At 55.0% G+C, this 106,781-nt stretch carries 68 protein-coding genes, 2 tRNA genes, 1 pseudogene and 1 riboswitch; of the genes and pseudogenes, 55 read left to right on the top strand and 16 right to left on the bottom strand.

The genetic code is table 11. The features are described 5' to 3' along the window. Positions 1-188, bottom strand: a 188-nt coding sequence (locus AAF465_08080; protein ID MEM7082676.1) for a hypothetical protein, incomplete at its 3' end; no start/stop codon positions are given. A 33-nt stretch (positions 189-221) separates the two neighbouring features. Here AAF465_08080 and AAF465_08075 point away from each other — a divergent pair. The 5 genes from AAF465_08075 (at position 222) to AAF465_08055 (ending at position 4,888) form a co-directional block, all read left to right on the top strand. After that, positions 222-767, top strand: a complete 546-nt coding sequence (locus AAF465_08075) for a hypothetical protein (protein ID MEM7082675.1) — start codon at positions 222-224, stop codon at positions 765-767. After that, complete coding sequence (locus tag AAF465_08070) at positions 764-1,714, top strand: Type 1 glutamine amidotransferase-like domain-containing protein (protein MEM7082674.1); 951 nt, start codon at positions 764-766, stop codon at positions 1,712-1,714. Before AAF465_08075 ends, AAF465_08070 begins: the two co-directional genes overlap by 4 nt. Continuing rightward, positions 1,711-2,847, top strand: a complete 1,137-nt coding sequence (locus tag AAF465_08065; GenBank protein MEM7082673.1) for an alpha/beta hydrolase-fold protein — start codon at positions 1,711-1,713, stop codon at positions 2,845-2,847. Before AAF465_08070 ends, AAF465_08065 begins: the two co-directional genes overlap by 4 nt. 74 nt (positions 2,848-2,921) lie before the next feature. Next, on the top strand, positions 2,922-4,166 hold the full coding sequence (locus AAF465_08060) for a hypothetical protein (GenBank protein ID MEM7082672.1): 1,245 nt from the start codon (positions 2,922-2,924) through the stop codon (positions 4,164-4,166). After that, positions 4,163-4,888 (top strand): alpha/beta hydrolase-fold protein, encoded by a 726-nt coding sequence (locus AAF465_08055; GenBank protein MEM7082671.1) that lies wholly within the window; start codon positions 4,163-4,165, stop codon positions 4,886-4,888. Before AAF465_08060 ends, AAF465_08055 begins: the two co-directional genes overlap by 4 nt. 39 nt (positions 4,889-4,927) lie before the next feature. On the opposite strand, the gene AAF465_08050 is transcribed toward AAF465_08055, so the two are convergent. Next, positions 4,928-6,145, bottom strand: a complete 1,218-nt coding sequence (locus AAF465_08050; protein MEM7082670.1) for an ATP-grasp domain-containing protein — start codon at positions 6,143-6,145, stop codon at positions 4,928-4,930. A 124-nt stretch (positions 6,146-6,269) separates the two neighbouring features. On the opposite strand from AAF465_08050, the gene glgA reads away from it, so the two are divergent. Beyond that, positions 6,270-7,730 (top strand): glycogen synthase GlgA, encoded by a 1,461-nt coding sequence (glgA, locus tag AAF465_08045; GenBank protein MEM7082669.1) that lies wholly within the window; start codon positions 6,270-6,272, stop codon positions 7,728-7,730. After that, on the top strand, positions 7,727-8,950 hold the full coding sequence (locus AAF465_08040) for an ATP-grasp domain-containing protein (GenBank protein ID MEM7082668.1): 1,224 nt from the start codon (positions 7,727-7,729) through the stop codon (positions 8,948-8,950). The genes glgA and AAF465_08040 overlap by 4 nt, the downstream gene beginning before the upstream one ends. 68 nt (positions 8,951-9,018) lie before the next feature. Here the strand turns inward: AAF465_08040 and AAF465_08035 are convergent, their stop codons facing one another. Continuing rightward, a complete protein-coding gene (locus tag AAF465_08035) occupies positions 9,019-11,613 on the bottom strand; it encodes a mechanosensitive ion channel domain-containing protein (protein MEM7082667.1) in 2,595 nt (864 codons plus the stop codon). 154 nt (positions 11,614-11,767) lie between these two features. On the opposite strand from AAF465_08035, the gene AAF465_08030 reads away from it, so the two are divergent. The 22 genes from AAF465_08030 to AAF465_07925 all read left to right on the top strand — a co-directional run bounded on the left by AAF465_08030 (position 11,768) and on the right by AAF465_07925 (position 41,249). Continuing rightward, positions 11,768-11,858, top strand: a tRNA-Ser gene (locus tag AAF465_08030). A 75-nt stretch (positions 11,859-11,933) separates the two neighbouring features. Next, positions 11,934-12,917 carry a DUF1295 domain-containing protein gene (locus tag AAF465_08025; GenBank protein MEM7082666.1) on the top strand — a complete coding sequence of 328 codons (984 nt, stop codon included), beginning with the start codon at positions 11,934-11,936 and terminating at the stop codon, positions 12,915-12,917. Positions 12,918-13,455: 538 nt separating this feature from the next. Next, positions 13,456-14,028, top strand: coding sequence for a polysaccharide biosynthesis/export family protein (locus AAF465_08020; protein MEM7082665.1), 573 nt, complete (start codon positions 13,456-13,458; stop codon positions 14,026-14,028). Between the two features lie 28 nt (positions 14,029-14,056). Next, positions 14,057-15,295, top strand: coding sequence for a hypothetical protein (locus AAF465_08015; protein ID MEM7082664.1), 1,239 nt, complete (start codon positions 14,057-14,059; stop codon positions 15,293-15,295). Positions 15,296-15,319: 24 nt separating this feature from the next. Then, positions 15,320-17,293: an SH3 domain-containing protein gene (locus tag AAF465_08010; GenBank protein ID MEM7082663.1), complete on the top strand. Its 1,974-nt coding sequence runs from the start codon at positions 15,320-15,322 to the stop codon at positions 17,291-17,293. Between the two features lie 38 nt (positions 17,294-17,331). Beyond that, positions 17,332-18,174 carry a CpsD/CapB family tyrosine-protein kinase gene (locus tag AAF465_08005; protein ID MEM7082662.1) on the top strand — a complete coding sequence of 281 codons (843 nt, stop codon included), beginning with the start codon at positions 17,332-17,334 and terminating at the stop codon, positions 18,172-18,174. 41 nt (positions 18,175-18,215) lie between these two features. Further along, positions 18,216-19,100 (top strand): AAA family ATPase, encoded by an 885-nt coding sequence (locus tag AAF465_08000; protein MEM7082661.1) that lies wholly within the window; start codon positions 18,216-18,218, stop codon positions 19,098-19,100. A 37-nt stretch (positions 19,101-19,137) separates the two neighbouring features. After that, positions 19,138-20,415, top strand: a complete 1,278-nt coding sequence (locus AAF465_07995) for an oligosaccharide flippase family protein (GenBank protein ID MEM7082660.1) — start codon at positions 19,138-19,140, stop codon at positions 20,413-20,415. Next, positions 20,415-21,416 carry a hypothetical protein gene (locus tag AAF465_07990; protein MEM7082659.1) on the top strand — a complete coding sequence of 334 codons (1,002 nt, stop codon included), beginning with the start codon at positions 20,415-20,417 and terminating at the stop codon, positions 21,414-21,416. Before AAF465_07995 ends, AAF465_07990 begins: the two co-directional genes overlap by 1 nt. Before the next feature lie 21 nt (positions 21,417-21,437). Next, positions 21,438-22,796, top strand: coding sequence for an O-antigen ligase family protein (locus tag AAF465_07985; protein ID MEM7082658.1), 1,359 nt, complete (start codon positions 21,438-21,440; stop codon positions 22,794-22,796). 42 nt (positions 22,797-22,838) lie between these two features. Beyond that, a complete protein-coding gene (locus tag AAF465_07980) occupies positions 22,839-24,797 on the top strand; it encodes an alginate lyase family protein (GenBank protein MEM7082657.1) in 1,959 nt (652 codons plus the stop codon). Next, positions 24,794-25,531: a WecB/TagA/CpsF family glycosyltransferase gene (locus AAF465_07975; GenBank protein MEM7082656.1), complete on the top strand. Its 738-nt coding sequence runs from the start codon at positions 24,794-24,796 to the stop codon at positions 25,529-25,531. Before AAF465_07980 ends, AAF465_07975 begins: the two co-directional genes overlap by 4 nt. A 202-nt stretch (positions 25,532-25,733) precedes the next feature. Beyond that, positions 25,734-27,317 (top strand): VPLPA-CTERM-specific exosortase XrtD, encoded by a 1,584-nt coding sequence (gene xrtD, locus AAF465_07970; protein MEM7082655.1) that lies wholly within the window; start codon positions 25,734-25,736, stop codon positions 27,315-27,317. Between the two features lie 116 nt (positions 27,318-27,433). Next, positions 27,434-29,068 (top strand): MraY family glycosyltransferase, encoded by a 1,635-nt coding sequence (locus AAF465_07965; GenBank protein ID MEM7082654.1) that lies wholly within the window; start codon positions 27,434-27,436, stop codon positions 29,066-29,068. A gap of 122 nt (positions 29,069-29,190) precedes the next feature. Beyond that, positions 29,191-31,569 (top strand): tetratricopeptide repeat protein, encoded by a 2,379-nt coding sequence (locus AAF465_07960; protein ID MEM7082653.1) that lies wholly within the window; start codon positions 29,191-29,193, stop codon positions 31,567-31,569. Positions 31,570-31,947: 378 nt separating this feature from the next. Further along, positions 31,948-32,544, top strand: coding sequence for a VPLPA-CTERM sorting domain-containing protein (locus AAF465_07955; GenBank protein ID MEM7082652.1), 597 nt, complete (start codon positions 31,948-31,950; stop codon positions 32,542-32,544). Positions 32,545-32,971: 427 nt separating this feature from the next. Next, on the top strand, positions 32,972-33,577 hold the full coding sequence (locus AAF465_07950) for a VPLPA-CTERM sorting domain-containing protein (GenBank protein MEM7082651.1): 606 nt from the start codon (positions 32,972-32,974) through the stop codon (positions 33,575-33,577). 838 nt (positions 33,578-34,415) lie between these two features. Beyond that, positions 34,416-38,750: a S8 family serine peptidase gene (locus tag AAF465_07945; protein ID MEM7082650.1), complete on the top strand. Its 4,335-nt coding sequence runs from the start codon at positions 34,416-34,418 to the stop codon at positions 38,748-38,750. Between the two features lie 121 nt (positions 38,751-38,871). Next, a complete protein-coding gene (locus AAF465_07940; GenBank protein MEM7082649.1) occupies positions 38,872-39,336 on the top strand; it encodes a GNAT family N-acetyltransferase in 465 nt (154 codons plus the stop codon). Positions 39,337-39,532: 196 nt separating this feature from the next. Continuing rightward, entirely contained in the window at positions 39,533-39,988 is a 456-nt protein-coding gene (locus AAF465_07935; GenBank protein MEM7082648.1) for a hypothetical protein, read from the top strand. Positions 39,989-40,204: 216 nt separating this feature from the next. After that, entirely contained in the window at positions 40,205-40,534 is a 330-nt protein-coding gene (locus AAF465_07930; protein MEM7082647.1) for a hypothetical protein, read from the top strand. A 127-nt stretch (positions 40,535-40,661) separates the two neighbouring features. Beyond that, positions 40,662-41,249: a phosphoglycerate mutase family protein gene (locus AAF465_07925; GenBank protein ID MEM7082646.1), complete on the top strand. Its 588-nt coding sequence runs from the start codon at positions 40,662-40,664 to the stop codon at positions 41,247-41,249. Positions 41,250-41,425: 176 nt separating this feature from the next. Here AAF465_07925 and AAF465_07920 read toward each other — a convergent pair whose 3' ends face one another. Together AAF465_07920 and trmH are read right to left on the bottom strand one after the other, a co-directional pair. Further along, positions 41,426-41,704: a peptidylprolyl isomerase gene (locus AAF465_07920; protein ID MEM7082645.1), complete on the bottom strand. Its 279-nt coding sequence runs from the start codon at positions 41,702-41,704 to the stop codon at positions 41,426-41,428. A 39-nt stretch (positions 41,705-41,743) separates the two neighbouring features. Continuing rightward, complete coding sequence (trmH, locus tag AAF465_07915) at positions 41,744-42,406, bottom strand: tRNA (guanosine(18)-2'-O)-methyltransferase TrmH (protein ID MEM7082644.1); 663 nt, start codon at positions 42,404-42,406, stop codon at positions 41,744-41,746. A gap of 104 nt (positions 42,407-42,510) precedes the next feature. Between trmH and AAF465_07910 the strand changes: the two genes are divergently transcribed. Continuing rightward, positions 42,511-42,921 (top strand): secondary thiamine-phosphate synthase enzyme YjbQ, encoded by a 411-nt coding sequence (locus AAF465_07910; protein MEM7082643.1) that lies wholly within the window; start codon positions 42,511-42,513, stop codon positions 42,919-42,921. Between the two features lie 20 nt (positions 42,922-42,941). Here AAF465_07910 and AAF465_07905 read toward each other — a convergent pair whose 3' ends face one another. Together AAF465_07905 and AAF465_07900 are read right to left on the bottom strand one after the other, a co-directional pair. Further along, on the bottom strand, positions 42,942-43,397 hold the full coding sequence (locus tag AAF465_07905; GenBank protein ID MEM7082642.1) for a peroxiredoxin: 456 nt from the start codon (positions 43,395-43,397) through the stop codon (positions 42,942-42,944). 73 nt (positions 43,398-43,470) lie between these two features. Continuing rightward, entirely contained in the window at positions 43,471-43,929 is a 459-nt protein-coding gene (locus AAF465_07900) for a GNAT family N-acetyltransferase (protein ID MEM7082641.1), read from the bottom strand. A gap of 274 nt (positions 43,930-44,203) precedes the next feature. Here AAF465_07900 and AAF465_07895 point away from each other — a divergent pair, with 274 nt between their 5' ends. The 4 genes from AAF465_07895 (at position 44,204) to AAF465_07880 (ending at position 50,101) form a co-directional block, all read left to right on the top strand. After that, positions 44,204-45,277 carry a glycosyltransferase gene (locus tag AAF465_07895; GenBank protein ID MEM7082640.1) on the top strand — a complete coding sequence of 358 codons (1,074 nt, stop codon included), beginning with the start codon at positions 44,204-44,206 and terminating at the stop codon, positions 45,275-45,277. Further along, entirely contained in the window at positions 45,274-47,451 is a 2,178-nt protein-coding gene (locus AAF465_07890; protein MEM7082639.1) for a bi-domain-containing oxidoreductase, read from the top strand. The genes AAF465_07895 and AAF465_07890 overlap by 4 nt, the downstream gene beginning before the upstream one ends. A 29-nt stretch (positions 47,452-47,480) precedes the next feature. Beyond that, positions 47,481-49,004 (top strand): MBOAT family protein, encoded by a 1,524-nt coding sequence (locus tag AAF465_07885; protein ID MEM7082638.1) that lies wholly within the window; start codon positions 47,481-47,483, stop codon positions 49,002-49,004. Between the two features lie 212 nt (positions 49,005-49,216). Further along, positions 49,217-50,101 (top strand): hypothetical protein, encoded by an 885-nt coding sequence (locus AAF465_07880; GenBank protein ID MEM7082637.1) that lies wholly within the window; start codon positions 49,217-49,219, stop codon positions 50,099-50,101. 86 nt (positions 50,102-50,187) lie between these two features. On the opposite strand, the gene AAF465_07875 is transcribed toward AAF465_07880, so the two are convergent. The 4 genes from AAF465_07875 to AAF465_07860 form a co-directional block, all read right to left on the bottom strand. Continuing rightward, the gene (locus AAF465_07875) at positions 50,188-51,903 is read right to left on the bottom strand and encodes a Mur ligase family protein (GenBank protein ID MEM7082636.1); all 1,716 of its coding nucleotides are present in this window, start codon (positions 51,901-51,903) and stop codon (positions 50,188-50,190) included. 81 nt (positions 51,904-51,984) lie between these two features. Beyond that, the gene (gene cphA / locus AAF465_07870) at positions 51,985-54,774 is read right to left on the bottom strand and encodes a cyanophycin synthetase (GenBank protein ID MEM7082635.1); all 2,790 of its coding nucleotides are present in this window, start codon (positions 54,772-54,774) and stop codon (positions 51,985-51,987) included. A gap of 130 nt (positions 54,775-54,904) precedes the next feature. After that, a complete protein-coding gene (locus tag AAF465_07865) occupies positions 54,905-55,726 on the bottom strand; it encodes a cyanophycinase (GenBank protein ID MEM7082634.1) in 822 nt (273 codons plus the stop codon). A 55-nt stretch (positions 55,727-55,781) separates the two neighbouring features. After that, positions 55,782-56,093: a hypothetical protein gene (locus AAF465_07860; GenBank protein MEM7082633.1), complete on the bottom strand. Its 312-nt coding sequence runs from the start codon at positions 56,091-56,093 to the stop codon at positions 55,782-55,784. A gap of 631 nt (positions 56,094-56,724) precedes the next feature. Beyond that, a riboswitch (cyclic di-GMP riboswitch) is annotated at positions 56,725-56,809 on the top strand. A gap of 75 nt (positions 56,810-56,884) precedes the next feature. Here AAF465_07860 and AAF465_07855 point away from each other — a divergent pair. After that, positions 56,885-65,041, top strand: coding sequence for a DUF4347 domain-containing protein (locus AAF465_07855; GenBank protein MEM7082632.1), 8,157 nt, complete (start codon positions 56,885-56,887; stop codon positions 65,039-65,041). Positions 65,042-65,043: 2 nt separating this feature from the next. On the opposite strand, the gene AAF465_07850 is transcribed toward AAF465_07855, so the two are convergent. Next, positions 65,044-65,646: a lipocalin family protein gene (locus AAF465_07850; protein ID MEM7082631.1), complete on the bottom strand. Its 603-nt coding sequence runs from the start codon at positions 65,644-65,646 to the stop codon at positions 65,044-65,046. A 230-nt stretch (positions 65,647-65,876) separates the two neighbouring features. Here AAF465_07850 and AAF465_07845 point away from each other — a divergent pair, with 230 nt between their 5' ends. The 10 genes from AAF465_07845 to AAF465_07800 all read left to right on the top strand — a co-directional run bounded on the left by AAF465_07845 (position 65,877) and on the right by AAF465_07800 (position 81,128). Continuing rightward, positions 65,877-66,941 carry an efflux RND transporter periplasmic adaptor subunit gene (locus AAF465_07845; protein ID MEM7082630.1) on the top strand — a complete coding sequence of 355 codons (1,065 nt, stop codon included), beginning with the start codon at positions 65,877-65,879 and terminating at the stop codon, positions 66,939-66,941. Positions 66,942-66,944: 3 nt separating this feature from the next. Next, positions 66,945-70,052, top strand: coding sequence for an efflux RND transporter permease subunit (locus AAF465_07840; GenBank protein ID MEM7082629.1), 3,108 nt, complete (start codon positions 66,945-66,947; stop codon positions 70,050-70,052). A 16-nt stretch (positions 70,053-70,068) separates the two neighbouring features. Continuing rightward, entirely contained in the window at positions 70,069-70,641 is a 573-nt protein-coding gene (locus AAF465_07835; protein ID MEM7082628.1) for a DM13 domain-containing protein, read from the top strand. 287 nt (positions 70,642-70,928) lie between these two features. Beyond that, complete coding sequence (locus AAF465_07830; GenBank protein MEM7082627.1) at positions 70,929-71,816, top strand: HDOD domain-containing protein; 888 nt, start codon at positions 70,929-70,931, stop codon at positions 71,814-71,816. A 432-nt stretch (positions 71,817-72,248) separates the two neighbouring features. Then, a complete protein-coding gene (locus AAF465_07825; protein ID MEM7082626.1) occupies positions 72,249-72,419 on the top strand; it encodes a hypothetical protein in 171 nt (56 codons plus the stop codon). Positions 72,420-72,516: 97 nt separating this feature from the next. Next, positions 72,517-74,424, top strand: a complete 1,908-nt coding sequence (locus tag AAF465_07820) for an ATP-binding cassette domain-containing protein (GenBank protein MEM7082625.1) — start codon at positions 72,517-72,519, stop codon at positions 74,422-74,424. Positions 74,425-74,595: 171 nt separating this feature from the next. Beyond that, positions 74,596-75,774, top strand: a complete 1,179-nt coding sequence (locus tag AAF465_07815) for a mechanosensitive ion channel (GenBank protein ID MEM7082624.1) — start codon at positions 74,596-74,598, stop codon at positions 75,772-75,774. A gap of 250 nt (positions 75,775-76,024) precedes the next feature. Further along, positions 76,025-76,951 carry a hypothetical protein gene (locus AAF465_07810; GenBank protein MEM7082623.1) on the top strand — a complete coding sequence of 309 codons (927 nt, stop codon included), beginning with the start codon at positions 76,025-76,027 and terminating at the stop codon, positions 76,949-76,951. Positions 76,952-77,087: 136 nt separating this feature from the next. Beyond that, positions 77,088-79,034: an alpha/beta fold hydrolase gene (locus tag AAF465_07805; protein ID MEM7082622.1), complete on the top strand. Its 1,947-nt coding sequence runs from the start codon at positions 77,088-77,090 to the stop codon at positions 79,032-79,034. 156 nt (positions 79,035-79,190) lie between these two features. Then, the gene (locus AAF465_07800) at positions 79,191-81,128 is read left to right on the top strand and encodes a S9 family peptidase (protein MEM7082621.1); all 1,938 of its coding nucleotides are present in this window, start codon (positions 79,191-79,193) and stop codon (positions 81,126-81,128) included. A 34-nt stretch (positions 81,129-81,162) separates the two neighbouring features. On the opposite strand, the gene AAF465_07795 is transcribed toward AAF465_07800, so the two are convergent. After that, the gene (locus AAF465_07795; GenBank protein MEM7082620.1) at positions 81,163-82,035 is read right to left on the bottom strand and encodes an HDOD domain-containing protein; all 873 of its coding nucleotides are present in this window, start codon (positions 82,033-82,035) and stop codon (positions 81,163-81,165) included. 131 nt (positions 82,036-82,166) lie between these two features. Between AAF465_07795 and ggt the strand changes: the two genes are divergently transcribed. Further along, the gene (gene ggt, locus AAF465_07790) at positions 82,167-83,906 is read left to right on the top strand and encodes a gamma-glutamyltransferase (GenBank protein MEM7082619.1); all 1,740 of its coding nucleotides are present in this window, start codon (positions 82,167-82,169) and stop codon (positions 83,904-83,906) included. Between the two features lie 184 nt (positions 83,907-84,090). Here ggt and AAF465_07785 read toward each other — a convergent pair whose 3' ends face one another. Beyond that, positions 84,091-86,019, bottom strand: coding sequence for a succinylglutamate desuccinylase/aspartoacylase family protein (locus AAF465_07785; protein MEM7082618.1), 1,929 nt, complete (start codon positions 86,017-86,019; stop codon positions 84,091-84,093). 204 nt (positions 86,020-86,223) lie between these two features. On the opposite strand from AAF465_07785, the gene AAF465_07780 reads away from it, so the two are divergent. The 5 genes and pseudogenes from AAF465_07780 to AAF465_07760 all read left to right on the top strand — a co-directional run bounded on the left by AAF465_07780 (position 86,224) and on the right by AAF465_07760 (position 91,167). Beyond that, complete coding sequence (locus AAF465_07780) at positions 86,224-87,195, top strand: phosphotransferase (protein ID MEM7082617.1); 972 nt, start codon at positions 86,224-86,226, stop codon at positions 87,193-87,195. Further along, positions 87,195-87,974, top strand: coding sequence for an inositol monophosphatase family protein (locus AAF465_07775; GenBank protein ID MEM7082616.1), 780 nt, complete (start codon positions 87,195-87,197; stop codon positions 87,972-87,974). Before AAF465_07780 ends, AAF465_07775 begins: the two co-directional genes overlap by 1 nt. 109 nt (positions 87,975-88,083) lie before the next feature. Continuing rightward, positions 88,084-88,160: transfer RNA gene (locus AAF465_07770), tRNA-Arg, on the top strand. A gap of 1,243 nt (positions 88,161-89,403) precedes the next feature. After that, positions 89,404-90,027, top strand: coding sequence for a DUF3238 domain-containing protein (locus tag AAF465_07765; GenBank protein MEM7082615.1), 624 nt, complete (start codon positions 89,404-89,406; stop codon positions 90,025-90,027). 50 nt (positions 90,028-90,077) lie between these two features. After that, positions 90,078-91,167 (top strand): annotated as a pseudogene (locus tag AAF465_07760) (IS3 family transposase). Between the two features lie 304 nt (positions 91,168-91,471). Here the strand turns inward: AAF465_07760 and AAF465_07755 are convergent. After that, a complete protein-coding gene (locus AAF465_07755) occupies positions 91,472-97,171 on the bottom strand; it encodes a hypothetical protein (protein ID MEM7082614.1) in 5,700 nt (1,899 codons plus the stop codon). 11 nt (positions 97,172-97,182) lie between these two features. Further along, positions 97,183-103,359: a hypothetical protein gene (locus tag AAF465_07750; protein ID MEM7082613.1), complete on the bottom strand. Its 6,177-nt coding sequence runs from the start codon at positions 103,357-103,359 to the stop codon at positions 97,183-97,185. A 699-nt stretch (positions 103,360-104,058) separates the two neighbouring features. On the opposite strand from AAF465_07750, the gene AAF465_07745 reads away from it, so the two are divergent. The 4 genes from AAF465_07745 to AAF465_07730 all read left to right on the top strand — a co-directional run. After that, a complete protein-coding gene (locus tag AAF465_07745) occupies positions 104,059-104,598 on the top strand; it encodes a hypothetical protein (protein ID MEM7082612.1) in 540 nt (179 codons plus the stop codon). Positions 104,599-105,411: 813 nt separating this feature from the next. Then, positions 105,412-105,750, top strand: a complete 339-nt coding sequence (locus AAF465_07740; protein MEM7082611.1) for a hypothetical protein — start codon at positions 105,412-105,414, stop codon at positions 105,748-105,750. Next, positions 105,747-106,106, top strand: coding sequence for an IS66 family insertion sequence element accessory protein TnpB (gene tnpB / locus AAF465_07735; protein ID MEM7082610.1), 360 nt, complete (start codon positions 105,747-105,749; stop codon positions 106,104-106,106). Before AAF465_07740 ends, tnpB begins: the two co-directional genes overlap by 4 nt. A 1-nt stretch (position 106,107) precedes the next feature. Continuing rightward, the coding region (locus AAF465_07730) for an IS66 family transposase zinc-finger binding domain-containing protein (GenBank protein ID MEM7082609.1) at positions 106,108-106,781 on the top strand (674 nt) is incomplete at its 3' end.

The following is a 106,781-nucleotide window of genomic DNA, read 5'->3' as shown; positions in this document are numbered from 1 at the left end:
TCTTCTCCATCGATCTTACGCGGCAACATCACGCACCACTGAATCCAATCATTCTCCAGCACATCGAGGGGCGTTGGTGAGTAAACACTGATCGAGTGCCAGACCGGCTTACCCTGAATGACCACACTATCAAATGAATATTCCTGGCCACGTATGAATTCTTCGAATAGGGTTGGGCGGTCTGGCACTCGATCAGTGTTTACTCACCAACGCCCCTCGATGTGCTGGAGAATGATTGGATTCAGTGGTGCGTGATGTTGCCGCGTAAGATCGATGGAGAAGATTTTGACGCGATACGGGACGCGGGTTTTGCGGCGGTAGACGCTCTCGGTTTGGACACGGGTCTTAGCCATATGGAGTGGTTTCGTGTGGCGGATAATCGCATCGCGATCTCGGAAGTCGGTGCCCGACCGCCGGGTGCACAAATCACGTCACTGTTGTCGTACGCGCATGATCTCGATTTTTACCGGGCCTGGCCGCGGCTCGTGGCGTTTGGTGAATTCCACCCGCCCGAGCGAACCCATGCGGTGGGTGCCGCGTATCTGCGAGGGCAGGGCGGCCGGCGCGTGCGCCATGTGCAGGGATTGGACCGCGTGCAGCGCGAGGTGGGCGACGTGGTGGTCGAAGCCAAGCTCCCTCAACGCGGCCAACCGCGCAGCGACAGCTATGAGGGTGACGGCTACGTCATCGTGCGGCACCCCGACACGCAGGTCGTCGATCGGGCGCTACGTTATATTATCTCGACCATTCGGGTGGAAACGGAATGAGTGGCGCTCGGCGTCTGCTGCTCGGCCCTCAGCGACCAACCATTAACTTGGATGCGGCCATGGAACGGGCGAATCTGGGCGCCGACGATGTGGCGGTAATTTCGGCCGCCTGGCAAGAGGCGGAGGGCGACATTGATGACGTGCGTGCGCTGACGCGTTGTCCCTTGTTCGACTTACAGATCTATCGACGCGCAGAAGCGTTGTTTCTTTCGGACGATGCGCTGCGCGAAGCCCATTCGATTCGGCAGCGTCGTCTCAAGCAACAGCAGTCGTTGTATCGACTACGATTAAAGCAACTCACTCTCGCCGCGCGCGAAATCCTGACGGCCAATGGCGATGCGGACGCCATTGCCGAAGAGCGTCGCCATGCCATTTCTCAGCTTCGCGCACTCGACCGCCATCATGTTAGGCAGATGGATAAGATTCATGCTGAATTCAACGAGCAGTTTAATGTGGATTCGTATGCCGAGCTCCGACGCTATGTAGACGCCATTCGAGAGGATCTGGCGAGGTGTTCGGGCGTTCTCATCACGGGCGGTAATGTGATGGTGTTACTCAATCGACTTCAGCTTTTTGGCATGGGCTCGTTACTACACGACAAGCCGTTGATCGCTTGGTCAGCGGGCGCAATGGTGCTGACCGAACGAATTGTTTTGTACCATGATCGTATGCCGCAAGGTCGGCGCGAACCAGAGATTATTAGTCGCGGATTGGGTGTGCTGCCGGAGATTGTGTTGCTACCTGATGCGCGCAATCGACTCGACACGGGACGCGCAGCGCACATTGGTTTGTTTAGCCGTCGATTTTCGCCGGCCGTTTGTCTAACGCTCGATAGCGGTTCGTTAATACAGGTTGAAGACGGTCGATATACCGACAGCATTGCGGTTAACACCTTTTCGCGAGACGGCAACTTGTCACCTGTCAACGCACTGGCCAAGCGCGCATGAATCGCGAGCTCGAGAAACTACTGGCCGGCAAGCCACCTTCGACCACCAAAATCGATAAGTGGATTCGCCGAACGACGTTTCCGCTTATCGACGGCGATAGCGTAACGTTTGTGTTTCGCGGTGCGGCTGATGCGGTTTACGTACGCTGTTGGATTTCTGGGCTCGATACCGCGCAGCCATTTGAGTCGCTGGAAGGAACCGATCTTTGGGCGGCGACAATGCAGTTGCCCAAAGGCTCGCGCATCGAGTACAAACTCGACGTTTCGCGTAGTGGTCAAAACGAGTTGATACTCGATCCGCTTAATCCGGTCACAGCGCGCGACCCATTTGGTGCAAACTCAGTGTGCCGCGGCGCGGGCTATAAACGACCCGCGTGGTCACTCTACAGCGAGGAGTCGCGCAAGGGATCTTTGCATGTCAATCGAATAAACAGCGAGGCGTTTGGCGAGGAACGTGAATTTCAAGTGTACTTGCCGGCCACGTTCCGTGAGAATCGTCGCTATCCACTTTTGATCGTGCACGATGGTATCGATTACTTGCGGTATGCCGATTTCAAGAACGTCCTGGACAATCTGACACATAAATTAGAAATACCCCCAATGGTCGTGGCACTGATCCAGTCGCCCGATCGCATTCGGGAGTATGCCGGCTATTCACCCCACGCCACGTTTGTCGCTAAAGAGCTGCTGCCTTTTTTAACCGAACAGTATCCGCTGCTTCCAGAGGTTGAATCGCGATGCGTCATGGGGGCTAGTTTTGGTGGTGTCGCATCGTTGCACGTGGCCTGGCAGTACCCGGATCTCTTCGGTTCCTTGCTGTTGCAGTCAGGATCGTTTGCTTTTAGCGACATTGGTCGTCATCGGCGAGGCGAAGTGTTTGATCCGGTTGTGGCGTTTGTAAACGCGTTTCGCGAGGATGCCACACGACCTGTGCGGCGGGTCTACATGAGTTGCGGTGTGTATGAGTCGTTGATTTATGAGAACCGCTCAATGGTCCCGCATTTACAGTCAAAGAACGTCGACGTGCGGTTTGAGGAAGCCCGCGACGCACACAACTGGGAAAACTGGCGGGATCGCCTTCGCACGGGTTTGTCGTGGATCATGCCGGGTCCCGGCTGGATGGTTTACGAATAGAGTCGACAAAGTACGCGAACGTCATGTTGTCCTGCTATAGTAATCGCTGTTGCTGACCACGGATTGTGATCGTTATGCCAAAAGAAACTCGCTATATCGGTTTGTCGTTGGGTGCTGATATTTGCTGGCCCATCTGTTACGAGTCGCTGCTCAAAGAGCTGGATTTGTCGATCAAGATTGGAAAGAACACGCTGTCGTTTGAGAGCGAGCGTGTGGCCATCGAGCCATTTGATCTGATGCAGCCGTGCAAGTATGACGTGGTAATCGATCGGCTGACTCATTGGTATCACACCTCGCGCGAGTGGATAAAGAAGGCCATATTAATAAACGATTTGTACGTGTTTAATAGCCCTTGGACGCTGCAGTCCATGGAAAAACAGACCTCTTACTGCGCCATGATGCGACTTGGTTTTCCAATTCCCCGTACATGGCTGATACCGCCGAAGGCCTATGAGAATTCCGAAGACCTGGAGCCGACACTGCAGCGCTACGCAAAGATGTTTGACTTACCCAGTATTGGCGATCAGATCGGCTATCCGCTGTTTATGAAACCGTACGATGGGGGTGCGTGGGTCGGTGTCACAGCGATTCACGACAGCGAGTCCTTGATGAAGGCGTATGACGCCAGCGGCACGCGGGTAATGAATTTACAAGAGGGCGTGGTGCCCTTCGACATTTTCGTTCGCTGTGTTGGGATGGGGCCTCAGTTTCGATGCGTTAATTACGATCCCGATGCACCACTGCATGATCGCTACCGAATGGAAACGGATTTTCTTACGCCTGAGCAAGAGAAGCGTCTGCAAGATATGACGATGGTTATCAATGCTTTTTTCGGGTGGGACTTTAATTCATGCGAGTCTTTGCTGAGCAACGGTGAGTGGCGGCCAATCGATTTTGCCAATGCCTGTCCCGATTCGCAGGTCACATCGCTGCATTTTCATTTCCCGTGGCTGATTAAGGCTAATCTCCGCTGGTCTGTCTATTGTGCGGCAACGAAGCGCCGGGTTCGCACTGGCCTAAATTGGGACAAGTATTTTCGTATTGCGGATAAAGACTGGTCGTTTGATGAAAAACTGGTCGAGTACGTCAACATTGCGCGCACACATTTTGAAGTGGAGAAATTTGAAGCGTTTTGCGACCGACATCTCGATCATCTCGATGACATTGCCCATCGGTATTTCGCGTCCGCGTCGGTCAAAGAGGCGATTCGTGAAAAAGTCGAGTCGCTCTATCCTGAGCACGAGCACGAAGAATTTACTGAGCTCTTTTGGAGTCGTATCCAGGCGTGGCGCGACTTCGACGCAGGACAGCGCGCATGAAAGACACCACGCATTGGTACTCGAGCAATGTACAACGCGAGATGCGCTTGGTTCGCTGGGGTCATTACGGCACACCGGTTCTCCTGTTTCCGACCGCCGGCGGTGACGCGGAGGAGATTGAACGATTTTTGATGATCCGGGTACTTCAGCCGCTCATCGATGCGGGTCGAATTAAGGTCTATTCCGTCGATAGTATTGCTGGCGAAGCTTGGTTTTCAGGTAGAGAGTCGGCCGAGTACTGCTCGCGGTTGCAAAACCGTTTTGACGCGTTTATTTACGAAGAGGTTACAGCGGCTATTCGCACGGACTGTCGGTCGAACGAGATTGAGATTGTGACGGCCGGCGCGTCGATCGGTGCGTTTAATGCGGTTGCGACGTTGTGCCGTCATCCAGACGCCTACAAACTGGCGATTGCGATGAGCGGCACATACGATCTGTCCAAGTATCTCGAGGGCAGTTTTAACCAGGACTTTTATTTTTCATCTCCGTTGCACTATTTGCCCGATCTGGAGGGACCGATGCTCAAGGCGCTTCAGTCTCGCTTTGTGCTGATGCCAACCGGTGAAGGGGACTATGAAGATATTGGACAGTCCTGGCGTATCGCGAATCTTCTTGGCGCCAAGGGCGTGCCGAACCGGGTTGATTCGTGGGGGGCGGACTATCATCACGACTGGATCACTTGGCGTGCAATGCTGCCCAAATACCTTGAAGAGTTAGCCTAACGCATGGGTGTCGTACTGTGTGCTCGCGCGCCCGGACACTTACTCAGCGAAAAGATGAAGGTCCGACCCGACTTTGTCGGCCATGTCGAGCGTCGTCTGTAGATCGGGATGACGTAACATGATGAAACCGTCCGACACCAACGTTTTACGCCAATCGCGCCGGTGTTTTCCCGGCGGCAATAACGTGTTCCACACCACATGCTCACCAAACTCTCGCTGCAAAACATCCGCGCCTTCCACGTGACTAATGCGGCCCACGCCACGCGCTCGTTTGTAGATGGTCGCCACATTGTGGTGTCGCCCGAATGGTTCGCGTAACACGCCCTGCGAGATCGCTTGGCCCCACGCTTTAAACACGTCGAAATCGCACGCGAATTTCATTTGATCGACTTGGTGCGCGCCGGGAGGCCGTCCGCCAATCTCACCAAATACCACTTCACCATCCGCCTTTTTATACCATTCCATATGCGTAAAACCGGTACCAAACGCCAGAGCACGCAGCACCTCGTGACCCATGCGCACGCCCTCTGCGAGCGTGTCACTCTCCACGTCGCGCAACGCGATCACCTGAGGGCTAATCCACTCATTGCTGCGGGCAACGAGAGGGCGCGGGCGGTACCACGCGATGTTGTGGAAGGCGATCTCGCCGTTGATACTGATGGTGTCGAACGTGTATTCCTCGCCGTCGATAAATTCTTCAATGCTGATAGTTGGGACGTGTCGCAAACGCGGTAACACGTCGCGCAATTCGTCGGGTGTATTCACCCGATAGGTATCCGCCGATCCTGCGCCATCAATCGGTTTGAGAATGACGGGAAAACCAATTTCTTCAACGGCTTCCCAGCAGCCCGCCACACTGTCTACCGCTCGGTGTCGCGGTGTGCGAATTCCCGCTCGATCGAGAGCGACTTTCATCGCCTCTTTATCGCGGAACAGTCGAGCGTGTTCGGTTGTCGAGCCTGGCGTACCGAAGTGTTCTCGAAGTTCGGCGGCTAGCATGATGCCGGGCTCCCAGAGGCACTCGATGCTGTCCAGCGTATGGCCGCGAAGCGCGTCGGTAAGCGATCGGATGACCTCTCTTGTATCCCAAAGAGTGCGCACCTGGACATATTTGCTGAGTGCAGCCTTAACTTGATCAGGTAGGGCGCCGCCGGGCTGATCGCCCACTCCGAAGACACGTGCGCCGCTTTCAGACAGCCCGCGAGCAAACTCGGGCATATCGGCCGGGTAACCCGGAGAGATCATCAGCACATTCATAACAGCGTTTACCCTGTTGCCAAAATAGTTTTGAGATGGTGCGCGCGGTCTCGATAAAAGCGGACAGCACATTGCTTCTGCGTGTAGAATACCACGCAATACTCTCATTCGAATGACTCACGCTGTGGCACCATCTCCGCTAAAAATCTGTCTGGCGAGTTCCGAGTTCGCGCCGCTTGCCAAGACCGGTGGTCTTGCCGATGTCAGTGCGGCACTGTCCGCGTATCTTCACCAGGCCGGTCATGATATTCGCGTACTGATGCCGCGTTACGCCACGCTCAACCTCGACGGATTGGCTGCTAGGCCGGTCGACTTTTTGCAAAACATCTCTGTGCCGATTGGTCCTTGGGATATCGAGTACAGCATCGATTACGTCACGCTACCGGACAGTGGCCTCACTATTTATCTGCTGCGCTGCCCGGTTCTTTACGATCGCCCAGGGCTCTATACCAACGATGACGACGAGCATCTGCGTTTCGTTTTGTTGTCTCGTGCGGCCATAGAGATGTGTCAGCGCATGGGGTTTGCGCCCGATGTGTTTCATTGCCACGACTGGCATACGTCGCTTGTTCCGCTTTATTTGCGCAGTATTTATGCGTGGGACAGTTTGTTTACTAAGACCAAATCGGTTCTCACGATTCATAACATCGGTTATCAAGGTGTGTTTGACCGGTCGGTACTCAATGATCTCCATCTTGGCGAGCACGCGCATATGCTTCACCAGGATGACCTCAATGCGGGTCGTATTAATTTTCTCAAGACCGGTTTGCTCCACGCCGATGCGCTCACAACCGTGAGTCCCACGTATGCCCGAGAGATTCAAGGCGAGGAGTACGGGATGGGCCTAGACGGCGTATTGCGTGCGCGGTCCGACCGGCTCGTCGGTATTCTGAATGGGGTCGACTATGGTGAGTGGGATCCGGCTGTCGACAAGCGCATACCGGCGAACTATACATCGGATGATTTGTCCGGGAAGCGTCTCTGTAAAACCGAGCTCATGAGACAAATGGGGCTTGACGTCGATCCCGATCGACCGCTCGTCGGCATTGTGACCCGACTCGCATCGCAAAAGGGGATTGTGCTGATGCAGGGAGTGTTGCCGGCATTGCTTGCTCGGCGCCCGTTTTCAGTGGTGGTGTTGGGAAGTGGAGAGCCCCAGTACGAAAGGTTTTTTGAGGCGCTTCAACAGGCGGCACCTGGCGCCGTGTGTTTTTATCGTGGCTACAATGAAGATTTGGCGCATACGATCGAAGCCGGTAGCGACATTTTTCTCATGCCGTCTGCCTATGAGCCGTGTGGCTTGAATCAGATGTACAGTCTCAAGTACGGCACTGTCCCGGTCGTAAGACGAACCGGAGGATTGGCCGACTCTGTTGTGCAAATCGATCCCTCGGCGGGCACCGGCACTGGCGTTGTTTTTGATCACTACGACGAGTCGGGGTTGGCGTGGGCGCTTAATCGTACGCTCGATCTGTATGAGCGCACCGAGTTATGGCGGCGCCTCATGCGCAATGGCATGCAGCAAGACTTTTCTTGGCAACGACAGGGTGAGCGCTACGTGTCGCTGTTTAGGTTACTAAAATGAACATCATTTTTATTGAGCCGTCTTTTCCAAGCAATCAACGCGAATTTGTGCGTGCGCTCCATGCCGCTGGCGCCAACGTCATTGGTATTGGCGAACGCCCAAGAGAGTACCTCGATGCTGAAACTAAGCATTGGCTTAGCGAATATGTGCAGGTGGCATCAGTTGTACATGAGCCATCTCTACTCGAGGCTGTGCGCGGTATTCAAAGCAAAGTATGGGTTGACCGTATTGAGGCGACTGTCGAAGCACACATCATGCCGGTGGCGAAAGTGCGCGAGGCGACAGCCATTCCCGGCACGTCGGTAAAAACGGCCTTTTTGTGTCGCGATAAGCCAGCGATGAAAGACGCGCTGCGCAATGCAGGCATCCCCTGCGCGCAGTCGACGCGAGCACGAACCCCGGAGGATGCCCGTGCGTTTGCCGACAGCGTCGGTTATCCGCTCATTGTTAAGCCACCAGATGGAGCCGGTGCGTCCGGAACGTTCAAACTCAACAGTGACGGCGACCTTGAGCGGGTGATCATTGAATCGGGACTGGCCGATGGTCATGCGGTCGCGATCGAGGAGTTTATAGAGGGCCATGAGGGGTTTCTTGATACCTTGACGATTAATGGCGAAGTGCAGCACGAGTTCATTACGCACTACTTTCCTAATGTGCTGGAAGCGATGCGGGAACGCTGGATATCGCCTCAGATGGTGGCAACCAACCGCATTGATGAGCCCGGCTACAGCGAAGTGCGCGAATTGGCACGTAAGGTTATTAAGGCACTGGATATCGAAACGTCGGCAACGCACATGGAGTGGTTCTTTGGGCCAAAAGGCCTCAAGTTTTCTGAGATTGGTTGTCGTCCACCAGGAGTTGGGCAATGGGATGTGTATAACGCCGCAAACGATTTTGATCTGTATTTCGAGTGGGCCTGTGCGTTAACGCACGGCAAGGTGCATACCGCCCCATCGCGACGCTATGCGGCGGGCATGATCGCCTTGCGCCCTGATCGAGACGGCCATATTGTGGGCTACTCGGGCGTTGAGCACGTCACGCAAAAATACAATGATCGAATTGTCGCGGCACATCTACCCAATCCGGGTACGCCCACGCAGCCGGTGGAAGCCGGCTACATGGCGAATGCGTGGCTGCGTGTGCGCCACCCCGACTATGATTCGCTGCGCCACATACTCAACGACATCGGTGAAACACTGAAGGTGCATGCGCGCGGGTGATGGGTCGGTTAACCGACTGGGGAGTCTCGTTGTCGCGCTAGTTGATCGACCTAACGGGCAGGTCGGTGTTACTCAGGTCGGTTGTCGGTTTTGTTGGGCGTATCGACATCGTCTTTCGATTCTTCCGATGCGGCATCATCCACACGCTCAGACGGCGATTCAGCCGGCAAGTCCGACGGCTTTTCCTCCTCAAATTCGGCATCGACGCCTACGTGGACATCGTTCGACCAGGATTTAATGTGCAGGTCGCGTTGTGGAAACGGAATCTCAATACCCGCCTCTCGAAACGCCTTGTCGATGGCGAAATTTAGATCGGACGAAACCAAAAAGCGTTTTTCGATTTGACGGAGCCACACGCGTAGTTCGAAATCCAATGAACTATCGCCAAAGTTCATGAACAGCGCGCGTGGTTTAGGCGTCGGGCCTTTGTCGAGAACTTCCGGGTGATCGGCGGCAACGCGTTCGAGAATATCTCGGACTTTCTCAGTGTCCGAGCCATACGCCACGCCCACCACCAGTCGCAAACGCCCGTGGGTATCGTGCAGCACCCAGTTTGTAACCTGCGTCGATACCAGTTCTGAGTTCGGCACAATAACCGTTTGCCGATCGAGTGTTTCGATTTCGGTCGAACGAATTCGGATCTGTTTTACGCTGCCTTCCAGCGCACCGACGCTGACATAATCGCCCGCTTTGATCGGGCGTTCGAATAACAGGATAAGTCCGGATACAAAATTACTGACGATATTTTGTAGACCAAAACCAATACCCACGGACAGCGCACCGACAACGATGGCAAGACTCTTGAAGTCAACGCCTGCCGTAGTGAGGCCAACCACCGTGGCTATCACGAAGCCGACGTAACCGCTCAGCGTGACGACGGCGTCACGCGAACCACGATCCATGCCGGTGTCGCGGAGCCAGCGAGTGCTGAGCCGTGCTTTGATCCACGTGGTAATGAGCAGTATCAAACCGAAAACGCCAAGGCCGATGAGCATATCGGTGAGTACGAGCGTTGCGTCGCCACCCAGGGGAATGCCTTGCGCGAGCTGATTGCGAAGGGAGGGCAACCAGTTGCCGGTGGTGTCCCAAGCCGAGATAAGAATGGCGGCAAACCAAATCCACAGCACGAAATTTAGAATTAGCCTTATCCAACCAAGTTCGGCGCGGGTTTCGGATGGCCGCATACCCATCCAGCTGCGCATCTGATAGCTCAGCGTGCTTGTGCCGTGGGTGAGTCCCCGCATAAGCGAGCGGATTATCCACAGTACCGTCCACAGCACCAATCCTGCGCTGAGTGAGATCAGGCTTGCCGTCAAAAGATGGTTGGTGAGATTGCGGTAGCCGCTGAACTCGGCGATCACGGCGGCAAGTGCAGCGAGCGTCAGCAATATGCGAAGTGGTAAGAGTTTGCCGCGCATCGACGGCAGTTCGCGTGCTGCGGCCAGTAACCATAGCAATGCCGTGGCTAAGAACAACACGACGAATGCGCGCAGCAACAGATGGGACTGACTCGCGCTATCAGAAAACGCACCAAAACCCAGCGACACCAATGCGACGAGTGTTGAGACAACCAACAAGAGCAGTCGACGCTCGATAAGCGGGGGTAGATCCGGCGACGCCAAAAAATCTGCCCCTGGCGAATAGGGCCCGATAATCCATCGGATCACAATATGGCCCATGGCCAGAAGAAGAATCGCCACGGACAATCGAAACAACAGTGATTCAACGGCGTCTGGTGCGAAGTAAATAAACAGCATGGCCGAGCTTGCGATGCCAAAGAGTAACCAACGCAAATAATCATGGCTGTGGCGGGCGAGTACCGTGAGCAGCGTCGGCTCGCCGCCACGTCCGCGTTGCTGTTGGCTCCAGCGCAGCATCCAGTTGCCCAGTAACCAGCCAACCAACCAACCCAACACCGCGACGCTGATCAGCCGCACGAGTCGCCCATCGCTGAGTCGACCGCGCTCCAACTCGTGCGAGAACGCGGTTTGTAGCTCGTCGTAGACGTGTTGAGGTTGTTTGATGGCCGCCAGCAACTGCGTAAAAAACCGTGGCCCTTGGCTACCCAGTCGCGCCGCGCTCAGGGCTTGTTGTGTGTTCGCCGCGCGGGTAGCGATGCGCTCTGAGCGCAAAATCAAGAACCGGCATTCTTTTACCCGCACGGTAAGCTGTGTGATTGCATTAGCAATGTCGAGCTGGCGCAGATCAAAGTCATTCGCTTCCTCGACCGAGTCTTTGGGGGGATCGTCTGTCTCGGTGGATTCCGGTTCTTCCGGCGGTACGGGATCTGCCCCCAGCAGCGCCAGGTCTGACTCAAGCTGTTCGATTTTGGCTTCTTCGGCATCGATGCAGCTTTGTGCTTCGGCACGATAGGTGGCTGCCTGCGTCTTAACGCGCGCCGCTAGTGTTTCATCGATATCGGTACGGTCAAGCGCCTGTTCCAGCATATCCAACCGCTGCTCCCAGCTGGCAAGCTGCTCGTCGGAGTTGATCGGCTGATCGGTTTGGGCACTGACGATCGGCGGCAAAAGGGTGGCGAGGAGTGTCGCGAGAATGGCAAAAGGCGCGAAGAGGCGAGGCGCGAGATCGAGAGAGAGGATCGTCGCAGGGTCGCAATCCCGCTGCAGCGCAGCCCGGGGCGAGGCGATAAGCTCGGTCAACATGACGCGAGTGTACTGACTTGTTATGCAAAAACCCAGTTCAGAAAACAGGCGAATGAGTGCGGCTGGGTATCCTCTTGTCGACGCGCCTGAAGAAAAAAGTCGTTGATACTTTCGCCAACTCCAGCGAAAATGCGCGAGAAGTAGCGCCTACGCCGGAGAGGTGGCAGAGCGGTTGAATGCACTGGTCTTGAAAACCAGCAAAGGTTTGTAGCCTTTCGAGGGTTCGAATCCCTCCCTCTCCGCCACTTCCCATTTCGTGATCGAATCGGCTTGATCAGACCACATGGTTCGTTCGGGCAATAGTCGAGTCGTCCACCGCAATGCGTCGGATTGGCGCCTCTGACGGGTTGCCATTCCCACGCGACTCCCCCGACTTCGGTGACTACGAGTTGAAATACCTCTCGATTCTCATTCCCTTTGTTCTTGGTCTGACTGTTCTTTTGCTCAGCGAGGCGCTGGCGGCCGCGGCGTTCGTTAATGCGCTGTGCCAAGGCGTGTTGTTTGCGCTGGTTGTGTGTCTGCCGCTCTATCGCACTGAGCGAATGTCTTACGTCGACATTGGCTGGCCGCTGGGTATTGTCTTGATTGGGTTGGTGACGGTGGCGGTAATGGACGGTCATGGGCCACGAGTATGGTTAATCGGCGCGATCTATCTATTTATCGGCGCCAGAATGGGGTTCATGGCCCTGCGACACTGGTGGTCGGGCCACCTCACGGTGGAATTACCCCGTTATGCGTATCAGCGGCGACGATGGAAAAAGGCCGGAAAAGCCAACACGATGTTGGCGGCCCAGACCGAGGTGATTGCTCAGGGCGCATTCAACGCCTCGTTTCTTGCCTTTCCAGCCCTGATTATCGCGGCAAATCCTGCGCCGACTTTCTCAATGTTAGAAGGAGTGGGGATATCCATTTGGCTGCTCTCGTTCGCATTCGAGGAAATCGCGGATCGACAAAAACGCCGATTTATCCGGGTGCAGCGGCGAGTGGGTAGTGCAGACAGCGTGTGTGACATCGGCCTTTGGGCGTATAGCCGTCATCCCAACTACTTTGGACAGTGGATGGGCTGGAACGGTCTGCTGATCGCCGCCATTCCCGCCTGGCTATCACTGTATCGGCACGAATCCTTACTGGTCTGGGTCGGTCTTGGTGCCGGTGCCGCTTTGGTGTCCTACTACATGTACAACACGCTGGTTTATTATTCGGGTGCGGTGCCATCTGAATATTATTCGGTCCAGAAACGCCCCGCGTATGCCGATTATCAGCAGCGCACCCGTCGATTTTTTCCACTGCCGAAGGACCGATAGTCGCATCGGCGAGCTGGCTATTTGCACTGCGAAACCGATGGTGCGGGCGCGCGCGAATCGGGTTGAACTCGCGGACCCGCCGACACCCTAAGGAAGGGAGCGGGTTCGACAGCGAAGCAGGTTATGTCCGATGTGGCGGGCCGATGTTGTCGAACCGCTTTACACCCTACAATTCAACACTTTAAGTAAAGTCGATAACTAACTGAAAAATAAAAATATTAAGCTTTTGGCTTGAATCCTGCAAAGAGATGGGCAAGGCGAGCATCGAGCATACGGCGCCGCCCAGACTGACCCGTATAACGTCCTATAACAATGCCACCACCCGGCGCCGGTCAGCACCATCGAATGGGGGATTCTGAGCGTTTAGACGGCGAGAGATGCGGCTGTCTGTTCGGAGTGTGACCGAATTGTCCGATTTCTGCCCTGAAGCACTGATATATTGTGCGGCCGGAGATACTTTCGGTTGCAAGCGGTACGGGGTTTCGATACCCTTTCGCGCTTGGTTTTTCAATAAGTTACTGGCTCTTTTGGAGGAAAAATGAAACGCATGTTTGCTCTCGAAAAATCGTGGAAACTGTGCCTTTTCGCGGGCTTTCTGGCGATGATTAGCAGCGCTCAGGCGCAGGAAGAATACAAACTCAATGCCGGTGACATTTTATTAGTGTCCGTGTGGAAAGAAGAAGAACTGAATCGCGAAGTATTGGTACGGCCGGACGGCGGCATCAGTTTTCCGCTCGTCGGACAAGTGCAAGCGGCGGGACGTACGACTGAGGAAGTGCAGCAGAGTGTCGTGGCCAAGCTGTCTGAGTTCGTGCCCGATGCGGTGGTGACCGTCGCGGTGTTAAGCACCAATGGCAACAAAGTGTATGTGCTGGGCAAAGTGGCGCGTCCAGGTGACTTTGTCATCAACAAGCAGTTAGATGTGATGCAAGCGTTGGCGTTGGCCGGTGGTCTGACCACATTTGCCGCCGAGAATAAAATCCGTGTGCTGCGTCGCGATGCAAACGGTAATCAGATCGCTATCCCGTTTCGCTATGGATCGGTGAAAGACGGTAATTCGCTTGACTCCAACATTGTCTTACAGAGCGGGGACACGGTAGTTGTTCCGTAACGCTTACAGTTTTCCCGAGTCGCGAGTCGTGCGTTGGTCAAGGCTTGTGCTGGCGTTTGCCGGCGCCGGCGTAACGCTGCCGCTCGCGGCGGCCGAATTCGTGCTGGAGCCATCGTTTAATTCTCGTCTCACTCAGAACGACAACCTACTGATGAGCCCAGACGATCGTCGCATTGAGACGTTTCTACTCGAGCTGTCGCCGCGTCTGCGGGCCAGTGCATCGGCCGAGAAGTGGCGAGTGACCCTCGATACGCGCGTCACGCTCGAACGGTTCGACGATGATGAATTCGACTTTGACAATCAGAATGTCAGTCTTCAAATGACACGGCGTACCGAAACGCTGAGCTTCAACTTTGTCGCCCAAAACGCACGACAAAACACGCGCGGAACCGAGCTGCAGGAGTTAGGGGTGATCGGTTTTGAGGTGGATCGACGCGACAGTCAGTATTTTCGCCCTTCGGTAACCTGGACCATGAACCCCACCAATCAGCTTACCGTCGGCGGCTCGTTTTCGAATGTCCATTTCGATGGCTTTTCGTTTAGCGATTACGACTACTACACGGCGGATGTGTCGTGGGCGCATCAGTGGGACGAAAAAACACGATTTGACATCACTGCATTTGGCAATGAGTACCAATCCGCTCCGCCCACCGCGATGATCGACTCCTTTTTCGCGTGTGTTTTCGGCTTCGACGGCATTGACCGCTTTGACTCCGAAACGCTCGGCATCAGTGTCGGTTTCAATCGACAGTCGTCGACAAAACTCAGTTACCGCGGATCTGTTGGTTATCGAGACGTGACGAACGAGAATGAGCGACGATGCCGCGAAATTGATAACTCACTGCGCATTATTCAAAGCGAAGGGAAGTCGGACGGTTTTGTTCTCGATACAGGGCTCACCTATCAAGGGGAAACCTACGGCGTCGACTTTTCGCTTGCCCGAGAAGTGACGCCAGCTGGCCTGAACTTCTTAACCGAGCGTGACAGTTTCACACTCAATGTGACCTATCGATTTACCGAGAAGTTGACCGGCTCTTTGTTGGTGGCCGGCTTTGAAACGGCATCGATTGACGAGAGTATTCCTTTTGAGCGCGATGGCTTGCGTGTCGGCCCGCGTGTTATTTGGCAAATTGACAACAAGCTGAGCGTGAATGGCGGCGTGCTCTACCGAACGTTTGAATCGTTGACCGTCAGTGGTCGACGCGAAGGCATCAATATTTTTGCTGGTTTTAACTACCGATTTACGCCAACCCGATTTTCTCGATAATTCAGAAATTAACCGGAACCCAAGATGGAATTACAAGAACGAACGAATTCGCTGCGTGACTACATCAGCATCGTTAAGCGTCGCAAGACGCAAATGCTGATCACGTTTTTGTCGCTTATGGCACTCACGCTGATCATTACAATCGGACTGCCCTCGGTATACCGGTCGACCGCTACTATTTTGCTGGAAGAGCAGGAAGTAGATGACGATTTTGACAGCCGTCGTTCGACGACCGAATACGCCGACGCTCGAGTCTATAAAGTTCAACAGCGTGCGCTCACTTCGGTCAATCTTTCGGCAATCATCGATGAGTACGATCTGTACCGGGACGATATCGAGCGATTGCCTCGCAGTGAAATTATCGAGGAGATGCGAGAAGACATTCGGCAAGACTTGGTGAGTGCCGATGTAATCGATCCTCGCAGCGGTCGCCCAACACGCGTAACGATCGCATTCGATCTGAGTTTTGATCATCGCAACGCGGTGATGGCACAGAGAGTGGCCAATGCGTTGGTCACGCTGTATCGCACCGAGAACGAATCTCAGGGCCTTGCCGATGCGAACCAAAAGGTATCGTTCTTTGAGGAGCAGGTGGAGAAAACCAACCGGGAAGTGCTCGATCTTGAGGAGCGATTAGCCCGCTTCAAGGCTGAGAACGAAGGCGCGTTGCCCGAGTTCGTGCCATTAATCATGCAGCTCATGCAAAAGACAGAACGCGATGCGGGTGATGTGCAGCGTGAAGTGTCGGCACTGGAGCAGCAGCGCATTTTCCTTCAGTCATCACTGATTCAAACCGATCCGTTTTCGGGCGGTAATCCTCAGCTCGAGGCGATAACCGATCCGCGTGCGCAAATCGAGTTGACGCGCGGACAACTCCGCGCCGCCAAAGCAAGCTACGGCAACAATCATCCGGATGTGAGACGACTAGAGAAACAGTTGGCGACGCTCATTGCCGAGGCAGGGGGCGATGCGGGCCAAGACCTGAGCGCGCTCAATGATCAAATTCTAGAGGCCGAAGCGCAATTGGCCGTGGCGCGTCGCGATTACAGCGACGAGCACCCGGAAGTAAAACGATTGCAGCGGCAGCTTGAGTCGCTGGAAGCGGATCGCTCCACCGCCATGACAACCAGCTCAAGACGTAAAGTCATCACGGCGTCGAGCGTCCGCGAGAGCATAAACGTGCGTGCCGAGGCGTCTTCTGGTTCGGCCATCGTTGGCGCGTTCCTCAAGGGTGACGAAGCAACGTTGATCGATTCGAACGCGGGCAACTGGGCGAGAATTCGATTGGGTGATGGTACCGAGGGATTTGTCAGCAAACGTCTTATTAACGAAGTGTCCACTCGGCAGGAAAATCGCAATGGCGAAGAGATTCCGACGAATCCGGCCTACATCAATCTGCAAGCCAATCTCGCGCAAGTGCAGACGAAAATGGGCTCGCTGATGGGCACGCTGGAAGATCTGAATGGCAAAGCGCAGGAATACCAAAATATTTTGAGCAAAGCGCCGCTGGTTGAGCGCGAATTTTCCGCCATTATGCGTGATCTCACCGACCGCCGCGCCCTGCTGCAAAACTACAAAGCCCAACTGGGGCAGTCGCAGTTCGAAGAAGATGTGATTCTCGGCCAAAAAGGTCAGAAGTTCACCCTCATCGAGCCGCCAATTGCGCCCACATCCGCACACTCGCCTAATCGCGTTGCGCTGTTGTTTTTGGGGCTCGTTTTGTCGATGTTCGGTACGATCGCTGCGGCGGTAATCGCCGAGAGCCTCGACAGCGCTGTGCGCAAAGCGGTTGACCTCACCGATGTGGCCGGCTCGGCGCCTCTGGCATCGATTCCTGTCATTGCCAATCGACGCGATCAGTCTAAGTCTCGACGGAATTGGGCGCTGATTGGAGCAGGCATACTGGTTGGGATAATCATACTGTTGATCGTGATTCATTTTGCGTTCAGACCACTGGATGTGCTGTGGTTTACGATACTTAGAAAACTCGGTTTCTGATTTTTATATGACGCTCAACGAGCAATAAGGGCAAGGCAATGGAACGAATTAAGCAGGCACTGGACCGCGCAAAAAAAGAGCGTGAGAACAACGCAGCCGGAGACAGCACCCGTGAGTCCGAGGTGCTGCAGTCTCCAACGTCGACACCCTCCGCTGCGCACAGTAGCGTAAGGGCCGACAAAATCGTATACAGCGAAACACACGTAGTGCCTGTGAACGAACAGGTATTGGACCAGAATCGAGTATTGGGTGGGCAATCCGCGGAAATGGCGGCTGATGCCTATCGGATGTTGCGCACGCGCGTTATCCAGCGCATGCGAGATAATGGCTGGAATTCCCTGATGGTCGTGAGTCCGGGGCCAGGTGAAGGCAAATCGCTAACCGCGGTCAATCTTGCGATTAGTCTTGCGCGTGAAGTCACGCATACGGTTTTGCTGGTCGACCTCGATTTGCGGCGCCCCAGTGTGCACAATTTTTTCGGGTACGAGCCACCTCACGGCATCATTGACTATCTGCGTAACGATGTCCCATTGCCGGACATACTGTTCAATCCATCGGTCGAACGACTTGTGGTTTTACCCGGTAAAGAAAGGGAAACCAATTCGTCCGAGATGTTGTCATCGCCACGCATGCTGGATCTCATCGCTGAGCTGAAGGCACGCTATCCCGAGCGGATCGTGATTTTCGATATGCCTCCCGTACTCGCAACGGACGACGCGATCGCGTTTGCGCCGAACGTGGATGGTGCGTTGGTGGTGGTGCAAAGCGGTGCGACGAAGCGTGAGGATCTGGCCACAACCTATGATCTATTGCGTGGTACCAAAATAATCGGTTCCTTGCTCAACCAGGCAGAAGAACCCTCGCAGTCCTATAACTACTAGTCTGCAAAAGACGCGAACGCCATTAGTGGACCGGTAATACGATGTACGAGCAGTTTTACAATTTCAACGAGAAGCCCTTCACGCTGCTTCCCGATCCGTCGTTTTTGTATCTCGGTAAGAAGCACCAAATGGCGCTCACGATGCTGCAATACGGGTTGAGTAATAATTCGGGTTTCAGTGTCATCACGGGTGAAATCGGTTCGGGCAAGACGACGCTGATTCGTGCACTTCTTGATGAAATGGACGAGGACATTACGGTCGGGTTGATCAGTAATACCCATCAGTCATTTGGTAATTTAATGCAGTGGGTGCTTATGGCGTTTGGCCTGGAATATAAGGGCAAAGAGAAGGTCGAATGCTATGAGGATTTCGTCAACTACGTTGTGCAGGAGTATGCACGTAATAAGCGGACTGTGTTGATTATTGATGAAGCGCAGAATCTGTCGATCGATACACTCGAAGAACTGAGAATGTTGTCCAATATCAACGCGGACAAAAATCAGGTGTTGCAACTGATTTTGGTCGGCCAGCCAGAGCTGCGCTCCGCCTTAATGTTGCCCAGCTTACGCCAGTTTGCGCAGCGTATTTCAGTGAACTATCACCTCGAGGCGCTCAGTGCCCAGGAGACCGTCAGCTACATTCATCATCGAGTCAAGACCGCCGGTGGCGATGAGCAACTGTTTCCAGAACGATCCTGCTCACTGGTGTGGTACTACAGCCGGGGTATTCCGCGGGTCATTAACACAATTTGCGACACGGCCTTAGTGTACGGCTTTGCCGAACAAAGCGAAGTGATTGAGACGTCTGTGATCAAAGACGTTGTGCGCGACCGCAAGATGGGCGGTATCTTCGCTGGCCGATCGGATGAAGAGGATGACCACATCGAAGGCGAAGACATCGCGATACAGTCCGACGGCTCGAGTTAACGATGCCTAGGCTCGCGGCGCGGCGCGGAGCGAAACCATGCTAGCGCGTTTGCGGCAAAGCGAGTTTGTCGCCAATGTGACAAAAGTGCTGGCAGGAAACGGCCTGGTTGTCGCAATCTCGTTGTTCGCCATCCCGATAATCTCAAGACTCTATACGCCAGATGATTACGGCGTGATTGGGTTGTTTATTTCCGTTGTTGCCGTCATTGCTGTATTTGCCACGCTAAAGTATGAAATGGCGATGGTGCTGCCAGACAATGAGTCGGACGCGCGACAACTTCTGCGTGCGACATTGTGGGTTGCTGTTCTCGTCGCACTGGTAACGCTAGTGCTCGTGGCGGTTGTGCGCGTGTGTTGCGAGCAAACCGGTCTGGTGCAAGGCCTTGGCCACTATGCCTGGTGGTTACCGTTGGCGGTTTTGTTGTCGGCCGCATTTAAACTGCTCGTCAACGGTTGGATGATTCGGCAAAAACAGTTCGGCCGTATGGCGGTGGCCGAAATGAGTAACTCGCTGGTCAATATTGGCATTCGCATTGCCCTGGGTTTTTGGATCGGCAGCACCGTGTGGGGGTTGCTCGCGGGTCTGCTCATCGGTTTTGCGGCGGGGCTCATCGTCGCGTTTCCGGTCTATCGTCACGACGTACGTCATCAAAGCGGTGCGGCACTATTTGGCATGCTGAGGAAATATCCTGAGTTTCCAACCTACACAATGCCTGCAGATTTCGTGCGGACCTTTGCTCAGAATTTGCCCGTCATATTTTTTGGTTTTATGTATTCACCGGCAGTTGCTGGACTGTTTTATATGGCCAACCGATTAATCAAGGCGCCCGTCGAACTTGGTCTTCATGCGTTTCGCGGCGTGTTCCTTCAGAAAGTGTCCGCGATGCATAACGATCGGCTTCCTCTGCGAGGCACCTACCTCAAAACCATGTTGGTCATGTTGGTGCTCGGTATTGGTCCGGCGTTTGTTCTGTACGGTTGGGGGCAGGAGCTGCTTACTTTCGTACTCGGCAGCGACTGGCGCGAGGCGGGCGTGTTCGCGGAAATTCTTGCGCCGCTGTTATTGTCGTTTTGGATTACCTCACCGGCGGCCATGTTGTTGATTACGCTACGGCGTCAAAATTACTGGCTCGCGGTACAAGCGACAATCGCTGTGTTGCAGGTCGGTGTGTTTGCCTATGCGCACGCTACCGGGCAATCGGCGAGCTGGACACTCCAGGTGTTTGTGTTGGTGCAAATTGTGGTCAATGTGCTGCTGAAAGTGCTTGTCTATGGACTGCTCGATACCGATACGGGTCGCGAGGAGCTGGCCTAGTGACCTCAGACGCCACGACATTGAGGCTGTTAGCGGGCTCTGGGCGAAGTGGAACGACTTGGCTGCTGGATGTGCTGTGCGAAGCCAACGACCTTCATCCTGTCTTCGAGCCTCTGCACCCTCAAGGCTGGTCGCGTGCCGCATCACTGACCCGACGCTACGCCGGCTTGCCGGCGTATCCGCCGCGGCCGGAGGAAAATCTCGATGCGCTACCAGCCTTTGTGGATGCCGTGTTGGCGGGCCGCTACCCTCGGACTTGGATTGACTATCGAGTGCGCCCGGATCGCCTTCGGCCGACCGCCGGTAGTTTTAGCGATTTGAGCTCAATAAAACGATTCGTTGCGCACTGGCGCAAACTCTGGCGACATCGGCGTCGATACCGTCGCCAACCTGGGTTGCCGAGTCTTGTAAAGCTAATTCGGGGCAATTTGTTGTTACCGGCACTAGGCGCCCGCCCGCACACTCATTGGGCACTGGTTATTCGCCATCCCGCCGCGGTCGTTGAATCGCAGATTCGACTCAAGGGCGATTGGGATGCTGCGCGCATAGCCGCCCGCTACGAAGTCGATGAGCGTTTGGAAGCCCGTATGGGTAAACCGTGGCGACATTGGGCAACAAGGATGCGCACCGAAGCGGAGATGTTTACACTGATTTGGTGTCTTGAAAACCTGTTGCCGCTTGAGGATCTTGCAGAAAGCACCGAGCGTTTCGTGTTCTATGAGCACCTTGCACAGCAGGACGATGCGTCTTGGCGTGGGTTATTGAACGCGTTGGGGCTGGACAATCGGCCGGGTGACGCGCTGTTGCAACGGCCATCACAGCAGTCGAGTGTAACGCTGGGTCAGCGCGTTGTCTCCACGCCACTTGAACGCCTGTCCAAACAGGATGCGGCGGGCATTCAACGTGTGCTGGAACTGTTCGACGTGAGTTTTTATGATATCGGCAGTTTGACGCCGAAACCGGAGGCGCTGACGGCGAGTAAGCCGTGGCGCACGACCTGATTATAGCCCTGGAGGCGACGCGTGGATTTTACTGACAGTCAGTTAACTCAGCTTATCGTGGGTCTGTTGCTTGGGCTCATCATGTTTGTGATTGCGTACTCGGCGTCGGAGAAGAGCATTATCACATTGCTCGTGTTGATGATCCCATTCCAGATTATTAATTCAGGTTACGGCACGCTTAACACAGTGCTCGTGTACATGGTGGGCTTTATTTTTTTGCTGCGTGGTCGGCTCAGATCGTTTCCCCTTTTATGGGCGGGTATGCTCATTCTTTTTGCGCTACTGCTATCCACCTCGCAGGCGCATCGAAGCACCTATGTTGATCATTTCTTTTATTTGGTCACCTTAGTCGCAAACTTCGTCATGTTTTATTTGGTGTACAACTTTATCGCCAGATCCGAAACTAATGAACGCTATGGGATCAATATGCTCATTGCGACGGGGTTTTTAGTGTTGCTGTTTAGCACGATTAAAATTACAACCGGATTCAATCCGGGTATCGCATTTGGCATCAGCGAATTGGCAACGGCGAGTAACCTAGAGCAGCATCAGCGGTTTATCGGATCGTTCGGCGCGGCGGGCATCAATGGTGCGTTCCATGCCACCCAGCTGGTGCTCCTCGTTTTTGCGTTGATGTACTACCGCAAACCCGGTGTTCGTCTGATTTTGCTCGGGCTGTTCGTCGGTAACGCCGCGTTTTTGGTCGCGACCGGTAGTCGTGGCAGTTTTTTGGCGATGATTTTTGGGCTCTTTCTGCTGTTGCTGTTATTCGTGCGTCAAATCGGTATCGGACGCGTCGTGGCGCTCGGCGTTGGATTGCCCATCTTATTTGGTACGGCCGCGTTTTTCATACTGAAATTCACAACCTATAACGTGCTGTTTGAGCGTCTGCTCGGCACGGAGTTTGATGGCTTGACGCCCGACACGCGGAACTTCAGTTACGTATTAGAGAAGATACCGGATAAGCCCGTGCTCGGTCATGGTCCGCGGCTTTACTTACCGGATCAGTGGACGCGACGTATTCCGGGTTACGAACCGATTCATTACCCGCACAATTTGTATTTTCATATTCTTTACACGTCCGGTGTTGTTGGGCTGCTGGCCTATCTTTCTTGGTTTTTGGCGCTGACAACGCGGTATCTGCGGGCGTTTAAGTATCGCAGTCAGTCGGGTTTTTTAAACGCGGTGCCCAGAGTCGGTATCGTGATTATGGCCATGTTCCTCGTCGATGAGTTGAAGATTGAGTTTTTGCGTTTCGGCTTATCAGACTATCAACAGTTCATGTTCGCGACCTGGGCGGTTTTCCTTGCCATGGCCGATCGTGCGCTGTACGAAGGGCGACGCGACATGCAGGTCGCTCGCATGCCGCAGTATGCCTAGGGACAGACGGTTGGAAATCGCGATCCGGTCGGTGATCTAGCCATGTCAGGACGATCGCTGCGCTGGCTGTTGACGCGCCTTAGCGTGATGGACCTGAATGAGTTCGTGTCACGCGTAGCCGATCAGCTCTGGTTGCTCAAAATTAAACTCGACTACAGCCCGCCGCCTGCCGACTTGCCGGACGAACCGCCCGGTTCCGCCAAAGAGCCCGAGTTCAATGTCGGGACGTTTCAACTTGACGATGAAGCCATCGCGCGCGACTACGACTCTCTGCTCGAAGGCGTCGTGACCTATGGTGGTGCCGACTGGGACTGGAATGAGCATGGCTGGCATGTGGAGCACACGACCTTACGCCATTGGCCGGCTCGATTTTTTAACGCCATCGATTATCGGCCCGGCAATGCGACGGGCGACGTGCGTCGATCCTGGGAACCGGCTCGACTGCAGCAGCTGATCGCGTTGGCGGTGCCCGCTCGTCGATTGGGGCATACGCCCGATGACGCGAAAAGTCGCATGGCGCTTTCGATGATCGAGCAGCAGTTGATGTCGTGGTGGCAGGCAAATCCTTACCTACACGGCATACATTATGTGTCGGCGATGGAATGTGGCTTGCGCTGTATCGCGGTGGTGCACACCGCGGCTTTACTCGAACACCGCGGTCGCCTTTCTGCGAACGTTCGGGCCTTGGTGCTTGCTCTGGTTCGGCAGCATGCAGGGTTCATTCGAAAACGAATTTCGAGTCATTCTTCATCGGGCAATCACACACTGGCAGAGTGCGCGGGATTACTGTGCGCGAGTCTCGTCTTACCGTTCAGCCCCGAACAGGAAGAGTGGGCCCAGTTTGCCACTAATCTGTTTGCGACCGAAATCGATCGTCAGGTGTTATCCGATGGCGGAGGAATTGAACAGTCGACTTGGTATCACCGCTTTAACATTGAACTTGCTGAATGTGTCAGGCGTGTATTAGCCGCGAATCATCGAGAGGTTCCGTCGGCGATTTCGCTCGCAGTAGAGCGGGGCGGACAATTTCTCGCGACGATCGCCGCCAGTGGCAGTGGCTTTGTGCGACTTGGCGATGCGGATGATGGTTTCGCACTCAGCCCGTATTATTGTGGCGACTGGGTGCGGCATTCGGTGCCGGACAGCGTCCATCACTTTGCGGAAACGGGTCTTACCTGCGTCAACCGGTACGGATGGCAGGTGATCATTGACCACGGGCCGCTCGGAATGAAGCCATCTTACGGTCACGGCCATGCCGACGCGTTGAGTATCGTGGCGTCGCTCGACGGTCGAGCGGTGCTGTGTGACTCAGGTACCGCCGCTTACGCAGGAGAGAACGCGTCACATCGCAAGAGGCTGCGAAGTTGCGCCGCCCACAACACGGTGCAGATCGAGAACGGTGATTTTGCACGCCAGTTGAGTCCCTTCATGTGGGATCACGCATATCGTTGTCGATGTCGTCATATCGAGGAGAGTGAGGTGCTCGAACTGTGGCTCGAACTGAAATGCTCAGTCACTCATCTTTACTCCGTCTGTCGGTATATTCGCTTGGAGCCGTCGCGGCTGGTTGTGATCGACCACTTGCCGGACCGACGCGCGACACAAAGGTGGTTTAGTCCGTTGTCGCTAGACCAAAAAGAGACAGGGTGGTTTGTGTCCGACGACGAGCCATCGATCGAAATGTCGTTGGGTCGATATCAAGCGCGTGACGACGTAAACCATTCGGCATCGTCGAATGCTGCATCGAATGGAAAGCCCGACTATTGTCCCATTGCGCCCGACTGTCATCTCGACACCGCGGTAAGATCCGAGCGTTACGGTGAAATCGATCGCGTCACTGTGTTGTCCCAGGTAACCGACCCCGGCGAGGTGGCGGTTATGTGCCTCGGCCGGGCGAAGTTGGATGGGCACCCGATGTCGACGGATGGCATGAATTCGGGCCGTTTGGTCGGTGATGACACGTCCGCGCTGCTGGCCCGATCTAAGGCGTATTTTTTATGACAAAAGAGCGAATTCACCTGTTGGGTGTGCCGGTGGATCCGGTCACGATGGACGATGCGGTTGAGCGGGCCCGGCTGTGGCTGGATGCGGGTGAGCAGGGCAACATCCTAGCCGTCAATCCTGAGAAGGTGATTCGCGCCCGAGAGGATGCGGAGGTGCAAGGATTTTTGACCGGCGCCAAGCTCCTAATCCCCGATGGTATCGGCGTGGTGCTCGGTGCACGATGGCTTGGCCTCGGCCGCTTCGATCGCGTGGCGGGTGCGGACTTGATGCCGAGACTTTGCCAATTGGCCGCTGAGCGAGGCGACGGTGTGTTCTTGTACGGTGCCAGCGATGAGGTGAATCGAGCGGCCAGTGAACATCTCAAACAGCGCTTTCCGAATCTGATTGTCGCCGGCCGCAGCCACGGCTTCGTGCAAGCAGAGCAGATGCCGCAGTTGATTGAGCACATCAACCAAAGTGGCGCTCAATTTGTCTTTGTGGCATTGGGTAGTCCGCGCCAGGAGCGTTGGATGCAGCGCCATATGCCGATGCTTGACGCGCGCGTGTTTCAGGGCGTAGGCGGCACCTTGGATGTACTGTCTGGCGCGGTAACGCGAGCGCCGAGGCTGTTCCAGGCGCTGCATCTCGAGTGGTTGTTTCGGCTCCTGAGTAACCCTCGACGATTATTGCGCCAGACCGCCTTGCCGCGCTTTTTGTTCGACATAATGAAGGCCCGATTTGGGCGTCGCTGAAGACGATGCGGAACCTATTTTTCGGGCACGCGGTCACATATGACTTATCGACTCATGGTAGTATTTCGGGTCAACAACAAAGTGGGTAACGCCTGTCCAGAGCAGGGTGTTCTGCCGCGACGAACCGGTCGCGTGCGTCCGATCCAGTCGATTGGGCCAGCACATCGCTAACGGACCAGCCCTCAAAAAATGGAGACATGCCTTGACGACACAGACCTCTAAAATCGGCGGAGACCGTAACGGCGTCTTTGGCCTCGTTGCCCTGGTGGTGGCGTTGCTCGGCCTTTTACTCACGTATTTTGATGGCCTCAAATTTATGGTTGGGGAGTGGTCACAGGAAGAGTATAGCCATGGCTATCTGATTCCAGCGATCGCTTTTTTCCTGCTTTGGCAACAGCGCAAGGCGCTATTCGATATGCGTTGGCGCGGCGCTTGGTCAGGGTTTGCACCCGTGCTCATCAGCACGATTCTCTTCCTCATGGGCGAGCTCAGCGCGCTTTATGTGATCATTCAATACGCGTTTCTTGGATCGCTCATCGGATTGATTCTGGCGGCGATCGGCTGGCGTGGCATGCGCTACGCGTGGGCACCCTTGTTGTACCTCTGTTTCATGATCCCGCTGCCCGATTTTCTCTACAACAATCTGTCGGCCAAGCTCCAGCTCATTTCGTCTGAGTTGGGTGTGGCGGTCATTCGATTCTTTGACATCAGCGTGTTCCTTGAGGGTAACGTCATCGACCTCGGGTCCTATCAACTTCAAGTGGTCGAAGCGTGCAGCGGCTTGCGCTACCTCTTCCCGCTTATGAGTTTCGGGTTTCTGCTGGCGTATATGTTCAAGGGCCCAATGTGGCAACGGGCGATTATCTTCCTTATCACCATTCCCATTACTGTGCTGATGAACAGCTTTCGTATCGGTGTGATCGGTGTGCTGGTGGACCGCTATGGTCCGAGCCAGGCCGAGGGCTTTCTGCACGATTTTGAGGGCTGGATCATCTTTATGGCGTGCGTGGGTATTCTGCTGTTGCTCATGAAGGTTTTCATGATGTTTTCCAAGGAGCCGCGCAGCCTTCGTGACACGTTGAGTCTCGACTCGGGTGAGGACACGACGCGCGAACAGATCACGCAGAATGGTGTGTTCAGCGTTCCGTTCTTCGCATCGGTAGCGCTCATCTTGGCCACCGCAATCGGTTCTACGTATTTGGATGAGCGAGAGGAGATTGTGCCGGAACGCGAGCGCTTCACCGCCTTTGATATGACGATAAACGAATGGACGGGCACCAATGTGCCGATCGAAAGTGTGTATCTCGATGTACTCAAGCTTGAAGACTACTTGAGTGCTCAGTTTGATAACGCCGATCAAAGCGCTTCGGTCAACGTTTGGGTCGCGTATTACTCCACGCAACGTAAAGGCGTAGCGATTCACTCGCCACGTACCTGTTTGCCGGGTGGTGGCTGGAAGATCGAGACGTTTGAAACGATTGCCGTCGATCGTGTTCCAGGTGCTGTTGACGAGACGGTCAACGTCAATCGCACCATCATGACGCAAGATAAGTCGCGTCTTCTGGTGTACTACTGGTTCAAGCAACGCGAACGCAACCTCACGAATGAGTACGCGCAAAAGTGGTATCTCTTTTGGGATTCGTTAACGCGTAAACGCACGGATGGCGCGTTGATGCGACTGATTGTAAGTGTGCCGGAAGGTACGGATTTGGCCGAGCAGGAGAATCGGCTGCAGCAGTTCATGCGAGAATCGTATGCGCCGCTGGTCGAATACGTACCGGACTAACGTGGGTGCGCGGGGTGGATGGCAGGCCGTCGACGTATGCCAATCGCGAACGGCTCACATGCCGACGTGAGACCCCACTCCGCGTGCTGTGCACCAGGAACGACGACTAACGGCCTATGAGCTTTTTCTCGAGTTTTTTTGTCGCGCTTCTGGTGTGTATGCTGCTCGTGCCGCTATCTATGCGCTACGCAATGGCGCTTGGACTCACCGATGAGTCCGACGAACGAAAAGTGCATACTGGCGTGGTGCCACGTTGTGGTGGTTTGGCCATTGTGGCTGGGTTCTTGGTCTCCCTTGCGCTGTTCTGGCCAGAAGAACGTTTGGTGCTGATGATTGTTATCGGCAGTCTGGTGATCGCGCTATTTGGATTTCTGGACGACCGCAACGACTTAGACTATCGCTGGAAGTTCTTCGGCCAACTCATCGCGGCCGTGCTGGTCGTGGTGTCTGGTTTGCACATCGAGGTCTGGCCGTTCATGGGCATTGACGAGGTGCCAAGCTACCTCTCCATGCCGGTCACGGTGTTGTTTTTGATTGGCGTCACCAACGCCATGAATCTCTCTGACGGACTCGATGGTCTCGCCGCGGGCGCGTCGCTGATCACGCTCTGTGCGCTGGCCTGGTTGTTCTGGCTGTCGGGCAACACGATGATGGTGACGCTGGCGATGGCGGCCATTGGCGCAGTGTGTGGCTTTTTGCGCTTCAATAATCATCCTGCGGTCGTGTTCATGGGTGATACAGGCAGTCAGTTTCTCGGGTTCATCACAGGCTGCCTCGCGGTGTATTTGTGCCAACGAACGAACGTGGCGCTCAATCCTGCGCTGCTATTGCTGTTGGTCGGGCTGCCGATTTTGGATACGGTCTCCGTCATGCTGTGGCGGCTACGCACCGGTCGCTCTCCGTTTTCGCCGGATCGCAATCACTTTCATCATCGACTACTGGATTTTGGTTTGCGCCACTACGAAGCCGTATCGGTCATTTACATTGCGCAAATTGTGTTGGTGTCGCTGGCAATCTTTATTCGGTACGAGAGCGATGCGTTAGTGGTGGGTTTTTATGTGGCGTTTGCACTCATCGTGATCGGGTTTTTCCGCTGGGCGCGGACACGCGCGTTTCGGGTGCGGGACGATGATCCAAATGAAATCGTTGAGCGCCGCAACAACTGGCTCCGGCGTTTTCCCGGATTGCCCGATTTTATGGTCCGCGTCACCGAGGTATTGGCCAGCGGGTTTCTCATTTTCGCGGCCATTTATCCAAAATTTGTCCCCGAGCAGCTCGGCTGGATGGCCGCAGGGGTTGCGGCGCTGACGATGGCCGCCGGCGTGGCGCCGACGCCCTGGCGCGAGAACTTGTTTCGCATGGTCATCTACATTACGGGCATTGTGGCGGTCTATTCGCTATTGAGCGAACCCCGCTTTGAGCTGCTGCAGAATTGGCACATTAATACCTACATGATTGGCCTGGGTTTGTGCCTGGTTATGACCATTCGACTGACGCGCCGCGAGGTCTTCCAAACCACACCACTCGACATACTTATTATTACGTTCGTGTTGGCAATCGTGCTGGCGGCCAACCTGACCGAACGGTCGGAGTTGTCGACTCAGCTCTCCGATACGGCCATTCGACTCGCGGTGTTTTTCTACGTGAGCGAATACCTGTCGAGCCGGCGAGGTGAGTCGTTGAAACTGCTTCCCATGGCCGCGATGGGGGCACTCACGATTCTCGCTGCGAGGGGGCTCATGGGCAGCTGAGCGGCACCAACCCGGTTCTGTCGGGTCTGTATATATTCATTATTTAGCGGCTATCTGTTTTAATAGCGAGCCGCAACGCCCCCTTAATCGGGGACCGAACATTGAACGACTGAGGAAAAGACATGAAAAGACTGATAACTGTCGGGCTAGTGCTGACACTCGCTCTGGGCGCCGCATCTTGTGGTGGCAAGGAAGGGCGCGCAGCCGAGTACCTGGAGCGGGCTCAAAAGTCTTTCGATCTTGGTGATTATGTTAAATCTGAGTTGGACGTGAAGAACACGCTCCAGATCGAGCCCAACAACGTTGGCGCTGTGCGGCTGATGGCGGAATTGGCCGAGAAACAAGAAAAAACCCGCGAGCATTTTCAGTACCTGCGCAAGATCGTCGAACTCGACCCCAGCGATATCGACTCGCACGTGAAGCTCGGCCGTATCTATGCGGCGGTGGGCAGTATCGATGAGGCCAAGACGCATGCAGAGGCCGCATTGGGCGTTGACCCGGCCAACGGTGATGCCCGGATCTTGGGCGCGACCATTCTTTATAAAGAGGGCGATATTGAGGGTTCTCGAGATGAGGCAAACGATGTGTTGGCCGCGGATCCCCGTCAGGCGTCTGCGCTCGCGTTTTTGGCGTCGACCTATCAGTCTTCCGAACCCGACCGGTCACTGGATCTGCTCGACAAAGCTATTGAGGCGGATTCGGATAATGAAGGGCTGCGCAAAGTCAAAATCGCGCTGCTGAATCAGCTCGGACGGGTGGACGCGGTGAAAGACGAACTGCGGGAAGCCATCGCCGAATACCCCAATAGTAATGAATACCGTTACTCACTCGCGAACTTCTTGGGCGAGCAGGGCGAATTGGAGCCAGCCCTGGAAGTGTTACGCAACATCATCACGGCCAATCCCGACGATACGACGGCTAAGCTGTATTACGCGCAGTATCTGGGCAACAACAAAAGTGCCCAGGATGCTATCGATATTTTGAAAGAGTACATCGTGGATGAGCCCGATGTGCATCAGTACAAATTTGCGCTCGCTCAGGCTTATGTCCTGACGGGGCAGCGTGAAGAGGCGCGCGGCGTATTCCAAGGCATTATCGATACCGATGCGCGTGGGCCGAGCGGCATCCAGGCGCGTACCAAAATGGCCAGCCTGCAAATGCTAGAAGAGAACGAAGAAGCCGCGAAGGCCACGATTGCTGGCGTGTTGGAAGATGAACCCACCAACTCGGATGCGCTGTTGATGCGCGCCAGTATCGACCTCAAAGATCGCAACGCCACTTCCGCCATTAACGATTTACGCACCATCTTGCGTGACAACCCTGGCCACCAGAATGCCCGATTATTGCTCGCTAAATCACACGCGCAGCAGGGCGAGAATAACCTGGCGATGGAAGAGTATCGTCGCCTGCTGGATGCCGCGCCGACGAATCTCGAAGGCCGCCGGGATTTGGCTGTGTTACTGGTGCAGGCGCAGCGCTGGGATGAGGTGCGGGCGTTGCTGGAAGTGGGACTCAAACAAGCCCCCAACGACCTAAAGATTTCGAGACTCCTCATCGACACGTATATGCGGCAGCAGGAGTGGGACCTGGCGGAGGAGCTGGCACGCAATATCCTTGAGGAAGATCCTGCGTCTCCGATGGGTAACTACGTCATCGCTCGAATTTTGCAAGCGAAAGGGCAGTTTGCGGAGAGTATCCCGGCATTTAAACAGGCGTTGAACTATGCCCCGGATGCAATTGAGAACATCACTGGGCTGGTGCGGAGCTATGTGCGGCTGGACGATACGCGTTCGGCGCTCGAGTTTCTGGAGCAGTTCTCCGCGAATAATCCAGACAATGTTCAGGCGCTGACGCTGTGGGGCGAAATGCTGGCGCGCAACGAGGACTGGACAGGTGCACGGGCTAAAAACGAGGAAGCGTTGGCGAAGAATGGTACCTGGCTGCCCGCTTACCGCAATCTGATTGGCATCCATCTGCGTGCCCGAGAGCTACAGGCGGCCGACGATGTGGTCTCGCGCGGGTTGGAGGCGGTGCCCGGTAGCGCCGATTTGATCATGATGCGGGCGACGATCTACGAGCAGATGGAGCGCTGGGACGACGCCATCGACATTTATGATGAGTTGATCTCCCGCAACGCCGGTGTCGACATCGCCGCCAATAATTACATCGCGCTCGTGGCCGATCACCGCGCAGATCCGGAAACGCTCGATAGAGCACTCACGGTGGGGCAACGATTTGTCAGCAGCGATAACCCTATTTTCCAGGATACCCTGGGCTGGCTGTACTACCGAATGGGCGAAATCGAGCAGGCGTTGCCCCTTTTGGAGCGAGCGGTATCCCGTGCTGGGCAGCTTCAGCAGTTAAGGTACCACCTTGGGATGGCGTACTATCGTCTTGATCAGCTTGAAAATGCCCGCCGCGAGCTGGAGGCCGCGACCCAAGATAAGGACCAGCGGTACCATGGTTTTGACGAGGCGGTGGCCACGCTCAAACTGCTGTAAGTCTCTGCTGCGCCGCAATTTTACATAGTATTGCGGCGCAACGGACACGCTTGCACTTTGGCAGAACTTGTCCTAAAGTCGGGGCATGTGAGAAGCGTGACGAGGGTCACGTTTCGATCGTGATGGGGGGAGCGTCCTGTACCGTCGATTTTGTTAACACTTCGTGTGCAATCATCGGGCCGGGGTTACCCAAAAGTTAGTAGAAATAAGGCATTAGGCCGCTTGGCACAAATCTTGTATCTTCGAGGGGAAGCGTTTCGACGCTGAAGTTTGTGGGAACAAGAGAAAGTCAGCAACAAGCTTAAGCTTTGGGTTCGGCGGCATATGCCTAAGGGCCAATAATTTTAACAAGACCTCTTTAACTGAAGGGAGATTTTAATGACTATCAAGCCATTTATTAAGGCGATCGCAGCCTTGGCGGTAAGCGGAATGATGCTTAGCGCTAGCGCTAACAGCGTCGGCTTTGACGCAATGGATTACGACGGCACCGCTGGAACTGTGTCCATCACACTGACGTATGACTTCACCGATTTCGCCATGTTCGGCGGCGGTGTTGACATCATCTACGACTCCAACGCAATCGAGTTTGTGAGCTACACCCAGGCTGACCTGCCTGCTGACGCTCAGGCCCCAGCTTCTCCAGTTGGCGCACTTGACGGCGCTGGCACCTACGCCGGTGTTGGTATTGGTACGTTTGAGTTCTTCAATGGCATGACCAGTGCTGGCAACATCGGCACCTTCGTGTTCAACGTTCTCGGCGGCACTGACGCAGGCGCCACGCCTTGCGGCATGACCCTGTGTATCGTTCCAAACGCGATCAACCCATTCGTGAGCCTGGCTGGCCAGGACGTCACGGCTGACCTGCTGTCTGCTGGTATCTCAGGCGCCAACGTTGTGGTTCCTGTTCCTGCTGCTGTGTGGTTCATGCTCAGTGGTTTGGGCGCGCTGATCGGCTTCGGTCGCAAAAGCTCGTAAGAAACACATTTAGTCCTTCGGGACTGGATAGTCAGAATGCCTCGTTGCGGGAAACTGCAACGGGGTTTTTCTGTTTTAGGGTTGGTCAAATTCAGGGCGGTCATCCCGCGAGTCAGCGACCGTGTTGATCAGCCGTCTACCCATGCGAGTACAGCGCGGCGCAGTTGAGCGCTAATGAGGACTGAACTAGTCTGAACGGGTCGCCATGGATAGTGCGCGCTGTGGGTTGGTCTGCAGTATCGCCTTTTTGTCGACATCGTGTAGCGGGCGGCGTCTCACGTTAGGACAATGTTACGCCACCTATGGGCACACAGCGGGCCATAGCCTGGGCGTCAGGATTGCTGGCTAACGCCGTCGATCACGTCGCGCAGGAGGGTATGGGCCCATTTTTTGTTAGCAAGCACTCGTCCATGACAGGGAGAGAATAGTGACAAGTACATTCATGAAGAAGGCGCTTGGCGCCTTGGTCGCGAGCGGATTAATGGTGACCGCCAGCGCGAACAGCATCGGGTATACCGGTTCATTCACGGCGGGCGGGGGATTAACGATCAACGTGACGTATGACTTTTCCGAGTTCGCCATGTTTGGTGGTGGCCTTGACCTTTATTACGATCCGAACGCCATCGAGTTTGTGAGTTATACGCAAGCCGCCTTACCTGCGGATGCGCAAGCGGCTGCGTCACCCGCGGGTGTGTTGGTGGGCCCGGGCCTATATGAGGGGTTTGGCATTGGCACGTTTGAGTTTTTCAATGGCATGACCAGCGTTGGCGACATGGGTTCGTTTGTGTTCAATATTTTGGGTGGTACGGACCCGAGTGCCACGCCTTGCGGCACGACAATTTGCATTGTCGGCAATCCCGTGAACCCGTTTGTTAGTCTCGCTGGTGAGGATGTGACGGCGGTGTTACTCGGCGATGGTATTTCGATTGGCATAACAGCCGATGGCTTTGCGCATGTGCCTGTGCCGGCCGCCGTGTGGCTAATGCTCAGCGGACTCGCAGCGCTTGTAGGCCTGGGGCGACATCGCGTTTAGATTCTTTCCCTGAGTGGGGGGTGCGCGTTGCAAGTCGCCCCGTGATGGGTCGTTATCGCGCGGCACGATACGTTAACGCCTGGCGGCGCGCAGTCGCCTGTAATGAGCGCCAGATTGCGGAGCCGCCCCGAAATTTTAACGCTGTCAAATGGGTGAGGGCGACCGGACTTGGGCGCTATGAAGGGTTTCGTTGTCGGATTTTTCTCACGTGCAACGTGAAATACCACACAACCGGCTTGCGAGAGCGCGTGAAATTAATCTCGTATCGTATTGTTTCCATTAATAACAATATAACGATTATTGCGCTAACTTCGGGTAGCTTGGCCGATGGGTACACCGTCTTCCTAGGCGTCGACAGTTATGTCTAATTAAAGGATTTTGCTGATATTTTGTTTAGTCGATACGGATGTAATCGCCCAGGAAAAGTAGTAGTCTTGGGCACTGGTAAACGTTAAAAGACGCGGGCCGTGAGGATCTGGGTTTGCGTTTGGGAACACTAAACCGTTGGGGGGTTGTGGCAACGCTGCCACTGCGCGCTTCGAGTGACTCGAAGCGACGCATCATCAAAGTCGAAACACACCTCTCAGTTGGTGGACACAATAACAACAGCGACAACTCCGGTTAGGACGACGGGGGCGCGGCACAGGCTGGTTGATCAACAATCTGCCGCCGCAGGCAAAAGGCACTCTGGCCTTCGCGAAACAAAGTTGGACACATGTGTTTGGGGATTAATCAAATTGAGGATTCTACGGTGAAAAGCAAGCTACTTGTATTTCTGATGTCGGCGTTATGTTCGGTCGCCATCGGTTCGAATGTATATGGATCTGGCGACCGTTACGTGTCAAAAGGATCCGTGGCCAGTGCGGCCACGTTTAAAGGAGCGCTGGAGGCAGCTCAGCCTGCAGTCAAGCAAACCAAGCGCTCGGTTCGGGGCGCACCTGTGTTTGTTCGCGAAAAAGGGTTGGATGAAAAAGTCTACACCTACATCGTGCAGCTCAACGATCCACCAGCGGCGACCTATCGCGGCGGTATCGATAATCTGGCCGCTACGAGTCCTCAGTACTTAACGCAGCGAACACCAGGTGCCAGTCGCAAGATGAACGTCAAAGCGCCTGCCACCGTCGCGTACGTCAACTATTTGAAGGAACAACAGGCGAAGTTCTTGGATGCCGCTCGCACGACTGTGGGCCGCAACATGTCCAAGGGCCGCGAGTTCCAGTTTGCTATCAACGGCTTCACCGTTGAGATGACTCAAGAGGATGCGGTACGCATGGCCGGCATGGCGGGCGTCAAGCGCATTCAGCGCGAGATCGATCATCCGTTGCACACGGACGCTGGTCCGGCTTTTGTCGGCGCACCCGCTGTGTGGGATGGGAGCGCCTACGGTGGTGTCGGCACGATGGGCGAAGGCATCATCGTCGGTATTATTGATACTGGCGTGAACGGTGATCATCCGTCGTTCAAAGCGTCCGACGCCGAAGGGTTTACGCATACGAACCCCAATGGCGAAGGCAACTACATGGGCGATTGTTTTTCGACGCCAGAAATTGTGTGTAACAACAAAATGATCGGTCGTTGGAACTTCGTGGACGCACCGGATTCCGAAGACATCGACGGTCACGGTAGCCACACCGGTAGTACAGCGGTCGGTAACATGCTCCAAGGTGTGCCGCTGCTCGACGCGGAAGGCACACCCATGAATTACACCCTGGGCGATTTCTCTGGTGTTGCACCGCGCGCCAACCTGGTGGTTTACAAAGCGTGTCCAGCCAACACCTGCCCAACTGGAGCGGTGATTGCCAGTGCTGAGCAAGCCATTCTTGACGGCGTGGATGTGCTCAACCACTCGATTGGTTCCGCACCGGGTTCACCTTGGGGTGAAGCCAAAGCCGAATCGTTTAAGTCAGCGCGCGCAGCGGGCATCTCCATGGCCAACTCTGCAGGCAACAGTCGGGATCTTGGTCCCGGTGCAGCCGGTTCGACCGGTGGCGCACCGTGGTCATCCTCGATCGCAGCTTCGACGCATGATCGTGTTTTCCCATCTAAGAACATCAGTTTTGCCGGCGGCACGAACACACCGCCTGTGATCGGTGGTCGCAGTGTCACCGAAGGGCTGACCGCACCGATTGTGTATGCCGGTGATTACGACAACCCCAACAGCAATGCCGATCCGGCCCAGTGTCTCGAGCCTTTCCCGGCTGGAACCTTCGATGGCCAGATCGTGCTGTGTGACCGAGGCTCGATTGCCCGCGTGCAAAAAGCCATTAACGTGCGCGACGGTGGAGCCGGTGGCTTCATCCTGTGTAACGTGGACGGTGGCGCGGCGTTCCTGTCCGACGATCCGCACGTGATTCCTGGCATTCATATCACCGCCGATGATTGCGGTCCGGTTCGCGACTGGTTGACCTCAGGCTCGGACCATATGGCCACCATTGATGCAACTGGGCCCGTGATTCGCGACGTTGAAGCCGCCGATATCATGGCGACCTTCTCCTCGCTGGGTCCTTACCCTGATATGGAATGGATGGTGCCCAGCATCACGGCACCCGGTGTCAACATCTTCGCGGCTGTGGCCGACCCTGTTGACTATGCCTTCCTGAGTGGTACATCCATGTCGAGCCCGCACGTGGCCGGCATGATGGCGCTGTTGCACGCTGTGCATGCAGACTGGACCCCAGCTGAGGTTCTGTCGGCACTGATGCTGACCGCTGACGACAGTAATGTGCTACAGGACGAAGATCTGTCGGTCTTCAACGGTCCTCTGATTCCGTCCGATCCGTTTGGCCATGGCGCGGGTAGTGCACGCGTCAATCTCGCGGTGCAGGCCGGGCTTGTGATGGACGAAACCGACGACAATTTCAGTGCCGCGGATCCGGCGATCGGCGGTGATCCTCGCACGTTGAACTTGGCGCAGATGTATAGCACAGAGTGTCTCGGTAGCTGCAGCTTCACACGCACCTTCCGCGCCACCAAGGCGGGTACCTGGAACCTCGCTTCTGACAACGTTAACGGCGTCGGCATCTCCATGGAGCCCGCCTCGTTCACGGTGGCTGAAGGCGAGCTTCAGGAAATCACTGTGACGGCCGACGTCAATGGCATCGACGCAAACGAATGGCAGTTTTCGAAGGTCCTGCTGGAAGAGGCCTCGGGCGGTTCACCGACCATCGGTGTGCCACTGGTGGTACGCACTGCTGCGGCGATCTTCCCGGACAAGCTCGAACTCGTCGCGGATCGCGATGCGGGTTCCATGATTGCCGGCGGCATTCGCACAGCTGAAATTAACGGCCTCACGGTCGACACCTACGGATTGGCGCAAGCCGAGCAACGTCTGATCCAGATCGCTGGTTCAGTGGGTGATTTCACACCGTATACCGGTGAGCACACGCAGATTGAGTTTTTCGCGGTACCCGACGGTGCGGTGAGCTTTATTGCTGAAACCGTGGCCTCGACGGCGCCTGACGTCGATCTGTTCGTGGGAATCGACGCCAACATGGATCGTGAGATCACCGAAGACGAAGAACTGTGTCAAAGCGGTAACGCTGACTCGTTTGAGCGATGTGAACTGACGCCTGAACAACTTGCCGGCGGTGGCGTGTTCTGGGTTGCGGTATTCAACTACGAAGGTTCTGGCGATGACATCGTTGATGACACCGAACTGGTGGTATCGGTGATTGCACCGGCGACCGACGGCAGTATTTCGGCAGAAGTGCCGAATTCGGTCGTGGGCGGTGAAGCGTTTGACGTCCGGGTATTCTGGGACTTCCCGATGGAAGTTGGCCAGACCTACATCGGTGCCGTTGAACTGATCGCGCCAAACGGAAGCCTGGGTATTATCCCGGTTGAAATCTCTCGCGCAGAAGATGACGTCAAACTCGTTGCCGACACCGATGCGGCCAATGTGGGTGATCGAATCAACATGAAGGTTGAGATTTCGCCCAACGAGTCACCCGAAGATCGCTTCTACGTGGTGAGTGCTCCGATTCCCGAAGGCACACAGCTTGTGCCGGGTTCGATTACCGGTGGCATGCAGTCGTTTGTGATCAACAACCAGGTCATCTGGACGGCTGAAACCCCATCGCTGACGGCGATTGGTCGTACCTATCAGCCGTCTATTAATGGCCCGAATGTGGACACGAACGATCCGTTGTACAACGCGTCATGCGAAACCGGGTTCGGTGGTTATGTCGATCTTGAGGACTTCGGTTTCGATCTCGACCCAACCATCTCGGGTAATAACGTGTCGTTCCAGGCCCATGCTGAGCAGGCTGTGTTCTTCTACGGTCAGGAAAACGTGAATGGCATCAACTTCACGGATGACGGTTTCCTCTACTTCGGTGGTCTGCCGGGTCAAAACCCAGGCAACAATACCGACATTCCAAACCCGGCCTTGCCAAACGCCATGGCCGCGCTCCTTTGGAATGACATGGAAATCGTTTACGACGAAGCAGAAGGCAGCGGTGTGACGATGGCGACCGGTGGTGTGAACCTGTCGGTGATCGAATTCGATAACCTGCAGCCTGCACCCGCTGGATCAACCAATGCACGTGCCGACGTCGTGGCGCTGGTCTCCGGTCGACTCAACGACATCGATAACCAGTATGAGCTCATCTACTCCTACGACAATATCGAGGGTGATTGGGGCGATATGACCATTGGTGTTGAAAACGCCGATGGTAGCTTCGGCACGACCTATGAAGGTCCGTTGAGCAATGGTCTGATCATCTGCTGGGACTACCGTGAGCAACCTCGTGTCACGACCGACCTGACGTACACGGTCGAAGTGATGGCGGATGCCAGCGGGGGCACGATCGAAGCCGAGGTATACAGTATTGTTGATATGCCTGGATCGGTTGAAGTGCGTGAAACCGCATCGATTTCAGTGGCATCGGTCGACTCTGACGGCGACGGTGTACTGGATGACGTGGACAACTGTGCGGCGTTCGCAAACCCCGAACAGGTGGATGCCGACAACGACGGCTTCGGTAATGCCTGCGACGGCGACTTCAACCAAGATCTGATCGTCAATTTCCTTGACGTGAAGATTCTGATGGACAACTTCGGCAGTTCCGATGAGGTTGTCGACTTGAATGTCGATGGTACCGTTGATTATGCGGACATCGAGCACTTCAAGACGCTGTGGTTGCGTAGCCCTGGCCCGAGTGGTGTCCAGTAGTTAACCCACAGTAATGTGATCAACGGAAACAGCGGCCTTTGGCCGCTGTTTTCGTTTAGATGAACGCTTTTTATCGTGCCGCGGTTCGCGCGATCAGTAGGGCTTATAGTGAGGTGGCAACATGGGAGAAAAAGACGTAGAGATCCATCGCGCAGGGTTGGCGGATCTTGACGATATCGCTGTGTTGTTTAATGCCTATCGTGTGTTTTACCGACAGACCGATGATTTGGATCTAGCTCGGGCGTTCATAGGTGAGCGTATGGAGCGACAGGATTCGGTTATCTTCATTGCGCGTGGCGATGAAGGGCGAGCGTTGGGTTTTACCCAACTCTATCCAAGTTTCTCATCGGTCTCGGCTCAGGCAATTTGGATTCTCAATGATCTGTACATTGATGACCGAGTGCGTTCGCAAGGGTTGGGTACCCAGCTTCTTGAGCGGGCTCGTCAATGGGCGATTGAAACAGGCGCGAAGGGCGTGTCTTTGGAAACGGAGCGGTCCAACGTCGGCGCTCAGGCGCTGTATGAGCGCCTGGGCTATGCGCAGGATTCGGATCACTATTTTTATTTCTTGGCCACGCCTCCTTAGCGAGTGCTTTGTCGGCGTGGCGCAGTCAGCGGCAGTCGTCACGTGACGTTCTGCTGGACGAACGTAGTCGTTACCGTTTGCTGTCGTGTCTGAGTGGGCGTGTTGCCATCAGGGACTCGACAACGCGATTGTTCGGCTCGGATGCGTGCAACAAAGTGCTGTCACTGTGACCAATAAATGCCGTGGGGCCAGTGCGATGCTGAATTATCAGAATCAGTGCTCTGCGCTCACTCTCGCGGAGGGGCTCAAAGAATTTGAGTCAGCGTTTCAGGCAGTCGGAGTGCCTCGGGACGCGGGCGAGGTGGCGCGTCAATTTTTTCGTTATCACGACATCGTGCACGTTGTGTTTGGTGCGGGTGTGTCACTGGAGGACGAATTGGTTGTCAAAATGGTGAGCCTGATGGGCACGACCGAAGGGTGGCGTGTGTTGAAGGGTTATCGATCCGATGAAGCCAAGAGTCTTTACTCCGTGTTGCCGGCCAGTCAGGTCGTACGCGCGGTGTTGTGTTCGGTACCGCTTACGCTGAGCGCCGCCTGGCGTTGTTGGCGCATGAAGCAAAAATGGCCATGGCGCGATCACGAGGTTTATCTGACCATGTCGCTCGATGTCATCCGTCGGCAGTTTGGTATCCGGGTGGTGCGCGGAAACTGAGAATCGTAGAATCCGAGGGAGCGACGCCGGTTGCACGAGGGATGTTGAACAAATCGCACAGACCGCGTGCCAGGGCGTGAATGAATCGAAATCGTGTTAGTGTTGTCCAACGTCGTATCGAGGCCTGATTTTGAACGTGGTTCAAGGCAATGTCGGCGACACATTGTCCGAACACGCGACATCGAATCGGCGATCAATAAAGGAGAGGGGGTGCGCATGCAGCAGACACCCTGGGGATTAGCCCGCCATCTGTGGGCACAGAAATTTCAGCAAAACCCACTGGGGACAATTTTCGGCTCGCTGCTGGTGGCAGGTGGTCTTGGGCTTATGCTGTTCTTCGGTTTCTTTGTCGTGATTGCTCTGGTCGTGATTGGCTTAATCATGGTGATCGTCCAATCACTGTCGGGCGGTTCCGCTGCGCGGTCGCGCGGGGCCCCGTGGTCACCGACAGCACGTACTCAAACGCACCGTGATAAGGAGGGGACAAGTGCTCGCCCTGCCGATACGATTGAAGGCGAATACACAATTGTTCCAGATGAAAAATAGCGGTGCTTCGCAGTAGGCGTATCGGCGCGCTCGTTAGACGAGTGCCGGGCAGTGACGTGGGTAAGGACATCCGCCCAGCGTCTGGACGCACCCGATGCGTCTGTTCGATTCACCTAAGGGGTGCGCCGTGCTGAGGTTTCCTGTAGCGATGCCGCGAGTCACACGCCGTCGAACCCGGGGTCTGAGCGCTTTTTTTGCTCTACTCGCTATCGCGGCATGTTCTGCTGTGCCGCCGCTAACCCCCGCGACGTCCGTCACTGTTTATGTCGTCCGGCATGCCGAAAAGGCGACCGATGATCGACGCGACCCAACTCTCAGCACGCAGGGCAAGCGCCGTGCTGAGGCTCTGGCTTCAGAAATTCTGGCTACTTCACCGAATACTGCCTCGGTTATCTTGTGGAGTTCGGATTATCGGCGCACGCGTCAAACGTTGGCGCCGCTGGCTGAGGCGTTGGGGGTTTCGATAAACGTCTATGACGCACAGGATTCGCGGGCGCTGGTGCGTGCGATCATGGCCCAGCCGGATGGCGTACATGTGGTGGCTGGGCACAGCAACACGGTCCCTGAAATCGTCGACGGGTTATCCGCCTGGCCAGCCGCGCCTGCCACGCTGAGCGCGGACTTACCGTATGATCGTTATGATCGACTCTTCGTCGTCCGGCGAGGAAGCGGCTACCCGGTCCGGGTCGAGGAACGCCGTTATTTTTCTCAATAACCACATGAGAAAATATCTGTAAGCAATTGGAAATAATCTACTAATACACTAGTGTGACGCGCGCGGGAGAGGGGCGCTTCCTGAGCCAAGCGTGTCCCGACGCGTGGGCGGGTGTCTGAGTCCGTCGACCGGGCCAAGCGGTTGTGTGCACTCAGCCCGGTGACGTCGGTATGCGCTTAGGTGCGTTCGGTGATGTCGATAAGGTGGTAGCCAAACTGGGTTTTCACAGGGCCGTGAATGACACCCAAATCACCGTTGAACACCACCGTGTCAAACTCTTTGACCATCTGTCCAGGCCCGAACTGGCCCAATTCGCCGCCGCGCTGGCCGGACGGACAGGTGGAGTGTTCGGCGGCAATCTTGGCAAAATCGGCGCCGTCTTCAATTTGATTCTTCAGTGCGATGCACTCGTCTTCGGTTGCAACCAGGATATGGCGTGCGCTGGCGGTAGGCATTGTTGTGTCCTCTCGGGTAAAAACCTGTGCGCGATGATATCAGGTTGTCAGCGGGTTTGAGAGCATTTGCCCGTTTTCGTCAAGGTTAGGGTAGGGCGCCTGTTTTTCGCGACAACGACGGGCAATATCGGGGTAGCACCACTCGAACAAGATATGGCGATAGGTGGCGTCAGGAATACGGCAGGTGTCGTATAACCCGGCTGCTGCTCGTTGTCGTTGCGCTTCATACAGTATGACCGCGGCCGCGACCGACACGTTGAGCGACTCGACCATGCCCATCATCGGGATCATGACGTGCTCATCGGCGCAGGCCAAGCCCGCCTGACTGACGCCGTCGAGTTCGGTGCCGAGCATGATAGCGGTAGGTTGGCGATAGTCCAGCGCGCGAAAGTCCACGGCTCGTGAAGACAAATGGGCGGCGACCAAGGTAAAGCCCTGTTGTTTTAACGCCTCAGCGGCATGTTGGATATCGGAGTGCGTATGAAGGCGGGTCCAGCGGCTGCTTCCGGCGTTTGTCGCGTGGTGACGCGGAATTTCGCCGCCCGGTGATACCGCATGAACATCGAGCACGCCCACTGCATCGCAGGTACGCACAACCGCGGCAACGTTATGGGTTTTGTGCACACCGTCGGCGAGCACGCTGAGATCCGGTTGCCGCCGGCGCAGCGTTCGCTCAATGAGTCGGAATCGATCTGGCGTCATGCGGGTGTCTCGGCAGGGGGGCTCGCACTAGGCTTGGGGTGATGGGTGGGCGCATTCGAAACGACGGGCACTCGGCGAGTAATCGGATGAGCTACACTAGGCGCATGATCCATGAAACGTTGCGAGTGAGCACCGAGGGACGCGGGCTCTATGAAATCACGCCCGACATTACACGTGTAGTGGCGGAGGCTCAGGTGACGCACGGTGTGTGTCATGTGTTTATTCATCATACGAGCGCCTCTTTGATAATCTCCGAAAACGCCGATCCCGATGTGTGTGAGGACCTCGAACGATTCATGGCCCGGCTCGCACCCGATGGCGATGCGATTTACGCGCATACCGCAGAGGGCCCCGACGATATGCCCGCACACGTGCGCAGTGTGCTTACCCAAACTCATCTGACAATGCCTGTTGTGGATGGCCGCTGCGACTTGGGCACCTGGCAAGGTGTATACGTCTGGGAGCATCGTCACCGAGCCCACACGCGCCGCGTTACGATTAGTCTGACCGTGTAAGTGTCTTCACGACACCGCTGTTAGCCCGAGGCATAGCGCTCGAGTGCTTCATTGAGTAATTCTTCATGGGCGCTGATTTTGAACATCGCGTTCACTGCATCGTCGATTTTACCCTTCGGGCTGATCAGATAAGTAATGCGTTTTGTGACGCCAAACAGTCCGTTCGCTTTATATTGTTTTGCGACAACATGATCGGTATCGGCGAGCAGCGTGAACGGCAGATTGTGCTGTTGTTGAAATCGGCTATGGCTGTCCTCGTCCTGAGCGCTAACGCCCAGCACCGTTACCCCAACGTCCAATATTTCCGTATGCGCGTCACGAATCATGCAGGCTTCTTTAGTGCAGCCAGGAGTGAAATCGGCGGGATAAAAGTACAGCAATACAGGGCCGGTTTTGAGCGTGTCGCTGAGCGTAACCGGATTGCCATCTTGATCCGGTAACGTGAAATCGGGGGCATCAGAGCCGATTTTTAACATCGTGTCTCTCCAGTCGTGTTGTTAAAATAGGAGTGAGTTTGGGGCGTGAGGTCGGACGGTCTCGGCGTCGGTCTCAACGCGCGAATTCCTCTTCCATAATCAGATAGGGCGTGGTGGCCATGCCTAGTGCAGTATACGTGGATTGCGCTCGTGTGTTGTCCTTTTCAACATAGAGCCGAATTCCGCACACGTCGGGGCGTTCGCGAGCCAGTGTTTTCACATGTTGGTATAGCGTGCGAAAAACGCCCAGCTTGCGCGCATCCTTCTCGACATACACACTCTGAATCCACCAAAACCAGCCATCGCGCCAATCGCTCCACTCGAACGTAATCATGAGCTGACCCACCACGCGCTCGGCGTCGCAGGCCAGGTAATACGAACCTCGGGTGGCGTCGCCAAGAATGGTTGATACACCTTGCACAATGGTGGCTTCCGGGAGAGTCTTGCCTTCCGTTTCAAGCGCTAGAAACTGGTTAAATGATGCGATGAGAGGCGCGTCGGCCACGGTGGCAGTGCGTACGGTGACGGTCATGGTATGAAATCCATCAATGGCGTCTGAGATGTCCGGATTATGACATCTTTGCCGACAGGTGCACGTTTTCTTACGCGCGCCGTGACGGTGGTGGGGGAGGTGTTGAGCGTGGGTAGTCGCTCAGAACCGGCGGCCAATTGATCGCCCGACCATGATTGGCGAGAGGCACGTGTTTAACACACGAAAAAGGGCGTCAACCGCCCCTTGCGGTGGGTAAATTGGTGAACTGATCGGGGGTCGAAAAACCTTAAAATTGAGTATACTGCACGCCATCATGCCCGATTCCATGCAACTTTTGCTCATTGGCCCATTGCCGCCCCCTAAGGGAGGCGTGTCGGTCCACTTGGCTCGTCTTTCGGCGCTGCTTGAACGTGGTGGCATAACGATCGACTTGATCGACGAATCGCCGGTGCGTAAGGCGGTCTTTAATTTGCGCAGCTTGAACGTATTCGGCTACTTTCGTCGTTTCTTCCGAGCGGAAATCGTGCATATCCATTCGAGCGTTGATCTGTTTCGAGTCACCAATGCGCTGACCGCGTTGCTACTGCGTCGACCTTTCCTTATTTCGCTGCATTCTTGGCGCGCGCGTGGGGCAGTGAGTCGTGGCATCCATCGCTGGATATTTCGGCGCGCTCAGGTCGTCATTTGCGTGAGCTCGGCGATTGCCGATGCGGTTGAATCGGATAAGACCGTCATTCGGCCTGCGTTTCTGCCGCCCGTACCCGAGCACGAGCCCGCCTTACCGTCGGCACTTCAAGATTGGCTTGGTCACCAACGAAGTCAGGGACGAAAAGTGATCGCCTCCAATGCGTATCAGCTCGACGAATTCGAAGGCGTTGATTTGTACGGGCTCGATCTGTGTATTGAGATGATGCGTACGTTGGTCGACGCGTCACAGCTCGAGGTGGCGCTCGTGTTTAATGTTGCCTCGCTGGCGAAAGGTCGGGATCGATTTGAGCGGTATCAGAAAGCGATCGTTGATTTCGAGCTCGGTGACCGAATCAGGTTGACTTGTGATGAAGACTTATCGTTTGTACGACTTATTGAGAATACCGACTGTTCCGTACGCGCAACGAATACTGACGGGGATGCGCTGAGCGTGCGCGAAGCGCTGAGCCTAGGTAAACCGGTGGTGGCCTCCGATGCGGCCGCAAGACCAGCCGGTACTCGTCTCTTTACGTCGAGAAATTCGCAGTCGCTTGCGAATGCGGTCAAAGACGTGCTCATGTCTGTTTCGAACGACAATGGGTGGGTTGCACAAGAGGGTGACCACGCCGATTTTTATATGAATTTGTACGCTGCTGCGAGTGAGCTCGACGGTGGCTCGACAGGGAAACCAACTGCATGAAACAAGTAACACAGACCCTTCGGGATGGCGTTATCAGTGTGAAAGACGTGCCTGTGCCCAGTCTCGGCGATAAGTTTGTATTGGTGCGCAATACCGCTTCGGTAATCAGTGCGGGCACAGAGAAAACCTCCGTCGACATGGCGCGCAAGAATTTGTTGCAAAAGGCGCGTGCGCGTCCGGATTTGGTCAAACAAGTCTTGAAAAAGCTGCGTACCGACGGGTTTAAGAAAACCTTTCAAACCGTCGGCGCCCGCTTGGATTCGCCAAGTCCCCTTGGCTATAGCTCCGCCGGTACGGTTTTGGCTGTCGGTGGTTTAGTCGAAGGAATTCAACCGGGCGACCGGGTGGCGTGTGGTGGTGTGGGGTACGCTAATCATGCCGAGATCGTCGCCGTGCCCCGTAATCTTGTCGTCAAAGTGCCAGATAGCGTAAGTGACGAACACGCTGCGTTTACAACGCTGGGTTCGATCGGTTTGCAGGGCGTGCGATTGGCCGAACCTAAATTGGGTGAAACTTTTCTTGTTCTGGGTCTCGGTATCCTCGGTCAGATGTGCGTGCAAATTCTCAAGGCGAACGGCTGCCATGTACTGGGAACGGATCTGGACGCCGGTCAGGTAGCGCTTGCTGAGGCACACGGCGCAACGGGTCTCAAACCGGGCTCCGATATCGTACAGAGCTGCTTAGATCTGACGAACGGGCGCGGTGTGGATGGCGTTTTAGTGTGCGCCGGCACCGCCAGCAATCAACCCATTGAACTGTGTGGCCAGGTGACACGGGAGAAGGGGCGTGTGGTGGTCGTGGGGGCGGTGCGCATGGATATCCCCCGGGAAGACTTTTTCAAAAAGGAGATCAGTGTTGTCATCTCGAGGTCTTATGGACCTGGGCGCTATGATCCCTTCTACGAGGAAGCGGGGAATGATTATCCGTTCGGTTATGTACGGTTCACCGAGCAGCGCAATATGGAGTCGATACTGGGCTTGCTAGACCAGGGCGGACTCAATCTCGATCAATTGATCACGCATCGATTTGATGTTGATGAGGCTGCCAAGGCCTATCAGTTAATACAAGGTGAAAAAACGGAGCCGTACATTGGCATCGTTCTTCGCTATGGCGAACCGCAAAACGACGCGGTTGAAGACGCGCGCATACCGGTCAGCACTCAACCATTGGATAAAGCGGATATCGGCATTTCCTTTTTTGGCGCCGGCAACTACGCGACGGCGAGCTTACTTCCGCCGCTTCAGCAGATGTCAGGCGTTGCCTTCAACGGGCTGGTGACCGCGAGCGGACGGACAGCGCAAGGGGTGGCTGAAAAGTTTGGTTTCAGATACTGCGCAAGTCATTACGCCGAGCTTCTTGAAAACGATTCTGACGTGATCATGATTACCACGCGCCATGACTCACACGCCAGGTCGGTGGCGCAAGCACTCACGGCGGGCAAGCATGTCTATGTCGAAAAGCCTTTGGCCCTTAACAACGAAGAGCTGGCCCAGGTCGATCAGGCGATGCGCGAGGGTCAGGATCGTCAGCTCATGGTCGGATTCAATCGCCGATTTGCGCCACTGACAACGCTCGCGATCCAGCATTTTTCGACGGTCAACGCGCCACGGGTTGTCACGATACGCGTCAACGCCGGATCGATTCCAGGCGATCATTGGATTCAAGACCCGGTCGTCGGAGGCGGCAGGATGATTGGTGAGGGTTGTCATTTTATTGATCTTGCCTCGGCCCTTTGCGAGTCGAATGTGACGTCGGTGCATGCCTTTGCCACCGCAAAAGCCAATAAATCAGCGCTCCTCAATGACAATCTGACGGTGTCGCTGTCCCTGGCGAATGGCAGTATTGCCAACATTGTGTACACCGCTGACGGCTCGCCGGCGCTACCGAAAGAGTACGTGGAGGTGCATGGTGGTGGCCGGTCAGCCATTATCCGAGATTTTAAGGAAGCCGAGCTGTACTTTGCCGATAGGAAGACCATCAATGAAAAGCTGGGTAGTCAGGATAAAGGGCAGCAAGCGATGCTGCGCGCCTGGATCGATGGCCTTAAGTCCGGAGAGCCATGCGTGACGTACGAGTGTCTGATGGCCACGAGCATCGCGACGGTTGCGGCAGTGGAGTCGTTAACCATCGGTGCGCCGGTTGATGTCAGTGCGGCATCGTTGCGCCAAGATTGACCGTGAATAGAAGCGCTTGAGGTTGACGCGTGCTCTTTAATTCGTACGTTTTTATTTTCGTCTTTTTGCCCGTAGTCTTGGCCGGTTTTTATCTGGCGAGTCGTACCGGCAACGCGCGTATGACCAATCTTTGGCTGCTGGTCTGTTCCGCGTTTTTCTATGGATGGTGGAATCCGGTTTACTTGCTTTTGCTGGGTCTATCGATCAGCGTTAATTTTACGATTTCTGGCCTCATGGTTCGTCGTGCTGCCAGCGGCCAAGCGACCAAGAGCCTGCTGGCGACGGGAGTAGTCTTTAATCTGGCGCTCCTCGGGTATTTTAAATACGCAAACTTCTTCGTGGATAACGTCAACTTACTGTTCGGCGCGTCGTTTAATCTTGAACACGTGGTATTACCGCTGGCCATTTCATTTTTTACCTTTCAGCAAATCGCTTTCTTAGTAGATACGCATCGAGGATTGGTCGGCCAGCAGAAGCTTCTCAATTACTCGCTCTTCGTGTCATTCTTTCCACAGCTGATTGCGGGTCCGATTGTTCATCATAAAGAAATGATGCCGCAGTTTGCCGATCACAAGCGGCTGCTTGAGTGGCCAACTCACGTGTCGCTAGGGCTTACCTATTTCGGCATTGGGTTGTTTAAAAAAGTGGTGCTCGCGGACTCGGTGGGGTCGATTAGTACACCGCTATTTGAGAAAGCGGCCCAAGGATCGGTTATCGACTTCTTTACCGGCTGGGCAGCGGCGCTGGGCTACACGCTGCAATTGTATTTCGATTTTAGCGGCTATTCTGATATGGCGATGGGTATCGCGTTGCTATTCGGTATTATGCTGCCGATCAATTTCAATTCGCCCTACAAGTCGCTAAACATCATCGAGTTTTGGCGACGATGGCATATGACACTGAGCGCCTTTTTGCGGGACTATTTGTATATCCCGTTGGGCGGCAATCGCAAAGGACCGACCCGCCGTAGCCTCAATCTGAGTATCACCATGCTGCTCGGTGGTCTTTGGCATGGTGCGGGTTGGACCTTTGTCGTCTGGGGTGGTTTACACGGTCTGTATTTGCTGATTAATCATAGCTGGCGGCAATTTCGTCAAAACGTGTTGGGCCATGATCTCAGCCATTCGACACGCGTTGGAAAGGTGCTGGCATGGAGTGTGACGTTGCTGGCCGTGATTATTGGATGGGTGTTTTTCCGTGCCGCTGACTTCTCGTCAGCCGTGAATATCTTGAAAGGCATGTTTGGCTTTCATGGCGCGACATTGCCAGGTGTGTTTGCAAATATTTCACCCTTCGTCTCTGACGTACTGAGTGCGCTGAATATTCGAGCAGTCGCCGGCGGCGGACAAATATTCTGGAATCAATGGATGAGCATCGTGTTGGTCATCCCATTTGTCTTTATGCCCAATTCTCATGACATCGCGGCGCGCATGAAAGCGGGCGTTGGCTTCCTTGGCTTTAATCCTCGCACCGCTTGGCTGGTCGCCGCGGCGTTGCTGATTAGTTTCGTTTCGCTGAACAAAGAAAGCGAATTTTTGTACTTCCAATTCTGATTATGGCTGCTTCTTTCCCTCTTCGAGTATTAGTTTATCTGACCTTTTTGGGTGCGTTGGTCCACGTCTTTAATTGGGTGGTCGATCCGCTTCAAATATATCGCCAGCAAACGCGATTAAGTCCTCTCTTTAGCGAGCAGCAGCGATATCAGGTGCCGGGCTTGACCCGGCACTATACGCAGAACGCGACGCGCCTGCTGATTGGAAGTTCGATGACGGCGAATTTTCGTGTTAACAACATGGATCGTTTGTTGGGCGGCCATGCGCTCAAACTGTCGATTAACGGATCCACCGCCTACGAACAGCTCTTTGTTCTTGAGCAAGCACTTTCTACCGCCGGTGCTGACCAAATTCAGAGCGTCGTGTGGGGCATTGACCTTGGCCGGTTTAATGAGCGTTATGGTGAGTTTTCGCAAGAAACCGGCGCCTATCCCCATCACCTCTATGCAGGGGGGCTTCAGTTACTGCGCTATACCATGAGTTTACAAACCACCCTACATAGTGCCAGAACCTTGGCATCGAGTGTTTTCGGTCTGTCTTTTCCGCTTGAGTCGTCCGATATTAACGGTCTTAACACCTGGGATCGCAGTACTGGCTGTCAGCCGGTGCTTGAGCACTTCGATACGATTGTGAGTCAATCTGGGTTCTTAGCGAATCGCGGGTATACCTTTCGAACCGATGTATTCGATGCCCACTTGGACGATATCGTGGCGCTTGCACGCTCAAATCCGGATACGGAGTTTGTGCTGTTTTACTCGCCGTATTCCATTATCCGCTATAAGCGTATCGAGCAATTGGGCGGTATCGACCATTTCATGCGGTTGCGTGAAGCGTTTGCCAAGCGAGTGGAAACCGAGGCGAATATTCAACTCCTTGACCTTCAAGCTGACGCGTCCATCGTCACCGAGTTGGATTACTACAAAGACGTCGGCCACTACGACCAAAACGTGAACGCGCTTATCATGCAGGCCATTCAGTCGCGGCAGTTCTCCAGCGTCAAGAAGGTCGGTGAACAATCTCAGACGTTGCGCAAACTGATTGAGCGTACCGACGTTGAGAACATTCGTGCGTCCTGCGACGACGAATCGCGATCCTAATTTTCGAGCCTGCTGTCCGTTGTAGAGTAGGGCGTTTAGGTTGGGTTCCCGTTACGCCTGGATAACGAGTGGCGGCGGATAGCCCGTCAAGCGATCGACGCCGAGGGATAGCTATTTAGCCACTCAAGCAGGGCGCGTGCTTCGCCCAGCGCAATCATGATAATAAGGTCGCCCTCGTGCGCCAGATGAAGGGCATGATCCAGCGACTCACGTTCGCGTTCGTGGTGCGAAATTTGATGTTCTTGCGCTCCGGCGGACAGGAGTCCTTCCTTCAGTAAGTGAAACACTTCCTGCGGCGCACGGCCTCGACGGTAGTCGCCGAGTTCAGAAACGCAGACATGGTCAAGTCCAATGGCCCAAGCGAGTTGTGCTAGCTCCCGAATCGAATCGTCCGTGCGGTCGCCAGCTTGCCCGAAACACAGCAACCGTCGCTGGGCAGGGTGACTACGCGCAATGTCAAAAATAGCCTGCATCGCACTGGGATTATGGGCAAAATCCAGCAACACATCGACGCCGTTGACCGAAAAGAAATTGCAGCGACCCGGGTTGTCATTAGGTTGCATACTCTGCAAGCCGCTCACAATGGACTCGTCGTCGGCCCCTAAAAAATGGGCAAGGGCTATGGCAGCCAGACTATTGGCGACGTTGTGACGCGCGCTGCCTCCAACGGTTATGGGTGCTTCGTCAATGGCGCACAAGGTTCGCCACGTGTTGCCGTCGAAACGGCAGAATACGTTGTCCTTCACCGTCACCACCGGTTGCGCATTGGCGATGTGCGCGCGTATGGGGTCGGCATCTGGCTCGAGCCCGAACCAGCATAGCGGCACCGACAGTTCGGAGGCTTTGGCAACCAACAGCGGGTCATCCGCGTTTAAGATCGCAACGGATTGCGTGTCGAGCGCGCGCGTGACAATCCACTTCAAATCGAGCAGTTCGTCTAAATTCTCGGAGCCAAAATCGCCCAGGTGATCTTCGGCAATGTTCGTGATCAGCGAGGCGTCGGCCCGCGGCATGCCGAGGCCGCGACGCAGTAAGCCACCGCGCGCTGTTTCGAGCACCGCGGTGTCTATATTCTGACGCAATACGGCGCGTGCGCCGCCCGGACCGGAATAATCGCCCCGATCAATGATCGTGTCATCCACGCCAATCCAGTCGGTTGAGCTGATGCCGACACGATTGCCGGCCGCACGCAGCATCCGCTGAGTTAATCGCACCGTCGTTGTTTTGCCGTTGGTGCCGGTGACCAAGCCAACCGGGATACGGCGCGCTGAAGACCAATCGATCGTCTCGGGCAGGGCATCAACAGGCCAAGTTGTTGCGTAGCGCCCCAGGCCGACCGATATTTCATCATCGTCGATGAGCACGGTCGCGTTGACGGGCTGTGTCGTGAGCACACGTTGAAGTGCGGGATTGCACTCATCGGCGATCGCCCGCTTAACGTGCGACACCATCTCGTCGAATTCGCGATGCGGCACCGCCTCATCATTCTCATCATAGATAACCGGACGCATTCCCGTGAGTGAAAAGGCAACTTCGCCAAACACCCATTCGGCCGCTTCGACCGCACTGTACAGCGCATCCATCGGGGCGGCCAGCGCCAGAGCAACGCCGGAATGTAGGCGATGACTGCACACCGGATGGGACCAGCCGAGGGCGTCGAGAAAGCGGCGCGCCTGGATCGCCCATTGATCGGCGACCGCGTCCGCGTCGTCGTTTGGATCCAACCGAACATCCACTACCGCGCCCGGATGTTGCCAGATTACGTTGATGCCAGTCAGGCGTCGAGCGTCCAGTTTTTCCATGAAATGCCTTGTGACGTAAGGGTCGCTAGTGTGCCGAACGCGTCAATGCATTCGCACAACGATGGCCGTGTGCGGCACCGGTTAGTCACCGGCTTCGCGCGCAAGTCGCACACCACGCTCGTCTTGAATGACCTCCACCTCCGTGTTGAGGTCGAATCCCAAGTCATTGGGCAGCGCCGCGACGGTGATCGGCGCGCTGGCGTCGCGCGTGCCGGTGTCGTGATCACTGTCAAAATAAATAATCTGCTTCCACGTGCGCTGAATATTGTCGCCCAATATCAAAAGCAGATCATTGGGCTGGCAGGATTCCAGTCCGGCTTGGGTGGCTTCGACTTCATCAGGCACCATCTGAATGCGATCCTCGTCTACGCCGCAGTCGAGTAAGGTGCGCTTGAGCATCAACGGTACCGCGTCGCGATCACGACCGCGTAGATTGTCATCGCGTCGACAGATAAATTGGTCGAAGTGCGGCGCCGCTAGACGCGCGATTTCTTCGATATCCTGGTCGCGACGATCCCCGGGTGCGGCCAGCACAACGCGTTTGATGCCCTTGATCTCAAAGCGAGACACCAAGTCGCAGATGGCGTTGACGGCGGCTGGGTTGTGCGCGTAATCCAGAATTACCTTGAACGCATGTTCATCGTAAATGTTCATGCGGCCTGGGGCCTGGAAGAAAGAGGTGTCAAAGGTGCGAAGACCCTGCTGAATATTGGTCAGATTGATGTCCATATTGTAAGCGAGCGCCGCAGCGACCATGGCGTTTTGCACATTGTGCATGGCTTTTCCTTCGACGGTGGCCGGGATCAGGTGCGTCCACAGCAACGGGATGTGCGTGTCACCATCGTAAATGGTGATCATATGTCCCTGCATTGCCTGTTCCAGCACAAACGCTTGACCGCCAGCCTGGATGTGTTGTTTCACCAGAGGATGCGATGCATTCATCGTGACGTAGCATACTTTTTTCGCGTCGGTGTAGTCGGCCATCTTGAGGCAATGTGGATCATCCGCATTAAGAACAACGGCGTCTTTAGCAATTTCCACCGGTACGCGTTTAATTTCAGCCAGTTGCTCGAGCGTATTGATGCCGCGGAGGCCGAGATGGTCGGCGGCGACATTCAGGCACGTGGCCACATTGCATTCTGAGAAACCCAGGCCGCCTCGCAGCATGCCGCCGCGTGCGCATTCGAGCACCGCCGCGTCGACGGCGGGGTCGCGTAGTACCATGCGCGAAGAAATAGGACCGGTCATGTCACCCGGTACCGAGAGTTTTCCGTCGATATACACACCATCAGTGGAAGTCAGACCAACAGTCATGCCGCTCAGCTTGAGAATGTGGGCCAGCATGCGAGACGTTGTGGTTTTGCCGTTCGTACCTGTGACGGCCGCGATGGGAATGCGACTGGGTGAGCCGCTTGGAAACAGTCCTTCGATTACCGGGCCCGCCACGTCGCGCGGAGTGCCCTCGCTGGGTGCGACGTGCATACGAAAACCAGGTCCAGCGTTGACTTCGCAAATGGCGCCACCGGTTTCGCGGTACGACTTGGTAATGTCGTCCGTAAGGAAGTCGACGCCACCGACATCAAGACCGATGGCGCGGATGGTGCGTATAGCCATCTCGCGAATGTCCGGATGGACCGAATCGGTTACATCAATGGCCGTTCCACCTGTTGATAGATTGGCGGTTGATCGTAGGAACACCACTTCGTCGTCAGCGGGGACGGTGTCACGCGTGTAGCCAACTTGGGCCAATAAGCGCTCGGCTTGATGATCAAACTCTAGTCGCGTCAGCACTTTTTCGTGACCGACACCGCGCCGGGGATCTTGGTTAACTATGTCAACCAGTTGTTCGATGCTGTGTTTGCCATCCCCCCGAACATGTCCGGGCATGCGTTTGGCCGCCGCGACGAGTTCGTCGTTGACCACCAGCAACCGATGATCCAGTCCCTGAATAAAACTCTCGACGAGCACCGAGCGGCTGTGCTCCTGCGCCTTCGCGAAGGCCACGCCGACTTCGTCAGCGGTACTGAGATTGATCGACACACCGCGCCCATGATTGGCGTTAAGTGGTTTGACCACCACTGGATAGCCGATGCGTTCCGCGGCCCGTCGCGCGCGACTTTCGGTACGAACAAGATATTGCTGAGGCACTGGCAGGCCAAGGTCACGCAAGATCACGTTGGTTTCCTCCTTGTCGGAGGCGAGTTCGACAGCAATGTTGCTGGTGTTGCCGGTGCAGGTGGCCTGAATGCGTTTTTGGTAGCGGCCGTGACCAAATTGTATGAGGCTGTAATCGTTGAGACGCAGCCAGGGAATGCCGCGCGCCTCGGCCGCCGCGACCAACGAGGCGGTACTCGGGCCCAGGGCGCGCCGCTGTGCATATCGAATGAAGTTGTCTCGTTCACTGGCAAAGTCCCAATCGCGATCGGGTGCGTCAGCGGGTCGGAGATTATCGGGCAGCAGATGATGAAGCAGATTGAGAGAGAGGCGGCTGGCTTCGCGGCCAACCCGGTCGTCGGTGTATTCGAACACCATGTTGTAGTGACCCGGTGCGTCGTCTATTGAACGCGTGCGGCCGAATGTGACTTCAATGCCTGCCACGTTTTGCATTTCAATCGCCACGTGTTCCATGACGTGGCCGAGCCATGTGCCTTCGTCTTCGGTCAAGCGTCTAACAAAGCCCCCGGGTTCGCGATACGAACAGCCATGTTCATGCAGTCCGGGAAGGGCCTCGAGCAGCGGCTCGACAAAGGCCGGGCCGAGCCGGCCGGTGGGCCATTCTTCGAGTTCGCCAAGATCCAAAACGTGGCGAATAACCGGAAAATGGGCGTAGGTGTTCGGACCCACATAAACGTTGGTTGAAACAATGCGCATTCTTGTCCCCCTGGCGACACTTGGCGGCGAACGCTGCCGGCCGTGTTGGCGAGACCGACTGAGATTCGTCCTGAAACCAGCCGGCAAAACGCGAGAGGGAGCCTTGCTCACCCCAGGGAGCAGCGAATTCTTATTCGGCGAGCGCTGTGCGTGTGTCGATTTCGAAGCGGCCGCCAGACACCAGTATATGCAATTTTATGTCGATGAGGCTAACCGGGTCATCTTCACGTGCCTGATCCATCGACGAATGGCTGAGGTTGGTCGGATCAATAATCGTAATGCCACCGGATCCGACGACCTCCAGATCGTCGCCGGGTCGAATGAAAGCGGCGGTGTCTTCATCCAGTCCGATGCCCATTGCAAAGGGATTGTAGGCCAGCGCGGTCAGCAGTCGGCCGATGCGATCACGTTGCCGAAAGTGTTGGTCGATGATGAAGTTGTTGGTCAGGCCCAGACCCGGCGCGAGGGTTACTTTATTTGGACTGGGCGTTGCGCCTTCTTTGCCGCCGGCGATCATATGCTCGGGCATAAACGCAGCGCCTGCCGAGGTGCCCGCAACGTGCATGCCAGCGGCGTTGCGTCGACGAATTGCCTGCGCCACCGGCGTGCCGCCAAGCGTGGTGGACAAACGCAATTGATTGCCACCGGTCATGAACACGCCATCCGCACGATTGATGTACTCAAGATACCGTTCGTCTTGGCAATCAGCACGCTCGAACAGCGGCAGCACCATGGTGTGCCGCATGCCAAGGCGATGAAACAGCTTTTCATAGTTGCTACCGGTGTCTTCCAACTGCGAGGCCGTTGGGATAATGGCGATACGGCCCCTTGGTCCCCCGCACAGATCAACAAAACGATCGAGGATCTCGGGATTTTGGAGTTTTTCTTCGGCACCGCCGATCGGGATGATGTAGCCGCGATCGCTTTTGGGATGATCAGGTGAGGGAGGCATGGTCGCTTTGTCCTTCGCGCCGAGGGCGTTGTGCGTCGGCGGAGTAGTCTAAAATTCAGTGTTGGCGTTCAGCTCGCCCGTGGATGACCCGCTCGTGTTCGTCGCGGTGCCAGACGCCATTAATCATGACGCGAGTGAGCTGTGCAGTGTAGTGGGTTATAGCGAACGTCGATCGGTCGGCATCGGTATCGACCGCTGTCCAATCTTTGTGCGGCAGTCTCGACAGCTCGGCGACGTTCAGCGTAGAGGTCGTTAAACCCGCCTCGAGCGATGGTTCACGGTTCAGTGGCGCCTGCTGCGTTTCCGGGCGGCCGACCGGGGTGGCGATGCCCCTGTTCAGGGTCGGTCCCTCATCGTTGCGTGCCATCAAAGGCCCTCCGCCGACTGAACTCGTGGTAACCGCATTCGCCTGGGCATCGCACGCTAAATTGCGGATCAACGCTTCGGCCGCCAGCCACCCACCTTTCCCTGCAGCGGAAGGAAAAGCCGTGACATCAACACTGCGCCTGTCGCCAACCAGTGCGTGCTCAATACCTGGACAAGCTGCCGCATAAATCGCTTTATTTTCAACGCTTTTTGACATTATTCTAAATTAGAAATTAAGTTGGTTTCGTGCCTACGCAACGACAACGCGCCATTATGCGCGCCCCCCCAAGGCGTCGCAACCCGCGTCGATCAGATGGGTGTCGTTTGCACTGCCTCAACAGCCGCGGTCGCAATCGCCCAGCGGCGCGCCAAACGTCGGTGTGTTCATCGACCGGACTGCCTGAGCAAGCGTCGATTAATGCGAGCTATCGTGCGCGTTCGGCGCAAAGACCATGAGGCGGGTGTGCTCAATGAGAATGCAATCGATCAGCAAAGCGGTATTTAGTTAAACCACTGCCCGTCGTTTTTAAGGGTATCTACCGATATTCTCGCTGTCGACGAACGTCTGTGAACAATTTCACATACTCCATTGCCCGACCTTTGTTACAACCCCCGTCGTAAGTGAGTGAATACAGTTTATTGGGCAAAGCCATCGAAAGGTGGTGGCGCAAAATTACCGATCTAAGGGTTTCGGCCTAAGACCGCGGGATTGCGAGAAACGATTCGCTCAGGCAGTACGTGCCTCCGTCGTCCAATCCGACCCTGGATCGGTAAGCGATCGGGGATCGATACATGACACGCACTCACTTACTGCCAGGGACGCTTATTCGAGCCAGTCTCTTTTTCTTCCTGAGCTTATTTTTCGTATCGTCGACCGTGGCGTTAGCGATGACACCTAATGCCGTGCACGATCGTGGGCATCCACTCGCTGCGCCGGTGCTGATCGTGATCGATAAGCAGGTGAATGATCGGCATGCACTGCTTGAGGATTGGCGGCGGATGCCACAAACGGACGTGTTATGGCTCGATGACCAACGGCCCGGCCTGGTCCAGATCACCGACTATTTGGCACGTACCGAACAGCGTTATGGCGCCGTGCACATCGTGTCGCACGCCGTAGAGAGCGCACTGTTGATCGGTAACTCACGACTCTCGTACGAGCAGCTCGATGGGTATGGCGCATCGCTCAGTCAATGGCAGTACTCACTAACAGAGGACGCCGATATTCTGCTCTACGGCTGTCAACTCACGGCGTCCGCGTCGGGTCAGGCGCTGGTATCGAAACTGGCAACGCTCACCCACGCGGATGTGGCGGCCTCGACGACACTGACCGGCGCCGCGCAGCTCGGTGGAGATTGGGTGCTTGAAACGCGAATCGGGACTGTGCAGACCGAGGCGCTGACGGCCCCCGCTTGGAAGGGTGTGCTCGCCCCGCTTGTCATCAGCCCAATTGACTACCCGATCCGCGAATCGGATGGCATGCAAAGCGGCGAGCCCGATGTGAGCGGGCTGAGCTTACCGTTTGCCGCCGGAGACTCAGCGCTGTGGAGTAATGCGGGCACGATCGGCGGTGAGTCGATCGACGTTCGGGCAACGATCGTGTCGTTCAATGACACGAGCGGAGTCGGTGCCGGTGCCGTGTCGTTCAGTACCAGTGAAGACGACCTTTGGGTGCAGGTAAACAGTGGTGAGGCGGTCATCCGCTGGGAGATTTTCCAAAGCGGGACAGGTCAAGCGGTGGTGGCGACCGGGAATCCACAGTTCACTATCTCTGATATCGATGGCGATGGGTCGGCGAGTGCGTTTCCGGCGTTGCAAATCGAAGCCGTAATACCGGCTCTGCAATCGCTAACGTCCTATACATTTGATACACCCACCAACTTGGAATCGGGTGTGGTTGGCGCGAGTCTGGTGGTGCGGGGCACGCAGAATGAGTCGGGTGGTCAGACCTCCTTGGTGCGCTTTGATTGGAACAATGTTTCTGCGTGGACAGTGGAATACCAAGCCGCGAGCGCCACGGGCGTTCGTTATTTTTATCACGATGGAGATGGCGATTTGGCGTTCAACAGCGCCAGCACCAGTGCGTTCTTGTCGCTTGATCTGGACAGCAATAACAGCACAATCGCCGGTCAGCACTTTATTGCCGCGACCTACGACGAGGGGGGTGGCGACGTGGATGTGGTGGACATTGATCCGCTGATTACACTGGCGGCACCGGTGGCCGCGCCGCTGAATTCAGCGCGACTCGAAATCAGCAATCAGTTTCCAGGCGATGAACTGCTGGTCGAAGGCTCAGCGGCAGCCTCGGGCACCGTGAACATCGGTGGAACGGTGTTTGCCTACACGAGCGGTCTGGTCGACAGTCATTGGGTTGTTGCCTTTACTGGCGACGGCACCCTGGTGGAATATCAGCAGCTCATTCAGTCCGTGTCGTTTCGCAACACGTCAGCTCACCTTTACGGCGAAACCCGTTTAATCGAAATCACTGTCACCGACGACGGACAGTCAACAACCAGTTCACCCGCCGTTGCATTTGTGCCGATCAATCCAGATACCGATGGTGATGGTGTGCATGATGATGCGGATCTGGATGACGACAACGACGGTATGCTCGATACCGCCGAGCTGCCTTCTGCACCGTTTGCCGATGCGGATGCTGATGGCTATGAGGTCTACATTGATGACGACGATGGTGACAGCGGGATCGGCAATGACGATGGGGCCGTGGAGTCGCCGTTTGATGTCGACGGCGACGGCGTGCCCAACCATCTCGATCTTGACTCAGACAATGACGGTATTCCGGACAATATAGAGGCGCAGACCAGCACCGGCTATCTCGCGCCGGACAACACGTTTGATGGCTTCGGTGTCGATACCGCCTATGCAGGTGGTATCAGTGTGCCCAGTAACATCGATGGCGATGCGGCGATCGATGCACAAGATCTGGACAGCGACGCTGACGGTATTCGCGACACTACCGAAGCGTCGCTGGTTCTTGGCGCTCTCGTGCCGGGGCTCAACGGGCTCGACGATACGATGGAGACGAGTGATGATTATATGGACGTTAACGGCATCTATAGCGCCACGCCCATCGCATCATTTCCAGATAGCGACAATGTGGGAGGCGAACCCGATTGGCGTGATCCTCAAGACCTCGACAACGATTCGGTTGCGGGCGTCGATGACCTCGACGATGACAACGATGGACTGCTGGATACGCGCGAAACGGCAATTGTCGACACGACTGCGTTTGATGACGGCGATCTGATGTTCTCGAGTGTGTGGCGCGACCCGTCCTTTTTCTCGTCAGGAACCCTTGGCGTCAATGCGACCGAAGGGGATGACTACCTGTTTGCGTCCAACTCGGACGTGGGCTTGGGCGATACGTTTGGTGAAGCAACCGGTGTACTCGATACCACCAACTGGGTTGCCGGCATGTTCGATTTCACGCTAGACGTGTCATTCCCGAGCCTCGGCCTCACGCAATTGGCCGACTTCAGCATCACCCTTATGGCAGGCACCACGCCACTGGGTGAGCTGACCGGCAGTGCCCCTACCTTGGGCAATACGTCGGTGTATACGCTGCAGGCGCACGTGTCTGACGCGGATATCGCTGCCGGCATTACGCTGACCATCCATGTGCCGCTCACGGGCGACGATGCGCTCGTCGTGTTCGATCACTTTGACGCGGTTGGTAACGTGGACTTCGATGGTGACGGTGTTGCCGACAGTGACGATCTTGATAGCGATAACGACGGTATCCCCGATAACGTCGAAGCGCAGTTGAGCGCGACGTATATTGCGCCCGCACTCGATGACACCGATGGCGATGGGCTCGACAATAACTATGAGTTTGCCGGTGACGAGGGACTGACCCCGGTTAACTCCGACACGGTTGGCGAACCCGACTATCGTGATACCGACAGCGATGACGACACAATCTCCGATACGTTTGAAGCCGGCGTATTCCTCGGTGTGCTCGACGTGGGCCGAAATGGTTGGGATGACGACGCTGAGATTGCCGACGACTATGGCGACGTGAATGGACACATCAATGTGCCGACGGCCGACCTGCCGGACGCGGACAACGATGCGGCTATTGGCGGTGACCTGGATTATCGAGAAACCGACGCCGACAACGACCGAATCGGCGACAGTAATGAGGACATGAGTCTGGCTTTGCCGGCAGCGACCGGCGATGCGAATGGGAATGACATCGACGATGCGATCGATGCGGTGATTACTGGCGGAACGGATCAGAACGCCAACGGTATTGACGATGCGTTCGAGCCCACCGACACTGACGCCGACGGTGTACCAAACTATATTGATCTTGACAGTGATAATGACGGCATCGCGGACAGTACCGAGGGCGACGTACAGAGCGATAGTGATGGTATTGCTGACTTCCTCGATCTCGATAGCGATAACGATGGCCTTCCGGACAACATAGAAGCCCAAACCACGGCAGGCTACGTTGCCCCGTTTTTCGATGAGGGCAACTTTAGCGGATACGATGTGGCCGCGAACGGCATCAATGTCGCGTACGGTGCGGGTTTGACGCCGGTTAACACCGATGGCGCAGACGTACCGGACTATGCCGACACCGATGCGGATAATGACGGCGAACTCGATACGCTGGAAGCCATGATCACGCTCAATACGCTCGATGTGGGCATCAATGGGCTGGATGACGACATTGAGCTTACCGATACCTACTTTGATGTGAATGGGCGTTTCTTTTCAAACGCCGCCGGCCCGGACACATTGCCGAACTCAGACGGTGCAGGCGACGTCGATTTTCGCGCGCTGCAAACCCCAGTTGTGTTTGCGCAAACCGCTGCCTCGGACATGCCGGTCATTATGGGAACCCACGATTCGGATACCGTGTTGTCCGTTGCGCTCGATGGCGCCGTCTACACCGAGGGCGATGGCAGTCTGGTCGATAATGGCGATGGTACCTGGGTGTTATCGGTGCCGCTCGCCTTAACCGACGGCGTGTACGACGTGATGGCGATGGTTGTGCTCGGGCCGCTCAGTGCGACGGATTCGACGGTTGACGAACTGCGTATTAATACGACGCTGCCGTCGATTACGGCGCAAGATGTGGCGCTCACCAACAACGCCCAACCCTTGCTACAAGGCACAACCAGTGTTGCGGCAGGCGAAACCGTCACGGTGACCAATGCGGGAGGCGACACGATTTGCGAGGCGACCATTGCTGTCGGTTCGCCGAATACCTGGGCCTGTAACCCCGAGGGAGCGCTGGCGGAGGGTACTAACACTTACTCAGCAACCGTGACCGATACGGATCTGGATACGGCCGTTGCCACCTTCACCGTGTCGATCGATACGCAGGCGCCAGCCGTGACCGGCAATAACGTTGGGCCTACCCACGATCGGCGCCCACTGCTCACAGGCATTACGGATGCCGATGCGGGCGCAGCGGTGACGGTATTGAGCGGCGCGACAACCGTCTGCACAGCCGTTGTCATCGCCGACCCGGAAGCCAACGGCTGGTCATGCCTGCCTGATCAAGATCTGGCGATTGGAACCACGACATTGCAAGTGCGTATTGCCGATAGCGCAGGTAATCAGGGCACCGATACGTTTGACGTCACTATTACCGAAGCGGTGCCGTCATTGTCGATCGAACCGATTGCGGTGGACGACGTGATCGATGGTATTGAAGACGAGCGAGATGTGGACGTTAGCGGCACAAGCGTTGATGCATTTAACGAAGAGGTGGCGGTCACGGTGGCCGATGAAACGTATCTGACGACCACGAATGCCCTGTCGGGTGCATGGCGTGTGACCATTCCAGCGGCCCGCGTACAACAATTTGCGTTGACGGAAGTGGTCAATGCCCGATTCACGGGTGCTATCGGCGACGGTATGGAAGGCGAGGCGCGTATCGTGCGCCGCGATGGTGATGCCGACGATGATGGCATACCGGATCACATTGAGGCGGGCGCGGATCGCCTGATGCCGATCGATTCGGATGGCGATTTGATTGCGGACTATTTGGATACCGATAGCGATAACGATGGCTTACCCGATGCGCTGGAAAACGGTGTTTCGCTCGGTAGCGATCAAGACAATGACGGTATCGATGATGCCTACGATGTGAATATGACCGATGGCAGTGATAGCGATGGCGATGGCATTGATGATGCGATACGACCCGTCGATACTGACGGAGATGGTGTCGCTGACGTCGTGGATGTGGACAGCGATAACGATGGCATTACGGATACCGTAGAGTCCGGTAGCCGTCCTCAGTCGCGCGACACAGACGCGGACGGCATTCTCGACCAACGAGATCGTGATGCGGACGGGGACGGCATCGCCGATGTAATCGAAGGCGATTTCGATACAGACCAGGACGGTCTGCCAGACTATCTGGACGTCGATGCAGACGGTGACGGCGTACTCGATACAATAGAATCTGGCCTGGTTGTCGAGGCGATCGGAATCGATACCGACAGTGACGGTCTCGACGACGCATTTGACGCGGATGCCGGTGGCACTGATGTCAATAACAATGGCATTCGTGATGAGGCCGAAGTACGCGACACCGATTTGGATGGATACCCGGATTTTCTCGATATCGATGCAGACGGTGACGGCATCGTTGATCTGATCGAAGTTCAGTCTTCTGAGGGTTATGCGGCGCCCTCTGGGACAGATGTTGACGCCGATGGTCTCGACGATGCCTTTGATGACGATCTGAGCGCGGGTATCGCATCAAGCGTCGGCATACTTCCGGTTGATTCAAACAACGACGGCATTCCAGACTACTTGAGCCTGGATGCAGACGGGGACGGAGTTGATGACACAACCGAAGCGTTCGGTGTGGACGCCAGCCCCACTGTAGACAGCGATGGCGATGGCTTGGATGACGCGTTCGATCAGTTTGATCGAACGACGAGTGTCAATCCGTCGCTGAATGCGACGAATAATAACCAGGCGGACGACGGATTCCTTGATGGCCAAAGCGCCAACTCTCAATCCGGTGGTGAGGCCGACTGGCGCGATGGCGGTGCGGCGCAGTTTGATACGACCGACAGCGATGGAGACGGCATCCCCGACGTGTCAGATACCGACGATGACAACGATGGCATTCTCGATAGCGCTGAACCATCGGGTGACGTGGATGGTGACGGACTGCCCAACCGACTCGATCTGGATTCGGATAACGACGGTATATTGGATGCGCTTGAGTCGGGCGGTAACGGCCTATTCCCGGTGGACTCCGACGGTGATGGTACGCCTGATTTTCTTGATGATGATGCGGACAACGACGGTCTGCCGGATATTCTGGAATTCACAACGCTAACAGTTTTGCAGGGCGCGGACGGTGACGGCGATGGTATTGATGATGGTGTCGACGTCGACGAAACCGGCGGGGTCGATGTCAACTCAAACAGTATCGATGACGCGTTCGAACCGATCGATACAGACGGTGATGGCCTCGCCGACTATGTTGACCCAGACAGTGACAACGACGGTATTCCCGACACCATCGAAGCCGGTGCGATGCCTTCTTTGACAGGGCAGGACAGCGATGGCGATGGCATCGACGATGCGTTTGATGTGGATCAAACCGGAGGAGTCGATGCCAACGCGGATGGGGTAGACGATCTGACCCAGCCGGCCGATACCAATCGCGATGGATTGCCTGACCATCTGGTCACCGACAGCGATTCAGACGGCATTACCGACCGCGTGGAGGCGGACAGTACCGGCACGGACAGTGACGGTGACGGAATTGACGACCGTTTTGACGTATCGGTTACCGGTGGTCCCGATCTCAATGGAGACGGTGTCGACGACTCGGTCGTGCCCACTGATACCGATGGCGATGGTCGTCCAGACTACCTCGACCTCGATTCCGACAACGACGGCATTAGTGATGTCGTTGAGGCCGGTATGCCGGATTCTAACGGTGACGGTAGGGTGGATGCCGGTAACGAAACACTCGCACCGAACAACACCGATGGTGCCGATCAGCCCGATTTTCGTGATCTCGACAGCGATAATGACGGGCAGTTTGATTTGCTGACGGTCGGTCTGTTGGCCTTCGATGCCGATGGCGACGGCGCGATTGATGACGCGTCTGATCTGGATGGCGATGGTGTGCCGGATGTGGTGGACGGCCAGCCAGGCGTGTTTTCCATCGGCACCGATTTTGATGGCGACGGCGTGAACGATCGACTCGATCTCGATGCGGACAATGACGGTATTCCGAACGCGATCGAAACGATGGGTGGTGCATTCGAACTGGACACCGATGGCGATGGTATCCCTAACTACCTAGATCTCGATTCGGATAACGACGGAGTGTCGGATTTGATTGAAGGCGGACACGGCGGGCTCGATACAGACGCCAATGGCCAGATCGACATGATGATTGATGCCAACGGCGACGGTCTCATGGATTCGATTGATCCAACGGTGTCACCAGACGATGTGGATAACGACGGCATGCCGGACTTTGTGGATACGGATAGTGACAATGACTCGGTGTCCGACCTCGAAGAAGCGGGCGCGCCCATCGAGCTTGATTCGAACAACGATGGGATGATCGACACAGTTGCGCTGGGCGACAGCGACTTCGATGGTCTACTTGATGTGGTGGATCCAACGGTGTCCGGGGGGCTATCGGGAACGCCTGTGATGCCCGTTGACACCGATGGCGATGGCGAACCGGATTATAAGGATACCGACTCTGACGGTGACTCGGTTGCCGATCAGGACGAAACTGGCGACGCCAACGGCGATGGCATAGCGGATCGCTTGCAGGCTGCGCCACAGCCGGCACCGGTGTCGGAGCCCGTTTCGTCGACGCCGTCTAGCGGATCCGGATCAGTCGGCGCGCTGGCGCTCGCGTTGTTGATGGTCACGGCCGTAGCGACCCGGTCGAGGCGTCGACGTCGGTTGCGTTAGTTTTATTGCGGCGGGTCTGTCTGAACAGGAAAGATCAATTCTTGAGTGTTAAAACCCAACGCCTCAGCGCGCGTGATGAGCGCATCGAGCTGGGGTTTGGGAAGTTGAGGTGTGCGGGACAAAATCCATAAATAGTTACGGTTAGGCCCGACCACCATCGAATAGGTGTCGTGTTGCGCATCCAGCGCGACGATGTTGTACGCGCCGTAAAACGGACCAAAGAATGACACTTTGAGTCGTCCGATGTTGTGATCCGCGACCATAAACGCCTTTCCGGTTGCTTCAGACCACTGCTGTTTATCGGTATTGAACCCACGATTGATCACCGTTACGCCGCCATCCTCGCGTAGCGAATAGTTGGCCGTCACATGTGATAGTCCGCGTTCGAATCGGTGATCGAGTCGGGCAATTTCATACCAGGTGCCGAGATACCGGTTAATCTCAAACGTTTCCACCACGGTGACATCATCGGGCACGCCGAGACAGCCAGCGAGCCAACCGCACAGCAGCATAAGCACGGCCAACCGGTGCGGGCGTTTAGATGTGGCGGACGTGAGGTTGTAGCGGGTGGTCATACTGCGTCGTTCTCCGTGGAATCTCTTCATTATAGCCGCTCATCGCGAGCGATTTCAGTCGGGGTGAGTGCCGTTCGATCTTCACACTAAACTCACAATTTCGTGACGAAACAATCGACGTTTCAGGTTATTATACGTGATCGGGTAATCTGACCGGGCATCCACTTCTCTTTGCTACCCTCCGACTTTGGTCGGCGTCGTAATCGGGTGCCGTAACCAAAATCACTGGGGCTCGTATGCCCGCTGTCGAGAATCGCTGAATGAAAAAGTTGCTGATCCTAATATTGATAACGGCGTTGGCCGCCGGCGCCTATTGGATGTCGTTGCAAGAGACATCGACGGCCGAGGGGCCGCCGGCAGCGAGAGGCGGTCCGGCCCGTGCCGTGCCCGTGACGCTGGCCACGGTGACGTCGATGGCGTTTCAAGACCGGGTCGAAGCGATCGGTACGACGCGTGCAAACGAATCGGTCACCATCACGGCTAAAGTCACCGACAAAATTTCGAGCATTAATTTTGTCGACGGTCAGTCGGTCGACAAAGGACAGCTTCTTGTCGAATTGACCAACGATGAACAAACAGCCCAGCTTGCCGAAGCCAAAGCGGACCTAGAAGATGCTCGAAGGCAGCTGCGTCGGGTGGAAGAATTGGCTGCCCAGGGCACGGTGGCGGCTTCGCAGGTGGACGAGTTGCGCGCTCGAGCCAGCGGGGCGGATGCACGGCTAGAGGCCATTGTCGCCCGATTGAAAGATCGAGTTATCCGAGCGCCGTTCGCTGGCGTGTTGGGATTTCGCCAGGTGAGTCCAGGCACATTGGTGTCGCCGGGCACGGCGATCACCACTCTGGACGATGTGTCACGCCTCAAGCTGGACTTCAGTGTGCCGGAGCTTTATCTGCAGGCGATCGACGTCGGCGATTCAGTGATCGCGTCAAGCCCCGCGTTTCGCGCACGCGCGTTTGAGGGCATTGTGGCCGGTATCGATTCTCGTATTGATGAAATCACACGCGCCGTTACCGTGCGTGCAGACATTCCCAATGAGGAGGGCCGGTTGCGACCTGGCATGCTGATGACCGTCGAGCTGCAAACCGCCGCGCGAACGTCATTGGCAGTGCCTGAGGCGTCGGTTGTGCCCGGCGATCCGGACCCCTATGTTTATGTCGTCAACGACAACACTGCCGCGCGCCGCGATGTAAAAACGGGTCAGCGCAGCGGTGGCTACATCGAGATACTGGAAGGGCTTGAATCGGGCGACAGGATTGTGGTGCTGGGGTTGGTTAAGCTGCGTGATGGTGCGACCGTGTCGGTCGTTGATCAAGCGGAGGGCTGATTTATGTGGCTATCCGACACATCCGTTAAACGACCGGTGTTTGCGACCGTACTGAGCTTGTTACTCATCGCCTTCGGTATTTTGTCGTTTCAATCGCTCACGACACGCGAGTACCCGGACATCGTGCCGCCGGTTATCTCTGTGGACACAAATTATGCGGGTGCCTCGGCGAACATCGTTGAGACCCGAATTACGCAACTGCTCGAAAAGCAAATTGCCGGCATTGAAGGCATCAGTACGATGACGTCGCGCAGTCAGGACGGCTCGTCCCGCATCAGTATTGAATTTGGCCTGGATGTGGATCTTGACGAAGCCGCTAACGATGTGCGCGACAGAGTGAGTCGCGTATCGCGCGCGCTGCCCGAGGGAGTGGATCTGCCATCGATTTCAAAACGCGATTCAGATGCTCGTCCGATCATGTATTTGAGTTTAACCAGTCAGGGCGCCATGACGGCGATGGAGCTCAACGATTACGCCGAACGCTACTTGGTTGATCGATTCAATGTGATCGAGGGTGTGTCCCGCATGGACGTTTTTGGATCGGGTCGGCCCTCGATGCGCATTTGGCTTGACCGAGTCGCGTTAGCGGCCCGCAATTTGACCGTGCAGGATGTTGAAGACGCACTGCGACGAGAGAACATTGAGTTGCCGGCCGGGACGCTGGAGTCGAGTGACCGGCAGCGCCAGGTCCGCCTCGCGCGTGACTACACAACCGAAGACGATTTTCGACGATTGGTGATCACACGAGGCGAGGATGGTTATCTTGTGCGGCTGGGTGAAATCGCCCGGGTTCAGCTAGCCCCCGAGAATATTCGCAACGTATTTCGCGCCAACGCCGCCAACACGGTCGCCTTGGGCGTCGTCAAGCAGTCCACCGCCAATACCGTCGATGTGCTGGAAGCGGTCAAAGACACAATCGTCGAGGTGAATGCGGATTTGCCTAGCGATATGGAGCTCATTGCCAGTAGTGATGACTCACTCTATATCCGTGCCGCTATTCGCGCGGTGTTGCTCACAATTGTCGCGACGACGCTGTTGGTAAGCGGCGTATTGTGGTTTTTCTTGGGCTCGTTTCGCGCGACACTGATCCCGGCGGTGACCATTCCGATTTGTCTGGTTGCGTCGTTCATGGCGCTGTCGGCGTTTGGTATGAGCATCAATCTCATCACGCTTCTGGCTCTGGTGCTGTGCATCGGGCTTGTTGTCGATGACGCGATTGTGGTGGTCGAGAACATTCACCGGCGTATGGAAATGGGCGAAGCACCGTTACTCGCCGCCTACAAGGGCACGCGTCAGGTGGGGTTTGCGGTGATTGCGACGACGCTCGTGCTGGTGGCCGTATTTACGCCCATTTTGTTTCTCAATGACAATATCGGTCAGCTGTTTGGTGAGCTTGCGGTGACCGTGTCGGCGGCGATGATCTTTTCCACGTTGCTGGCGCTGTCGCTGACACCCATGCTCAGTTCAAAAGTCTTTAAGCATGAGCGCAAAAAAGGGCCGATCAGCGGCACCATCGATCGAGGCTTTGACGCCCTGACCAATTTTTATGCGCGTACCCTTCAGTCGACACTCAAAGTGCCGTTCTTAGCCGTAATTGCCATGGGTTTGGTGGTCGGCGCCAGCTGGTATTTGTTCACACACGTCGATCAGGAATACGCGCCGCAGGAAGACCAAGGCATTTTTATTGCCAGTTTTCGCGCTGCGGAGGGCTCCAGCTTTGCGCGCATGGCTGATTTTGTCGACCAGATGGAACAGCCCATGCTCAAGCATTTTGACAGTGGCCTGATTCAGCGAGGTCTACTGCGAATTCCAGGATTCGGCGGCCGCGGCAATAACACGGCAATTGTGGTTGTTACCCTAAATCCTGAGCGTGATCCGGCCATCACGACTGACAGTATCAAAAACGAGTTAACGGCTGCGTGGAACAAGATTCCTGGATTGCGCGCGTTTAGCTTCGTGCGCTCTGGTCTGTCGCGCGGTGGTGGTGGTCAGCCCGTACAGGTTGTTGTGGGCGGCACTAGCTACGACGAACTTGCCGAATGGCGTGATCTGCTATTTGAGCGCGCCGCCGCCAATAAAGGACTCGCGCGGGTGCAATCGAATCTCGATGATACCCAGCCGCAGGTGTCGGTTCGTGTCAATCGTCAGCGTGCCGCGTCGCTCGGCGTGTCGGTGCAGGCGGTCGGCTCAACCCTCGAATCAATGATGTCCGAAAAACGGGTGGCCACGTATGTGGTCGACGGTGAAGAATACGAAATCATCATGCAGGCCGAGGCGAGTCAGCGGGAAACCGTCACCGATCTACAGAACATTTTCGTTCGTTCATCGACAACCGGTGCGTTGATTCCGCTGTCCAATCTGGTCACGATTGAGGAGCGGTCGGGGGCGAGTCAATTAAATCATTTCAACCGGCTGCGCTCGGTGACCCTCAGCGCCAGTTTGGTGGGTGAATACTCGCTGCCCGACGCCCTCGAATTTTTTGAGACGATCGTGCGGGAGGAATTACCCGCATCCGCGCAACTCTACTACAGCGGGGAATCCCTTGAATATAAAGAGGCGAGTGGCGGGCTGCTTTTCACGTTTGGCATTGCCTTACTGGTTGTGTTTTTGGTGTTGGCCGCGCAGTTCGAAAGTTTTGTCCACCCGATTGTGATTATGATTGCGGTACCGTTGGCGGTAGCGGGTGGCTTACTCGGTCTGTATTTGACCGATACACCTTTCAATATCTTTAGCCAGATTGGCATGATTATCTTGATTGGGATTGCGACGAAAAACGGCATTCTGATCGTGGAATTCATCAATCAGGTGCGCGAAACCGGCGAGGAATTTCAAGCCTCCATTGTCCAAGCCGCGCGTATTCGACTACGCCCGGTGTTGATGACCACAATCTCGACGTCGGTGGGCGCGATTCCGCTCATGCTCGCGTCCGGTGCTGGATCGGTCAGTCGACAAAACCTGGGCATTGTGATGTTCTTTGGCGTACTGTTGAGTGCGCTTATGACGTTGTATATTGTTCCGGCGTTTTATTCACTTCTTGCGCGGGGTACGCGATCCCGCAATGCGGTCGCCGAGGAGCTCGGAAAGCTACAAGAGCAGCACTCGTCGGGCTAAGGAAAGGGGATTCACTATGAAAAAGCTTTTGATTGTAATCGGCCTCGCGGTCGTAGCCGCGGCAGGGTGGTTTTTTGTCTCACCGCTTTTTATTGATGAGGTCATTGATGAAGCCTTCATTGCCAAGGTCGCTACGATGAGCGATGAGCAGAAGCAAGAAATTATGCCCGACATCATGGACAAGGCGGCGAACGCGCCCGATCAGATGAACGATGAAGCCATGCCGGCGGGCGGCCCTCGTTTGCTGTCTAAAGGCCTGTTTGTTGATGCCGACCCTGTGCATAAAGGCAGCGGCGACGCGCTGTTGTATGCACTCGAAGGCGGTGACCATTTGGTGCGTTTTGAGAATTTCCGCACCACCAATGGTCCGGCACTGGTCGTTTATCTAGCCGAGCATGGCGCGCCGACAAGCGCCTCGGACGTCACCGACGGGGGCTATATCAAACTGGGTAAACTCAAGGGCAATGTGGGCAATCAAAATTACCCCGTGCCGTCAGGCACGGATATCGGCAAGTACAACAGCGTCGTTATCTGGTGTGAGCTCTTTGGCGTGCTTTTTTCTCCCGCTGCCTTGACCTCCGCTGGGTAGACAGCCTGTCGCGGCGCAGCGTGAGCGCTATCATCGTCCAGGTGCCTACGTAAAAACCGGACTCTCTCGGGCATGTGCCGGTTTTTCTCAACCACACGCACAGGGCCGGTCGATCAGTCGGCTGGCCCTCGTCGTTATGGTCAATGCGTCTCAAGGTCTTTGTTTCGCTGCCGCTAATCCTTAGGAGCCACCGATGCATTCAATCGGTTGGACGTTCTGTCTTTGTAATACTGGGCGGGCCCGATGCGATGGCTAGCCTGTTTAGCCACAGAAAAGGATTCAGCGCCATGGAAAGTCCTGTAGTCGACGAGCGCACGCCGTTGGAACACGCCAACTTCCGATTTGTGTCGGATTTGGCCTCGGCGCTCAATGCACGAGAACCGATCGATATACCCTCTTTTCCTAGTGTCGCGATGCGTATTCGTAATGTGCTCGACGATGAGAATTGTTCCCCGAATACCCTTACCCGAGTGGTGGGTTCTGAACCCGCTCTGGCCGCACGATTGCTGAAGATGGCGAACTCTGCGGCCGTCAATACTACCGGCAGAGAAATTGTCGACCTCAAGACGGCGATTAATCGGTTGGGTCATGATCAAGTGCGTACTGCAGCAATGTCCTTTGCGATGCAAAGTCAAATGGATGGCCGACAGATCGAGGAACTCAAGCCGCATCTTTCCAGGTTGTGGAATCGCAGCGTCAAATTGGCGGCACTCTCGTATTCGTTAGCCGGCCGGGCTGAGAAGGTCAGAGCCGACGAGGCAATGTTTGTCGGTCTCGTGCACGATATTGGCAAGCTCTATGTGCTGACCCGTGTCGAGGCCTATCCCGAGATCTACGCCTCCGATGAAGCGGTCGAGCACATCATGGAGGAATGGCACACCGCTATTGGTGTGTCGGTGCTTGAAAACTGGAAGATCCCTGAGTCGGTGCGTTTGGCGATCGATACGCGGAATCACGACTCGGACGTGCACACGGAGCAGGCTACGCTCAAAGATGTTGTGGTGGCAGCCACGGTATTGGCCAATCGCGCGGAGCAAAAAAACGAAACGTGTGAACTGGATGTCGGCGAACTAGAATCGTGCGCCCGACTGGGCATCACCAACGACACGCTGCCGGTTATCATGCAGGAGTCGCAAAACGAAATTGCCGCGCTGGAAAATGCCCTGAAAGGGTAGAAGCGCCGGCTAGGCGCACAGCACGCTCAATTAATACTGCGCTTGGTTGCTTCACGAGGGTGAACCACAGCTATCCTGTCCCGTTTTTCATATGCAAGGCGGTTACGCCCTTCGTTGGTGCGTTGTGCGGTCGCGTTGTGCGTGTCCTCAATCACCAGTCGCCAGTACGCCAATGCCCCTGATTGACGGCGAGAACGACCAAGCAGGAGGCTGGTTTTTCTGTTTTTTGCATTGCACCCGGCTAAGCCTCTGTCTGCCAATACGGCGACAATTCGTCATCGATGAGCGGTAATGGTTCAATTTAGACAAAATGTTGCGCGTAAACAACAAAAATGGGATATCTACAATTATCTGAAATAATTACTAATTAATCGGAACTTGTCGTGTCGACCTGGTCATAAATAAGAGACAAAAACAACAGGGAGCCCTGCCATGAAATTCGCAACTGTCATCCTTATTGCTGCGCTCAGCCTCACCGGCTGCGCGACCTCCAGCACCGAAAACACGGCGGCGACAAAGGCCGAAACCAACGACGGAAAGAAATGCACGGTGGTCAAGACCACGGGTGGTCGACTCGGTCGGCGTGTGTGCACCAACGAGTGAGTTGCTCGATCGAGCACCTGATCAGTCAGAACGCGTTTGGCGCGCCCGTGAAATGACGCGCTAACGGGCGTCGATCTGTCGCTATAATCGGCGCCACATGATCAATCTTTCTAACATCGCTCTGCGGCGGGGTCGCCGAGTATTGTTCGAGCGCGCCACGTTTCAACTCCATGCTGGACAGAAACTGGGTGTGATCGGCGCCAATGGGTGCGGCAAGTCGTCACTGTTTTCGTTGCTGTTGGGCGAGCTGGAAGCGGACGACGGTGCGCTGGGGCTCGATGCGCGTGATGTGATAGCGCACGTCGCGCAGGAGAGTCCAAGCGGCAGTGAATCCGCTGTGCAGTTCGTGGTGGACGGCGATGCAGAACTTCGTGCGGTGCAAGCCGCGTTAGTCAAGGCCGAAGAGCAGGGCGATGACGTGCACAGGCTGCATGAACGCCTGGATGCGATCGATGGCTATACGGCCGAATCACGCGCGAGCCGGCTGTTACACGGTCTTGGTTTTGCATCGGACACCTTCAATCAGTCGGTGGGTGCGTTTTCGGGTGGATGGCGTATGCGCCTTAATTTGGCGCGTGCATTAATGTGCCGCTCGGACATCTTGCTGCTCGACGAACCCACGAACCACCTGGACCTGCCGGCGATTCTTTGGCTCGAACGCTGGTTGAGTCACTACCCGGGCATACTCATGGTGGTGTCCCACGATCGCGATTTTCTGGATCAGATTTGCACCCGCATTGCGCATATCGAAAATCAGAGCATTCGACTGTACACAGGCAATTACAGCCAGTTTGAAGCCCAGCGAGCGGAGCATCTGGCGCAGCAACAAGCGTTGTTTGAGCGTCAGCAAAAAGAGATCGCGCATATTCAGCGCTATGTGGATCGCTTTCGTTATAAAGCCTCTAAAGCTCGCCAAGCGCAAAGTCGACTCAAAATGTTGGAGCGCATGGAGAAGATTGCGCCGGCGCATGTTGATTCACCGTTTCGTTTTCATTTTCCCGAGCCTAAAAAGCAGCCCCATCATTTGCTCGGGTTGACCGACGCATCGGCCGGTTATGACGACGTGCCCGTGCTCACCGATATCACGCTCAATCTGTCGGCTGGCGAACGTATTGGCTTGTTAGGGGTGAACGGCGCCGGTAAATCGACGTTAGTGAAAGCGCTCGCAAATGGCGCAACCATGCTAAACGGTGAGCGCACACTCAGTAAAGACACACACATTGGGTACTTCGCTCAACACCAACTTGACCTGCTTAGACCTCAAGACAGTCCGTACGATCATCTCGCGCGTGTCGCACCGCTCGATAAGGAGCAAGTGCATCGCGATTTTTTAGGTCGATTTGGTTTTAGCGGTGAGCGTATTTTTGAGCCGGTGGCGCCGTTCTCAGGTGGGGAGAAGGCAAGACTTGTGTTGGCGTTAATGATTCGGCAGGCGCCCAACTTGCTGCTGCTCGACGAACCAACCAACCATCTTGATCTGGACATGCGACAAGCGTTGAGTATTGCGTTAATCGAGTATTCCGGCGCGCTGGTCGTGATTTCGCACGATCGGCACCTGTTGCGCAGCGTGTGCGATGAATTGCTGATCGTTGACAATGGTCGCGTTGAGCGATTTACCCAAAGCCTCGATGATTATCCGCAATGGCTGCGTGAACAGGCCGCCGACACGGAGGTGGAATCATCGAGTGCCCCGGCCGCTACGCCAAATAAAAAAGCACTACGGCAACAACAGGCGGAACGCCGGCGGGCCCTCAAGCCGTTTCAGGATGCAGTGAATCGTATCGAGCGTGAGTTGAGTCAATCACAGGTGGCTCTCACCGCCTTAGATTCACAGCTGGCGGACGAATCGCTGTATACCGACGCAGCGCGTAGTGATGAGCGAACGCAAGTGCTGAAAGAGCACGCGGCGCTTAAATCGCGTATCGAAACCCTCGAATGGGAATGGTTCGATGCGAATGAGCGGGTTGAACACGAGTCCGCGCGGCTGGATGACATGAGCGGGTGACGCGTGATCGCGCTCGTCGAACTCAAACCGTCGCCACGTTTGGGCTGTTATCCGTAGGATCTAGTGGACAAGCCATCACGAAAGTTAACAATCAACAACACTCTGTAACAGTCTGATCACACAGTCCCTTGCTAGGCTTCATGGCAGTCGTTTTCAACACAGGGGGATGTCATGAACGATTTGCTTAATAACCTCACGAATTATTTGGGTCCCATTGCATCGAGCACGCTCGGTCACGCACTCATCGGTCTGGCGATACTCATTGTCGGTTTGATAATCGTTCGATTTATCGTTGGCATATTTAGCCGCATGCTTAAACAGGTGGGCTTTTTGCATCACACGAACGCGGATGGTTCGCTGACCGACCTCGCCTCGCCGATTGCCTCGCTCATCAAAGCGGTGCTGACCATTTTCGTACTCATGGCCGTTCTGCAGCACTTTGGGTTGACGGACGTGCTCGCGCCGTTGCAGACGTTAGTCAGTGAGTTCTTGTCGGCCGTGCCGAATATCATCGGTGCGGGTGTGATTGCTTACGCAGGGTGGGTGATCGCGAAGATTGTTTCGGAACTGGTCGGCATTGCGCTTGGTAAGGCGGATGAACAGATTGCACTGCGTACCGGGAATCACGATCTCAAAATCTCAAACTTCGGTTCCGCCTTTGTATTTGGTGGCATATTGCTGCCCATTCTCGTGTCGGCGCTGGGTGTGCTGAATATTCCGGCGATCTCCGATCCTGCGTCGTCAATGATCGAAAAACTGATGGCAGCGGTGCCCAATATCGTGGGCGCGGGTATTATTTTGCTCGTGACGTATTTCGTCACCCGATTCGTGATTTACATGCTCAATGGCTTGCTTCAAGGCGCGAATGTGGATGCGCTACCGCAAAAGCTCGGAGCGCAGGGGCTGTTTAGCGAAACGTTCACCCTGACTCGATTAATTGGTGGCGCCATTCTGTTTTTTGCTATGACCGCCGCCGCCACAGCGGCCGTAAACGTATTAGGCATCGATGTGATCTCCACCGTGTTTTCGAAAGTGCTTGAATTCGGTGGGGGTCTGTTGGTTGGTGGTGTCATTCTCATCATCGGTAACTTCCTAAGTGGTCTGGCTTACGAAAAACTCGTCGCGGCGGGCAGTGGTGGTATCGCCAATGTGGCGCGTATCGCGATTCTTGGGCTTGTGTTAGCGATGGGTTTAAAGGCCATGGGCCTGGCGGACCACATTGTGAATATGGCGTTTGGCTTCACCATCGGTGGTGTCGCGCTGGCATCCGCATTGGCGTTTGGTTTTGGCGGCAAAGACGCTGCCAAACAGATCGCCGACAATTGGGCGGAAAAGATCACGCGCAAATAATCGATTGATCAAGACGTGATCACGAGGGCTCGCCCGCTAGGGCGAGCCTTTTGTGTACGTCAACGGCGAGAATCCCTGGGTCAACCCCGTAGGGTTGGCCAAACGGGTGACCGTGTTCGATCCGCCAGGCGGTGACCACCGGCGCCGGCCAGGCAGAGCAGAAGAGCCTGTCGCTGGGCGCTGCCGCAATACAGCGAGCCTTTGATTTGCTATGCTGTTGAAAAATCCACGGATTAGGAACACGCGTCACATGTCATTACACGCTTTGATTACGCCACGGCGCCCGCTTCGTTTTTTTGCCCCTATCGTAACGCTGATGCTCTCTATGGCTGGGCCTGCTCATGCCGCTGACTCAACCTCCGATCTGGCCGAATCAACGTCCAGTTCCGCCGAACCGGTATCTACGTCGGCGGAAGACAGCGCGTCGACCGGGTCGCGGTTTGAGCCCGCCAGGATTCGAGGAGGGATTGACGCGCTGGTTGAGCGCGTGGCCAAACCGCGTCGCAAGGACACGGAAGATCGAACCGTACTCTGCGGCATGATTGTGACCACCCGCGGTCGCATTGCCGATTGGCTGTGCGATTGGGATCTTGACAGTAAGCAATATTATCGCGTACTCAACAACGCGTTAAAAATTACGCGCTTTGACCCTGCGCGCGTGGACGGTAAGGCTGTTCGTGCCTTCGTCCAGTTTTCATTCAAGGTGAAACAAACCGACACCGATCCGATTTTGACGTTTTATCTTCATCATCATCACAATGTTAAATTTTACGGCGACGACTACATTTCCGCGCAGTCGTATGTGCGGGGTAATGCCTCGGAATCCGTATTGGGCTATTTCGGTAAACCCTGGATATTGAGCCGCGTGCCCACATCGTGTGGCCGAGATTCGTTGGTGTGGCTGGGCATGCGTATCGATCAAGAGGGCGGGGTCCACGATATCATTGAGCTTGCGAAGGAGCGCAATCGACCACGTCATTGTGTGCCGGCGATCATGGAGGCGGTGCAGCGAGGACAGTACCTACCCGCCTTTCATGAGGGGCAGCCTGTCGAGTCATTGTACGTCGAGAATTATCGCAGTCGTGGCGCCCGCATTATCGGATCGCTTGATCGGTGCGACGACGCGCGCCACTGTGAAGACGTCGCGGCACCCGGCGTTGTCGCGAGCAATTGGTGAGTTAGACGATCGGTGTATACAGGACACCACGGGCAAGTCCGATGCGGGTAGTCGCAGCGCCGGATAGCGATTTGCACGGTTTGGCGGTTTGAATGAGACATTGTCGTAAAAGTAGTTCGCTACGAAGCGTACGCGGATGACAAGTAAACGCCCTTCGCTCTTTGCGGTTTGGTTGGTGATCGTCTTGTGCCTTGACGGGCGGGTCGCCGCCGAGAATGCCGATCCCGCGCACTACGGCCAGCTACCGTATGCGCGCTCCGTTTCCGTCTCCCCCGATGGCCGCCACATTGCCTATATTCGGCGTGACGGCGATGCGGACTATTTGGTTGTGGCGCGCACCGCCGATTTGTCCGTCATCGGTGGCGCTCAGGCCAGGAAAACCAAAGCGCGCCATGTGCTGTTTGCGACCAATCGGCACGTAGTGGTGTCGCTATCCCAAACGGTTCGCTCACCGCGCGTATACAATCAGTGGGAACACAGTGGGCTATCGGTCTTGGACATCCAAACGGGTGAGCAGATTAGTCTGCTAAAAGATTGGCGAAAGCTGTATCCCGCGCAAACAGACATAGGACGCGTCGTAGGCGTTAACGCGTCAAAAGGTGAACTGTATTTTCCTGCTTATGTCGGTAAACGTAATCCAAGCTTTAATCTGTTGCGAGCTGGGTTGGATGGCCAGCCGGCGGCCATTCATGCGCGCGGTACCGAGCACACGATAGATTGGTACGTCGACGCGGAAGGCCGTGTTCTGGCTAAAGAAGAGTTTGATGAGCAGCGCAAAGAACACAGCCTTCATGTGCGGCGCGACACGGGTTGGTCGCAAGTGTATGTAGAAGTTGGGGAGCAGCCTAGTGCGGCATTTGGTGCCGTATCGGCGGATGGCGCACAACTTTATTTTTCGCGCGATACTGAAATAGGTGACGAAGTGTATGCGCTGTCGTTGAGCGATGGCGAGGTCAACGGTCCGTTGTTTGATACGAAAGGGGACGAGATTGATCGACTGCTAGTTAAAGATCGGGGGCGAGAGCTCCATGGCATCCAGTTCAGCGGCTTACTGCCCAGCTATCAGTTTATCGACACTCACTATCAACAATTCCATCAATCTGTTCAGTTGGCCTATCCGCAAAGCACGGTCGTTCCGGTTTCGGCGTCCCAAGATGGGATCAAGCAGGTTTTTCTCGTTAGCGGCAATGAGGCGGCGGGTGATTACGTACTGCTCGACACACGCACGCGCGAGCTGGATGTCATCGCGTCGCAGTATCCCGACATTCCTCGCCAATTGATCGGTGACATCAAAGTGGTTCGCTTCAAGACCCACGACGGCCTATCGATTGAAGCCGTGGTCACGTGGCCACTCGAAACGGATAGAAAATCAAACCTGCCGATGATCGTCTTGCCTCACCGCGGGGACGGCTTCTACGATTTTGTTCGGTTTGACTGGATGGCGCAGTATTTCGCTCGAAAAGGCTATGTGGTGTTTCAACCGAATTATCGCGGCTCGTCCGGACGCGGCAAAGACTTTCGCCAAGCTGGCTACGGGGAGTGGGCGCGCGCTGTGCAGCATGATATTGCCGATGGTGTCGACGCCATGATCGCCGCGGGCCATGCCGACGAGACGCGGATCTGTATTGTGGGGACCTCCTTGGGCGGATTTCTGGCGCTCACCGCCGCTACCGCGTCTCCCGAGCGCTATCGTTGTGTCGTGTCCATCGCAGGCGTTACAGACTTGCCACGCTTACTGTTTGACATCGAGCGTCAGTTTGGTGAACACAGTTTGGCGCTTCGTGAATGGCATCGACGCTTGGGTGACTTAGCGCATAACCACGCATTACAGGTCGCGAGTTCGCCGGTTTCGTCAGCGCCCACCTTTCCCGCGCCGGTGTTGCTGGTGCACGGTGATGACGATTCGGTGGTCTTACCCAACCAGAGTGCCCGGCTGTACAAGGCCCTCAAAAAACACGAAAAACCCGTTGAGCTGGTCAAACTACGAGACGAAGACCATTGGCTATCAAACAACGATACGCGACTGGCGATGCTGAAGCACGTATCGCGCTTTATTGAGACGCATAATCCGCCGAATCGCTGATGCGCATGGGGATGGTACGATGGTGATATGCCTTGGGAGTGGGCGGAGTGCGTTCAGCAAACAGTGCACCCGCGTAGCCTGTTGCCAATACCGATGTTGCGCTGTTCAACGCAACGCCCTACCAGGGGATTCGCACCGACCGACTTTGGAGAAGTCATGGATCGATCAATAGGCCTGTTCACCGCGCTACTTTGCGGCGCCCTGTCGACGGGTGTGTTTGCCGGTGAGGCAAACCCCGATCACTACGGTCAGCTGCCGTTTGTTCGGTCGGTCACGATCTCTCCGGATGGCGAACATTTGGCCTACATTCAGCGCCAACAAGATGGTGACTACTTCGTGATCGCCAGAACGTCAGACATGTCGATCGTGGGTGGCGCAAACGCAGAAAAAATCAAAGCACGATCGGTTTTTTTCGCTACCAATAAGCATGTTGTTCTTCGCATATCCAAAACAACGCGTTACTTCGGGTTCAGAAACAAATGGGAAAATAGTGGCGCTGTTGTCTATGACATCGACAGCGGAAAAATGCGCACGCTATTACGCGGCACGCGAAACCTGTATCCGGCGCAGAGTGGCTTGGGCTACATTGTTGGCTTAAATCCAGATGAGGAGTCGGTGTACATGCCGGCGTACGTCGGCGATCGAAATCCGGATTTCCATCTTATGCGGGTCGACCTAAACGGTAGCCGAGGCCGCGTACACAAGCGCGGTACCGAACACACGACAGACTGGTTTGTCGATTCCTCCGGCAACGTGCTGGCCAAGGAGGAATACCATGAAGGTGAGACAGAACACCGCGTCATGGCGTGGCGAGAGGGCAGTTGGCACAAGGTGTTCTCTGAGATCGTTGATGTGCCTCAGGTTTCCTTCCGCGCCACGGATGTCGTTAACAACGCGTTGATATTCAGTCGGGCAGATGGAGACGGCGACGCACTGTATTCGCTGTCGCTGAACGACGGTAGCATCACAGGACCGCTGTACGAGAGCGGGGATGAAGAGATTGATGGTGTAATCACCGGGCGACTGACGGACGAGCTAATGGCAATCCGGTACGCCGGCATGCTGCCCAGTTACGCCTTTTTCGATGAACATCAGCAGAGTTTTTACGATGCGGTGCAGTCGGAGTATCCCACCAGTTCCGTGTTCCCGGTGTCCGCGACGAGTGACTACACCAAGCTGATTTATCGTGTGAGTGGAAACGAACTGGCCAGCACGTATGTGCTACTGGATACCACCTCACGCACTCTCAGACGGTTTGCGTCCCAATACCCGGAAATCGACACCGATGATATCGGCGAAATTAAGGTTGTGCGCTACAAAGCAAGAGATGGGTTGTCGATTCAAGCGGTGATCACGTGGCCGCCTGATGTTAAAGAGCGCGCCGATCTGCCGATGCTCGTACTGCCTCATGGTGGTCCGGCGGCGTACGACAGTATGCGGTTTGATTGGTGGGCGCAGTTTTTTGCGCGGCGTGGCTACCTGATTTTACAACCCAATTTCCGTGGCTCTTCCGGATCGGGCAATTCGTTTCAAAACGCCGGCCGGGGAGAGTGGGGTCGGGCCATGCAGGATGATGTCACTGACGGGGTTAAGGCAGCAATCGAGGCAGGTTACGCCGATCCTGAGCGCGTGTGCATCATGGGGTCGTCCTATGGTGGGTACTCGGCGTTGGCCGGCGGCGCGTTTACACCGGATGTTTATCGGTGTGTCATCTCAGTGGCGGGCGTGTCGGATCTACCGATGATGCTGCGCGACGTCAAGATCCGCCGTGGTCGACGCCATTGGGTTGTGAGCTACTGGCAAAAACTGATCGGCGATTCAAAGGAGGAGCGCGAGAAACTCAAAGCGATTTCCCCTGCCAATTTCGCCGAGAAGTTCACCTCTCCGGTTCTTCTGTTGCACGGCTCGGATGATACCGTCGTCGGCTACAATCAAAGTGACCGCATGTACAAGGCGCTTAGAAAGCACAAAAAGGCGGTACAAATAGTGAAACTCAAGGGCGAGGATCACTGGCTGTCTGACAGCGATACGCGTTTAGCCATGCTCTCACGCATTTCCGAGTTTCTCGATAAGCACAATCCGGTTGACCGCTAGGGCGACAGCGGCCAGATGAGCGCCGGAGTGGAGTTCATGAGACGCCAAGAATTAACATGATATCCCGCACATCGGATTCGGCTTCCTGCAGGATTGCCAGACTCTCGTCGGGACCGAGTGCCTCATTGAACAGTTTTGCGTAAGCCGGCACCGCATTAATATGCGGCTGCTCGGCTTGCTCGGGCGTACCGACACCCGCATGTAGTCGCGCCAGCAGCACAATATCGCCCAGGTCTGCCTCCGGCGCGGGATCGCGCAGCCAGTCCTTGCGGCTTCGAACCGCATCGATCAGCGTCGGTTCAAACCCCCAGTGGCGCAGCAGCACCGGACCCGTTTTGCCGGTGAACGATTCCACCGTGGCGAGAATGCGCTCGGGATCGGTTACCGCTTGCTTACGTTGATCCAACCCGCGAAGCAACGGGAGCGCGCCAATGTCCTGCAGTAGACCCGCCAGCATCGCTTCGTCTGGCTCATGGCCGACGCGCTGAGCGATCACCGATGACAGGGCCGCGAGATGGGCGGACGTTCGCCACGTTTGCTGAAGCAGTTTCGCGAGTGACCGAGATCGGGTTGTGAACATGGCGCGTAAGGCATAGCTCATGACCAGATTCCGTGTCGAGGCCATGCCAAGCCGCGATACCGCGGTCTGGACTTTGGTGATCGGTACGCGCCCGCGATAGAGTGCGCTGTTGGCAATCGCGATGAGATAGGCGGAGGCGCCTGCGTCCGTTTCGAGAATGCGCGCGACTTTTTCGGCGGAAAAGTCGGGTTGGTTGACGGCGGCCCGCAGACGTAACGCCACATGCGGCATACTCGGTAAGATCACCCGGTTATTCAAAATATCTCGATACACCTGGCTGAACAGGCCTTTTAACGGGGTGGTTGCTGGGCGGGTTGTGGCCGTCATGCGAGCAAGTCCATTTATCGCTATCACACTCGTTAGCGACCGACTTGCGGACTTGTTTAGTCCGTAATCTGGCGATATGAGCATATTTAGGCGATCATCATCCTATCCACTGCTTATTCGGAATCCATGTGATGAAACCATTCGCGATATTTCCTGTGTTACTGATGCTCGTTGCCTGCGCCCCCACCGCGGTACCGTCGAATGAGGCCGCTTCGGTGTCCGACGCTGAGCCTTGGACCAAGGGCGCCATGGCGGCGACCGCCAATCCGCATGCGACGGCAGCAGCGGTAGAAATGCTCGAGCGAGGCGGACACGCTGTGGACGCGGCGATTGCGGCGCACGCGGTATTGGGCCTTGTTGAACCACAAAGCTCGGGGATCGGCGGCGGTGGTTTTATGCTGGTATACGAACGCGATGGGCAAGCATTGACCTTTCATGAAGGCCGCGAAATGGCGCCCGCCGGTGCCACCGTTGATATGTTTATGAAAGACGGTGAAGTCATGAACTTTTTCGAAGCGTGGCAAAGCGGTAAAGCCTTTGGCGTGCCGGGTGCGATCGCGCTCTATAAAAGTGCCCACGATCAGCATGGCCGTTTGCCTTGGGCGGATCTTTTTAAACCCGCCATCAAGCTGGCCGAAGACGGCTTTCATGTTTCCCCTCGACTGGCGGGCTTCTTGCCACGCGTTGCCCGGGTTGGGCGACTCGATGAAAATCCACCCACCGCGGCCTACTTCTTTCCAGGCGGTAAGCCCCTCGAAGTGGGGCATCTATTAAAAAATCCGGAGTACGCGCACACGCTAACGCGCATTGGCGAAGAAGGGATCAGCGCCTTTTATTCTGGTCCGCTGGCTGAAGCCATGGCGGCGGCCGCGCAAGAAGAACCCAATCCCGGCACACTCACTGTGGCCGATATCGAGGCGTATGAAGCCAAGAAGCGCCCCGTGATTTGTGGTGATTTTCGAACACTGAGTATATGCACCACGTCACCCCCGTCATCGGGTGGGGCGCAAATTATGATTGCCGGACTCTATGATCATCTGATCAGCGGCGCCACGGGCCAGGCAGACCGCGTTGCCGCCTATGTGGATGCCCAGCGTCTGGCCTATGCCGATCGCGATCACTATTTTGGTGATCCGGACGAGGTCGATGTCCCGATCGACAACCTGCTCAATCCCGACTACCTCAAGCATCGTGCCACCGAGCGCATTGCCCCTGGGGCGGTGCCCACACCTGGCGATCCGGGGCAGGTTTTGCACCAGCGTTCAACGCTCTCAATGTGGGGCTCGGATACGACCGAAGAAGCCGCGGGCACAACGCATCTGTCGATCATCGATGCGCAGGGCAATGCGGTGTCGCTCACCGCCACCGTCGAGGCGCCCTTTGGGTCCTCTCGCTGGGCCGGGGGGTTTTTGCTCAATAATGAACTCACCGACTTCGCGCGCGAAGTGGTGCCGGGTGAGCCGCGCCCGGCGAACGCGATTACGCCGGGCCGACGGCCACGCTCTTCAATGTCGCCCAGTATGATTTTCGATGCACAGGGTGACCTGCTGATGATCACCGGTTCACCCGGCGGCAACTCCATTCCGGCGTACGTATCGAAGTCCATTATCGGCGTGTTGGATTGGGGGTTATCGCCACAAGAGGCGGTCGATCATGCCAACATTATCGCGCGCGGCGAGAAAGTCCGCGTGGAAGTGACGGTGGAGCCGGGGCAATCGATTGCCGATGACTTATCGTCGCGCGGGTACAACGTGCAGGAGCGTCAGGGTGAAAACTCTGGGTTGCATGTTATTTATGTGGGTAGCGAAGCCCTGCAAGGGGCGGCCGATCCGCGTCGCGAAGGCACAGTGGCGGTGCCAAAAACGAACTAGCGGTTTCGCCCAAAGTTAGGCGAGCTTCACCGATAGTCGCAAGCGCTCGGCACTAGCCCGTTAATCGTTCACGTTTAACGCGGCGAAGACAAACGCATAGTATGTGGCTCTCATTAAGCGGCGCCACGCCCATCATCGAGTGCTGTGACCGGCGAATGCCAGACGGTCGGGCAAACGGACCGTGTTAGCTGCGTTCGTCCTCCGTATCCCCCTCCAGTGGCAATGGATCGGGTGATACGGGTGGGGTGGGTACCAACGTGGGATCGGCGGGTGTCGCGGGGTCGACCTCGAGTGGTGGGGACGTGGTAGGCGCTTCAGCCACTTCCTCTTCTGTGCTGGGTATGCCAATCCGGAAGGTCGCAAAACCGGGCAGCACAACCTGATTGAGCGCCATGCCCAATACTCGTCCCCTTAGCGGCGAGCGGAGCTCGCTGCGCACATTCGTAATCGGATCGGTGATGGTGCCCAGCACCTGTCCTTCACGCACGCGCTGACCGAGCTTGACGCTGGAGAACAGCAGGCCCCCGTCGTCCGCGCGTATCCAGGTGGATTTGTAGTAGACCGGTTCCGGGTCGCCCCACACTCGAACACGACGGGTCATTTTGAGTTTGGTGAGCAATGTTTGGATGCCTTTGGTGCCGTGCTCAATTTCCTTTTCTTGCAGTCGACTTGGGCCGCCAGTTTCCAGCGTAACGGTGGGGATACCCGCGAGCACCGCAGCGCGTCTGAGCGTACCGTCGGTAGAGGCGCTGTGCAGCACCGCCGTGGCACCAAATCCTTCGGTCAGCGCGGCGACTTCGGGTACCGACATGTCCGCCCGTAGTTGGGGCAGGTTGGTGCGCAAGAACGAGCCGGTGTGAATATCAACAAGGGCATCGCAATGGATAATGACTTGCGAAAACAGCGAATGCGCCATCCGCGAGGCTGAACTGCCGTTGGCATTGCCGGGGAAAAACCGATTCAAGTCTCGCCGGTCTGGCAGGTAACGCGAATTTCGGCGAAAGCCCTGCAAATTCACAATCGGTACGCCGATCACGGTACCGTTGAGCGTATCGGGATCTAAGTCGTACATGATCCGCCGCACAATTTCGATGCCGTTTAGTTCGTCGCCGTGAATGGCCGCTGTTAAGCACAATGTAGTGCCCGGGTTGATGCCGTTTACCACCAGTACCGGTGTCGGCACACTGATGCCGTCAAAATGTTGATCGGGGGACCAGGACAATCGTGCCGACGTGCCGGGCGCCACTTCCTCGCCCAGCATCACCAGCGACGGTTTGATATCGGTGTCTTCCGCCTCCGGTTCCACGCCCAGATCGGCGGGCTCGGTGGTCGCGTCGGTTTCGTCCGTGGCGTCAGTAATAACCGGGTCGCTAAGATCAACGTCCTCGGCGACGGGCATCGGCTGTTCCGCGGGCGGCGCGTCGAGCGTCCCGGACCCGACGTCCGATACCGGTTCGCCGTCGCGCGCCAGTGGTGGTGGGTCATCGTGCGCGACATCCGAGGCGGTTTGTTCAAGGGCCTTCGCTTCGTCGGGCCGATCGGCTCGGTTTACGGTGGTGTCGGTGGTGTCGCGCGTTTCGTTTGAGTTGCGTGTGACGCTCGTTTCCTTCACGTCATTCACGTCGATTGCGTTGTTCGCATCCTTCGCGTCGTCTTCGTTACTGAGGTTGCCGGTCTCGCCCAACACATCCGAGTTGTCCGTTCGGGTATCCTGCTCCCCGTGGCGGGTTGTGCGCGGGTCTGTTTTTTGCCGATCAACCGCGTCGGTTAATGAACCGGTTTGATCGGGTGCGTCTAGGATCTCGGTCCGGGGAGTTGCGGCAGTGGACCGTTCAGCCGGTGCGGGCTCGTCAGCATAGAGTGCATTCTCTGTACGCGTCGGCGTCGGCGCCTCGGATGGGGCTGAAGCGGTTATCGCCAGATCGTTTGAGGTGCCTTCTGGTGTCGTTGTGTCGATGGCTAGCACGCTGGTTTCGTTTAGCACATCGACACTGCTCAGCGTCGCGGCGTGCCACGCGGTGGTACACCACAGCGCAACCATCGCCAGACTCGGTATCGCGCTATGTACTGGCAGCCGGCGTGCCGGTAGTGGATTAGAAGAAGACTTGGCCATGTGTGTCGATCTAACGGATTGCATTACGTTAAACCCGTGTTATACAGGTTTTTGCCCGATCAGACTGTGAAGTAGTCGGCCAAGCGCGGGTCGGATGAATCGATCATCGACGGGTCGTGCCGTCAGCGTCAAGCGCTAGGGCCACTGTTTAAGGCAACTCTCAGCGATTTTGCGATACGCCCAGTATACTGTCGCGTCATGCCTATGAATGAACACATCACACGTCTGATCTTGAGCGCGACCGGTGCTCAGGACATGGTCGAATTGTCTACACTGCAGTCGCTGTGGAGCGGGTATGGCTCGATTGTGCGCTATGGACTCACCGGGGCCGACCGATCGTCCGTCGTGGTGAAGCATGTTCGACCGCCCCTTGGCGATTCACACCCACGCGGTTGGAATACCTCGTTGTCGCACACCCGAAAATTGCGGTCATACGCAGTCGAGGCGGCGTGGTACCAACACTGGCGTTCGCGTTGTGATTGGAATTGCTATGCACCACAGTGTTTAGCCGTCGCGACCCATGGCAAGGAGGTCTACATCGTGCTTGAGGATCTGACGGCCGCCGGCTACGACACGATCAAACGATCGGTGTCGGGTGCCGAAATGGACGTGTGTCTCACCTGGCTGGCCCATTTTCACGCGACGTTCTTGGGCGAGGTGCCGAAGCGACTTTGGCCGACAGGCACTTACTGGCACTTGGCCACGCGACCGGATGAGCTCGATGCCTTAGACGATCGTCGGCTCCGGGAAGCGGCGGTCGAAATTGATCGTCGATTGACTGAGAGTCCGTTTCAGACGTTCGTACATGGCGACGCTAAATTGGCTAATTTTTGTTTTACACGCGATGGCACGCAGGTTGCGGCAGTCGATTTTCAATATGTCGGAGGCGGTTGTGGCATGAAAGACCTAGCGTACTTTGTTGGCAGCTGTCTCGATGAGGCGGACTGCGAGCGGCTAGAATCTAGGTTGCTGGACACGTACTTCGAGCGCTTGGCTAGCGCGCTTGATGCACAGCGAACGAATATCGACTTGTCCGCGTTGGAAAAGGACTGGCGCGCGCTTTATCCGGTTGCGTGGACCGACTTTCATCGGTTTATCAAAGGCTGGAGTCCTGGGCATTGGAAGATCAATGGCTACAGCGAGCGTATTGCTCGCGACGTGGTTGACAGCCTGTGATGTGCACGGCCACTGAGCTGACTGCGCTGTGCGAGCTTGCGATCGACGCGGCGACACAGAGCGGACGTCTGATTGAGTCGCGGGTGGGCGGTGACGTCTCGGTTCAGAGCAAGTCTGCGGGCGCTAGCGCGGCATCTCAAATTGTCACGGATGTTGATTTACAATCTCAGTCCCTGATTTTGTCGTGCCTTTTGCCGGCAATGACAACGCACGATCTAGGCATGCTGATCGAAGAGACCGACGATGACGGCAGTCGCTTTTCAAAATCCTGCTTTTGGTGCGTCGATCCGTTGGATGGCACCTTACCGTTTGTGCAGAACCGTCCGGGTTATGCGGTCTCTATTGCGTTGGTGTCGCGCGAGGGCGAGCCACTTCTGGGCGTGGTATATGATCCGTGTTCCGACACGCTGTATCACGCCATTCGCGGCGCAGGCGCCTTTCGAAATCGACAGCGGTGGCGAATCAATGAGACGCAGAATGGACCTACGCGCCTAGTCGAGGAGGGTGGTGCGGTGCTCAACGCCTGCCACGTGCTGGAAAACGCGCCAGCCGCCTTTGTCAAAAACCCAAAACCCGAGCAAGGCGGCGGCGCGATATGGGATTACGCCGCCACGCGGTGTGTGTTCGATGAGATCGGCGCCTTCGCGCTCGACCGCAACGGGGAAGCGCTCGACCTTAATCCACACGGCTCGCTTTATATGAATGAAAGAGGGGTCTTGTATGCGAGTGACAAACGCGTACTGAATGAACTGATTGGCGCAAACGCCTCGGCTGACTAAGTCAACGCGTTCTCTTTTTTATGTGTTGGCGATGTGGGCGGATACTCAATTGGGGTTGTACTGTTTGTTTTCGTATTCGGGTAAACTTTGCGCACGTCACCAACGAATAGCCCCGGTAGCTCAGCTGGATAGAGCGTCCGCCTCCTAAGCGGAAGGTCCCACGTTCGAATCGTGGTCGGGGCGCCAGTAAAAACATACGGTTAGAGCTTTTTGTGTTTTTTTGAATTTGGCGTTGTGACCACGTTGTGACCAAGTATTGCGGGCGCCACAAATACAGAGGCCCGCAGATTCCCTACCATGTCGTCTGATCAGGCATTATTTCCAAGTTAAATTCTCTAACGCTCATTTAGTTTTCCGGCAGCCACTAGACCATTTTGGTATCTTTTAGTGACATAGTTAATCTGGTCAGTTAATTGTAGGTGATATCATCACCCTCGACATTAAGTAAGTCAAAGTTGTCGATAACGTTTAGAGCTTTGTCGTTGACAATTGCATGCAGCGGTCGCAATACATGTCAGTTTCGAAGGCCTTTTTTATCAAATTGCTCAACAATTCCCATAGGGCGAGGAAGCTTCGAGAATAGGTTCCTGGCCGGGCGTGCAGCAGGATGAATTTCTATGCTGTACTCGGCGGCACTATGCGTAGACTGTCAAGTATTCATTTTCGAATCGAACATTTTGTTTGCATGAATTTCGTCCGTTATCAGACACTAGTAATAGGCTACGAAGGGGGGCGGGTGTTTACAATGAACAATAGTTCTATGAGTATTTTCGCTTGAGTGAATCATTCTGGTAGATTTGAAAAAGTTTGAACGGCTTGGCTTGCGCTTACCGATGATCAATTTCATATAGTTTTCCGGAAGGTCTTTTATTGCGGATCAAATAATCTTCATATTTTGAGGCGTGTTTGCAACGTGGAGGATTCCTGTGGTTTTCTCTTCTTCTTATTCCTCTATGGTCCATTGTCGGTCCATAAGTTTACCCGCAGCCGCTGATCGCTACTTTTGGCGTAAAGCGCCCGAACTACTAATCTAATTACCGATATCGATAAGGCTCTTGACGTGCTAGCTTAAGACGATAGCACTGTCTACTCATTCAATTTCTTCTAATAATAGTCTAATTTTGCTATGTACCAAAAGCATGGGTTAGCTTTAAGAATGCAAGTCAAGTCGTCCATGTAAGGCGAGACCTAGATAACCATTAGTTGCGACTCGTAGAATAGATTCCATTACTACGTTACGCAGGTGTCGAGTATTCACAAAGTGTTTAAAACTACAATTTGTGATCATCACAGAAGCCACGCCGTATGCACCACATCGAGAGCACTGATGACTTGACCCAACAATTTATGTGCCGTAGGTTCATGGGGGCATTAGAATAACGATGTGGCCTTGGCTCACTCAGAATGCTTGTTAAATCAGGAGACCTCGATGTTGACAGTGTGGATTGCGAGTTTTATACCAAAGGAAATACAAGGCTATACACGGCAGGTGCCTGGAGGCGGTGGAGCCACAATGATTCCGGGTCCAACACCACTAAATGATTGCTTTCATACGGATCAACGGTCTTTCTCCGAGCAGGCAAATGCTAGTTCCCGAATGCGAACAGAGGTCAGAATATCTTTGAATGACTTTAGCCTATCTAGTCAAAGGCATACCTGCGATGCAACGATAGAATGTGATTGTGAAGATGGTGACGTCGAGTGCAATGAAGAAGCAAATAGAAGTAATTTAAAAGTTAAGAACTATCTGTCGAATGGAAGCGGGTGCACATTCTTGATCGAGGGCGGTGCTGGTAATCCGTGCGTCCTTGCCGGTGCGCCTGAAATCAATTGGAAAATTTTAGTGGCTGTTAAGCGGAATGCTGAGGGTAATATAGAGGTGATGATAGAATCTGGTTCCGTGGTAGAACCGTTCCCAGCGTTTGAGATGTATGCGAGCTTGAGCGGAAGAACACAAAGAATATTTGCCACAAGTCCGGATGACGGCAGTAATCCGTGGGATCTTTACGGTCCGCCCAATAAGCAAGTAACAGGATCAGCGGTGTTCCAGTGAAGACCTTCAAATAATTTACAGCTTTTGTAAGGGGTAAGGTCAAGTCACAGATCGCATCGGTCCTGAGGGAAGCGGATGCTGGCGCTAAGGTGAAGGATATCTGCAGGCGCCACGGTATCAGTGATGCGACGTACTACAACAAGAAATCCAAATATGGAGGCATGCAAGCCTCCGATCTTCGCAAGCTCCGGGAAACGGAGGCCAAGCTGTCAAAACTGAACCTAATGTATGCTGACTTGGCGCTGGAGAACCACGCGTTGAAGGACTTCATCGAAAAAAAGCTCTGAGCCCACTGGAGAAACGGGATACTGCAGAGTATCTGGTGGAGGAACACAAGCTGTCAAAAGCGATGGCCAGTCGCGCTATGAGAATGAGTCGCTCGAGCTGGTACCGACATCCTGTGAACTGGCAAGACCGAGACAAAGACGTAATCGACGCAATTTACACGAAGATAGAGAAACACCCGCGCTGGGGCTTCTAGAAGTGCCACAACCGACTGCGCCTGGATGGCCATGAGTGGAATCATAAACGCACTTACCGCGTGTACAAAGCGTTGAGTCTTAATCTGCCCCGCCGAAAGAAGCGAAGTCTGCCGCAGCGTGTGCTGCAACCGATGCTGGTGAAATACGAGGTCAATGCAGAGTGGTCTCTGGGTTTCATGATCGATACGTTTTACCAGACCTCGCGTCGCTTCTGTACGTTGAACATCCTTGACGAGGGTGTGAGAGAGGTACTGGAGATCGTTATTGATACCTCAATCATAGCTCAGCGGGTCGTACGTGCTCTGGAGCGCCTGGTCGAGTGCGCGGTAAACCGGGAGCGATACGAGTGGACAACGGTCCTGAATACATTGCTCAGGCCTTCAGGGACTGGTGCGATGACAACGGCACTGAGCTTCGATTTATCCAACCTGGTAAGCCCAACCAAAACGTGTTAATCCAGCGCTTTAACCATACGTATCGGCACGAAGTCTTGAACGCCTACGTGTTTGAATTACTCTACCAGGTGCGCCAGATTACGTGCAAATGGATGACCGAATACAACGAAAAACGACAGCACGATAGACTAGAAAACATACCGCCGGCGATGTTCCGGCGGCAACTGGAAAAGCTTGAAAACTCTAGTTCAGAACTCTGTCATCGACGGGGAGGCTTACGGGAGGAATGGAGGGCAATGACCAGAGCAACACCGCACCTTACCTTGTGACCTGTTTCGACGGTCAGTGACGAGAATGTTGCAAGTCGTTTTATGTCGGCATCGGTGTGAGAAACCGGTAAGGCAATGTATATCAGGAAGATACCGATTTACCCTGATCGAGAACTACTGAAACATTAGTCAGGTATAGTACTCATGAGCGAAAGTTCTTTTCATTAGCTTTTCCTTGCTTGCGTATCGAAAAGTCGCCGACAAAAGACCATTGCAGTATCGCCGTTCGTGGCGGCGTTTACGCCACCGATTGCTTTGAACTGTCCGCTATCTTATCAGTATCCACTCCTTCTAATGACAGCGTGATTGGCCCAATAATCTCTGGTAACGGTCTCGCCAGCGCCTCAATCTGATTGAGCCCCTTCGATTCATCGATAGGCGGAAAGACAACATCGAGAATCTCCTGCCACGAATTGGCATCCTCAATCCGTTTCTTCTCGCTTGCATTCAGTGAACTGGGCACTTGGAACGAAATCAAGAATCCACGTCCTTCTTTCGGTATCTGTCCATCAATGATCTTGAACGTGATTCCCTCTCTATCTCTTGTTTCTGGCTCTAATGTGCCGATATGCTTGCCCAGTCCTTCGGGCTGGTCGTCATGCATAACGGAGTTGGTTGGTTCGAACATTAGTAGAAGATGAAAGGTTGTACGGAGCACGCGCTCACCGCCCTTCGATTGGAATAGCTCCTCGCGGTTTCGTACCACAGGCATCAAGTCGATGCCTTTGTCACTTTGACGCAATAAAAGCTCTCCGATGCCAGACTTCAGCTCGAATTCCATGGCGCCGCCAAGCGATTCGTTTTCGAATGTACCGATGAATGAAATCCATTGCGGGTCGGTGTAGTCGCTCACTTCGAGTCGATTGATCCGAATCCCTTTGGAGCCATTGGTTGTCTTTACACCGATGTCGAATTGATCACCGATTGTTGCCGCCGTAAATCCTTTGGTGGAATCATCGCTTCGGCCATCTTCGTCGGGCTTTGGGAACAACCAGGTTGTTGGCTGAACGTACGGTGTTGCATTCTCGCCTTTCTCCCACCGACCGGAACGTCCACGTTCCCATATGGTGACAGCAGGGCGCCAGTGTGGGGGAAGGGCGCTTCCCCATCGGTCTTTGTGCCAGGTTATTGTGAGCCGGTGATCGCCTTTGGGGAGTTTGGGCAGCGTCAGTGCCTGCTCGTCAATCGTTATCGCCGAAACAGTGGCGCTACTTTCTACATCGACGGCCATATCAGTCGGTACCAGGTCGCGTCCCTCCTTTCGTAACCACTCCTTTTTCTCTTTCGTTTGGTTATTGTCGTACTCCACAAAGTACTCGGGCCATATGATACGTCGCGTCCGAACCTTTGCCAAACCCCACTTGCCGCCAAGACCTCTTGGGAACAATACAACACAACTCTGGTTCACCTTTGCATTTCGACCCAGGTCGTAGGTCAAGCCGAACGGCAACTCCGCCTCGATGTCAACTTTGTCAAGCGTGTCGCGATCGGGCTGCTCCGCAAATATCGGATTCGGGCCCATCTGCTTGAGATATACGTCTTCGCCTTCCTTCCCCTTTAGGCGAGGTGCGAAGGGCCGCGCATCAACCAAGTCGACATCTATGTACTCACCAATGCCGCCGTATGCGGCTTGGTCGTCGGTTCTCATGATCTCTTCATCGAAGACCAACATGCAGCCGTTGCCGGTACGTTCCGGAAGACTGCTCTTGTCGCTTGATCCTCTGTACGACTCGGAAAGCGGAAGGCTGAATCGGTGTACTGGTTCCGGCAGCCGATTTCTGGGTCGAATTCCGCCTATGACCCGGCCGATCGCTAGCCGTTGCTTTTCGGCGTCCAGTACCCTGTCGTCCTTGCTGTTCAAACGGCTACGGAAACGTAGCAGGGGCCGCGCAGCGTAGGCTAGGTACCCACTGGGTCTGGAGCCATCCCTGTACCGTTGCGAATCGATGATCTGATCTTTCGTTACCTCCCACGCATTGTTATTGACCTCGTCAAAATTGTTCTTCAGTTCCACCAACCGTGTGTCTCGGTACGAGCCAACGTCCGCGAACGCCAGAATGTTCTTGGGCAGGCTGTCATCGGTCCCCTGGAAAGCAACCGGGTGCCCCGTCCAATGCCAGTTGTGCCTTTCAATATGAAGAGCGGAATACCAAGAAGCGTCGATGTTTACGTCGCTCCTCAACCGAAGAGTTGATCGATTTGGAACTAAATTGGTTGGCGGATCAATGGCCAGAATTGGTTCGCTCAGTCGCCCGGGGAAAGTATCCCCGGCGGGACCGCATTCGACGTAGGACGGTAGACCTGCGATCGCGTAGTACCCTTTGTATTCTTCGTGTTCCGAATCGCCTTCGAAACAGCGTCGATCAAGTCGAGCCCCGGGCTTTCGATTGGACGGATCCCTGTTCTGTACAAACGCCGTATCGACCAGGCTAACGGCACGGAGTTCAACGCACACGCCGGGCGCACACAGTACTGTTATTCCGGAAGACTGATCGGGAAGCAATTCGTTTCGATCAGCCGATTTGACAACCACAGATACGGAGGCATCGTCCGGTGTGGCGAGCGTAAGATCCTTATCAATACCCTTGTTTGGAATCTCCTTCGAGAAGTCCTTGTCGATTGGTTTTCCATTCTTCCACCATTGAACCTCAAGCCCAAACCTGGCTATGGACGGATCGTAGGCCATCTTGAGCTCGTTCCACCGCTTATTTGGAGCATCTGCGACGTCCGCATAGGTCTCTCGCGCCGCTCTTCGAAGGGTCAAGATGTCTTCTCTGCTTTTGGTCTGGAAAAAGTCATTGCTGAGGTAGTTGGTTTTCCGTGCGGCACACGCTACGGCGTCGGTGTTTAACCATTGTTCGACGAAAGGCATGGGCGCTTGCGGCGGTCGAAGCCTGTAAGTGGCCTCTGTGCTGGCGCTGCGCTGTTCGTACATAGGATCCGCGACAGACTCCTCGCCATTCCTTATTTGAGGGACTATGAACCCGATTGCGGCCGAATTCTCTCCGCGTTCCTCCAGAGTCCGCCACATGTTGGTTTCCTTGGAAACACCGTAGAAATGCTTGGCGTCTGTTGAATCGCTTATCATCAGAGTAGGGCTGTCCGGTCGGCGATGGGACAGGTACTGACGCGCTTCAGGATTCAATTTGACGACATCAGCAGGTTTCCTTAACTGCGCCGGAAACGTCTCATCTCTTGCCGAGGGCGTGAGAACGAGCCCTGCATGGTCTACCAGTGCCTGGCCGTCGCGATACATTAGGCCGAATCCCAGTAGCGGCAATTCACCAACCCCGTTGTACCCATCCCCGTCTTCTGTTTCTTCCGTCCATACGTAGTCGAGACAGGCAGTCTGGTCACGATCGATATCCTCACCAGACACCTTTTGCGTTGACCTCACGTATTCAACATTGTCTGCTTCTCGTTGCCCTAAGCCGGCCGCTGCGCATACGGGCGTCCCAGTGAAGAGTATCTCCACTATTGCTTCACCTTGACTTTCAGATGCTGCGACGGTCGCTGATCCTATTGCAGTATGGACGGTATCTGCTTCATCATTTGGTTCTGCGAGGAGAAGCCAACGCTTCGAATCTGACGCATTCCCATTCTGTCCCTTCTCGACGAACGCAACCTCCGCATCGGTAATCCAATTTGCTGGCTCGACATGATCATCCAACTCGGCACGCAAAGCGATTGCGACACCGCGAAGGCTGTGGTCTTCCACGGATTGGTTGTCCTCGATACTCCAGATAGGAATGTCCAGCCCTTCATCGACGATCTTCTTTGCGGTATGTCGTTCACGCTGTATCGCCCTGCAGTACTCACGGAACGCCTTTGCCGTTGACTGTTCAACTGCCTCGTCCGATAGACCATTAATACCTTTTATTCTGTCCCCGATTGCGGCGGCCAACGTGGGACGATCGCCGGGATCCGCGTCTCGGTAAGCCTCAACGAAAGCGTCCTCATCAACGCTGAGCGCCTTCACGTACCAGGGTTTGTCATCACTGCCTTCGTCGGCACTATTTGTCGGAACAGTCTTGGCGACAGTGTTTCGAACCCATCGGAACCTCTCAAGATCGTTTCCCGCCCCATCATCAACCATGTTACCGATGGCAAAGCGCCGTACCTGAGTCTGAGTCGGGATGTCGACATAAGAAAGTAGTGTTTCCCGTAGAGCACTTAGTGACTCTCTTAGAGCGCTTTGCCTTTCGGGCAGATAGCTCTGCACTTTCATGTTCAACGAGCTCAGCAGTAGAGATACGGCGACGTGGTCCCTGCTATCATCCACCCGGAATTTATCCAACGCACGAACTAGAGCGTCCGTTCCATCTCTATCGTCGACTCGTCCGCTCGGGTCGGTCTTAGGTAAGGCTTGCTGCACATCGTTCACAAGCTCTCTAGTATTCGCAAAGGTGTGTCTCACGGCATTCGAATCCGCGTCCTCAATCGACTTGATCAGGGCCTCCGAGTCGCCCGCACTCCACCCTTTTAGATCGAATAGACTGTACAATGACGAACCATCGCCTACTAACTCCTCGGTTTCCTCGTCTGTGAGAGCCGAATAGATTACGTGATCGTAAGGACGCGGCACCTGATCCGTAGAAGTCCAATCGCTATCAACTGTCCATCCGTTACCGGTGAACCGTACGCTAAGCTCCAACAGTGATCGCCGGGACTCAACCGTAAGCTCCAGTCTTGGCAACTCAGCGATTACTGAGTACACTGATTCAACATTCCAGTTGCCAATCGTGGTCAGTACGTCTACGTCGACATGATCCATGGTTTCATCTTCGGAATTTAGCGCCGCTTCCATGTCGTCAATTTCGGAAGTAATCGCCGCATCGGCCATGAACGCGCTGACGTGGCTGTCACTGTTGCGCTGCTCTATTATTCTCCAGCCATCTTTCCAGGCCTTTCTGCATGCAACAAGCCATCTTGCTTGTTTCTCCTTTGCCTTCTTTGCTGCCTTTCGCTTGGTTTCCTGTTTTTCAGCATCCTCGTCCGTTATCTTTGCGGGATCCCTGAGCGGACTAGTGTCTCCAGAGCGAATGTTTGTTAGTCTCGAACGAACCGCATCGCCCATGATCTTGGCTGGTAACATCCAGTCGCCGAATTCGCGCAATCCAATATTAAGTGCCTTTAAGGCCTCGGCGTCTTCGGCGGTTTTGGCCTTTAGCGACGGGGCTTTTGAAGTTGCGTTCTTGTCGGCTCGAAAAGGCTCTATACAAAAGACATGCCTATTTTCTCCATCTTCAGCCCCGGGGTAGGTCACGGCGCACAGGTCGTCGCCTATCGACTCGACAACGCCTCCTTCTTCCGCGTCGAACCTATGACCGTCTGCGTTGAATCGTGGAACAGCGACAACTAGAACCTCATCTTCCGCGTCGATTTCTGGTACCGATAGAAACACCGACTGCTTAAAGACGTGCATGGAAAGCGGTGGAACCAGCTGGCTTAACGGGCCCAAACCATGTACCAGGCTAATCGCATTCTTCAAGCTGTCTTCACGTTTTGCATAGGCGTCATCGGATGCGCCGGAAAACGGATAGGGGCAGTTCTCTACCTTCTCCTTAATTTCCTCTTTCATCGCCGCTTCTACCGCATCGACGCATTCTTCTTTCAATGCTGCCGTTCCGGGAACGATTTCTAGCTCAGGGCCAGCCTCCCAGGTGCTCCCGTTCTTAATCCAAAGCACCCACGTAACGTTCATCCACAACCACGGATAGAAGAACTGAAGATCTGTTGGAGGGAGGTCAGGTGAATCGTGTTTGGGTCCGCGGCCATCCCATCGCATCTTTCCAATGGTGTCAGATACCGTGTCGGTCCCGTTAGTTTGTTCCACGAACGGCCTTACACAGCTCATTGACACCAGAAGAGTCCCATCTTCATTTTTTATGTCACTGTACTGGTTGGCCGAAACAGCCCATCCCAACGTGTATGCCATGATCGCTCTTCCTAGAAGTTATTCGTGACGCCTTTGTTGACGCGCAGTGTGTAAAACTTGCTCATCTTGATTTTGACCCGAAGTGTCCCTTGTCCTGTTGTGCCGCCACCGTCTTTATGAGTTACCGACAACCCGAGGAAGACGTAAGCATTGGCAATGCCGAGTATTCTTGCGGATCCCTGAATCGTTAGTCCGGCACGCAGAAGCCCGCCGGTCTTGTCATCGAAAATAGCGCTTGCGTAAAGCAAGTAGGTATATGAGCCTCTCGCCACGCTGGCTAGGTTGATTGCTTTGGTATCGCCCAGTCCGACACCAAAGTTTGCATGGTAGGTTATTTCTCCCGAACCTGCTCGGGTGGCCTGGCAAGTGATCCAGGCACCACCACCTAACCAGCCAATTGACACCATGATGGGTGTTTCTTCTGTGCCCACACCGGCCACCGTCTGTAGTACAAACTCGCCATGATTGGCCAGTCTCATCTCCAGGCCGCCGAGCAGATGCAGCGGGCCAAGTGTTATGGGCCCGAGCGGGGGAGGGCTGTCAATTTTTAGGTCCATCTTGGCCCGTGCGCCGATCGGCAGCCCTCGTCCGTCCTTAATAAGCTCCAGCCAAGGTGGTAGGGATTCCTCAAGCGTTTGCGCGAGGTCGGATATGAATTTGAATGATGGGTGGTACTCGATCTTGTTTGGATCAATGTCAAAATCGAAACTGTTACCGTCGTATCGAACAGTCACCTCGCGGAACATCACAAGGTCCGCGCCGCCGAAGTTAAGAGCCCAATCCGCCTTGTACTCGCCGTCTGTGGTAGTTTTCTTCTCGCCGTTGGCGAAGACTCTCACTTCCGTGAGCGCCTTTGCGTGCATTTTTTCAGTAAATACGGTCAGTCCGCCCTCGCCAAACAGCTCTTGGCGCTTTTTCTCCTCAAGATTGATCTCTGCTTTGACCCAGGCGGAGCGCGAGGCCTTGTCGATGTCGTGGGTGATCTTGTACTGATCAGAACGAAGTTCCGGAAGCCGAAATCTCTCTAAAAACTTGGAGAAGTCCATTCCACCGACGCTGTCGATGACCTTATTGAAATCGAGATCGCGAATGGGTTGTGGAATCATTTCCTCCCCAATCTCGATAGAGGGGAGGCTCACGCCAAGTTCTTTTAGGCCAGCGTCAATCTCTTTAAATTTGGATGCGAACTGCGAGGTCTCGAGCTGCGTTTTTATGTCGTCGAAAACGTATTCTGCTCTATCTACGTTAAACGAAAGTGTAGGCAACTTCGGCAAGTCACCAATAGCCTTTCCGAGCTTAATAGCTGAGTCGACTTTTCCTATTGTTTCGTTGTTGTCCAGCTCTTCCCTAATCTTCTTAATGTGCTGCTTGGTCTCCTTGTCAAACGCTTTCAACGCTTCCCTTGTTTCCTCGTCAAATAGTTCCTTAGCAGCATCGCCGGCCTTTCTTCTCAGCTTCTTTTCTGCAGCGCGCAACCGGTCATTGATTTCGTCCTCTAGTTCTTCAATGTTGTCGCATAGTTTCGCCGCATTTTCTTGAATAAACTTGCGTGCCTCAGTTGCAAACTCTTCGACCTCGGAGGTCCAGAAGGCCCCATTTTTTTCAACCGCCTCGCCAAACGCCGCATACACATCAAGAGCACCACGGGCGTCCTTATATACGCTGACAACGAGTGAGTGGGTAGCTTCTCTAAGCTCGCCTAGTTTTTCCGTTTCCAATACTCGCAGGTCTTCAATGATCGAGTTTCCAGCTCCCGATAACTCCTGCCGAACCATCTCAATCGCTTGCCGGGATTCGTTCTTTTCTTGAAGCTCGTCCTTTAGTAATTTTTCGAAATTCGATCGTTTCCTGACGATATCCTCAATAGCGCTCTTTGCTTTGTCCTCTATCGTCGTGCGAACTTCGTCTATTGCTTTTTTTATTGACTCCAGCGTACTTTTTAAATTGCTCAGTCCTTCGCCAATAGCGCCGTCAAGCACACTCTTCAGGTCTTCAACGTTAACGGTCTCGGCTACGGCCAACAGGCTGTCGAGCATCGCCAAAAACTTCCGCAGGCGGTCAATTAGCGACTCAAAGCCATTGGCGGACTTACTTGCTAATAGACGGTCGGCTTTGTTCAGAGATCGGCGCGCCTCCTTGGCCTTCTCGTTTGCCCAGGCATTTCCTGCTTTTGCTTCCTCGTAAAAGGCGTGAAGTTCGCTGGCAAATACATCTAGATCATCTAATGCGCCTGAAAGCTCTGCTGAAGCGGATGTCAGATCTTCCAAAATCCCGGTCTTAAGCTTTCTGATTGCCCTGGTCAGGCTGCTTGAGTAGCCATCACAAGCGCTGCGAAGCTTTCCAAATAGCGTTTCACGGGCCTCCCCTTCGAGATTGGCGAGTTCATTGCCTGGCTTTACAAGAATTTCTGAGTCAATGTAGTTCAGCGCGTCTTTGGCGTACTCCGTCAACAACGATCCATCGGTCAGATGCCGCCCGACAAGGTCCTCCCAGATAGTCGCCTTCACTTCCTCCTCGTCAGGAATGACGGGCAAGTTGTCTTTCAGGTTTGTGAAAACGCCAATTATTTCCCGCTTCGCTGCAATCTCCAGACTGTCGAGTTCCTCCAGTAGCTTCCGTTCGAGGTCTTCGCATTGATATCGGAGAACGTTCTCGGGAAGGTTGTCAATCCACTCCCGAAGCCGACGGGTTGCATTGCTAATCTGTGTGCCAGCGTTCGCAGCGTTCCGAACTTCCTTAAGTTTTGCCTCGACGTTACCTATGTCCTGTATTTTCGACAGGTCCTTTCGCGATAGTCCGCCGGATTCCGCAGTCCTTGCCATCGAGATAAGATCAAGCTTCGCGTAAACAGGCTTATTCGTCCGACCCTTCTGAATGTCTATTGCACCATCGGCGTCGACCAACAAGTCAAATCCGGGTCGCCTAATTGCATCTGGCCGCGGACGCACAGTCGCCGGGTTCTGTATGAAGTCATTCACCTCCGCAGGGACTTCCAGTATCGGGGTGATAACACCCAGTAGGCACAGTCCTGCCGCGGCATCGACTCCTTTCCTTGCATCCCAGTCACTCGGATTGCTGGAGGTGTCTACTGTGCTCGTATAGAAAACAAGTTCGTCTGGATTGCGACAAGTGTTTCGGCAGGTACTGCCAGTGCTGTTTAAGCCGTAGAAAGCCAGTTTCGGCTTCGGGTAGTACCAGCCCCCCTTTCGCTCTTCTTCTGTCCTCTCGCTACGTCCTCCATCCCAGAGAGGAATCGTGTATCCCTCTCCATCCAGGTCCGTACCCCACGCGCTATCAACGTAAATTCGTGGTGAGACTACCTCAAACCCGTCGATACCTACCGAGTTGTTCTTATCCTTACTCTTTTCCTTATCAAAAGGTCGAGTTACATCGATCGGTTCGATGTACTCCTCAGTTTTTCGAAGCACTGGGCGACCCAAGTGGTCGTGATCTCGTTGTTGATCCTCGAATTGGGCGCTCGGGACTACTGTTCGTTCGTAGACGACTATGTGATACGCGCGATTCCAAACAATCCCAATTCGGCCAATTCGGATCTTGAGCAATCTCGCTATCTGCCCATCGCGTACCTCAACGCTGAACTTGGTTTTCTTGTTATCGAATTCGAAGGTTCCGTTGCCCGACGCACCCAAGTTCGAGAATGACAGCTCGTCAATCGATCCATGGGTCGATGACGGTTTTCTTAGTACGGCCAGGAGTTCGGATTTGAATTCAATTGTATGCAGGACTCCACCGCGGAAAGCCCCGTTACTCTCGTCACCCCAGTCTGGCGTTGCTTTGGTTTCCTTGTCTTCATCGCCAGTTCCTTCGTCCGGCTGCGTGTCAATTAGGAACGACTCTATTTCTTGTTTCTCAATCGGACGAAGATCGTCCTGATCTTCTGGAAGCGGAGACATCAGAGGCGGTGTGGCGCCATCAATTCCTTTGTTCAAGCCGTGCGACCGAATCTCCATCGACAGCCCTTGTCGCAGATTCAAGCCTTTTGTTTGACCTTGTGGATTCGTGAGGTGAAGTCGTGAAATTCGGGCGTTAAAGTTAGCTGCGCTGGCCACATCCGCGACCCTGAACTCGTCGTAGCCCTTTATATTTTTCGTCGCTGCCCAATCTATGAGCAGTTCGCCTTCAAGGGTTCTCTCGAATACATCAGAGGCGTTCTCTGGCAGCAACTGAACCGTTGAACCGAAAAACGTACTCGATTCTCGTAGTCGGAGATCAGGAAGTTCCTGTGCGTCCCGCTCGAATTTGACCGCAACGGGGTAGGCCATTTCGGTGCGAAACGACATTACATCCGCATCATCGACGACCCACCGAAGATTGGTCGGCAGCGGTTTATACCGTTGTTTCCCTCTATCGGGTCTCAACTCGAGTTCGGTGCTGGGGGAGAAGCGGAAGTGTATCGGTGCCTCTTCCTTCATATAAGGGATACCGTCCTTCCAGAAGCGGTTCCCCCTTTCCATCTCCTCACCGATCGCCTGCGCCGGCAACGCTATTGAAACCGAGCGATACGGCGAACGCCACTGCGGCTGGTCAGTGTCGTCATTCCGCCATCTTGCAACAGTGCTACCGCCCTCTGGGTCGTGCTTCTGGCCCTTTATAAGTGTGAGTAGGAACGGCTTGTGCTGGAAGTAAAAAGCGGCCGGGAGCTCCTTGTTCTTGATTTTTGTACGGAGCTCTGCCTGTACCAGTTGGTTTCCGCCTTTGCTGCTTCTTGTCGTCAGCGCAAAATCGCCTTCAAGCGATGCTTCTTGTTCGGCACCTGAGTCGCCGCTCCCCTCTAGAACACCGATAGACGGTATGCTCGGTCGTACAATTTGAGCCTCTTCGTCACCCCCGGATGTCAATGTTGAGAATCGTTCACCCCTGCCGCCAGCCGCGGAGTAACGACCCCGAGTGCCAGGCGCGGTAAGGTCAGAGTTTAGCAACCATCCTGAAACCCTTGTTTTTTCCCATCCATCAATCTCGCATCGGACCTTAGCTCCAGACACTTCGCTAAAGTCGAACTCCATGCCATCGAACTCAACGTACTTTTCATCCGTGTTTTCTACGCCTAGCGACCCATAGTTCATTTCGAGTGTTTTCTTCGCGCCGTCAGCATCATCGAATGAATGTCGCACCACCGTTTCCGCGAAAACCGTGTCTACTCCCGCGAACGGTGACGTTTCCAAACCACCGCCTACATTCCAGTCGGGCGGCTTGTAATCAAACGTCAAAGGCTCAGGCTTTGTGGAATGTTCCGCCAGTCGCCAGTCGTAACGGATCTTGGTGGTTTGGGAACGTAAACCGAACCAAAATAGCGATTGGCGGCTACTTGTCACGCCATTACTGACAATTATCGGACGTGTAGTACTGGTCGGTTCTGGCAGTTTTGGTAGTGGGTTCCAGGGCCTGCCGTGTTCTGTTATGAAACGACCTGTCATTCCACTAAGTACTCTTTCGTTCCACTGTTGCGTAGCCTCCACGTTCGATGACTGGCCAGGCAACCGGCATATGCCATAGGTCCATCTTTCGTGTCCGATTGTCAGACCAAGAAGCAGAGGGACCCCGTGATCTTTCTCACGAGCCTCTTTCTTCGACTTAAAAGACTCCCAACCAGTGAGTGTTGTTCCAGAAACCTTAATCTCCCAGCCTTCACCAACCAAAGGCATCACCATGAGTACCAATCTTCCCGACTTTTCCCTCAACTGGACGCTTACTCTGTGAGTACGCCTGTTGAGCAAAGGTTGTTTCAACTTGACTTTTGGATTGAACAATCCTGAATCGTCGAACGGTAGGGACCTAATATTGACTCGCGCTTTGTTGCCGGCCTTTGCCGTCTTTCCGAGTTCTCCTATGAGCGGTTCTGAGTTACGTAAACGCCATTCAACATGAGATACGTCGTAGACGATTTGATGACCTTCTATCTTTAGCAGAACTGGCTGCCCACGCCCCCACTCGCTAGGAGATCTAGGTGATACTGGAGGCACCAAGAACCCGATACGGATTTCTCCCTCTTTGGCATCAACTTGGTTGAATTCGACCCCTGACAGTGTGAAAGCATCACCCTGTGATCGGTCATATATGTGAATAGATTCAACTTGTTTGGGTTCGAACGTTGGGAAGTCGGCCGGTAGTTCAGATGAAGAAATCTCGATGGGATCAAAAACTTCCCTAAGTCGAACGCTAAGTTTCATCCGCCTACCCCGTCCCTGTCTGAGTGTTATTTGTTTTCTATCTTTCTGAGTTATCTCTTCGCGGTACTACTCGATTGTTCTAACGGTTTTTCTTTCTAGCGCTTTGTGCTGTAGAGACTTCAATGCTTCAATGCCAGAGACGAGATTCGGCATTTTCGTGTGCTTTGTCAATGCAGCGGCTTTGTCTCGGAATACTTTTCTTACTCGATTCGCTTTTTTCCTACCGCCGCTTGTCAGCTCTACTTGCCACACACGTCTGTCAGCAATATCCCTAGTGGTTTCGACCAGGCCACTTCCGTGCATCTCCTCTATACGTCGACTGACCTCGACCGCTCTAGGTATCTGTTCGCCAACAAACTTTATGGATGGAGCCGTCGAACGATCCTTGTTTCTGTCTAATTACAGCAACACGTTTGCCTGATTTACTAAAAGGCTCAACTTGTTGAGTTACTCTACTAGCGATGAACGAAGATGCCTTGACGCGGCATCAACTAGCTGCACAAATTCCTCTGCGAAGTCTAGCTTTCTTAGATTCATAATATCAAGACTGTGCAATATATGGTAATAAAGGATTTAAGATTGCTGACGCAAATAGTGTACGATACAACTAAATTATGTACCAATAGTGTAATAGAAATCGACACAAGAATTCGACAAGACATATTACTCCTACAATAACCGGACCAGTGGATATTGCGAATGGACTCTTCTCAGAAGACGACAAAGAATCCTTACCTTGAAGGCGACGATCGTCTTTCAGACGTTCTCGCCGGGATCCAGATGCTGAGCACGTATAGGTACTACAAAGTGTCGTTTGGCTACTTTCAGGACCGCCTCAAGGTAAAGCCACGCACCGCAGATAGCTGGAAGGCATTGTTCCACGAGCATCCGGAGTTCTTCCGCGTGAACGACGAAGACGATGATGACGAGGAGAAGCAGAACGTTTGTATGCTCATGCGGCGCGCCAAGCCAAAGCGATACAATGTCGATGACGGGCAGCTGCTAACGCGTGCGCAGGTCAAAGCGCTTTCAGGCCGCGATCGAGACTGTATATCGCGTGCCCCGCTAAGCAGCGACGAGAAGCAATGGATGATGAAGATGGCCATTGACTTGCATGCCCAGGCCCTTGCTCGAAAAGAGTCCCGCCAGCGTTTCTACGCCATAGTAGCTTCCATAGTAGTAGCAGTGATTGGTGCAGCCGCAGTGATTGCCGCGGCATTCGTAAAAATTCAGAAATAGGGTGTGATGGTGCCGGCCATCCTTCACTCTAGGTGCTTGAAAACCTCCGGTAACAAGACTCTTAAACTCCGAGGCCGTGTCGATTGAGGCCTTGATCTCATTACAACTAAACTGAAACAGGAGCCATAAATATGCCGGACGAGAAGAATTGGTGGGTAGTACGAAAACGTGGAGCAGGCAGCAAATTGTGTACGACTCATGATGGCGGATTGCTGCAGCCGGATTTTCATCGATGTAAGGGTCCTTACGCCACTGAGGCTGAGGCATCGACCTGGATCAACGACAACTGTGATGACGCGATGATGTGTGAGGAGTCGAAGTGTGGATCTTCTAGCTAAAGCACACAACTATCTACAGCGATGCAGAATGGGTGGAAAACTCTGAATAGAACCACCACCTTCTTCGTCATTTCGCCATTGATAATGATGATCGGCGTCTTGTTGACTGGTAGCTAAGTGCTCGATGGCTCAGGTCTACAGGTCACAGCGTCCGAGATTTTGTCCTTGGTGGCTGGTCGAATGGCCTATCGGCCCACCAAAACGATGGAGCGGGACTGGCGGCGCGTGCGGCGCGAAGATCGCTGGTGATTCATATAGATTGTCATGACTATGTTTGTAACCATGGCCCCGTCCTGGGATTACAGTACCGTCCCTTATACCCACCAGCCCGACAAGTCTAGAAAATCACTGATTCCACCGGGGGCGCAACATTGATAGCCGGCATGAAGTGTAAGCGCCACATAAAGGGCGTCCTTCCCAGTTAAGTTTTCCAATGCGATGCTTCTCGCTGTTGTTCACACCGAGGAGCTCATCGATGGCCAGGCCTAAGAAGTCAATTACCAAACGCCAGCAACACTGGCTCGACCATATTAATGCAGCTGAAGCAAGCGCTGATACCCTGGTCGTCTACGCCGCTACTCACAAGCTAAAGGTCAAAGACCTCTACCAATGGAAGACAGCGTTAACACGCCGTGGGTTTTTGCCAGAGAAGAAGCCGAAGGCAGCATTCGTGCCGGTCGCCAAGGTACCAGCAAAGGTTGCCTCCACCGATTGCAGTGTAACACTGCCTAACGGAGTGTGTGTTCAGTTTACCGGTGATCTGGATGGGGTGTCGCTGCGAGAGATTATGACGGTTGCGAGTCGTCTGGCGTGATTCGACCGTCACCTGACACCGGCGCGATCTATTTGCATCGCGAGCCAGTCGACATGCGTAAGGCGATCAATGGCCTGGTGGCGATCGTTGAGGGCGAGATGGATCTTGATCCGTTTAACTCGTCACTGTTCGTGTTCTGCAGCCGCAATCGCAAGCTGGTCAAGATGGTAGTGTGGGAAGGAAACGGTTTTGTGTTGTGGATGAAGCGCCTTGAAAAATCACGCTTCAAATGGCCGTTGACGCTGAACCTCGACATAGTCGAACTGAACGTACAACAGATCAACTGGCTGCTTGACGGTTACGACTTAACACTGATGCAAGGTCATGCATTTTTACCGCACCATACGGTGTTGTAACGTGAGGCGTGGTAAAATACAGGCCATGCACAAGGCGACCAACAACTTGCCGAACAATCTCGACGAGCTCAAGTCGCTGGTGCATCAGCTGCAGCAAAAGAACGAACAAAAAGACCAGTTCATCAACCAGCTGCCAGAACAAATCAAACTCGCATGTCACCAACACTTTGGCACACGTTCTGAGCGGTTCAGTCTCGATCAAATGGCGCTGGTGTTCAATGAAGCCGAAGTGACAGTAGCCACCGAAGATGATGGCGATGACGTAAGTGTTAACAGCACGGCTGATAACCCCGCCTCGCAACAGGTCTCATCCTATCGTCGAGCCAAAGGCGGCCGTAAGCCGCTGCCGGCAGACCTGCCGCGTGTTGAAGTTGTCCACGAGCTTGAGGATGAAGACTGCACATGCGATGCCTGTCAGTCACCACTGGAAGTAATCGGCGAGAAGGCCAGCGAGCAACTCGACTTGATCCCGGCACAGGTGCGCGTGCTCAAACACGTGCGCCGCACGTATCGCTGTATATCCTGCGAAGGCAAGATCAAAACAACTCCGCGACCGGCACAGCCTATTCCCAAGAGCAATGCCTCACCTGGCACACTGGCGTACGTGGCCATCAGTAAGTATGCCGATGGCTTGCCGCTGTACCGGCAGGAACAGCGTCTGAAGCGTATTGGTGT

The organism is Pseudomonadota bacterium, from assembly GCA_039028935.1.
Classification (GTDB): Bacteria; Pseudomonadota; Gammaproteobacteria; order Steroidobacterales; family SZUA-146; genus SZUA-146.
Note: the sequence above shows the minus strand (reverse complement) of the source record. Positions and strands in the feature narration are given on the sequence as shown.

Excerpts from the sequence above, each read along its gene's own strand:
- AAF465_07975 (MEM7082656.1), top strand. The coding sequence starts at position 24,794 with ATGACAAAAGAGCGAATTCACCTGTTGGGTGTGCCGGTGGATCCGGTC.
- AAF465_08025 (MEM7082666.1), top strand. The coding sequence starts at position 11,934 with ATGCGTCGGATTGGCGCCTCTGACGGGTTGCCATTCCCACGCGACTCC.
- AAF465_07980 (MEM7082657.1), top strand. The coding sequence starts at position 22,839 with ATGTCAGGACGATCGCTGCGCTGGCTGTTGACGCGCCTTAGCGTGATG.
- AAF465_07935 (MEM7082648.1), top strand. The coding sequence starts at position 39,533 with ATGCTGAATTATCAGAATCAGTGCTCTGCGCTCACTCTCGCGGAGGGG.
- AAF465_07740 (MEM7082611.1), top strand. The coding sequence starts at position 105,412 with ATGGCCAGGCCTAAGAAGTCAATTACCAAACGCCAGCAACACTGGCTC.
- AAF465_07865 (MEM7082634.1), bottom strand. The coding sequence starts at position 55,726 with ATGCCTCCCTCACCTGATCATCCCAAAAGCGATCGCGGCTACATCATC.
- AAF465_07895 (MEM7082640.1), top strand. The coding sequence starts at position 44,204 with ATGCCCGATTCCATGCAACTTTTGCTCATTGGCCCATTGCCGCCCCCT.
- AAF465_08020 (MEM7082665.1), top strand. The coding sequence starts at position 13,456 with ATGAAACGCATGTTTGCTCTCGAAAAATCGTGGAAACTGTGCCTTTTC.
- AAF465_07875 (MEM7082636.1), bottom strand. The coding sequence starts at position 51,903 with ATGGAAAAACTGGACGCTCGACGCCTGACTGGCATCAACGTAATCTGG.
- AAF465_08050 (MEM7082670.1), bottom strand. The coding sequence starts at position 6,145 with ATGAATGTGCTGATGATCTCTCCGGGTTACCCGGCCGATATGCCCGAG.
- AAF465_07960 (MEM7082653.1), top strand. The coding sequence starts at position 29,191 with ATGAAAAGACTGATAACTGTCGGGCTAGTGCTGACACTCGCTCTGGGC.
- AAF465_07905 (MEM7082642.1), bottom strand. The coding sequence starts at position 43,397 with ATGTTAAAAATCGGCTCTGATGCCCCCGATTTCACGTTACCGGATCAA.
- AAF465_08060 (MEM7082672.1), top strand. The coding sequence starts at position 2,922 with ATGCCAAAAGAAACTCGCTATATCGGTTTGTCGTTGGGTGCTGATATT.
- AAF465_07755 (MEM7082614.1), bottom strand. The coding sequence starts at position 97,171 with ATGGCATACACGTTGGGATGGGCTGTTTCGGCCAACCAGTACAGTGAC.
- AAF465_07910 (MEM7082643.1), top strand. The coding sequence starts at position 42,511 with ATGATCCATGAAACGTTGCGAGTGAGCACCGAGGGACGCGGGCTCTAT.
- AAF465_07995 (MEM7082660.1), top strand. The coding sequence starts at position 19,138 with ATGCTAGCGCGTTTGCGGCAAAGCGAGTTTGTCGCCAATGTGACAAAA.
- cphA (MEM7082635.1), bottom strand. The coding sequence starts at position 54,774 with ATGCGCATTGTTTCAACCAACGTTTATGTGGGTCCGAACACCTACGCC.
- AAF465_07805 (MEM7082622.1), top strand. The coding sequence starts at position 77,088 with ATGACAAGTAAACGCCCTTCGCTCTTTGCGGTTTGGTTGGTGATCGTC.
- AAF465_07750 (MEM7082613.1), bottom strand. The coding sequence starts at position 103,359 with ATGAAACTTAGCGTTCGACTTAGGGAAGTTTTTGATCCCATCGAGATT.
- AAF465_07830 (MEM7082627.1), top strand. The coding sequence starts at position 70,929 with ATGGAAAGTCCTGTAGTCGACGAGCGCACGCCGTTGGAACACGCCAAC.
- AAF465_08055 (MEM7082671.1), top strand. The coding sequence starts at position 4,163 with ATGAAAGACACCACGCATTGGTACTCGAGCAATGTACAACGCGAGATG.
- trmH (MEM7082644.1), bottom strand. The coding sequence starts at position 42,406 with ATGACGCCAGATCGATTCCGACTCATTGAGCGAACGCTGCGCCGGCGG.
- AAF465_07825 (MEM7082626.1), top strand. The coding sequence starts at position 72,249 with ATGAAATTCGCAACTGTCATCCTTATTGCTGCGCTCAGCCTCACCGGC.
- AAF465_07920 (MEM7082645.1), bottom strand. The coding sequence starts at position 41,704 with ATGCCTACCGCCAGCGCACGCCATATCCTGGTTGCAACCGAAGACGAG.
- AAF465_07840 (MEM7082629.1), top strand. The coding sequence starts at position 66,945 with ATGTGGCTATCCGACACATCCGTTAAACGACCGGTGTTTGCGACCGTA.
- AAF465_07785 (MEM7082618.1), bottom strand. The coding sequence starts at position 86,019 with ATGGCCAAGTCTTCTTCTAATCCACTACCGGCACGCCGGCTGCCAGTA.
- AAF465_07780 (MEM7082617.1), top strand. The coding sequence starts at position 86,224 with ATGAATGAACACATCACACGTCTGATCTTGAGCGCGACCGGTGCTCAG.
- AAF465_07860 (MEM7082633.1), bottom strand. The coding sequence starts at position 56,093 with ATGGCACGCAACGATGAGGGACCGACCCTGAACAGGGGCATCGCCACC.
- AAF465_07930 (MEM7082647.1), top strand. The coding sequence starts at position 40,205 with ATGCAGCAGACACCCTGGGGATTAGCCCGCCATCTGTGGGCACAGAAA.
- AAF465_07820 (MEM7082625.1), top strand. The coding sequence starts at position 72,517 with ATGATCAATCTTTCTAACATCGCTCTGCGGCGGGGTCGCCGAGTATTG.
- AAF465_08065 (MEM7082673.1), top strand. The coding sequence starts at position 1,711 with ATGAATCGCGAGCTCGAGAAACTACTGGCCGGCAAGCCACCTTCGACC.
- AAF465_07800 (MEM7082621.1), top strand. The coding sequence starts at position 79,191 with ATGGATCGATCAATAGGCCTGTTCACCGCGCTACTTTGCGGCGCCCTG.
- AAF465_08010 (MEM7082663.1), top strand. The coding sequence starts at position 15,320 with ATGGAATTACAAGAACGAACGAATTCGCTGCGTGACTACATCAGCATC.
- AAF465_07850 (MEM7082631.1), bottom strand. The coding sequence starts at position 65,646 with ATGAAGAGATTCCACGGAGAACGACGCAGTATGACCACCCGCTACAAC.
- AAF465_08000 (MEM7082661.1), top strand. The coding sequence starts at position 18,216 with ATGTACGAGCAGTTTTACAATTTCAACGAGAAGCCCTTCACGCTGCTT.
- AAF465_07855 (MEM7082632.1), top strand. The coding sequence starts at position 56,885 with ATGACACGCACTCACTTACTGCCAGGGACGCTTATTCGAGCCAGTCTC.
- AAF465_07815 (MEM7082624.1), top strand. The coding sequence starts at position 74,596 with ATGAACGATTTGCTTAATAACCTCACGAATTATTTGGGTCCCATTGCA.
- AAF465_07955 (MEM7082652.1), top strand. The coding sequence starts at position 31,948 with ATGACTATCAAGCCATTTATTAAGGCGATCGCAGCCTTGGCGGTAAGC.
- AAF465_07890 (MEM7082639.1), top strand. The coding sequence starts at position 45,274 with ATGAAACAAGTAACACAGACCCTTCGGGATGGCGTTATCAGTGTGAAA.
- AAF465_07775 (MEM7082616.1), top strand. The coding sequence starts at position 87,195 with ATGTGCACGGCCACTGAGCTGACTGCGCTGTGCGAGCTTGCGATCGAC.
- AAF465_07965 (MEM7082654.1), top strand. The coding sequence starts at position 27,434 with ATGAGCTTTTTCTCGAGTTTTTTTGTCGCGCTTCTGGTGTGTATGCTG.
- AAF465_07900 (MEM7082641.1), bottom strand. The coding sequence starts at position 43,929 with ATGACCGTCACCGTACGCACTGCCACCGTGGCCGACGCGCCTCTCATC.
- AAF465_07880 (MEM7082637.1), top strand. The coding sequence starts at position 49,217 with ATGACGGCGAATTTTCGTGTTAACAACATGGATCGTTTGTTGGGCGGC.
- AAF465_08040 (MEM7082668.1), top strand. The coding sequence starts at position 7,727 with ATGAACATCATTTTTATTGAGCCGTCTTTTCCAAGCAATCAACGCGAA.
- AAF465_08070 (MEM7082674.1), top strand. The coding sequence starts at position 764 with ATGAGTGGCGCTCGGCGTCTGCTGCTCGGCCCTCAGCGACCAACCATT.
- AAF465_07765 (MEM7082615.1), top strand. The coding sequence starts at position 89,404 with ATGTTGACAGTGTGGATTGCGAGTTTTATACCAAAGGAAATACAAGGC.
- AAF465_07810 (MEM7082623.1), top strand. The coding sequence starts at position 76,025 with ATGTCATTACACGCTTTGATTACGCCACGGCGCCCGCTTCGTTTTTTT.
- AAF465_07940 (MEM7082649.1), top strand. The coding sequence starts at position 38,872 with ATGGGAGAAAAAGACGTAGAGATCCATCGCGCAGGGTTGGCGGATCTT.
- AAF465_07795 (MEM7082620.1), bottom strand. The coding sequence starts at position 82,035 with ATGACGGCCACAACCCGCCCAGCAACCACCCCGTTAAAAGGCCTGTTC.
- AAF465_07835 (MEM7082628.1), top strand. The coding sequence starts at position 70,069 with ATGAAAAAGCTTTTGATTGTAATCGGCCTCGCGGTCGTAGCCGCGGCA.
- AAF465_08035 (MEM7082667.1), bottom strand. The coding sequence starts at position 11,613 with ATGTTGACCGAGCTTATCGCCTCGCCCCGGGCTGCGCTGCAGCGGGAT.
- ggt (MEM7082619.1), top strand. The coding sequence starts at position 82,167 with ATGAAACCATTCGCGATATTTCCTGTGTTACTGATGCTCGTTGCCTGC.
- AAF465_08005 (MEM7082662.1), top strand. The coding sequence starts at position 17,332 with ATGGAACGAATTAAGCAGGCACTGGACCGCGCAAAAAAAGAGCGTGAG.
- AAF465_07745 (MEM7082612.1), top strand. The coding sequence starts at position 104,059 with ATGGACTCTTCTCAGAAGACGACAAAGAATCCTTACCTTGAAGGCGAC.
- AAF465_07845 (MEM7082630.1), top strand. The coding sequence starts at position 65,877 with ATGAAAAAGTTGCTGATCCTAATATTGATAACGGCGTTGGCCGCCGGC.